Source organism: Luxibacter massiliensis (assembly GCF_900604355.1).
Classification (GTDB): Bacteria; Bacillota; Clostridia; order Lachnospirales; family Lachnospiraceae; genus Luxibacter; species Luxibacter massiliensis.
This window is the reverse complement of record NZ_UWOE01000002.1, coordinates 229,492-344,834: the sequence shown is the minus strand read 5'-3', so window position 1 is coordinate 344,834 and position 115,343 is coordinate 229,492. Positions and strand designations below refer to the sequence as shown.

Sequence of the window (115,343 nt, the reverse complement as noted above, 5' to 3'; positions counted from 1 at the left end):
TACCCGACTTTGAGCAAACGGCTCTTGACCACTTGTGTAGGCACAGCTTCCCCATTGATCTGTTGATATGTCTTTGTCGAACATATTGCATCCAGCATCAGCTCTACCAGCTCTTCTACTCGTCCAGTTCCATAGCTCTGACAAAGGGTCTCATATTCGATATTATCATGAATTAACTGTCGATACTCATTTCTCTCCTGTATCCTATCTCTCCCTTTCTCTTGTTCAGATAGATATTGATAAGATTCATTCTCACTAAATTCAGTATAATTATATTCAGTATTATTACAGTTTGTTTTTGAAACTTCTTGAAGTTTGTTTTCTAAACTTCTTGAAGTTTGTTTTTCAAACTCCTTGAAGTTTGTTTTTGAAACTTCTTGAAGTTTATTTTTCAAACTTCCTGAAGTTTGTTTTTCAAACTTCTGTGTATTTACGGGCTTTTCCGGCTCTTTTTTCGCATATTCTTCTATTTCTGTCTCTGTATTTTCTTTTCTCTCTGCTACATTTTCCGGTGTTTCTTCCGAATCAAAGATTGCTGGCTCATCTGGATATTCTGTCAGGCTGAAATTTTTCACGTAAATAACATTTGTTTTTCCAAGTCCGATTCGCCTCTTCTCAATCAATCCAATCCCTTTTTCCTGATCCAGCTCTTTTAGACAATTCACAGCCTTATTCCTGCCACAGTTAAGCATTTCCATAATCTCTTCCACCGAAAAGAAAATATATGCCCTGTCCTCTTCATCAAACCACCGGTTCTTGATGGACAGTGACATCCGGTCTAACATCAGTCCGTACAGCACCTTTGCTTCGCAGGAGAGATTTTTAAAATATTCACTTGTAAACAGCAGTTTGGGAATACGATAAAAACTGTACATATCGCATTCCATTCCTTGAAAATAATGGAATGTTGCTCTTATACTCATGACACATCCCTCCCTTCGTACTTATCAATGATTCTGATTGCTCCATTCCTCCAAAAGCTGACATATAACAGTCCGTATCTTCTGTTCATCATACTCTGGAGGAAAATACTTCTTAATTTCACCCTGTTTTAATGTTACCGTTGTTTTCTTTTTACGCTCTCCTATAACCAGGAGCCGCACAATCTCTTTTGTCAGCGTTTTTTCTTCTCGATGTTGCCTTATTTTTTTTGCCTGTTCCAGACTTGGATATTTTCCGGTACTCTCATGCACTTCCTCCACCATCTCCTGTTCTGGAACCGTAAGGTAGGAAAGCTCTACACCTACCTGCAATCCGATCACATCACGATCTACTGCGTTTAATAGGTCATTCATCAGATAAGTAAGCCGGATATAGCGATACACCTGCCTTGCACTGTCATTTGCGTTCTTTCCAATGTCTTTCGCACTGATACCGCCTGATGTTCCCTGATGATTCATTGCTTCCATCTTCATACGGTAAGCATATGCCTTTTCACTTGGGAGTATATTAGGTCTCTGCAGATTGCTGTCTACCATCGCACGGACAGCTGTATCTTGATCCATATTTCTGATAATAACCGGAACCTCTTTAAGACCAGCAAGTTGTGCCGCATGTCTCCTTCTGTGACCGGCGATGATTTCATATTCACCATCACCCAGCGGTCGTACCAGTAATGCTGTAAGAATTCCCTCTTCTTTCACACTTTCCACCAGTTCCGCCATTGCCTCATCATCATTTACTTGAAATGGATGGTTCTCGAAAGAATGTAAATGCTCAAGTGAAACCTGCTGGATATCGTTCGTTTCTTCTCCTCCTCCAAGTAATTCATCATAAGATGTCAGTTTTATCTTCGATGCACTTCTACCTTTCATCCAAAAGCACCTCCTGTGTCATCTGCCAATATGCAGCCGCTACTTTTCCTTTTGGATCATGCTCAAATATGCTGATTCCTTCCGCACTGATTTCAGCTGCTCGTACTGAAAATGGAATACTCTGTGGAAAAATCTTAATCTGGTTTCCATATGTATCAAAAATCAGATCAGATATATCTCTTGCATAGTTCGTTCGGTTATCCACCATTGTGATCAATATACCTCCAATTTTCAGTTGTTTGTTAAGCTGTCTTCGCACCTTTCCTATCGTCCGTATCAGCTGTTCTAGACCCTTTACAGGAAGATAAGCCGCCTGGACAGGTATAATAACTGCATCGACACTGGCAAGTGCATTGATCGTCAGCATTCCAAGTGATGGCATACAGTCAATCAATATATAGTCGTATTCTTCTCTCATTCTTTCTATATATTGTTTTAAGACAAGTTCCCTGCTCATAATATTTACAAGTGAAACTTCCATTCCAGAGAGTTCGATGTTTGCCGGAATCAAATCAATTCCTTCCTGGTGATGTAAAATTCCCAGTGTATTTTCAAATAGTTCATCTTCTACAATCTTTGTCAGAATAGTAGCCAGTGTGATTGGTAATTCATCTGGGTTATGATACCCAAGACTTGCTGTCATACTTCCCTGCGGATCATTGTCAATCACAAGCACTTTCTTCCCTGCTTTTGCAAGTCCGACTGCCAGATTCACGCAACTTGTTGTCTTGCCAACCCCGCCTTTTTGTGAACACAATGCCAGCACTTTACAATCCTTCATTACTTTCTCTTCCATCCTTTTTATCCTCCCATAAATAACTTGAACCTTTCAGCATCCATAATGCTGCTTCCAAAAATGCAAGATACCGTTCTGTCATACTATCAAGAACCGGTTCTGAAATAACTGGTTTTTCAGACTTCAAATCTTTTGCCACATCCTCCAAAACCAAACTCATTTCCTTCATTTCTGACCGGATAATCTCAATTGTTTCTTTCTTTCCAACAACACATACATGATTGTAAATGCATGATCGGACGATATAATCCTGTTTTTTCATTCCGCTCACTTTCACTCGTTCTTCAATTGTTGCTTTTTCATAAGAATTCACCCGAAAAGAAATGGTCGTTGTGTTGTGTTTTCCATGTCTGTCACCAGCCATCGCTTATTCCTCCTCTTCCTCATGTTTCTTATCTAGCAAACCTGCTAATTTACTCTGTGTAGACGGATACAGATGTGAATAAGTGTTCAACGTGGTTTCCACCTTTTCATGTCCAAGGCGTTCTGCAATCTCCAATGGAGCCACCCCCATATCAACCAGCATACTGGCATGGGAATGGCGGAGATCATGAAGTCGTATCCGCTTTACACCAGACCGCTCGATTCCGGTAGCCATACAATGTTCCATATGCGATTTGGTAAACCGAAAAAGTCTTTCCTTTTTCATAATTCCATACAAATGACTGCAATACTCCCGAAATTCCTCTGCAAGAAAATCCGGCATCGTAATCACACGGATACTCTTTGGAGTTTTCGGCTGCGTGATCATATCCTTTCCTTTCAGTCTCTGATAAGATTTATTGATTGATATGGTTTTCTCTTCAAGATTGATGTCATTATAAGTAAGTGCAAGCAATTCACCGATACGCATTCCGGTCCAGTACAACAAAAGAAACGCCATTCTTGTCTCCGGCTTATCACTTACTGTCTCCAGAAAAGCATTGAACTCTTCCTGCATCCAGAAGTCCTTCGGTTCTCCTTTACTCTTGCCAATCGCTCCTGCCTTCCTGCAGGGATTATCCTGCAGGTTATAATACCGCATTGCATAATTGAAGATTGCAGTCAGCTGGCAGTTCACTGTTTTCAGATAAGTAGGAGAATATCCTTTTCCATTCTTATCCTTATACGTCAGCAACTCATTCTGCCATGCACGGACGTCTGCCACCGTAATTTCACTGAGAATCTTCTTTTCAAAATAAGGCTTGATTTTCAGGTCAATAATATATCGCTTCGTGTACATAGTGTTTTCTCTGAGACGGACATCCATATCTTTGTAATAAATCTCCAGAAAATTTCCAAATTCAATATCCACACCCTGGCTCTGCTGTTGCAGGAAATCTCTTTCCCATTCCTTAGCTTCACCCTTGGTCCTGAATCCTCTTTTCTGTTTTCTTTTCCGATTTCCCTGCCAGTCTTTGTAATAGACCTGTACTTTCCAGTTTTTTCCTTCTTTGTAAACCCCCATTGCTAATCCTCGACTTTCATGCCATAAATCTTTTCTGCCAGGAATTTCGTAGAGATTTTTCCAGCTACTACAATATAGCCTTTTGCCTTCAATTCTTTGTTGTATTCTCGCATCAGACTATATGCATAAGTTTTTGAAACTCCAAGAATTGCACACACATCATCCACATCCATATACATTTTTTCCTGCATCATACTCATACCGCTTTATCCTCCTTCAAATACTGCTCAACATGTTCCAGACCATAGATCTTGTCCTCTACATAGCGGGTTGGCACCCGACCGAGAATCACATAATAGTTCTTGCTTGCCAGATCGGCATTCATTCTTTCCACTACCCGGTAAGCAAACGAAACTGATAATCCAAAGAGTTCTGCAATGTCTTCCACTGATAAATACATTTTTCTCTTACGCATGAAACCATTCCTTTCCCTCTTCCTGTGGAATCTCACAAGTATCTTCTACTCCGTAGAAACGCTTCACAAAATACTTTGTCGGAACTTTTCCTCTAAGCGTCAGGTAGCCCTGTTCTTCCAGTTCCTTGTTCAGATTTCCGATGATTTCATAAGCCGATGTCTGTTTTACTTCCAGAAGTTCACATATATCGGCTGCCTTTAAAAATAATTTATTCTGCATAATCAGTACCTCCTGTGTTTTGAATATTTATCTCTTCATATACTCTGTACTGGCAGATGCAAAATCGGACATCATTTTCCGAAATTTATCAAATTTTCTTGTTTTTTAATTCTCCATCAGTGTGATTACTGTGTCATGGAGTTTAAGCTCATCGAAAGTAAAGAACCTTTCTGTGGTATCTGTTTTCTAAATGCAGGCAACAAAAAAACAGTCTGCCTTGACGAAAATCACTTCAATCAAAACAAACTGTTCTTCATATTTACTCTAATTTTATTTTATGAGAATAACCGATTTCACGAAATTTGCAGGTGAATCTGGAATATAAACAAGAGAAAAAAATAATTTTTAAACTCCATTTGCACTCCATTTGGTCTTTTCGACACCCCGCAAAGCCTTTATTTATGGGCTTTTCCGCGATTTTTCAAGCTACTCGAACTCAATCGTCGCCGGTGGCTTAGGAGACATATCATAGCACACTCTATTCACATTCCCCACTTCCTCCAGTATCCTCTTTGTTATTTTATCAAGCACTTCCCAATCTACCTTTTCCACATCTGCCGTCATAGCATCAATGGTATTGATGGCCCTCACAATCACCATATACTCGAAACATCTTTCATGGTTTTTCATACCCACAGATTTAAAATCTGGCACTACTGTAAAGTATTGCCATACCTTCTTATCAAGTCCTGCTTTTTCAAATTCTTCCCTCAAAATTGCATCTGACTCCCGTACTGCCTCAAGCCTGTCTCTTGTAATGGCGCCAAGGCAGCGGACTCCTAATCCAGGCCCAGGGAATGGCTGGCGGTATACCATATGTGCCGGCAGGCCAAGCTCGATTCCACATGCGCGAACCTCATCTTTAAAAAGCTGCTTTAAGGGTTCCACCAGCTCAAATTGCAGATCTTCCGGCAGGCCTCCAACATTATGATGGGACTTTACCATTTTCGCCGTCTTTGTCCCACTCTCAATAATATCTGGGTAAATAGTTCCCTGGCCCAGAAAATCTATGCCATCCAGTTTTCTAGCCTCTTCCTCAAATACACGTATAAACTCCCCGCCTATTATTTTACGCTTCTCCTCAGGGTCTGCAACTCCTGCCAGTTTACCTAGAAATCTCTCAGTGGCGTCCACATATACTAAATTAGCATGCAGCTGATTTTTAAAAACTTCTACAACACTCTCAGACTCATTTTTGCGCATCAGGCCATGGTTTACATGGACACATACCAGCTGCTGCCCAATTGCTTTTAACAGCAGGGCCGCTACGACTGATGAGTCCACGCCCCCTGAAAGTGCCAGCAGTACTTTGCGGCCCCCCACCTGGCGTCTGATTAATTCTGCCTGGTCTTCCACAAAATTCTTCATGTTCCAATTTGGTTCTGCCCCGCACTGCCCAAATACAAATTCTTTCAGCCTCTCATCGTCCGGCAGGTTCTCATATTGTTTTTCACATCTGGATGTAGGATGGTCCACTGAAATCATGGGATAACCAGACTCATAAAGTTCTGCCCGCACATCCACAGCCTGCCCGTCTACAATACGGTTTTCTCCTCCATTTAAAATAATTCCTTTTACATTTTCCAGTGCATGGATCTCATCCACAGTTATATCATGGGGATGAATTTCACTATATACCCCAAGGCTGCGGATTTGACGTGCAAGCACTGTATTATTCGTGCCTCCCATGTCCAAAATGACAATCATATCCTGCTTCATTCGTATACCTCTCTTTTACTTTTCTTCTATATATTTTCTATTATAGCCGAACCTTTAGAGATTTTCCATTAGCTAAATAAAAATAACACACATTTTTCTGCCCGCATATAATAAATAAAATTGTTTACTTCTGGAGTTCTTAAATGGAAGATACACTATATGATTTTACAGTAGTCGGGGGAGATATGCGCCAGGTATATCTGGCTGAGGAACTGGCCCACCACCAAAACCATGTCTGCCATTATGCACTGTGCTCTGCGCCAAAAGAATGTCACTGCTCTGATGCCTCGGTGGTCAATGCCGCAGATTCGCTGGAAGAAGCTCTTAACTCTGCCCCGTGTGTTATCTGCCCCGTCCCCTTTTGCAAGGCTGGCGGCTCTGCTGTAAATATCACTACAATACATGAGAATATTTCCCCAGATGTTCTAGTTGACCTCCTTACCCCAGGACAATATTTCTTTGCCGGCTGTATACCAGAAAATTTACTGGCAAAAGCAAAAGAGCGGGGAGTCCGCGTATATGACCTTATGGAAGACTTACCTCTGGCCTATTATAACAGTATCGCCACAGCGGAAGGCGCCATATGTGAAGCCATCCTAAGAAGTCCGAGAAACCTCCACAAAAGCCACTGTGCTGTGCTAGGCTGCGGCAAATGCGGGAGCACGCTTCTTCAATATCTAAAAGGTATGTTCTGCCAAGTTTATGCTGCGTCTGACTCAGTTGAGGAAAGGGCCCGGGCCTCCATCATTGCTGATCGGACGGGAAACCTGAGAGAGTTTAGGCAGCATGCCGGAACTTTTGATTTTATCTTTAACACAGTACCGGCCCCAGTTTTACCCTCTCATATTTTACGCCAGATGAAAGACACCGTGACAATTATAGACATTGCTTCCTCACCTGGAGGCGTAGATTTCCAGGCCGCCCAAGAGTTTGGAATTAACGCGGTACTCTGCCCCGGCCTTCCTGGGAAATATGCACCTGCTTCCTCTGCAGAGGCAATTAGAAAAGTGATTGAGTCTGCCGCAGCTTCCGGCAGACAATGACCCCATTCACTAATCTCATGAACTATGTTACCTGTTATCCAACCCCTCATAACCAAAGGAGTGATTATCATGTCTTTAAAAGGTAAAAATATTGGAGTAGCTTTTACAGGCTCCTTCTGTACGTTTGAAAAAGTTTTCACGGAACTTCAGAAACTGGCAGAGGAAGGCGCTGTTGTACAGACTGTCTTTTCAGACGCCGCACAGACTATAGACAGCCGTTTTGGTAAGGCTGCAGACTTTATTGCAAAAGCAGAGAAAATCACAGGGATACGTCCTATGACCACAATCTCCGAGGCCGAGCCTATTGGACCGGGCAGTCTGCTGGATATCCTTGTTTTATTCCCATGCACAGGCAACACTATAGCTAAACTTGCCAATGGCATAACAGATACCCCTGCACTGATGGCTGCGAAAGCACACCTTAGAAACAACAAGCCGCTTTTGATTTCTGTTTCCACCAATGATGCACTGGGTATGAATATGAAAAATATCGGACTTCTTCTTAACGCCAAAAATATATATTTCATCCCCTTTGGGCAGGATAATCCATCTAAAAAACCTAATTCTATGGTTGCCCACACAGAACTTCTGGTTCCTTCCATAGAAGCTGCCTTAGCAGGCAGACAGCTTCAGCCTGTTATATGTTAACCTGCAGTCCTAAACCAATACCCCCTTACCTTTAGGTGGACTGACAACAACCCGTGAAATTAAATATTAAAGGAGTGTTAACTATGTGTGGAATCGCAGGTTTCTTTAACCCTTACAGAGATTATACGGCCGACAGGGCACACTGGCTGCATGTGTTAGAAAATATGAACCGCGCCCAAAAACGCAGGGGGCCGGATGATGAAGGAACATACCTAAGTCCGTTGTGCGGCCTTGCCCATGTCAGGCTTGAGATTATTGATCTTATTACCGGACAGCAGCCTATAGTAAAGCAAAAAGGGGACCGGGAGTGTGCCATTGTCTTTAACGGCGAAATATACAATATGAAAGAGTTAAAGGCCGAATTGATGTCAGAAGGCGCCCTGTTTCAGACCGCCAGTGATACAGAAGTCATTCTGGAAGGCTACATGCGGCACGGAAAGGATTACATCCAGAAATTAAATGGTATTTTCGCTATTGCCCTTTGGGATTCAGCCTCTTTAGAACTGCTGCTCTTCCGCGACCGCCTGGGTGTAAAGCCACTCTTTTATACAATGATAGATAAGACTCTGGTATTTTCGTCAGAAATCAAAGGTCTTTTCGCCTACCCCGGCGTCTCGCCTGAACTGGATATAGGAGGACTCCGTGAAGTCTTTGCATTGGGGCCGGCCAAGACCTACGGAAAGGGAGTCTTTAAGAATATTCTTGAAGTGCTGCCCGGACACCGCATAACCTTTGACCAGACCTCATGCACGGAGGAGGCATACTGGAAACTCCAAAGCCATCCCCATGAGGATTCTATGGAAGAAACTATAGACAAGACCGCCTGGCTTTTAGAAGATTCGGTGAAAAAACAAATGCTCTCTGATATCCCTATCAGCACCTTTCTGTCAGGTGGGGTAGACAGCAGCCTGGTGACCGCTATATGTGCAAAAGAATTGAAAAAAGAAGGGAAAATATTGAATACATTCTCCTTTGATTTTCAAGATAACAATAAATATTTTCAGTCAAACTCTTTCCAACCCAGCCAGGACAGACCATATGTGGAGCAGATGGCCGCTTACTGTAATACAAACCACCGTTTTTTGGAATGTACAAACCAGGATCAGCTGGACTGCTTATACAAAGCTGTAGATGCCAGAGATCTGCCCTGTATGGCAGACGTGGAATCTTCTATGCTGTATTTTTGTTCTAAAGTCAGCGATTATAATAAGGTCACACTGACAGGCGAGTGTGCTGATGAAATTTTCGGGGGATATCCCTGGTTCCACAGCCAGGAGGCATTTGACACCCCTGCATTTCCCTGGTCACCTGTAATGGAACCCCGCCAGGTTCTTTTGGACGACGCATTCATCCATGAGCTTCAGATGGAAGAATATGCCCGCGCAGCCTACGAAAGAACAATCCAGGAGACTCCCAGCCTCCCGGAAGACTGTCCCCGTGAAAAAAGGAGACGACAAATCGCCTATCTGAATCTCCGTTGGTTTATGGTAACTTTATTGGATCGGATGGACCGCACAAGTATGTACGCAGGCCTGGAAGCAAGGGTACCCTTTGCCGACCACAGGATAGTTGAATATATTTTTAATGTTCCCTGGCATATGAAATGCCCGGACGGTATTGTAAAAGGCCTCCTGAGATATGCAGGTGAAAGCCTTCTTCCAAAAGACATCCTGTGGCGCAAAAAAAGTCCTTATCCCAAGACATATGACCCACAGTATGAGAAGCTGCTTGGGAACCAGCTAAAAGAAGTACTGTCAGATCCTTCTGCCCCCATACGTAGTTTTTTGGATATTAAAAAAGTGCACGCCTTCCTTGACAGCCCGACAGACTACGGCAAACCCTGGTATGGGCAGCTGATGGCCGGCCCACAGATGCTTGCCTATATGCTGCAGGTCAACTACTGGCTCAAAACTTATAAAATTAAGTTACTTTAATTTGTATACCCAAAAGGCACCACCATATGCTGCCCTTTGGGTATACCTTTGACAAAAATTATCTGCAATATATTTCTACTACATTCAGCCAGCAGATTATTGCATCAGCCTCTTCTTTGGTACGGCTTTTCCTCTCAGCTTACTGGATGTATAGGGGATAGATATGTGCAAAACTGGTTGTATAAATACGGGGTTTTTTATGTACTTCACTCTCCGCCCCGTCAGGCTCTTATGCAATATTCTTACCTTGTGTATCTTCCCTGTTTCCCTACCTGTCTGCCTCAAGCTCCTCCCTGATAAACATCAGGACAAATCCGATTAATAAAAGGACCGCCGCAATCCATATGGCCCGCAACCCTATGTATAGGCTGAACATAGCTCCCGCAGCCGCCCCTGCGGCAAATACCAGAATCACCAAATAATAGTGAATACTTTTTTTCTTTAGCACTTTATCTTTTGTGATATGATACTTGCACAGCATCTCCGTAGCGCTTCTCATATTCCCTATACACATTGTGGTTGCACAGGGTATGCCTTTAAATTTACGGAAGCTGTTTACCTGCATCGCACAGGCAAAAGACATCAGTACATTGGCTGCCACATCCATAGAATGCGGCAGCAGTCCGACAATAATTAAAAGTACTGTTTCTACAGCTAGGACAATCTGCCTCCAGTGGATTTTCTGATACTCTTTATAAATATGGTGAACCCACTCTGTCACATAGACGCCTGCCACAAAGGCAAGCAGCGGCATCAAATAGTGCACAGCCTTTCCCCATGCTCCCTGGGCCAGGTTCTGGCCAAGCAGGACGATATTCCCTGTCTGGGCATTGGCAAAAACCTTCCCACGGCAATTGTAAGAATATGCATCCTGAAATCCCCCGGCCAGAGTTAAAAATACAGCCAGTATCATTGATTCTGACATCTGATTTTGTATCTTCCTTCTCAGCATCAATGTATTCCCCACATACTGTTAGATTCCAAGAATTTCTTTATATGGGGTTTTATTCTGTACTGCCTCAGACAACCTGGCCATCTCAGAGACATCTCCAATCAGAATAACCCCGCAAAGACGATTATTCAGGAAATAGTATTTCTTATACTGCTTCCTTCCCATATCTTTAAATTCTACTGTTTTGTACACTAGATTTGGGTTCTTTCCTGCATCTCCAACTGCATAAAGCGCTGTATTCATCCCGTGGAAGGTAAGGGCAGCCAATACCTGTGTATATTCGCGGCCTTCACCGGCAGCATTGGCGCCGGCTGTCTTTCCCTGCTCTACGGCCTCAGGCCAGATAGCATAATTTACACCGTTAAACTGGGCACAGTCCCCACATGCATAAATATCCTTCTGGTTTGTCTCCATTTTTTCATTTACTAGAATTCCCCTGTCTACTTCAAGTCCCATTTCTTCGGCCAACTTAGTATTGGCCCTGACCCCGCTGGAAATAATCACAAGTTCAGCAGGAATTTCTTCGCCATCTTTCAGCTTTACTGCTGTAGCGCGCCCATCTCCCAGAATCCCTTCAACCTGAACGCCAGTACGTATTGCCACGCCGCACTCCTGGCTGATTGATTTCAACAGCTCTCCTGCCGGAAGATCCAGCTGGCGTCCCATCAGAACTGGCGCAATCTCCAAAACTGTTACATTGCATTTCGCCTTTTTCATCTCCCAGGCAGCTTCCAGGCCAAGCACCCCTCCGCCTATTACCACTACATTTTTTACTTCCGGCAGCATATCCGCAATCTTCCGGGTATCTTCAAGCCTGCGCACTGCTACCACGGATTCCTGCTCACTGCCTGGTATGGGAGGAATAAAGCATTCTGCCCCCAGTGCATAGATAAGCTTGGTATACTTCAGACGGGTCCCATCCTCAAGCTGGACTTCTTTTTCCCCTACATCCACAGATGTCACTTTCTTGCCAAGAATCTGTACAATCTTCTGTTCCTCGAACCACCCTTTCTCCTGAATGGCAATCTGTTCCTCGGTTAAATCTGCCATAATAGACTTAGTCAGCATAGGCCTGTTATATGGGATATAAGGTTCCTCTGAAATCATCACAACAGAAGCAGTCTTATTCCTCTGCCTGATTGCAGCAGCCGCGTTGTATCCAGCTGCCCCGTTGCCAAGAATTACATAGAAATCCTCCGTATCATTACTAAAAGAATTATCTTCCGCCTCCACTGGCACAAAATTCTCTTTCCCCACACCACAGACTGGACATATTTCAAGGGATGAATCAAATATTTCCCCGCATACAAGACATTTCACCAGGGTAGTCCCACCTGACTTTTTCTTAGTATTAGGCCTGTCCAGCAGTACACATCCAAAATTATATCCATAGTCAAAGGCATCCTGGCTGTCCGCCTGATCCGGTTTGAAACGGACTTTATAGCCATCCACAACCTTCATCCGCAGCTGCCTTAAACGCTCTTCGATGTGAGGCACTCCTTCTCCGCTCCAGCCATAGCTTCCAAACGCCCCGGCCAGCTTGCCGCCATGTGTGACTGGCGTCATTGCCAATGTCAAATCCCAAATTGGTTTTAACGCCTCCCCTACTATGGTAGGAGTACCAAATAAAATACCATCTGCAAACCCCAAGTCCTCTGTCACCTTCGCAGCATCAGCCGTAACCATATCGTACAGGTGTACATCGATCTCGCCGCTTTCTTTAATCCCTTCTGCAATCCGCTCTGCAAGCTGCTGCGTATAGCCATATGCACTAACATAGGGGATTACCACGGTCTTATGCAGATTTGGATTCTCCACTGTACACCAACTTTCATACCAGCGGTACATCTGATCCAGCTTCGCGTCAAGTACTGGCCCATGGCCTGTACAGATCATCGTAATATCCAGCTGGCGCACTCTCTCTAATGCCTTCAGCATATAGGATTTAAAAGGCCCGATAATACAGTCGAAATAATATTTTGTAGCCTTCTCATAATCTTCCTGATTCTCAACTTTGCTTACCAGTACATCGTGGAATCCATAATGGGATCCGAAGGAATCACAGGTTACAAGAATCTGCTCCTCTTCAATATACGTATACATTGTATCCGGCCAATGCAGATTTGGCACAGCTAAAAATGTCAGGGTTTTGTCCCCTATCTTCATGCTTTGGCCATCTTTTATAATAATTCCGGTAAAATCCCGGTTTACAATTTCCTTCAAAAACCCATTGGCTGTCCCTGTTGAAATAATCTTCAGACGGGGGCACATATCAAGCAGCCTTTCCACGCTCCCTGCATGATCCGGCTCTGTGTGGCTGACTACCAGATAATCGATGCTGCTAATATCTGTCACTTCCTCCAACTTTTCCAGATAATCATCCCAGAATTTCTCCTTTGCCGTCTCAAACAGTATTGTCTTATCCCCTGCTTTCATTACATATGAATTATATGTAGTACCAAATTCTGTATACATAATAATGTCAAACACCCGCAAGGTATCGTCCACGATGCCTGTCCAATAGAAACCATCTCTTAATTTCAGACTTTTCATTTTACCGCTCCTTTCTAAAATAACATTGTATCTTCTTTATCATACCACAAATTCCCTCCCATTAAACGTAAAAATCCTACGAATTTCCCACATTGCTAAAAATCCCTGTAAAATCAACAGACATATACCCTAAAAAGAGAATGTATTCCCTCTAGCAGGGTATACCTTGTTGGACAGAGTCCACCCGTCCGAAGGACAATGTATTAAGGGATGCCCTTTGGTTATACCTTGTTGGACGGAGTCCACCCGTCCGAAGGACAATGTATTAAGGGATGCCCTTTGGGCATACTTATTAAACTGCTAATGCTCAATGAGGTACACTTATTGAGTATTAGCAGTTCAATAAGGTATAATAATCTGATACAGATTAAAAAGTATTACGGAAAGGCAGGTCTGACATGGACAAAGAATATTTGATAAAAGAAAAACCTATTAAGGCGCTTCTTGTCTTTGCATTCCCTATGATGGTAGGAAACCTGTTCCAGCAGTTCTATACAATGGCCGATTCTGTTGTTGTAGGCCAGTTTGTGGGTGAAGATGCACTGGCTGCAGTCGGCGCTTCCTATTCTCTTACAAATGTATTTATTTCTATTGCAATCGGGGGCGGTATCGGGGCTTCAGTAATTACCAGCCGTGCATTTGGCTCAAGAGATTATGGTAAAATGAAGTCCTCTGTGTACACAGCTCTCTTTTCATTCCTGGGAGTGAGCATCATTCTCGGCGGTTTTGGGCTGTGGAAGGGTACTGAGATCATGCAGCTTTTAAATACTCCATCCAATATACTGGGCCAAGCCGCAGAATACCTGAATATTTATTTTATAGGACTGCCCTTTTTATTCATGTACAATGTCCTGTCAGCTATGTTTAATGCCCTGGGCCGTTCACGGATTCCCCTGTACCTCTTAATCTTTTCATCAGTCTTTAACATTCTCCTGGACATTTATATGGTATATTCCCTCAATCTGGGGGTGGCAGGAGTCGCCTGGGCAACCTTGGCGGCACAGGGAATATCTGCTGCTGCGGCCTTCCTGCTATTTTTAAAGGAACTCTCAGCCTATCCAGCAGAGGCTTACTCCCGGTTCGACACTGCAGAACTTAAAGATATGGCGAGGATCGCGCTCCCTTCTGTCTTGCAGCAGTCTACAGTCTCTATAGGCATGATGCTCGTGCAGTCTGTTGTCAACAGTTTTGGTACCGAAATGCTGGCAGGTTTTTCAGCGGCTATGCGGGTGGAAAGTCTTTGCATCGTGCCCATGGCTGCAATGGGAAATGCCATCTCTCCATATACGGCACAAAATATTGGCGCATCACAATTTGAAAGAGTGCAGAAGGGTTATCACAGTGCATATGGGATTGTCGCCCTTTTTGCTGTTGCCATATGCTTTGCCCTGGAGGTTTTACACCGGCCGGTTATTTCTCTCTTTTTGGGAGAAGGAGGTTCCGTTCTCGCCATGGATACAGGATCACGCTGCCTTCAGTTTATGGGATGGTTCTTTGTCCTGATCGGACTAAAGATGATAACCGACGGTGTTCTAAGAGGCGCCGGGGATATGGCCATGTTCACAGTGGCAAATCTTGTAAATTTGGGGATACGGGTCTGCTTTGCCGTAACTATGGCCCCCCGGTTCGGAATCGCCATGGTATGGTACGCCGTCCCCCTCGGATGGGCAGCCAACTATATGATTTCTTTCCTGGAGTACAAAACTGGAAAATGGAAGTTAAAGGCTGTACCGTAATATACCTTTTCCCAGACAAAACCTTTCCACCGGCAATCTTGACAAACAGCATGAAATCATTCAATATTAAGGGCAGAAAAAAATTTGATGACAGGAGCCAATAACATGTTACTAATTAAAAATGCAGAGGTATACAGTCCATCATATCTGGGGAAACAAGATGTACTTGTATGCGGCGGTAAAATCGAATACATCTCCAGCCACATCCGGGATTTGGATATGCCATGTAAGGTCATTCACGCAGACGGACAAATTCTGACCCCAGGTTTTATTGATCAGCACGTACACGTGACAGGCGGAGGGGGAGAAGGAAGCTTCCATACCCGTACCCCTGAGCTTCAGCTGTCTGAACTCATTGAGAACGGCATCACAACTGTTATAGGCCTTTTAGGAACCGACGGTATAACCCGTACCCCTGAGGATTTGTACGCAAAAATCTCCGCCTTAAACGAGGAGGGCGTTACTGCCTATATGCTCACAGGTGCATATGGCTACCCAAGCCCCACCCTCACCGGATCCCCCCAGAGGGACATTATGTTCATACGCGAGGTCTTAGGCCTGAAACTCGCCATTTCCGATCACCGCGCTCCCAATATTTCCATGGAAGATTTTATCCGGATAGCCAGCGACGTAAGAGTTGCAGGAATGCTGAGCGGAAAGCCAGGTATAATAGTACTTCATATGGGAGACTCAGACACTGGCCTTCAGCCTATATTCCAGGCACTGAGAGAAACTTCTATCCCTGCCAAGGTGTTCCGCCCCACCCATGTCAACAGGAATCCCCACCTTTTGGAGGAGGGATATGAGTTCCTCAGGGCGGGCGGCTATATAGACTACACCTGCCGTATGCCCGGACAGCCTTCTGCAGGAGAATGCATTACCCGCGCAAGGGACAAAGGCCTCCCTATCAGCCATATAACCTGCAGTTCCGACGGTCATGGGAGTTGGTCAAATTACGCAGAGGACGGTTCCCTGTTAGAAATCGGTGTTTCCGGTGTAACCGGTATGTATCATGAACTACAGAGTATGGTTCAGAAGCATCATATACCTCTGGCTGACGCCCTCTCCTGTCTCACTTCCAATGTGGCTGACGCCCTGGGACTTTCTCCGGCAAAAGGGTATATCCGGGAAGGCTCTGACGCGGACCTACTGTTGTTCACCCCAGAACTAAACCTGCTCAGTGTAGTGGCAAAAGGTTCCCTGATGATGGACGGCGGCACCCTTATACGGCAGGGAACATACGAAAAAAAATTTTAGCTAATATCTGAAGATTTATCCCCATATGCTTCAAATGCTGTAATTACAGACTGCATGTCATCCACAGTAAACCTCTCGTCACAGCTGACTGACATGATATGGCTATACACATATTGGGCGTGGGGATAATTTTCAATCTCAATAAAGGGCGGCACAGGCCAATATACTTTCGGCGGGATATGATTTCGGGCCAGGAACTCCAGCAAAGGCTGCCTGTCCTCTGCAAGCACCGCAAAGAACATAGGGCATGTATCCTTTGGCAATTTTTTAAAAACAGGCCGTATCCCTGGCATAACGGGAAAATGTTTCAAAAGATAGGTATAATTTTCCCTCCTCCTTTCCACAGCTTTCTCTATTGGATAATATCTGATAGTCCTTAAAGAAGCATCGTCCCCCTCCTGCATATCAAATATCTCCCTCAGCATATATTCCGCTTCCCAGAAGGCATCGGCACTCTCTTTGTTTAAAGTCTCATCTTTACACTGCTCATATTTCTCCCTCAGCTTAAGGGCTTTGTCCCTGATAGCAAGGTGCACCTCATCTTTTGGCAAGGGTTCTGCCTGAAAATCTCCTTTTTGTTTCACTGCAATCCCACCCGAGATAACCCCCATCCACTTGCGAAGGCTGCATACCACATAATCTGTTTCTTTACAAATACCATTCTCAGAAAAAGCAGTATGTGTTATATCCTGCATAACAGTCACACCATTTTTACGGCACTTCTTAACAAATTCAATGTCAAAGGAAGAATACCCATAGTAACCGCATACCATAAGAAAACTAATCTTCTCTGCCATCTGCTCTTCAAACAAAGGTGTAAGGCTCTCATCTACATCATAATAATAAATCTTATATCCCGCCTTTACAAAACAGCCGCTCACGGTCTCACAAGTATAGGCGGGAAGATAGGCAATCCGGCGGTTGTCTGTCAGCATAGAATCCTGCAGGCAGAGATAAATCGCGCATCTTCCTGACATCAAATGCTTCATATCTCCTGCCTGGCTGCATATTCTGCTTAAATATCCATTTTCCTCTGCCCCTGTCTCCCCATAAGGGAAAAATCCTCCAATTTCCATATGTATTCCTCCTTTTCACAGTATTTACTATTTCTGTTCTCTAAATTTCTTTATGATGAGAGAGTATCCATAAACTCTTCCCGGTCAGAATCTGGGACAGTATCGATCACTAAATAAGAGGCCAAAAGATTTAACATAGCCATTGGCAGAGTCAGAGTATTATAAAAGACTCTGGTAGAGGTTTGGCATAAAAGAAGCTGGCTGCTATATTCCGCTATAGGCGAGGAAGGGTTATTAGTAATACCCAGGATAGGGATTCCCTTCTCTATAACTTTACGTGCAATACTGGCCAGAGGATAATAATATTTGGGGAACGCAAAGAACACTACCAAGTCTCCCTCCTCCAAATCCTGCAGCCTGCTCTGTGTCTCAGTCAGGTCTGCCAGATCGATAAGTTCTGCGTCAAAGTACAAAAGCCTCAGCCTAAATACAAGAAACTCCCCGGGTATTTTGGAAATGTCATGAGCCATCACTAAAATATGCCTGCTCTTTCTAATCATCTGCACAGCAGAAATAATACTCTCCAAATCCACCGTTGAAAAAAACTCTACGGCGGCGCTTGCCTCTTCAGTACAAATTGCCTTAAGCAGCTCCTGCTTTCCTGTGATATTTTTACTATCCACTTCAGGGACAAAATAAGCAGACGATGATAAATGCTTTACCATCCACTGTGTATACTCCCTAAAGTTATCTTTCAATTTCAAAAAACTTTCACATCCCATTTTCTGGCAGAAACGTAGGATAGTCAATTCTGATGCCCCTGTCTGCTGGCTTAGCTGGGCCAATGTAATATAACAGATATCTTCCGGGTTGTCTAAAAGATAATCTGCAATCCCCTTCTGCTTTCTTGTCAGGCTGGGGTAAAGCTTATGAATCCGTTCTAATATGTCCATACTTCTCCCTTCTCATAATTTCATGAATATTCTGACCACTTTCAAGAAATCAATAATTTTCAAGTTTTTGATAGTAAATACTTTACTTTTTAAAGATATTGTATATAATAGAATACAATATGTAAAGTATTTACTTCATTTATTTTCATTTATTACATAGAATGATATAAATATTTTACAAAAAAACCGAAAAAAGTAAAGGAAGAGAGGTAACCACATGAAACAATTATTTGAAAAGCACTTCGAGCGGACATGGTTAATCATATTTCTATTTATGTTTTTCCTGATTATGCTTCCATTCCCGTTCTTCTACAGCACAACCTACATTCCGTCCTTTGGCGGGATACCCTCCTACTTATTTGGATGGTTTGCACACACCGCAGTTACCTTTGTGCTGATTATTATTTATTACCGGATGTGCATGAAACGTAAAGAGTATCACATCTATGACGAAGAAAATATTTCTGAGAATAAGGGGGAATAAAGTATGAGCGCAGCAGTACAACCTTCACCAATTCCATTTTATACAGTTCTTGCACTTTATCTGGGAATTATGGCGTTTATTGGATGGTATGCCAGCCGTAAGACAAGCAGCCTGGGAGACTTCTTCGTATTAAGCGGAAAAGCAGGCGTTGTTGTCAGCGGTATCGCTTATTTCTCCACACAGTTCTCCATGGGCACATTTCTGGGCACGCCGGGAACCATCTATGGGGTCGGCTATGCGGGTATGGCAATTTCTGTACCAGGAGCTGTATTCTGTATGATTCTCCCTGCCCTCCTGATGGGAAAAAGGCTATTACGGCTTGGCCATGAATACGGCTTCCTGACTATGGCAGATTATCTGTCAGACCGTTATCACTCCAAACCAATGAGCGGGATCCTCGGCATTATGATGCTCTTTTTCTTAATCCCCATGATGGGGGCGCAGATTATCGGCGCAGGCGTTATCGTACATGTTTTCACTGGCCTGCCTGAATGGGTAGGCGTTGTAGGGATGGGGGCCATCGTAATCCTTTATTGTATGGCTGGAGGAATGAAGGGCGCCATGATGACAGACGTTATTCAGGGCAGCCTGATGTTTGGAACCGCCATTGTCACCTTTATTGTATCTGTAGTTATGGGAGGAGGCTTTGACAATATCAACAGCACTCTTAATAACTTAAACCCGGACTATTTAACCTTCCCAGGCGCAAATGGATATATGCCATGGGCATATTTTGTATCAAACATTGTCCTGTGGTCTTTCTTTACTATGGGGCAGCCCCATTTGTTCACAAAATTCTTTGCCATGAAGGATCATAAGACTATGTTCAAAGCTGTCCTGCTTGGCACGGCAGGTATGTTCTTCTCTGCCACACTGATCGAGTGGGCTGGTGTAAATGGTATTTCTTTTGTCCAGAACATCGAAAAGGCTGACCAAATTGTGCCATTAATTCTCCAGAGAGGATTAAATCCATTCCTGGCTTCTATCTTTATTTCAGGGATTGTAGCCGCAGGAATGTCCACAATTGACGGTATTTTAGTAACTACCACGGGAGCAGTGACACGTGATATCTACCAAAAGATTATCAATAAAAATGCTTCTGACGAAAGTGTCATGAATATGTCTAAAATTGTTACTGTATTGATCGGCATCCTAGTTATCTGTTTTGGTATATTCCAGCCGGGAAGCATTTTTGAAATTAACCTCTTTGCTTTTTCTGGAATGGCCATTTTCGTAGTACCTATTTTATTTGGGATGTACTGGAAAAAGTCGACGGCAGCCGGGGCTATTGCTTCTGTACTGGTTGGGGTAGCCGCACTCCTGGCATTCACTTTAGTGCCGTCTGTAAAAGCATTGGCATTTGGATTCCATGCTCTGTTTCCTGCAACAATCCTCGGCTCTATCACTATGCTAATTGTCAGCAAACTGACTGCAGCACCGCCCCAGGAAACAATCTCCAGGCATTTTAGCCTGTTCCAAAAGAATTCATAGGCACTGCATCCAGAATGGCGTATATAGGTATTCTGAAATATAATGAAAATTACAGAGGAGGTAAGGTTATGTATCTTGGTAAAATGACAACCACACAGGCAAAGGAGGCCTTTTCGAAGGATCCTGTTATTGTAATTCCTGTGGGCAGTACAGAACAACACGGCACACAGAGTGCCCTCGGCACTGATTATATGGTTCCCACCTATCTGGCAGATCATATTGCAGATATGGAAAACATTATCATTGCCCCAACTGTTCCCTATGGAGTATGTCCCTATCATTTAAGCTTTGAGGGGAGCATCAATATTGGTTATGAAGGATTATATATGGTCCTACATGGAATTACAGATTCCCTGATGCAGCATGGCGCCAAAAGATTTCTTGTATTGAACGGCCATGGGGGCAATACCCCCTCCATAGACCGCATGGCCCTGGATGTATACCATAAAGGAGGTATCTGCGCAAGTATTGACTGGTGGAGCCTGGCGGCCCAACTGGATGACAAATTCCAGGGTGGGCATGGTGATATCCTGGAAACTTCCGTAATGATGGCAATTGACCCGGAAAGTGTACATCTGGAGCTGGGACAGCCAATGAATCCCCAGCACCCCTCTGACAACGTAACTGCTGCCTATATTCAGGCTGTCAATTATAAGGGAGGTACTGTAAGGCTTTGCAGGGACACAAAAGAAATTGCTCCAAGCGGCTGGTTCGGACCCTTCGACCCTAAAGACTCCACCCCAGAACTGGGCCAGGACGCGTTAGATATCTGCGTTGACTTTATCAAAGGGTTTATTAAGGAATTCCAGCTATTCTAAAAAATATTTACAATATGCCCACAACTGCTGTGTAACAAACTGCTTATATTATATGACAAGTACACGAAAAAATAAATTTCTGCCCTATGAACAAACCATGATGGATTCTAGTACAAGGCTCTTGAGCCAAAAACCCTGATACAGGCATACGGGGCGTCTAACTAGCAGCGATACAAGCAACGGGGTCTGGGACCCTCGCGGCAGCCGCCAAGGGGACATGTAAACTGTCCCCTTGGCCCGTTGCCCGCAGGAATAAAGTGCAGGGATGGCTGCAACCATTGAAAGCAACGGTGCAATCGAAACATCAGGCAGGCACCTATGGCAGTTCATTTATATTCGGTGTGCTGCTATTGATTTGGAGGTATTTGGATTTTATACTCCCTAACAAATTCTTCAATCACTGCCATAAATATCTCTCCATATTTCTCAAACTTATTATTCCCTACTCCATTTATTTTCATCATTTCGTCCCTGTTCCCAGGCAGATAAGTACTCATTTCCTTTAATGTCTTGTCCGAAAAAATAATATAGGGCGGTACGTGACTCTTCTGAGCCAGCTCATACCTCCTCTGACGCAGACGTTCAAATAACTCGGGATAGCGCACTTCTGTGACAGCTTTCTTTCCGGCCTTCCTCTCTGTTGGTTTTTTCTCCACCTCTTTAGGAAACTTTAAGATGAATGGCTGACGGTTTTCATCTAATATGAACGCATTTCCCCGGCTGGTTACTTTTAAGACAGGATATTCATTGGCTGTCAGCCGTATATATCCTTTTATCAACAGATGATTTAAAATCTGCCTGATTCTAACTAAAGTCCTCTTTTTTAAGGCCCCATAAAATGAATTATTATTCAGTCTGAACTGCTGCACCTTTGCAGTATCTGATCCGTGGACGGCATCTACAACTGCCTGTATTCCATATCTCTCACCGCTTGTCTTAACAAGCTGGATAATAGTATATGCATCCGCCGTTACATCCATATCCTCAAATTCTGTCAGGCAATTCTCACAATTTCCACAATAATTGCTGCCAGGCTCCCCAAAATACTGCAGGATATAATTGCGCAGGCATTCATTGGTAAAACTGTAAAAGGTCATACTACGTAATCTTTCATAGTCCCTCTGTCTAAGCTGTTCTCTTTCGCTTTCATCTAACTCATCATTCTCAGCCTGCTTTTCTATCAAAAACTCATTAATTTTTACATCCTGGCCCGAGTAAAGCAGAATGCATTCTGCAGATTCGCCATCTCTGCCTGCACGGCCGGCCTCCTGATAATAGCTTTCAATATCTTTCGGCATATTATAATGGATGACAAACCGGACATTTGACTTGTCAATCCCCATTCCAAAAGCATTTGTGGCTACCATTACAGGTTTTACGTCATAGATAAAATCATCCTGGCTCTGCCTTCTCTCAGAATCTGTCAGGCCGGCATGGTACTTCGATACTGAATACCCCTTCATCAGAAGCGCGGCGTAGACCTCCTCCACATTCTTTCTTGTGTTGCAGTAAATAATCCCACTTCTGTCTTTATTTCTCTTTAGGCAGGAAAGAAGTTCCTCCATTTTATCTTTTGGTTTCTTTACCGAAAAGTACAAATTTTTCCTGTCATACCCTGTCACTACAACTGTTGGCTCCCTCAGTCCAAGTATACATATAATATCTTCCTTTACAGCTTTCGTAGCAGTCGCCGTATAAGCAGCAATGGCCGGCCTGCTGGGCAGCAAATTAATAAAATCTACAATCTTTAGGTAGCTGGGACGGAAATCCTGTCCCCACTGGGAGATACAGTGGGCCTCGTCCACTGCTACCATAGAAATATCCACGCACTTAATAAATGCCAGAAAAGAATCTGTCATCAAGCGTTCTGGAGCCACATAAATAATCTTGTACCGTCCCTCTCTGGCATTCTCCATTGCCTTTCTGAACTGCCCTTCTGTAAGAGAACTATTAATATAAGCAGCATGGATTCCAAGCTGGTTAAGCGCTGTTACTTGATCCTTCATCAGAGAAATTAAAGGTGAAATTATAATAGAAATTCCCTGGAACAGCAAGGCAGGTACCTGATAGCAGACTGATTTCCCAGCTCCTGTAGGCATTATTCCCAGCACATCTTGTCCATTTAGGCTGCTCTCCACCAATTCCGACTGGCCTTGTCGGAAGGAAGTGTACCCGAATACTTCCTTCAAAACTGTATATTTATCCATTACATCCTTCTCCTGCGATAACAGTCTAAGCGGACAAAAGAATATTACTTCCTTTGCCCGCCTATAGTGCAGCATATTATATCCCTCGTTTTTCAAATTCCTCCCTCAAGATAAGAGCTTCTTCCATCGTATTTTTCCAGCCATCCCTGCTTATGTCTATCTGCCACCCTTTCTTGGTAAGAACTATTTCTATCCCTTCACTTTCTAAAAGCCTTCTTTGCAAGCCAGGCTCCTCAAACGCTGCCGCGCCGCTTAAGATCCCTCTGACATTTACAATCCGGTGCGCAGGCACCCCTGCCCCAGCCAGATCTTTCCTCAGGGCATAGCCAACCTGCCTTGCGTTCCCCGGCCTGCCGCAGAGCAGGGCGATCTGTCCATACGTAGCTGCCTTCCCCCAAGGTATTTGCCGACAAACTAACTCCATTCTCTTGTAAAAATCCATAAGCATGTGCACCTCAATCGATCACCTAATTCTACATACTATACAGGTCTGCCAGCGCTCCCTGGCATCAGGACACAAATTGCCAGCCGCCCACCGTAAATATACTACAGGCTCACTCCACTGACAGTGATTTTAGACATCCAGAGAAATTTTATTAATCCAAATTTAACCGTTTCAGCATATTTCATCCCCCTGACTGGCAAATATACTTTTCCCAGCTCACTGTCAGCCTCTTGGTATTCGTTCTCCTGAAGTGTCTCATCCTCGTTGGCAAACCTTGCCAATACCTCCATAAAGGAGCCGCCTCATGTGTTACACATATCAGCATAGAGAACAATATCCTTCTTTCCTTTTTCATTCATGAATTCCTTTAACGTATTATCCAATTTAATTTTCACAGTAAATCCTCCTATATTTTATTAACATTAATGAGATATCTTCCAAAGCAAATTTTCATGCAGTAAATATGCTAAATATCTCCATGCTTATAAAATAAGGCATTTTAGGAATAATTTCTGTGATTAAATCACACTATTAATGATATAAAGAATTTCAGTATGAATTTCTACCTTTTAAATGTACTATGTTTGCATCTCTCTTGTATTGCACGGCAGCATACACCCTAAAGCATATTCTTGTCAGGGGTAATCCCTTATTATCATATAAAATCAAATAAGTTCATCTGCTTGCCTGTGCCTGTATTTTTCCTTTTGTCTGCTTTTTCTTTTTGTATCCCTTCACTTGATATTTCTTCCATAAATATTGATTCTAAACCTGAACTAGTCAATATTAGCTCTTCTCTGGCCCGGGTCATACCTACATAAAATAACCGTCTTTCCTCTTCTATATCCATCTGTGGGCCCCTCTCAAATGGAACCATCCCTTTGCGGACACCGTATATAAACGTAACAGGAAATTCCAACCCTTTTGCACCATGAAGCGTCATGAGGGTCACTGCCTCACCCGTATATTTCTTATCCCCACACCGCTTCAAGTCACTCTCTATCCCCATGGCCAGCGCCTGCATAAATTCTGGCATGGATTTATAAAAGACCGTCATCTCCGCCAGCTTCATGATTGCTGTATTTTCCTTCAGCTCCATCTCCTGTATCCAGTCATCCAAAAATCTGCGGGGACTACTTTTCTGATATTTCTTCCTAAATCTGCCGGCCGCCTCTTCAAAGACTGCATCTGACACCTCATTTCTGTCCAGTCCCCATAATAACTTCAGGCTGAGCATCCTGGAGAACTCGTCTCCTTCATTGGCCAGACATTTAAAAAAGGAAATACTCCCACGAACAGAATCCTCCTCGAGAAAGGCTTCCCTGCCAGCGATAATATATGGGATCCCTTCTGTACGCAGACATTTCTCAAGCAGTTCTGCCTGCCTATGGGTACGGTACAAGACAGCAATGTCCCCGAACCCCCTGCTGCATCCATTGCCCATGCCCGCACTCTGTGCCTCCAGCATCCCAATCCCTCCGGCCATCCGGTTAATCTCTTTTGCAATAAAAATGGCTTCCCCCATCTCACTGCCTGCCTCCAAAACCCTGACAGGCATATCTCCATGACAGTGGGCCTTTAAAACCCTCTTCGGCCCCGGATTACAGGAAATCAATTTAGAGGCAGCCTGCAGTACTGCTGGAACAGACCTGTAGTTCTCTTCCAGCCTGACTTCCTCTATATTAGGACAATCCTTTCTCAGTTTATCAAAACACTCCGCATCCGATCCACGGAACCCATATACAGACTGATCTGGATCACCGATTACAAAAAGTTCTTTTCCCTTTTTATTCCATTCCATAATGAGTCGATACTGGATCGGATTGATATCCTGAAATTCATCTACAAGTAAGTAGGAAAAAGACTTTTCCCCCTCCTCCCCTGCCTAATTCTGGCTGACAAGTTCTAATGTTTTTAACAGTAAGTCATCAAAGTCCAACATCCCCTGTTCACCCAGGACTTTCTGGTACTCTGCACTCCCCGTCCTCCATTCGTCATTTTGTGCCTCTTCCTCGGAAGAAATAGACTGCCCTGATTTAAACAGAGAAATTTTTTTCATTAGCTGCTTAGGGGTGCAGTCCATTCCCACCCGTTCTATGGCCCTGCGGGCCGCCTCCATTGCAGCCACGTCGTCAGCCAGTGAGAAATCTACTCCCCTATCCTTTAAATACTCTAGGCAAAGTCCGTGAAAAGTCCCAATACGAATCTTCTCTATCCCCCGCTTCTTGCCAAAATATTTCCTGATCCGCTCTCTCATTTCTCCAGCAGCCTGGTTGGTAAAGGTCACTGCTGTGATTTCAGACGGCATTACCTTCCGGTTTTCCAGCAGATAAAAGAGGTGGGAAAGCAGTGTCTTCGTCTTTCCGGTCCCTGGCCCGGCAATAACAGCGGTATATCTGGAAACTATACGGACTGCTTTCTCCTGCTCCTGGTTGAGTATCTCAGCCTTATTTTGCAGGACTGCACTGACGGCTTCTGTATTTATGCCGGCAACAGCACCTTGTATCGCTTGGGAATGAGATACTCCCACTGTCTCCTCAGCCAAATCCATGTCTCCTATCTTTCGCCCTCCCGAAAGATTCCCCCGGCCCTTCTCCAACCCTTTATTTCCATCATCTATATTAATCTGGAGTGCCTCAAAAAAGCTCAATTGCCCTTCTGTACTGTCAATTTCTCCAGGAGAAAAAAGCTTAATAATACCGTATTCTCCATCAAATCCCGGAATTCTTTCTACACGGCCTTCTCTCAGCCGCCGTATGCCCTCTGCAATCAGATGTCCTGAAACTTTTTGGATATCCTCCGGCGGGACTGTCCTAAGAATTTTAAATTCATCCCCAAGACGGCACAACATATTCTGGTATTCCTTCTGTACCTTTACACTTGCCGGGGAATGTCCTAAAGATGCCCCAATAACTTCCGGTAAAGGTACCAGGCTCTCAAAGGGTTTTGCATTTTTCCTGATATACTCCGCCCCCCTATCCGCCAACTGTTCTACTCTGTGAGAAACACCAATCGTCAGCTTCCTCTTACACACCGGGCACATGCCCCCAAAACGCTCTGTCTCAAGGGGTGTCAGGCAAACATTACATTTCCTGTGGCCATCGTAATGATACTTTCCTTCCTCCGGGAAAAACTCTATAGTGCCATAAAGTCCCTTCCCTTCCTGTATGGCATCTCTAAGGCCAGCGTAAGATAACTCTATGTCTAGCAAATTGGCCTCCCGCCCCAGTTTTGCCGGGGAATGGGCATCTGAATTTGATATCAGCTGGTACGGATCTAAAGCTGAAACCCTCCAGTTCATAGGCGGATCCGAAGAAAGTCCAGTCTCCATTGCCCGGATATGCCCGGATAGATCTCCAAAGCACTCTTCCACAGAATCAAACCCGGAGAATGCCCCGAAAAGCGAGAAATGAGGTGTCCAGATATGCGCTGGCACATATATCGCGTCAGGGCACATCTCCAACATAATTTCCAGCAGGTCCCGGCAGTCCAACCCCAAAATGGGCCTGCCGTCTGAATGTATATTCCCGATTACCTCCAGCTTTCCTGCCAGAAGTCCGGCTTCGTTCAAACCAGGCAGAAGCAGCAGGCTATGAACCTTACGCACTCTGCCATTCTTTTTATAAATAGAACTAATTTCTCCTGTAATCACAAAACGTGGCAGCATAGTATCTGCCACGGAATTGTCCCGAATCCGGTATTGTTCCTTTAGGCGGTACAATCCTTCCTCTGCCGGTTCCAGTTTCTCCTTCATTTCTTCCCGCCAGGCTGGATGCGTAAAGTCCCCGGTACCTACAATATGTATCCCCTTTCTTCTGGCCCATAGATCCAGGTTCTCAAGGTTACAGTCTCTGCTGGTAGCTCTGGAGTAACTAGAATGGATATGTAAATCTGCTATGTACATTCAATACACCTTCTTGTCTGTTTTGTTTACTGTTTCATTTGTAACACGCCCTAAAATACTTTTAAGAACTGATATATCTTTTACCCCCTCCCCCACACAGCTTATTAACCCCAAAGCATTGAAGCTTCATCGTACTGCGTTGGATCAGCCGCCGGAATACACTTCCCCCAGAAAAGGAGCGGATATGAGTTACACCATTTGTTAAATGCGCTTTATTATATACTGTAAAAGTCCCTCACAGCCTTCCAGTACATCATCATACGTACGGTCAAAGTCGCCTGTATACCAGGGATCCGCAATATCCCGGGGATGTCTGCTAAAATCCAGCAGCCTGTGTACTTTACATTCTGAATCTTCTCCGACAATTCTGAAGATATTGCGGATATTTACATTCTCCATTCCTATCAGATAGTCATATAAAGCATAATCTTTCTTTTTTAATTGAACTGCATACTTGCCCTCTGTACTGATTCCATGTTCCTTTAGTTTCTGTACAGTCCCATAATGTACTGGATTGCCAAGCTCCTCACGGCTCGTGGCCGCAGAAGCAATCTGAAATACATCCTCCATGTGCCTCTTCTGAACTAAATCACGGAATACAAATTCAGCCATGGGGGAGCGGCAGATATTGCCGTGGCAGATAAATAGTATTTTTATCATGTTCTTATATCTCCTTAAATCATTGTTTTTCCTTGTATTTACAGACTTCCCGTAGATTCTTGAATTTATCGTTCTCCACGAATCTTCATATAAATTCTCATGTTTTGGCGGTCAAAGGTTATAAAATAAGTTATAAAACTCCTCTTACTTTACACCCCACCTACTGTATACCTCTTTCATCTCTTTTTGAATGTCATGAAAATCTAAATGTGTATATATATCGTCTGTCTTTTCGTTGGCTCTCTCCACTACGTAAGATACGGTCTTTATTATCCCTTCTTTTTTCGCTCATATTTGCCCCTTTTCACTTATGAAAGAACCTGATATAACATTTAGAGTATAACATATCTGACAATTCTCTACCATATCCAATCTAACAGCAATCTCCATTTTCAGAGATTCGAGTCTTGTTTGATTAAATTTCTTCCAGTTCATCAATAACCCTCTCAAACTGTTTTCTCTTAATTTGAATACGATTGCCATTTATCATCAGTCAGCCTGCATTTTTGTGTTGTGCGGCAAGCCGACGCAATTTAATGCCCTCATTAGTAGTAAAAACGTAATAGGAACTTGAAATGTTTACTACTAACAGCTTTTTATGGCAAAACGTACCATCTACATAACAATATTCCCCCCAAAAAATTCACTTCACTCCAAAGAAATTTTATCAAATTTTCAAGTTTCACAACTTGCTATTTTTCTCACTTCTGCATATAATATAAATGAGTAGAAATACTTGTCGGTCATCACGGCTAGAATATGATGAACGTGTATGTTTAACTTCCGGAAGCGACGGGGTGCTGTATAGCGTAGAATATCGCTTACGTGTTAGACGGGACTTGTCTTAGGACATGTCCCGTTTTTAATAAATATGTGATTCCTCTTTTTGAAAGGATAAACGCTATGAAACTTGTTTCAATAAATATCAATCTGCTCGAAAAATACCGCGGTGATGCAGAAGTTCTTTTAAAATCACAAAGACCTTACGTCCTAATCATACGCTTAACATACAAAGAAAAACTACAAGATTTTGCGGTACCAATCCGTTCCAATATTCCTGCTGCCGCACCAAGGCAGCAGTACTTTGCCTTACCACCAAGGCCGACAACCAGACCACATAATCGACATGGTCTACATTACATAAAAATATTTCCAGTAACCAAACAATATCTGATCCGTTATCGTACGGAAGGAAACGTTTTTGCTACGATGATTCAAAATATCATTGATAAAAATTCCAAGCAGATTATTTCCGAATGTCAGGCATATCTTGATGATTATGTTGCTGGTAAACGTCCAAATTATTCTACGGATATTGATTACTTACTGTCCAAACTTTATGAAGAAGATTAAGCACAACTTTCCATACCCGCTTAATCTTTTTATTCTCCTCCCCATGGAATACCATAATACTTTTCAACCAGATAATCATGAAATCCCCAGCCTATACCATTTGATTCTTGAACAATATTAACGAGCCTGTCATTCCACTTTTGGAACAATGTTTTATCACCAGAAACACTTTCTATTACATCATGGTATATATCACAAACCACATTATAAAATCCTTCATCAATATCCCCATACATATTTGTGAATTTAGTTCCACATTCCACAAAATATAATTTGAGTTCTGAAACCAATTCAATATTCCGACATACCTTCTTAAATTCCGCCAGAACTTTCTTAGCCATTGAAAGCGAGAATCCTACACGCACTATATCATATGGAAAAAATATTTTATCCAGTTTGTCTTGATACTGTTCTAACAGTTTTCTTCCATAGTTCTTTCCATTGCTGTATATCTATGTCGTATCGATCCCAAAAACATATAATTGATTTTCTCAAGATTATCGCTTCGCATTGGTGTTGCTGAAACTCCATATACATACTTCGCATTTACCTTCTTTAAAATTCTCTGCGCCATTGTCGACGCTGCATGATGACATTCATCCATAATGACCATCCCATATGAATTCAGCCTTTCATGAAATGCTCCCTTATAATACTTGCAGTACACATTGTCGTCATGGACAAATTTCAGGAACTTCCTCATCTGGTCTCTTGTGATCGCTTCTCTGGTCACGCTGTCATTGACAATGACTGTGGCCAGTTCAAAGCTGAAGGGATTTTTATGCAACACATCATCATAGACTGCCATTTGAAAAGCCGGATGCAGGACACCCCGTACCGTTTTAATGGTACTGCTTCCCCGCCCGTCCTGCTACAGCTCTTCTACGGTTATATTCTTTCCCACTGGGTCCACCAATGTGTCCAGGTCATATCCGATCTGTCTCTCCAGCTCCCGCAGGGAAAGGCATGGCTTCTTTCCGGCAGGCAGCTTATCCGTAGACTCTAACCGCCAGCTATAAACAAAATGCGGTTTGCCGTTGATATGGTACTTGAACTGGTATTTTCCGTCTGCCCGGATGGATTCTCCCCTGCGGAGAACCCTGTGTTTGGAATCCCGCCTATGGCTCATTCAGCTTCCCCTCCTTTTTAATTCCGAATGTAATTTCAGATATTTTTCAAACTCTGTGCGGATGATTAGTCTGCGTGTACCATATAAAGCCATAAACGGAGTATCCTTTCCTTCTTTCAGAAGCTTATAAAATTTTCTTCTGCTAAGGCCAAAGTGTACGATTGCCTCCTCTTGATTCAAAATGTTCTTTTCACCTGATGCCGGTATCTTCATTATTTTCCTCCTCCCGTTCTGCCAGCAAATCCATATACTCTTCAAATTTTGTGCGGATAATCAGATACCTGTTCCCACTGTAAACAGAAAACCTTCCCAGATTATCCTCTGCCAGACGCCTCATATTCTCACTCCGATACTAAAATACCTAGATGCCTCCTTGATGGTCAGCATATATTTCTCGCTGACAGGTATACGCACATCTCCTATGTCTTTCTTGACATGAAATTCCTGCATGGCTCTCCTCCAATCTGAAGGGATGCCCGTTATACTAAACAATCCAGTCCCCTTCGGTATATGGAGATTTTGGAGGCGTTTTGGGGACCCATGACGGGGAAAAATATAAGTTGCCATCCTCTGGGTTCAGAGGTAATATACGGACTGCGAAAGGAGGAATTCGATGGCAAATAATACAGTTTTATTCCAAATCATGGGCCTGCGTATCAATGACGCTCTGGAAAAAATCATTGCAAGTGAAGATGATTATCAGGAAACACAAAAACAGGCAGACATCTATGCCAATCAGATCGACGCCCTGAATCTGGACGGAGCGACCAGGCTCCTCATTCACCGGCACGTCAGAGTCCTCAATGCAAATAGCTGCCGTTACAGGGAATTTGCCTACGTGCTTGGATTTTCCGACTACCTGGAACTGCTGCTTGGACTCAGCCATGTTCCGAGTCTTAAAAAATATCCTAGATTTTAATTGAATACTCCTCTCTTAAAGTTTATTTAAGTTTTCTTAAATGTTCCTCTAATTACTAAAGCCAACTTACTTCACAAAAAGAAAATTTGTAAAAATCAGTTTTGGTAAAAAAATAACTCCTATCACTAATTTGCATTATGAGAAGTTCGCCGATGGCAGCATGAAATGTATTAAAGATGAGATACCATTTGCTTTGCCGAAAGGGTGACGATGGGTTAGACTTGGAACAGTATATGAGCATAGTACAGGAAAGGCATTGAATTCTTCTAATGCTGAAGGTGTGATGCTAACGTACATCACTACAGCAAATTTATACTGGGATAGGTTTGAACTCGATTTAATAAAACAATTCGCTTTCCGTTCCACATGCCTACACCTTATCAAACGAAATCCACTCGTCCGAAGGGCATGTATTAAGGGATGCCCTTTGGGTATACTTATTGAACTGCTAATGTTCAATGAAGTACACAACCCAATATATCTTTAGAAATCGTGCTAATCATTAAAATCTTTTATCTCCTTTATACAATTACGCTATATTTGTTTTCATTTCTCTAATATTTTCAGATAATTCTCCAGCCTTTTCTTCACATATTTTATAAACAATTTTTCCATTGCTCCTAAATTATGCTTGTCCTGCTGTTTAGTCCAATAATTGTAATCTCCCCTGCTTCTTTTGCATTTTCCACTGACACTCACTGCATTCTGCATCATGCAACGAAATAATCCCACCACACTTTGGGCAGGTAAATTTTTCTTTTTGCTTCTCCATGAACGTTTCCACTCCCTGTGTCTGTACCATAAGGCTGTTTTCCAGAAGGCTTGCATGATATCTGATGTTGTAGCTCTTCTCCAGAGACTTTAACTGCCTGCAGGGATATTCCAGGCACTCGTAGCAGTAAGACACTCCTTTGTCTGTCGCACAATCCTTAATTTTACATTTCCGGCAATGCTCCGGCTTTCCTTCATCTCCCGGATTACAGCCGGCACACGGTTTTTTATGATAACAGTGCTTATAACACACCATACAGTTCATTCCGCATGGGGCAAACATCTCCGGATTCATTCCCTCTATCGGCATTTTCATGGCTGTATCCCTCCTACATTTCTTTGCCTTTTGCAGGCTTCTTCCTCAGTTTTAAACATATTCCCTTCTGTTCGGAGACCTTTTGAAGCACCCCTGCCATATAACCAGCCTTTTCTTTTACTGAAAACCCCGTCTCCTCTTTTTTTGCCTGCTCCACCACGATCCGTAAATCATTCAGCTCCAGGAGATTCACTGCGAGACAAAAAAACGTTTTCTTTCTTCCATCATTATAATTCTTAAGCAAATCATTTAGAATACCAGCTTTTTCACTCTGTTCCTTCTGGTATGCATTTACACCAATTTTTTTCAACTTCTCAAAATCACGGTATCTGTTTCGGTGTGTAATAAAGGAATCATATTTATCTTCCTGTGGATACTTTTCACAGGGAAAGCTCCTACACTGATTGCAATATGCTATTTTTCCATGGTCCAGACTGCATTTTGCTATTTTACAAGGTTGGTTTCCCACTCCGCCCCCGCAGCCCGGGCAATGTCCGCCCAAGTGCATGGAACATAATGCGCAATTCAAACCACAGAGAGAGAATAATTGGTCTTCTCTGATAAAATTTTTCATAATCCAATTTTCTCCATAGTATGGTAACAAAGATAATCTCCGTTTTCTGTTTCGATTTTCTCAAAGGCAATTATTTCATATCCTCTTTTGAAGTACATACTTTCCGCAGGAAAAGAAGCATCCACATGAACCTTGGAATGTTTTTCTAAAATTAGTTTTTCCAATACATCCATTAGCCTGCTGCCATATCCCTCGCCCTGATACTCAGGAAGAATAAATAATCTGCAGATTTCGTTTTTCCTGATACTCCCTGTCCCTACAATCTTTCCTTGTGCCAACACAAGATAGATATCTTCCTTACGCTTTACTTTTTCAATTTGCATCTCACTATGCAGCTCTACAAAAAACTCCACGGCTCCCGCCGGATAATACTGAGGATAGATGGCCCGTACAGTTTTTTCTGCAATTTTTGCTACCATAGCTGAATCCTCTGTCCGCTTTAACTCTATAGTTGATTGAAACATCTGCAGCCTCCAAATAAAGACACCAAGATTTCATTCTCCTTTAAATATATCTTCTTACTTCTTGCCTATATTGCCTATAATGCTCACCAAACCGTTTCTCGCATTCTCTCTCTTCTGCAAGGACAATCCAATGAGAGGATATCTGAAACACCAAAATAATCCCTCCAAAAATCCATGATTCTGTCAGAAACGCACACCCCATAAGGTATATAAAATACGACACATACATAGGATGGCGGGAAAATCCATAAATTCCTTTCGTGTTCAGACCCTCGGGGGAAGGGGATGAAAACCCAATAATAGAGACTGCACACAGCAGCAACCCCAACAGATAACATACTGTTCCAGCCAAAAATAAACCTGAAAATTCTATCCGTACTTTTAAAAAACACAGATAAATAACTATTGCCGCATTAGAAATTTGATAAAGCCAATATGCCGCCATTTCATTTCCAATCATTGGAGCAAAGTGAGCTGCACGCCGGACTGACTCCCTGTCCCTACACCACAGTAACCCAAATCTGATTAGAAAAAATGGTATCAGCAGAATCAAACCATTCATTTCCTTCACACTCCTCACAACTAATACCAGTCGGATAATTGCGGTCTTAAGGAATCATCACTTTCATCCTCTGGCATGGATAATCGAAAACGGTCAATTCCTCGCCAGCCTCAAATCCACAGGCATGATAGCAGCGGTGTGCCGCGATCCCCTTCTCATCTCCCGCCCGGAAAGTAATAACCGAAAGTTCCGCCCCACTGGGAAAACAGCTTTTTACCCGCGCAACTAATTCTCTTCCAATTCCACACTGACGAAACTCCGGCCGTACTGCCAAAAAGGTAATCTCCTTTTCTTCATAGGAAAAGCTAATTATCCCTGCCAGTTTTCCCTGCTTTTCCTCCAAAAATGCTTCTTTATTCCGTATCGCATTCTCCAATGCTTCCAAAAACTCTGTTTCCTGATATCCAGCAAAATCCGCTTTTACCTCTTCCATCATAGACAGTACTTGTCCCATATCTCCTTGCTCTACAAATCGTATCATTTCCGCTCCCTTCCCTTTAAATCTTCAATCGTCCGAATTCCAATATTTCGCAAATCCTGCTCTATATTCTTGCCTACTCCCGGAATTTCCCGTAAATCACAGCGTATTTCTTTAATCATTGTCATCTACTTTCACCTTCTCCTGTAGAAAAGTATGGACAACCGCCAGTCTGCCAGCGTCCTGTCATCAAAACTATCCGCAACAATCCGCCCAACCAAATCCGGATGTTCCAAAGCAGCATTGCTTGCCGTCCAAGCTCCTTAGCCGGTTCCTACAAGATTTATTTTTACACACCGTAAATGCTCCAACAATGCAATGGTCTGGTTTGCTTTTTTCCATAAGTCCACTGGAACCCCTCTACTCCATCCGATTTTCCACTTTCCAGAAAATCAATCAGAATTGCCTTGATAGTATCTGTATATAATGGCAAAAAAAGCCTAAACATTTTCGATGAAGCAGTATCCCCATACCTTGTTGGACGAAGTCCGCCTGTCCCAAGGACATATATTACGGAATGCCCGAATGGGTATAAATTTCAACCTCTGCTCTGTATGATGATTTCAGTATAACATGGATGCAAACGTTTGCCATTTAATTTTAAAGATTTCCTGCTCCATTATTCTATCTCCTTCCACAATCATCCTGGTATATTTGTCATTGGTGTTCCGAATGTTGCGCCGCTCCAAATCACCTGCTCTATTCTTGGCAGCTGAATTCCCAGCATTTCCTTCAAAACATCCTCAATCGTGCTGATGGGAATGATAGTCAGCTGGCTTTTGATCTCCTCAGAAACACCTTTCAGATCACTTGTATTGTCTTTTGGAATCGGAACCTTGGTAATCCCAACCCACTGTTCGCCATAGAGCTTTTTCTTTCAGACCGCTGGTTGTTGTGGCTTCGCCCCGCAGGGTAATTTCACCTGTCATAGCCAGTCTGGAATCTACCTTTTTTCCTGTGATCAGCGAAACCAGTGCTGTAAACAGCGTGATGCCAGCAGAAGGCCCGTCCTTAGGCGTAGCGCCAGAAGGAACATGGATGTGAATATCCTTTTCTTTGAAATTCACAGCGTTCATCGGCAGTCTTGATTTCAGCAGGCTCAATGAAATACATGCGGATCCCTTCATCACATCTCCAATCTGCCCGGTCAGGATGATCTGTCCGGTTCCTGGAGCACCAATCAGTAAGAGGGCAGAGCCTTTGTTCTCATTTGTATGCTGCATAACCGCCAGGTATTGGTCAATGCAGTCTTTCACCCTATCCATCCCGTAATGGCGTGCGTTTAGAATCTCTCTGGCGAAACAGATAGTCAATAAATAAAAGACTATATTCCCGGACAGAATCTATTTCTATCAGACGGTTGCATTCTTCTATAAGCGGTAAAAACAGTGCCATCCCTGACGTTAACGATGCTGTTGACCGAAAAAAGCAGTTCGTTGGAATAAAACCCCGTTTCCTGCATTTCTGTATCCGGTTTGCGGTTTTTCCTTGCTAATGGCCTTCTTTCTACTTTCTTAGCGTTTTTTCATTTCTCCTGGTATCATCAGGGACAGTTATTACCAGGGCAGTTCCTTACCATCACGGAAAAATCCACCTGTCGGGCCATCATCCGGTAAGGTTGCCGCCCAGATCACACTCTTTGCACTGACCTCCACTGGTCGGCCAAACATTCCGCTGCCAAACGTATCCGTAATATCCGGGCATACTGCATTTACCAGAATGTGATCCTTCTCCAGCTCTTTTGCTGTTTTAAGGGTTAGTCCGTTGACGGCCAGCTTAGAAATTCCATAACCGGAGCAGGGAATGCCCATTGCACCATCTAAGAAGCCATACTGTGGATCTCTGTAAGAACCTGCGCCGCTGGAAACATTGACAACCCTGCCATGCTCCGACTTCTTCAAAAGGGGAATAAACTTCTGTGTCACATTCCATGTACCGATCACATTAGTTTCAAACACCTGACGAATCTGTTGAATATCCTGTGTTTCCACCGGATCGCCTGCCTGCATGACTGCCGCATTGTTAATCAGAACATCTACTCTGCCAAACTCTTTCTCAATAGACGCAGCAGCATTTTTTACACTTTCTTCGCTGGTAATGTCCATGGGCACATAGGATGCCGAAATCCCTTTGCGGGCCAATTCCTCTGTATGGACGGCAAGTTCCGCCTCTGTTTTTCTCGCTGTCAGAATCACATGACAACCCTTTTCTCCAAGCTGCTTTGCTGTTTCATATCCCAGACCGCCTTTTCGTCCGGAGCCTGTAATCAATACAATCTGCATGATATTTTCCTCCTCTGTTTATAAAGATTTTCCAAGTTCATAGGCCTGCTGTGCATAGGGGGTCTTTTCCACATCCCCAGGGCCAAACACACCGCCTGCCAGCACACTTCCCGCATCCTTCCATCCCAAGCTCTGCCCAAAGCACATCTGATAATACGGAAGCAGCGTATTCTCAATGGCCTCTGCCGGACTTGCTGCTGCCGCAAGAAGAGCCACCTGTTTATTCGCAATGCTCTCCGGAGACAGTGCATAGAGCCGGTCCATTACCATCTTGATCTGTGCGCTGAACTGCATCCAGTAAAGGGGGGATGCCCATACAATGACATCTGCCCTCTGGATTACCTGGTAAACCTCTGTCATATCGTCATTCTGGACACAAGGATTCCCTTTGCCCATCTTACAGCCATTACAGCCGATACACGGATGTAGATTCATTTTACTAAGGTTCATTTTTACGGCTGTATTGCCATTCTCCTGAACGCCTTGGATCAGATAATCAGACAATGTTTCGGAACACCCTCCTGCTACGGGACTTCCGTTTAGTACAACAACTTTCTTTGACATTTGATATTCCTCCTAAAATTTAATTTTGATTTATCAATTCAGTCCAGATATTCTGATTGCTTGATAATCTCGCCTGTTTTGCTAAATGTGTAATAATCTGCGACTGCTTCCTTCAATGCGAACACATCAAATTTGCCGCCATAGACAGCATAATTCTGCGCAAGCATCGGCATTTCGGAAAGTGCTCTGGCGCAAGCATCCCCCGTTGTGAACTTGACCGCTTTGCCGCTGACACGCAGCCAGCCAAACTGATTTGTCATAGCCACAAGCTCCACATAAGGATTTCCCATAAGCTGCTTGTAGGTGGACTTATTTTCATTGGTAGTAAAGCACAGCTTCCCATCGTAGTCCATAAGAAATCCGTAAGGACGTGCCTTAGGCTTGTGTTCCTCATCCACCGTAGTCAGATAAAAAGTACCTGCGTTTCTGAAGTTTTTCAAAACTTCTGCTCTGTTCATAAAAGTTCCTCCTGATATTTATTTTATAAACGAATAATCGTTTATTAATTTTTTTAAATATATGCGGGTTTGTCCTCTATAAATATCGGACAAATTCCCGCATATATCTACTCTACCAATAGCGCTGCCTGTGTAATCTGAATCAGTTCTTTCAAAAGCTCCGTTGCATCTGCATGATAAGAAATCGCACCTGCCGCCAGCATCTTTACTGGATGAAACAGCAAGGCATATACATTGATTGTGTTATACGGACGGAAGATATGTTCCTCCTGCCATTTCTCCACAAGTTCCATCATTTTGGTAAAACCCTTGACCTCCGAACAGTTGTGGGTCAAGGCCGGACTACTTGCAAACTGCTCCACAAAGCTGGACAGCTTTTCATGTTCCATGACAAATTGAAAGTAACTCATAATCAGGTTTTCAATAATCTGATGACCATTCTGCTTTCCCTGTACGCTTGACAGCAGGGCACCATACATCTCCTCGGCACATTCCAAGTAAATCGCCTGAAGCATACTTTCTTTATTCTCGTGGTAAATGTACACCGTAGCGGGCGAGACACCTGCACACCTTGCAATTTTAGAAATGGACGCACCGCCAAAGCCTTCTGCCAGCACCACCTCTATGACAGCTTCTTTGATACGCTGTTCCTTTTCATCATCTCTTCGTCTCATCGTCTCACCTCCGGACTTTATAATAAATGATTATTCACTTATTTTCAAGTCCTGTTTTTATTTTTTTAATGCTTCACTCAGCATTTTCCCCCCACACCCCAATTATCTAGGCTGTTTTCTTTGATCAGGACATAAAAAGAAGATTCATTTACGCCAAGAACCTCACTTGCCGATTTTGTAAGTGCCTGGATCAGCTTCTCCTTTTGTTCCCTTGTTGCCATTCCGATCTCTACTTGAATATGCGGCATATTGATTCCTCCCTGTTATTCTATTTAGTCGTGTACCTTAAAGTTTTCAAGCAGCCATTCTGCTTTTCCCGGTTCCTCCGGATCGTGAGAGCCTTTCCCTGTATCCAGACCGCGCAGCCGCTCCATCTCATCTTCTGACAGTGCAAAGTCAAAAATATTAATGTTCCCGGCAATTCGCTCCGGATTTGTAGATTTTGGAAGGACAATCCAACCTTCCTGAATCTCAAACCGCAGGATAATCTGTCCCGGATTTTTCTGATATTTTTCTGCCAGTCCAGCAATAACAGGATTCCCTAAAAGCTCCAGATTCCCATGGCCGAGAGGATAGTATGCTTCCAGCTTTACATCATACTGATCCATAAGACTTTTCAGCTCCCTTTGCTGACAAAACGGGCCGAAGTTCTTTCAGCCATCTGTCAATCTCTGTTTTGTAATTTCCCATGTTTGCGGGGGTGTTGATTTTAGTAGATACCTGATATTGATTGAATATACCGCAGCCCCGCAGCACGTAAGAATCCGGACAAAGCTTTTTCACATCCTGCACATGAAGTCCACTAGTTCCGTGAGTCATAAACGGAATTACCGTCTTTCCTGCAAAATCGTTCTGACGCAGAAACGTCCGCATAGGATTAGCAATTGTTCCCCACCAGCAGGGACTGCCTGCGAAAACCACATCGTATGCCGCAAGGTCTGGAATCTGTATAGACAACTCCGGCTCATAGCTTTTGCCGTCTCGCCCAACTTGACTGACACAGGCATCATAATCAGCCGGATACAGATTCTTCACTTTTAATTCCAGAAGATCTGCTCCAATCTTGTCTGCAATGTACTCTGCAACCGCCTTTGTATTCCCGCCCCATGAGTAACAGACTACTAAACTATTTTTTGCCATTCCATCTGCCTCCTGATTTTATAGATAAGAAACGGTTTCAGAAAGCTCCTTGCGTGAATCATGGTTTACCAAAGGCTTTACTCCTTCTGCCGCATAGCCAAGATCCATCATCATCAATATTTCTTCGTTTTCTGGCAGGCCAAGTTCCTTTGCCGCTGCCGCAGGATCAAAAAAGTTAATCCAGCAGCTGTCCACGCCTGCGTCTGCTGCCGCCAAAATCATGTGTGTCGCAACAATACTGGCATCCTCCACACCGGAATCTCTCTGTTCTCCCGGATAGGTAAATACATTTTCCTTATCAAACGCAACAACCAATACCGTAGACGCCCCATAACGGCAGGGTGTCACCTGGTCGATCTTCGCCAGTCCTTCTGCGGATTCCACCACATAAATACGCTGTTCCTGAAAATTCTTTGCGGTAGGGGCCAAACGTCCCGCCTCCAGAATAGAAACAAGCTGCTCCCGGTCCACTCTGCTCCCATCAAACTTTTTGCAGGAATAACGCTTCTTTGCCAAATCCAAAAAATTACAACTCATAATAAAAATCCTCCTTTTTGCTGAATCTCACTTCTCAGACAATCCAGCTGCATAATTTGAGCCTCCAAATCATGGATGGTATCAAGAATGGTTCTCCTTTTTTCGGAAATCATCAAAATCCGTTTCCGTTCGGAACATTCCCCAGCCTCAATCAGCCTCTCATAGTATGCAGCTTCTTCCTCTGAAAAGCCCATTTGTTTCAAACACGTTGGTTTTTCTAAGCTCAAAATCATATCTACGCCCTCTTATGAAAACAGGTAAGCCTTCTCTCCTGGCTCACCTATACTATAAATGTTTTGCTTCCATATGTAAAATGCCTATAATGAGTAGAAGTCAATTCATTTTTTGAATACTCTCTCGTTTCCTAACCCTTATCCCTTATACTGTCCCTGTACATAACTGATAAATTCCCGTACTGCTTTAGAATGTCGGCGTTCTTCTTTCCACGCCAAGGCAGAACCGACTTGAATTTCCGGTTTAAATGGGATAAATTTCATTTCATCATAATGGCAGTCCGGCTCCAGGCAAATCGCTACCCCTTTCTGCTCCCGCGCCGCAATCACCGCATTGTGCAGCACATTGTAATTCATAGAAAAATCCATCAATTTTGCATATTCCCCTGACCATCGAATCAGTTCCTTGTGCGCTGGCGTATTCACATGAATCGTAACAACAGGCGTTCCCACTAACTCGCCTGGGCGAATGACACGGTTTGCGGCTAACGGCGACTCCCTGTGAATCAGAACACCCCAGCGTTCCCGGATTCTCATTGAGATAGTGGCATATCTTGAGAGGTTGAAAGGCAGTAAAAATAATCCCAATTCCAGAGACCCCTGCTCCATGCGTTCCTGAATATCCTCGTTGCTTCCACTGTAAAGTTCAAACTTTACCTTCGGGTACTGCCTCTGGAAAGATACGATCCAAGCAGACAGCTCCTGCACACTTTTTAGTTCCACACACCCGACTGACACAGTTCCCGTAAGGGTATCTTCATTTTGAACGATTTCATTTTTGGCTTTTTCCGCCAAAGCCACAATATCCTGCGCCCGGCTCCGGAACAAAATTCCTTCCTCCGTCAGCGTAACACTATGACCGGTTCGCTCAAACAGTTTTACTCCAAGTTCTTCCTCCAACTGCATAAGTTGACGAGACAGGGTTGGCTGTGTAACATGAAGAAGTCCGGCAGCTTTGGTTATATTTTCCTCTCTGGCTGCCATCAGAAAGTATTCTAACACACGTGTATCTATGTAAAATCACCACCTTATCTTTTCCAGTTTAACACCTGTATCATACAGGCACAATATAGTCTTGGTCTATAAAATCTTCCATCTCTTTCGGACAGTATTTAATATCAGGATTTTCTTTCTTTGATTTATGATGGTTTTCTCCCATCTCCAAGCCGCACATACGCTTCACCTGTGCAATATAAGCGGTATGCACATTTATACCGTACTTATCCTTGACGTACTCTTTGATTTTCTGATAAGCGGCCTTTTCTTTTGGGGTGTAGCTGCTTTCCTCCCCCGGCTCCATCGTGACCTCTATTTGGGGCGTGTCTTATCTGAGGGATAATTTGACTACCGTCTCCACATGCACCGTCATCGGAAATTGGTCTACAACCCTAACCCTCTCCAGCTCATATCCGGCTTTTCTCAAATACTTCAAATCCCGGGCCAATGTAGCAGAATCACAACTCACATAGACAATTCTATTAGGCTTCATCTTCGCTATTGTCTGCAGCAATAATTCATCGCAGCCTTTCCTGGGGGGATCAACCACGACCACATCCATATGCTTCTGGGTTTCTGAATCTTCCTGTCCAGTTTCCCTATAATATTCAGGAAGAATCTCTTCCGCTTTCCCGGTAAAAAACTCAGCATTTGTAATCCCATTTATGCTTGCATTATTTTTTGCATCCTCTACCGCCTGAGGAACTATTTCAATTCCATACACATATCTAGCCCTTTGAGCAAGAAAAAGAGAAATTGTTCCAATTCCACAATACAGATCCCAAACAATTTCGTTTCCCTTAAGTTCCGCATATTCCAAAGCCAAACTATAAAGCTTTTCTGTCTGGACAGGGTTTACCTGATAAAAAGATAAAGGGGAAATTTGATATTTAATCTCCCCAATAAAATCTGTAATATATCTCTTTCCCCAAAGCACCTCGCAATTATCTCCCATTATCACATTTGTATCCCTTGTATTAACACTCAATGTAATACTGGCCATCCCTTCAATCCTCTTGAGCTGCCCTACAAGCTCAGAACTATAGGGGAGTTTTTTACTGTTTACCACCAGACAAACCATAATCTCTTTCGTGGTAAATCCATAGCGAATCAAAACATGCCGGACTATCCCTTTCCTACTATGTTCATCATACGCCCCCACTTTATACTTCTTCATAAAATCCAAAACGGTTTCTAGAATTACCTGGTTCGCCGCTACCCCCAGCATACAATCTGTATTGGCAATAATGTCATGTGTCCTGCCTGCATAAAATCCAGTGATTGGATTATTATCTTTATCAGTGCCAAAAGGAAATTGGGCTTTATTTCTATAACAGAAAGGGTTCTCCATACCTATAACCGGTTCCATAACCCCCTCGATCAAACTTGCAGGAATCCCCCCTATCCTCTCCAGATTCCCTTTAACCTTATTATACTTAAACCTTAACTGCTGTTCATAGGACATTTCCTGAAGCTGGCATCCCCCGCACTTTCTTGCAAACTTACACTTCGGAACCACCCGTGCTTCTGAGGGAGAAATAATATTCATCATTTTCGCATAACCATAATTCTTTTTCACCTTCATAAGCTTCGCCTCTATGACATCTCCAATGACAGCATCCTTAATAAATAAGGTATAGCCATTGACTCTGCCTATACCTTCCCCATTCATTCCCATATCTTCAATTGTCACTGTGACAACATCATTTTTTTGCATAAAAATCTCCATTCCGCCGCCTTTCAGTTGGCGGCACAAATAGTAATGAAAGTGTTTCAACTCTCCATGCTGTGCTGTAAAATAGTTTACAAGAAGCTATACTACAAAGCACCGGAGGAGAAGTTGCAATAACTTTCTTCGTTTTAGACAGCATAAAAATCAGTATAAGTTCTGCCTTTTCAAGCACAAATAAGTGGTACTACGAGTCCGTACATTAAGAATTGTTTAAGCACCTTTGTTTAATTGTGTGGCAGTCCAGTCAATGGCTTCTTATCTTTTTACGAAAGGAGCCAGACCCATGAAAGTTACTTTTTAAACCTGTTGTGGTGTCGATGTTCACAAATCTTTTCTCGTCGCCACAATCAAAGAGCCATTATCGCGATTGCCCGAATGATTCTCACTGCTGTTTTCCAGATGCTGTCTACTGGCGAGCGGTGGAACCCAAGCGACTTATACAAAACTGATATGCCGCAAGCTCTTGTTGAAAAACAAAAAGCCAAGGCCATCAAATATGCCAAAAAACTTTTGCTGCGTGAAGGAATTATCCCCGAATCGCAATTAGCTTCCTGATTTTTATACTAAACATACATTCCTTATAAACACGCTACCTTATGATAGCTTGTTTAAGTGCGCCATTTCTTGGCTGTTCTCTACTTTCTTTCACACTAATACTCCTTTTGTACATTTAGGTACACATCTAAATGTAATTAGGGACGTAACCCTTTATCACTTTATTACGTCCTCAAATTGAACTCCGCCGCAGGTTTGTCTCAAACATGCGATTGTACCCCAGCCAGTCTGTCCCTGTTTTGTCTTTAAATATTTCTGTAAGTGTCTGCATCTTGGCATCTGCATTATCTGCCAGATTTAATGCAAAAGCTTCTGCCAGGGCTGGTTTTTTTGGTGATCCGTACTCTAATTCTCCATGATGTGCGATAATACAATGCTTAAGTTCACTGGCCAGTTTTTCGGGGAAGTCTGGAATGGAACGTACGGCCTCACTTACCATCTCGACTCCTATGATAATATGGCCGAGGAGTTGTCCATCATCAGTGTAGTCGTTATCTGGGAAGGGGGACAGCTCTTTAGTCTTGCCTATATCGTGGCAGATGGCGGAGGCAAGCAGCAAGTCTTTGTTGAGGATAGAGTATGTATCTGCAAAATACTCGCATAACCTTAACACGCTTAAAGTATGCTCCAACAGTCCTCCTGCAAACCCGTGATGTACGGTTTTTGCCGCTGAATGCTCCTTAAAGGCTTTGATAAACTCTTCATCTTTCATAAAGTAAAATTCTACCACGCTGCGCAGATAATTATTAGAAATCTGGCGGATATAAGAAAGCAGTTCCTCATACATACCATCCACGCTCTTCTCAGAGGCGGGCATGTAATCTGCCAGGTCGAACTCTCCTTCAGATGCTTTTCTAATCTGTTTAATATTTAACTGTAAATTATTATTATAACTGATAACCTCACCATATACTTCTATAAAATCTTTCTCATCATAGTCCGCAATCCCCTGTGAATTTGGATCCCATACCTTTCCATCCAGAGTCCCTGTCTTATCCTGCAGCAAGAGGTTGTCATATGGTTTCCCATTTCTTGTCTCTGCAGATCTCTTGCCTCTGCAAAGGTAAATATTACGTATTGTCTCGCCTTCGTGTAAATTATTAATATATCTCATAACTCCTACTAATCCTTTCCAATATCATCATATTATGGGGAATACCCTATTACATAACACAGGCTGCCACATAAACCTGACAGCCTTACTCCAGCCTTATCGGATATTGCCTGCCTATCATTTACTCCTGACTTCCGACAGTGACTGTAAAATCTATATCCACATAACCATTGGCGCCCCTGCGCTTTCCTACTATCTTGACACTCTCCCCCACACGGCTTTCCATGATAGCCTTTTCATAGGATAGTGTATTAGTCAGCTTCGTATCACCCACCATTTGAAGAATGTCTCCATTTTGAATCCCCGCAGCCATCGCCGGGGAATCCGGATTCACCTGGGTCACATAAATCCCTGTAGGCATGTCCTGCTCTTCAGAAATAGCCTCATTAATCGTGGTGCCGTAAACCCCTACGTAAGGCACGCTCTGGCCATTAACCAGCAATTCTATTGTAGCCTTTAAGTCGGAAATGGCGAGAGCTTTTACTGTACTTGTCTCTTTAGCTTCCCAAATCCCACAGTCAATCATCCCAATCACTTCACCATTTAGATTAAACAGAATCCCTGTCCCATCTGCCGCCGCTGCAATATCTGTAGTCAATATGCTCCTTTCCCCGTCTGCCAATATTTCTTCATATTTGTTAGAGCTGATAATCCCATATCCCACGCCGCCTGCATATCCAAATGTATTGCCCAATGCAATCACAGCATCCCCTCTCGTTACCAGATTAGAATTTCCCAGAACGGCCACCGATGCTGCATTCCAGGTTGTAGTAGAAACCTCTCCCCTGGCAATGCCAAATACAGCCAGTCCACTGTTTCTGTCCTGCTTTTTTAAGGTTGCTCCATACTGGCTGTCATCAGAAAATGTGACCTTCCAGCTCTTGGCATCTGCGCACACAGAATTGTCACAGAGAATCAATATCTCCTGCCCATTATCTGCCACAATGAATCCTGCTACGCTTCCTTCAGTGCCATGTCCCTCCGCTGACAAAGTATCATTATCTCCAGCCGCCTGTACGGACACAACACATTTATCTGCTTCCTTCGCAACCTCATATACTTTCTTCATCATCTCTTTATAATTATCAGCAGTCAGCGCCGGAGCCATAGCCTCACTTTCCTGTGAGGCTTCATCAGAAGAGGTGTCAGCTTCCTCGTCCTCTGGTATGGTAACTGTCTTTGGATCTCCCTGGAACGCACTCTGGGCCCAAGGTTTAAGCGCAAAAAAACCAAGGCAGGCAAACGTCCCGAAAATCAGTCCGTATATCCCCACCCTCGTGAGTTGTATCAGAATCCTTTTTCTTGTCACTGGCTTAGGCTTCACAGTGGCCTGCAAAAAAGAAAACTTCTCTTCCTCTAACCCTCCGTCCGGCTCTTCTGATTTTTCATCCGGCTCCTTTTTCTGCTCATCATCGTACGGCATAGGCACCAGTCTCCTTTAGCCTATAGTATAACTGATTCCCTGGAATTGTTCAATATTTATCCTTTTCAATATCCTTCAAATAGAGTAGAATGTACCTATGAACTCAGTGTAAAGGTGAACAGAATGAATCAGAAAACATTAAATAAATTAGAATACAATAAGATTATTTCCCTTCTTGAGGAGCAGGCTTCCTCCATGAGGGGTAAGCAGCTCTGCAGAAAACTCAGGCCAATGACTGATCTTCAGCGTATTAATACATTTCAGGAGCAGACGGCCGCTGCATTTACAAGAATTATAAAAAAGGGACGTATTTCCTTAAGTGACGCATTCCCCGTAGGAGAATCTTTAAAACGCTTGGAAATTGGCGGAACATTAGGAAGTGGCGAACTACTGCGTATCTGCAAACTTTTACAGACTTCGGCCCGTGTAAAATCTTATGGGCGCCACGATACCCAGGAGGATTTAACTGACTGCCTAGATGTTTATTTCCAGCAGCTGGAACCTTTAACGCCCCTCACATCTGAAATTGAACATTGCATTTTAGATGAAGATGAGATCAGTGACGAGGCAAGCAGTACCCTGAAGAATATCCGCAGAAAGATTTCATCTCTAAACGACAAAGTACATGCTACACTTACCGGCCTGGTTAACGGGTCTCTCCGGACATATTTACAGGACCCTATTATCACTATGCGTGGAGACCGTTATTGTGTGCCTGTCAAATCGGAATACCGGAGCCAGGTAGGTGGTATGATACACGACCAGTCATCCACAGGCTCCACCTTGTTTATCGAACCAATGGCTGTGGTGAAACTTAACAATGACTTAAAAGAGCTCTATGCAAAGGAGCAGGAAGAAATTCAGGTAATTCTGGCCATGTTAAGTACGAAAGCCGCCGAATTTACAGAAGAAATCAGGTCAAATTATAAAATCCTGACAGATTTGGACTTCATTTTTGCCAGAGGTTCTCTGGCTATTTCCATGAATGGGAGTCGCCCTGTACTAAATACCGAAGGGCGTATCCATATCAGGGAAGGCCGCCATCCATTGCTGGATCCTAAAAAGGTAGTTCCTATTACCGTTACACTTGGAGAAGACTTTTCACTGCTGATTATTACCGGCCCCAATACGGGAGGAAAGACTGTCTCCCTGAAAACAGTGGGCCTTTTTACACTCATGGGGCAGGCCGGACTCCACATTCCAGCTAAGGACCGTTCTGAGCTGGCTATATTCCACCAGGTATATGCAGACATCGGAGATGAGCAAAGTATTGAACAGAGCCTGAGTACTTTTTCTTCCCACATGACCAATATTGTCTCATTTCTCCAGAAAGTGGATGAAAAGTCCCTGGTTCTTTTCGACGAGCTGGGCGCAGGGACAGACCCTACAGAGGGGGCGGCACTTGCCATTGCAATCCTGTCCCATCTCCATGGCAGGAATATCCGCACTATGGCAACTACCCATTATAGTGAGCTGAAAGTCTACGCCCTTTCCACACCAGGCATAGAAAACGCATGCTGTGAATTCGATGTAGAAAGCCTGAAGCCTACCTACCGGCTTTTAATTGGAATTCCCGGGAAAAGTAATGCTTTTGCCATATCTGGAAGACTAGGCCTCCCAGATTATATTATTGACAGCGCCCGTGAGCATCTGACAGAACAGGATGTATCTTTTGAGGATCTGCTGACAGATTTGGAGGCAAGTAAGAAAACTATTGAGCAGGAACGAAGGGCCATAGAGGCATACAAGCAAGAAATAGAAACCTTAAAAATCCAGGCAAAACAAAAACAGGAAAGAATGGATCTGCAAAAGGAACGTATCCTCAGAGAGGCCAACGAAAAGGCCAGCGCGGTACTTAGGGAAGCCAAAGAGCTGGCCGATGAGACCATGAAAAATTTCCGTAAATTTGGTAAAGAGAATATTTCCGCCTCTGAAATGGAAAAAGAACGGGAACGTCTCCGCCTGAAAATAAAAGAGACTTCTGCTTATGGATCCATTCCGGTCCAAAAGCAAAAGAAAGCATATAAACCGGAAGATTTTAAACTTGGAGAATCTGTCCGGGTTCTTAGCATGAATCTGACTGGAACCGTAAGCTCTCTTCCTGATACCCGGGGGAATGTGACTGTACAGATGGGAATCCTCCGTTCACAGGTAGCAATTTCCGATTTGGAAATCATAGAAGAACCCGTACCTTATACTGCCAAACCTCTGAAACATACTTCTAAAGGTAAGCTTAAGATGAATAAATCCCTGTCCGTAAGTCCTGAAATCAACCTCCTGGGAAAGACCGTTAATGAGGCTGTCTCAGAACTAGATAAATATCTGGACGACGCTATACTTTCACACCTGAGCACCGTAAGAGTGGTGCATGGAAAAGGCACCGGAGCACTCCGCAAAGGCATCCACGAATACTTAAGGCGCCAGAAACACGTCAAGTCATATAGATTAGGAGAGTTTGGTGAGGGCGATGCAGGCGTTACAATTGTAGAGTTTAAATAAGAATTTATTATTGTCAGAATTATCAGAAAACGGAGCTCAAAGGGGACAGTCCCTTTTGCAAAAGGGACTGTCCCCTTTACATCCAAGGAGGCTAGTTTATGGTTACTAAGCAAAGAATTTTAATTGTAGATGACGATGAGAATATTGCAGAGTTAATTTCTCTCTATCTATTGAAGGAATGTTTTGATACAAAGATTGTCTATAATGGTGAGGATGCACTCTCCGCCTTTGATACTTACCATCCCAATTTAATCCTGCTGGACCTGATGCTGCCTGGTATTGACGGCTATCAGGTATGCAGGGAAATACGGGCCAAATCTTCTACCCCTGTCATCATGCTTTCAGCTAAGGGGGAGGTTTTTGACAAGGTACTGGGTTTAGAACTGGGGGCAGATGATTACATCATGAAACCTTTTGATTCTAAGGAGATGGTGGCCAGAGTACGTGCTGTACTGCGCAGATACCACCCTCCCAAGGTCGAAGAGCCTTCACATGAAAGAGCAAAATGTGCAGAATTTGATGGCCTGACTATTAATCTGACCAACTACTCTGTTACCTGTGACGGCCATCCCGTAGAAATGCCTCCGAAGGAATTGGAGCTTTTGTACTTCCTCGCTTCATCCCCCAATCAGGTGTTCACCAGAGAGCAGCTTTTAGATCAAATCTGGGGATATGAATATATTGGAGACACACGTACTGTAGACGTACATATTAAGAGAATCCGGGAAAAAATAAAAGACCATACCTCATGGGGACTCAGTACGGTGTGGGGCATCGGATATAAATTTGAAGTCAAATAACTATTTTCATCTATAAGGAAGTGCGGCATGAAGAGTACTCTGTACTTAAAATTTATTATAATATATATAATTTTCGGATTTCTCAGTTTTTTTACTGTTGGGATCTTATCCAGCCAGCTCATACTGAACCGGCTGGAAAAAAGTGATTCTCAAAACCTGTACAAAGAGGCCAATCTGATTGCCACCGATTATCTTCCCTCTTATTTTCTCGGGGAGGCTTCATCCTGGGCAGTCCATTCCCAGTTAAGCGCCATGAACTTATACTTAAATTCATCCCTCTGGTTTGTAGAATCTAACGGTACATTGATTACTTCCGCCAATCTGGACGGCACAAAGGCTCCCGAGGCCATTCAGGAGTTTGACCCTGCTGAGATTGGCAGCAACCAATTTATTATTGGGAACTATCATGGATATTTTGAGGAGGACATGATAACAGTCATGGCGCCTGTAACCCAAGGGTTCTATACCAAAGGATACCTCCTCATCCATAAACCGCTCTCCTACATTGAAGAAATATGTACGCAGATGCTGTTCCCCGTATATATCACTGTGGCTGTAATATACGTCCTGTCTTTTGCCATACTGTTAGGTTTCCATTTCTTTATATACCGTCCGCTGCGGCAAATCACTGAAGCCGCCACCCAGTACGCTTCGGGAAACTTAACCTATGAAATCCCTGTCTATACCCATGATGAGATGGGGTATCTGTCTGCGTCCTTAAATTATATGTCCTCCCAGTTAAAAGATATGGAAGAATACCAGAAAAAAATTGTAGCTAATGTCTCCCATGATTTCCGCTCTCCTCTCACATCTATCCGGGGGTATGTCCAGGCAATGGCAGATGGTACCATCCCTCCTGAACTGCATGGAAAGTATTTGGATATTATTTTATTTGAAACCGAGAGGCTGACTGACCTTACAAAGGATTTACTGACTCTGAATGAATTTGATACAAAAGAACTGCTTCTGGATAAAACCCAGTTCGATATTCAGGAGATGCTGAAAATAACCGCCGCCTCCTTTGAAGGCGTCTGCACAAGCAGGCGGGTTTCCATTGAACTTCTTCTCGTGGCTGACCAGGTATTTGTCTCTGCAGACAAAAGAAAAATCCAGCAGGTTCTTTATAATCTGCTGGACAATGCCGTGAAATTTAGTGAAAATGAATCTTCAGTGGTCGTAGAAGTAACTGAACGTGGAGAGAAAATATTTATTTCTATCAAAGATTCAGGAATTGGAATTCCCCGCAAAGAACTGAACAAAATCTGGGAGCGTTTTTATAAATCAGACCTGTCACGCGGCAAAGATAAAAAGGGCACTGGCCTGGGCCTTGCAATCGTCAAGGAAGCCCTGGCTGCCCATGATGAACATATAAATGTCATCAGCACGGAAGGAGTCGGAACAGAGTTTATCTTCTCCCTCACCCGTGCTTCCTAGCTGCTCAAATCTGTTTCCCTTAGTTAAAAATATTACTCTGTTTTATTACTCAATCTTTCCGATAAAGCGGTAGTATATCTCGACTTCCTGTAGTCGTTCGCCGTTCTCGTCTATCTCTGGTGCAAATACATTGGGCACAAAAAGTTGAAAGGCTATGCAGATTTTTTTAATTCTTCATCCTCCTTTTGCTGTGGTGTCATATAGCCAATGGCACTATGAATTCTTTTGCGGTTATACCAACCCTCTATGTACTCAAAGATTGCTCTCCGAGCCTCTTTGATATCTTGATATGTGTGGAGATAGACCTCTTCCTTTTTCAATACAGAATGGAAAGATTCTATGCAGGCATTGTCATAGGGATTCCCTTTACGGCTGAATGAATGACGTATCCCCTGACTGTGCAGGTAACTCTCAAATACCTGGCTCGTGTACTGACTTCCCAAATCACTATGGAGGAGGATTCCATGCGTATTCCTGACATTCAGGCAGGCATTTTTTACTGCCTCCACTGCCAGTTCAGCTGTCATGGTTGTCCCATAGGCATATCCGATAATCTTTCGGCTGCACAAGTCCATCACGGAAGCCAGATATGTCCAGCCTTCTTCCTGCACATGGATGCAGGTAATATCCGTACACCATTTCTGATAAATGGTTTCCGCTTCAAAATCACGCCCCAGAATATTTGCCTTATCATCAGGAACAACTCCGTGGTTTGCCTGGTGGTTATACTTTTTTACCACCACAGACCTCAGTCCCTGTTTGGCCATATGTCTCTGGACACGCTTTACACTACAGGGTATTCCGTTGCCATTGAGGATACGACATATTTTAACAGCGCCATACCTCTGTTTTGAATCATCATAAACCTGTTTCACCTCATGGCTGAATTTCTTATATTCCTCCTGCCTGTTTGAGGGTACACGAACCAAAGCTTTGTAATAGGTGCTTCTTGGAAACTTCAAGGCGCTGCAAACCTGTGACACCGTGTAACCTTTAAGGTTATGCTGGATGAAAGAAACAATCTCAGCTATTGTTCTTTTGCGAATATGGCGGTCGCTTTTTTTAATATTTCATTCTCGATTTTAAGGCGCTGGATTTCTTTTTGAAGAGCCTTATACTCCTTGAGAGTGACGGTTTGTTCCTCTGAGATTTTGATTGGTGATAATTGCTTTACCCAAGTGCTGAGAGTACTTTTACTTACGCCATATTCACGTTCCAGTTGAGGATAGGAGGTTCCTCCGGCATTGTAAAGATCGACGATCTGCTGCTTGAATTCCGGAGTATAAGATTTTTGATTTTTCGCCATATTGAACATCTCCTTTGCTCTTTCTTTTAGTAGTATAGGTTGTTCAACTTTTTTTGTCTACACTTATATACTAACACCACTTTGCCTTTTCATAAATGCAGAAATACAGCTCGCTTTGTGTTGAACCGATATACATTGTATTGCCTGTGCTTTCGGGCATATCATCACCGTTCTTGTCCGTTCCGTCATATCGCTTTTGTTTGCGAAAGTAGGAGATACATTCCCCACGCTGGTACTTCTCTATGAGCATGGGAATATCCAGCACACCGACCCTGTCATTTATCGCAAGGTCAAGGCGCTTCATCGCGCCGTCAGAAGTCAGGCAATCCATCATCAAATCAAACCAGCTCCTTTGCTGTGCCAGCAGGTAGGCTTCCATTTGCCTGCACCCTTTTCCTTTCAGTTCCAGCAGGACACCCAATGACAGGTTAGAAGATACCAGAACGGTAATATTGCCTAAAATATATTGTTCTTCGTAGCCGTAACGTCCGTATTCTTCATGGAGCATGTGTCGGGGATTGATATGCAGAATATCTTTAATCACTGTCAACGGCTCTGTGGTAGGGAAACGGACACGGAAATAATCAATCAGTATGAACATAGGCTCTAATGGATTTAATCGTTCCAACTGCTTTTGTATCTCTGCTTTCAGTTCTTCGCTTGCATTTGTCTGTCCGTTTTCAATGCGGTTATAGTATTCACGACTGATACCACAGGCAACAGCAAGCCTTTTTTGTGTAATTCCGTATTCTTCACGCTTTGTCTTTAGTTCTTCTGTAAAAGTTTTATCGTTCATTAAATCATTCCTTTCTGTTTCATTGCATGAAAAAAGACAGCCGATATAAAATCAACTGCCTTATAACATCAGTATTCAGCTTTTAATCGCAGATGTTAACTGACCCCTGCTGAGTTAACACTACTTCAAAATGCGGTTTCGCCTTATAAATACAGCGTTTTCCGCTTGCTAACGTCTATTGTTTCTTGTCTTTTATGCCCCCCTTGTTAGATAACGGGGGCTTATAAGGCTCGCTAACGCTCGCCCAACCGCCAAAGTGAACCAGCCACAGCGACGGAAGTTTGGGGACTTCCGCCACCGTGTCTGGATCACTCTGTCGGTTTGCAACCTTTAAACTTATCTTTGTATAAACTGGGATTTACATGACTGATATTTTTAATGTTATTAACTTTTTCTTAGCATTTGGTCTGTGAAAAAAATTATGGTGTAAATAAAAACAATTACACCTATTGAGAGTGGGAGTGTAACTTCTAGAAAATGAGAATAAATTGTACTACAAAATCTGTCTAATGGTGTTAGAAATATTGCCATTCCAATAGAGAAAATCATGCCAATTATAGATAACACCAAGCTTCTCTTATCTTTGAAATACGAAACAATATATTTATAGAATTGTAAAGCACAAATCCACATTGAAAATACAATTATGGAATGAGAAATCCTTTCTATTAGTTTTCCTTGTAGTACAAAAGAAAATAATATTACAAAAATCACCATTGTAATAATTGGAACAACTACTGTAATTATTGACACTATCTTAGCAATTTTTCTTGATTTTTCTTCAACTGCTTTCTTTTTTTCATATATTGCACAAACAGCAAAATAAAAGCACACAAACACGGTTAATGCAATACAAACCATACAATCATCCTTTCTACAAATTCTAATTTCTTAGTTCCATGAACTGAGATTTATAAATTTCTGTTCCTTTTCTTTTTTGCCATTACGAATCCAATCATTAAAATCAAATTCATAAACAGTACAACTATGCTACCTTCAATCTTACAGTTGCCACCAGACAGAATTGGATTTCCACTAATTACCATGTTAAATAAATGCGGATAATCTTCTGCCAGCGATACTCCGCCCAAAATAATTGCACCAACACCATTCCATAAAAAATGGATTACAATCGGAGCAATTAAGGATTCCGTGTATTCCAAAACCGCCGTCACGAAAAGGCTCATTGTTATAACATTTAGAACAGGAAGTATTCCCCCCTCAAAAGCGCCACCATGCGCAAATGTAAATAATCCGGTAGATACAATAACAGCTACAACTGTATTGTAATTATTTTTTATCATCTGATACAAGTAACCACGAACTAACATTTCCTGCATAACGGTATTGATAAAAGCCGAAAACAACCATAACCAAAGTACAGAAATTTGATTACTGCCATCAATATGTATGACTCCTATTAAAGATAGTATCCCAACAGATACTCCTAACCAAATAGGTCCTGTGATACACCCCAGTACAATATTATAAACAGGTTTTTCAGTCAGATGTAATCGTATCTTTCTTTTATCTATTAACCAGAAAATAATTGTAAAACCAATAACTGATAATAATGGAATCAATTCTGCCCAAAATCTCCAGACTACCGCACTTTTTGTATCTGGTATATGTATAATTGAAGCACATATAGCCCAGCCTACAAAAAAGATAATCGTTTTTAATGATACCAATACTAATTTCTTCATGTAATATACTCCTCGTCAATTCTAATTTTCTTAGTTCTATAAATTTTCTGTTCACAGTTTTTTTATCTATATCATATCATTTTCTAATACTTGCAACAATACCAGCAACCTTAAATTTACTGTTTTTCTGCCTTTGAAAAGTTACTTATCTGCCTATGATTTGTAAAGGGTGCTAAAGCATTGCTCACGCAACAAGCCCTTGACAAACCATATCCCGATAAGTTTAGAGTAATCAAGCAGAAATGAAATAGTCTGTTGTTTCAAGACAACAAAAAAGAGATACCAGCACATTTATGTAGTATCTCTAACTTAATAGTATTATTCTTTTATTCGCAAGCAGATAAACATGAGTTATTCTTTAATATCCTTTTGTTTGGGAATCGTCAGAAAGCTTCCCTGGAATCAAAGACTGCGCAGGCAGCATAAATTTTTAGAGTATTATATATATCAGCAGCAGTATAAGGCTGACGGCCATAAAGGGTTTCTGTATCTTATCCCCAATGGCATTCAGCTTTGGGTTGGATGTCCAAAACAGCACCAAATAAATACAAGAGCAAATTAATGCAATTATTAACACAATATTCTTTATCATCCTTCTCTCTCCTTGTAGATTATTATAATACCAGTCTCAGGAGTATATCTGATACGTACCCTATCCACTCTGCCTACACCGCGAATAGGCACATCCCAATCCCCGTATAGAACAAGACCCTTCTGTGATATAAAGCCAGGCCCTTATTTTCCTGTCCCACACCACTGAAGGATCCATATATTGCCAGAGCCACCTATTCATATAACATATTCTGAATAGACTCTTCCTCCATATTCTCCTGCGTCACCCAAATAAATCCGGTGTTTACCTCCGCTTCGTTCCCACTCTGTAAAATAGTGCGGGCCGCTGCCACCACAGAGGCATACCCTATGCCAAAAGGATTCTGCACCACAAGGCCTTTGATCTCTCCATTCTTAAGCGCCTCCATCTGTTCCTTACCAGCATCAAACCCCATCAAAATGACATCCTCATCCTCTGCCTGCTTTAGTGCCGATAAAGCAAGCTGAGTAGCTGTTATATTCGTGCCGAAGCATCCTTTAATATCAGTATGCTTTTCCAGATAATATTCTATGACGTCTTCATCTGTCAGGCTCTCAGGAGTTATCTCTTCTCCGGCCTTGCTGCCGCCTTTCTCAGTCTCCTCCCGGGCCTCATTTTTTTCCTTGGCTATTTCCTTTTTCATTTCCTCCATCCTATCCAGGTATATGGTCTCCACCACAGCCACCTCAGGATGGTTGTTCTGTATCTCATTCTGAAAGCTTTCTTCCCGCTCTTTGCCAGAGGCAGACTTAGAATCATGGACAAGCAGAAGAATGCCGCCCTTATCTTCTATCTCATCACAGAGCTTATAGGCCCCTGTTCTGGCCGCATCTGCATTATCCGTTTTAATCGTGCACTGGATTCCCTGATAAGAATTACCGGAATCTAAGGCAATAATCGGGATGCCATTCTCTGTGGCCAGGTCGAACTGCACAGTACACGCATCCGCGTCAATGCTTGCAATGCCAATTGCATCCGGATACCTGGCAAGCTCCTCATCCAGTATATTTACCTGCTCATCAATGTCCTCTACTTCTCCCGGCGCATTATATGTCACCTTAATCTTGTCTTCTCCGCTGTACCCTAGAGCCTCATTCAAATCTGCCGCCGCCTGCTCCACGCCCTTTCTAATTGCCTTCCAGTAAGCCGAGCTTTCATCTTTACCTATAATTGATATATAAGAACCTGGCTCCAGCTCCAGTCCCTGCACATTATTATATGCTGACGGGGATATGGCATTCAAATTATCCTGATATGGCGGTTCCTCTGTTGTATCCCCCGTAAAAGTCGGCTTCTCTTCCTTCTGGCCGCACCCGCAGACCAGTAACATAATACATAAAGCTGCCGATACGATGATTGTCCACTTTTTCTTCATACCTAATGCCTCCATAATCTGTCACTATACCCTCCAGACTACCACTTATATACTATACACCAATCCTGTTAAAAAAAAAGGAATTTTTTCTTAATTTTTCATATTTTTTTATTAACAGCCCTTTCGCCATTACTTTTATTTCTCAAGGCATACTTTAATAAACCCGTACGGCCACGCCCCCGTTTAAGTGAAACCAATCAATCCCGGGCGCGCCTTAAAACTTATTTCACCGCCATCTGCCACTGTTATATTGTATCTGATTTAAAGCATAAAACAGCTTGTATATTTGTTCTTTTTGTATTAAAATAAGCCTAGTGACAGATATGGATATATCGTTACATATTATTTAAAGGAGGATACTACTATGGCACATGTAATTAGTGATGAATGTGTAAGCTGTGGTTCTTGCGAGGGTGAATGCCCAGTAGACGCTATCTCAGAAGGTGATGGCAAATACGTAATCGATGCTGGTGCATGCGTTGATTGTGGTGCATGCGAAGCTGCCTGTCCTACAGGTGCTATTTCAGCCGAATAATTTTAATGTATAAACCGCAAAGTGATCACACGCCAGAAATACCGCTGTTACAGGCGGTATTTTTTGGTTTATATACAGATGTGCCCCCGAATATCCTGACAGAATTTGACGAACGGTTTATACCTTGTTCTTGCCCGTCCTATGGTATAATAACACAGAGCAGAGAGTCAAAGATCCCGATGCAGGCATCGGGGTATTAGACCCTCGCGGCAGTCGACAAATGAACATGTACACATGTCCGCTTGTCTCGTTGCTCGCGGGAATAAAAAGAAATCATTTTCTTAAGGAGGTATAAGTATCATATGGGTGAAGTCAGGTTTATGATTTCTGAGGCCGCCAAGCAGGTTAAGGTCGAATCCCATGTACTGCGTTACTGGGAAGAAGAACTTAATCTGGAAATCGGGCGTACAGAAATGGGGCATCGATATTATACCAAGGACGATATACAACTTTTCCGCTGTATTAAGAAACTAAAAGATGAAGGGATGCTTCTAAAGGATTTAAAGCCTTTAATCCCAGAATTAAAACAGACACGGCTAAAACTCCAAGGCAGCACGATCCCGGACCTAAAGGCCGTAAAAGAGCGTGAAGGCAACAAAGCCGGGGCAAATTTTACCAGCATTAAAACGTCTGCTGCACCTTCCGGCCCACTTCAGAACCAAGACCCATCCCCCACTTTACAGCCTTCTGTTTCAGATATATCCAAGGCCGCATCCACGGCTGACGCCCCCTCCCCCACAAAGAAGGCGGAATCTACTTCTAAGCTGCCCTCCGCTGCGGACAAGCCTTCTGCACTAAGTGTTACAGAAGCAGATGTAGTCCCTATTACTCAGCTGGAGCAAGTTCGCAGCCTTATTGGGGATGTATTAACTGAAGTTGTGGCAACTAACAATGAGACATTGAAAAAGGATATCACAAAAGCAGTTACAAAAGACGTCATCCGGGAGATGGATTTTCTTTTCCAGGCAAAAGAGCGCCAGGAGGAAGAACATTTCCGCAAGCTGGACTGCCTGATTCGGCAGCAGCAGGCAAACCGCCGGGAGGCCGCTAAGGAAAACCCCATTGGAAAGCTCAAAAAGCTTCTTACATAATTTATTGTATCTATCTAAATTGGCAAGGCCTACATTAGCCTTTTCCGGACTCAAAAAAGCCTCATATGGACCGCTCCCAGAGAGTGCCCTTATGAGGCTTTCTATATTTCAAAAATCCATATTTCTGAAGTTTCATAGGACTGCTTTTTTAATCCTGCTGCCTTAACTCATTTCCAAAACGTGTATACTGTGGGATCCATGCCAGCCGCACGGTCCCTACAGGGCCGTTCCTCTGCTTGGCGATGATAATCTCCGCTATCCCTTTATCCTCTGTATCTGGAATATAATAATCCTCCCTGTAAATAAACATGCACACATCCGCATCCTGCTCAATGGCCCCTGACTCACGCAAATCAGAAAGCATAGGCCGTTTATCTGTCCTCTGCTCCACCGCACGGCTTAACTGTGAAAGAGCAATGACCGGGACATTCAGCTCTCTTGCCAGGCCCTTTAAAGACCGGGAGATCTCTGAAATCTCCTGCTGCCGGCTTTCATTGCTCCGTCCCCCGCTTCCGCTCATGAGCTGAAGATAATCGATTATGATTAAATCCAGTCCCAGCTCCAATTTATATTTCCTACATTTGGAACGCATCTCTGCAATAGAAATGCCAGAAGTATCATCTATTACAAGGCGTGACTTTCCAATCCTCCCAGCCCCTTCTATTAATTTTTCCCAGTCTGTGTCTTTTAAATTTCCTGTACGCAGAAGCTGTGCATCCACATGTGACTCCAAAGAAAAAAGACGGTTTACCAGCTGCTCTTTAGACATCTCAAGACTGAAAATAGCCACGGCCCGGTTTTGCCTGAAAGCGGCATGCTGCGCAATATTTAACACAAAGGCTGTCTTTCCCATTGAAGGCCTTGCTGCAATCAAAATCAAATCTGAACGCTGCAGGCCTGACAGTTTATAATCTAAATCAATAAACCCTGTAGGTATGCCGGTGACACTTCCCGTTGTTTTAGACGCCCTCTCAATTACATCCAGAGCATTAAGTACCACTTGTTTTATAGGGGTATACTCCTGCACATTCCCCCGCTCTACCAGCTCAAATACTCCTTTTTCTGCCTTATCGAGGACATCGGCAAGAGGCTGGTTCTCCAAATAACAAGTATTGGCCACCTCCTCCGCCACTTTAATCAGCCGGCGCAAGGTTGATTTTTCCTGCACGATCTCTGCGTAATATTTAACATTCGCCGAAGTCTGCACACTGGCCACAAGTTCTCTGGCAAACTCCATGCTGCTGATCTCCGGCGGTACATTCTTTTCTTTTAGATGTTCCTGGAGCGTAATCAGATCCACAGGCTTCCCGGCCTGGAACAACTCTACTATGGAATCAAAAAGTATGCCATAGGCGGCCTGGTAAAAATCTTCTCCTGTGATAATCTCAGATGCGGCTATAATTGCATCTTTATTCATCAACATGGCTCCGACAACTGCCTGTTCCGCCTCCGTACTGTGAGGCATAATTCTCTTAATTGCTGCTTCCATCTCCATAAAGAAGTCCCCTTATGCCTCCTCTTCTACAACTACCTTAAGTTCAGCAGTAACCTCCGGATGCAGCTTTATTGGAACAGGGTGCGTGCCAAGCATCTTGATTGTCTCTTTGAGCTGTATCTTTTTCTTGTCTATCTCCAGTCCCATCTGCTCTTTCACTGCCGCTGCAATTTCCTTGCTGGATACAGACCCGAAGGTCCTTCCGCCCTCTCCAACCTTGATAGCAAGCTTCACATTGCCGCCTGCCAGCTTGCCTGCCAGCTCTTTTGCAGCCTCTAAATTCTCCTGTGCGATCTTTTCTTCTCTCTGCCTTTGGAGCTTTAAGTCATTCATATTCTTATTGTTGGCTTCCACACCTAATTTCTTGGGCAGAATAAAATTCCTTGCATATCCATCATTTACATTTACAATCTCTCCCTTTTTACCGAGAGCCTTTACATCCTGCAATAAAATCACTTTCACTTTAAATATCTCCTTCCTCAATCATCTGGTCTATTGTATCTTTCAAATCCTGTATTGCCTTCCAAATATTCGTATGGTCAAACTGTGCCCCTGCAGAATTAATATGGCCTCCGCCTCCAAGCCTCTCTGCAATGATCTGCACATTTACTTCATCAATAGAACGGGCGCTTAAATAAATCCGCCCCTCATATACTGTAAGCACAAAAGAAGCCTTGATACCGCTGATGTCCAGCAGTTCATTGGCCGCCTGGGCTGCCAGTACAGTAGGACTTTCAATATCTCCCGGACACTGTGCTATGGCGTATTCTTCCCTGTATACCTCTGCCATGCGCACCGCCTCAGCCTTGGCTCGGTAAGATTCCATATCGTCACGGAACATTTTGCGCACACGGGTAATATCTGCTCCGCATCTTCTCAAAAATGCAGCTGCCTCAAAGGTCCTGACTCCTGTCCGGTTCATAAAGTTCCGTGTATCGATCATAATACCTGCATAAAGGCAATCCGCCTCCACTGACGGAAACCTGATATCATCCACAATATACTGCAGTACCTCAGCAACCATCTCGCTTGTAGAGGAGGAGTATGGTTCTATGTAGGAAAGCACGGCATTATCTATCACATGGCTTCCCTGACGGTGATGATCAAGTACTGCAATTGTCTTGGAACGCTTCAACAGGCCCGGACATTCTGTCATTTGAGGTTTGTTTGTATCCACCACCACGACCATTGTATTATCAGTCACATTTTCAAGGGCCTGCTCCGGGGTAAGGAAAATATCCTTTCCATATGCCGGACTTTCCGCAATCTCATCAAATAGCGGACGCATAGATGTTGTTACTTCATTTATAACAACATGGGCCTTTTTCTCCAGCTCCACGGCGGCCCGGTAGATCCCCATACATGCGCCGAATGAATCCGCATCTGCCAGTTTATGCCCCATGACGAAAACCTGGTCCTTGGACACAATAAATTCCCTGAGGGCCTCTGCTTTTACACGTGCCTTCACCCGGGTATTCTTGGCCGTCTGCTCCTTCTTGCCCCCAAAGTATGTGATTCCTTTACTATCCTTGATAACGGCCTGGTCTCCCCCCCGGGCGAGGGCCAGATCGATGGCAATGCGGGCATAATTGTAGCTCTGGGCATAGGTAGAGGCATTTAACCCAAGTCCAATGCTCAATGTGGCACAGCGGGCATTCCCAATATTTACCTGCTTTACTTCCTCCAGAAGCGAGAACTTATCGCCCTCAAATTTATGGTAGCTTTCCTTTTTGATCGCCACAAAATACTTGTCCTTCTCCAGCTTCTTGACAATACCATCTACATCACTGATATATTTGTTAATCTTACGGTCAACAAGAGCAACTAGAAGAGACTGACGTACCTCCTCCACGCTCTCCATGACTTCATCATAATTGTCAATGTAAATTAGCCCGGCAATCAGCCTTTGCTCCTCATTGGCACGTATATATGCGTTAAGTTCTGTCACGTCCTTCATATATACAGCTATGAAATATTCTTTCTCACGGGGAATCTGCAGAAGTTTCTCTGCCTCACTAAACCCCTCCACTGAAACCCGCCTAAGTTCTGCCTGGTAATCCCGCTCCTTATAGGTCACCTCCAGTTCGACATTCCCCATATCCTCCCTGGGATATACTCCGGTATTTAACTCCGGTATTAGTTTATACAAATACTGCTCCCTTTTTTTGCCCTCAATCCTTTCTGCAAAGCTGTCATTCCTCCAAAGGATCCGTCCATCCTCCAGTATAATGACATAGGGGACGGCCAGCTCCTTGAGCAAGGTATTCTGTATTCCTTTATATTGTGTAGAAAACTGGATCAGATCAGCTAAAATCAGAGAACGGTTATAAAAATACAGCATTCCCACTATCACCAGATAGACAACTACAAATACGGACATCATAAGGCCCGCCTTTTTGTCTACCATATACATCCAGATATTCATGGCAGCTAACAGTACCGTCATAATCAGCGGCCACTGCATATACATTCTCAACTGCCCTTTTAAACGCATATTCCTTTTTTTCATGCCCTTTTTCCTCATAAACCTTTTATCTTCTTTCCCACGGCAGTCCCGCCAGCGCAAACATATACTGCCTCACTCACTTTTAGCCAGACAACCCGGATAGGCTCTTGGCCATGCCTGCCACTATACCCGGGCCATATGCCATGCCGCAATATTCCCAAACCCATATGGATCAAAAATCCAGCGGACGTAATGGCTTATGAATACCATATTTTAGTATACCACTTTTTTGCATATTATTCTACTTTTGTTTTCACGCTGCCCTGAGCGCTGCCAGGCCGCTGCTTTTTCCCCGCATCTCCATTCCTGTCCATTAGTTCGCCAGAGCTGTTGTCCACGGCAAGTCCCTTTTTAGCAAGCTGTCCATATACATTTTCCCGGAAGAGTGTATAAACAACGGATACTATCGGGATGAATACCAGCATGCCTACGATCCCCATTAAACTGCCCCCAATACTGACAGCCGCTAAAACCCATATGGAAGGAAGGCCCACGGAACCACCTACCACCCTCGGGTAAATCAGGTTCCCCTCTACCTGCTGGAGCACCAGGAACATAACTACAAAAATAAGGGCTTTCATGGGGGCTACCATCAGGATCAGGAACGCCCCTACCACACATCCGATAAAAGCGCCGAATATAGGGATTAAAGCTGTAAATGCAATCAATACTCCTACCAGCAGTGCATATGGAATCCTAAAAATTGTCATAACGACTACAAACATCGTCCCCAGAATCACTGCTTCCACACACTGCCCTGTAAGAAAGCTGGAGAAAGTCTTATAAGTAAGTGAGCAGATATCCAGTGTCTTTTTTACATGCTCCCTTTTCATATACGCATACATAATCTTTCTTATCTGGATATCCAGCCTTTCCTTCTGAAGAAGAATATAACACGCAAATACAAAAGCAATGACAAATGTAGTCATGCCGCTCACAATGCTTTTGGCCACTGTAAAGGTAGAACCCAGAACGCTGCCCGCCCCGTTTTTAAAGAAAGCCACGATTCCGTTAAACAGCTTTTCCCAGTCAATACTGATCCCTTCAATCCATGTAACAATTTCCCTGTTATTTATAAAAAGCTCTTCCGCCCATCCCTGTGCCTTTGGCACAAAACTTTGTATATTCTTCCCAAGGGACATAAATGTGCTCCCCAGCTTCGGCACAACCACAAAAATGACCACGGATATCACGCCAAGCACAAACAGGATTGTAAGAATCAGGCTCAGCGGCCGCGCCAGTTTCCCGGCCCACTTTTTTCCAGAAAGCTGTTTATTATAAAATAGTTTCCCTTCCAGAAAATGCATAGGAACATTTAAAATAAAAGCAATTGCCCCGCCCAAAAGAAAAGGATAGGTGATACCCAGCAAGAACCCTACAAATTCCAGCACAACAGTATATTTCCATAGGACAATCAATATAATAATTGTAAATAAAATTAACCCCCTGATCTTCCGCAGATTTTCTTTATTCAGATCCATAACAATCCCACTTTCTTTCATGTATTATCCAAATTGTAACCAGTTATCCCACATTCTAACATATTCTTTTCGTTTCGGCTACTCAAAGTTATCCTCTCCCCGCCAATCAGTACAGGGATTAACACAGGATCGGACTATAATTACCTGATTGAACATTAGCATTTCAATAAGTATAGAATGCACGCTTTTCATGGTTGACATCTTTAAACTAAAATGCTATACTATAACAGTATTTTCATAGGATTTAGATTTCACATATTTTTGTAAGTCATTATGTTCCATTGATAATGCTTTACAAAAATATGTGATTTTTTATTTTCCCAGATTTACAATTTAATTTAAGGAGGTATCTTTCATGAACAAAGGTACAGTAAAATGGTTTAACGCACAAAAAGGATTTGGTTTCATCACAAACAGTGATAACGGGGAAGATGTATTTGTACATTTTTCAGGTATTGCTTCTGACGGCTACAAGAGCCTGGACGAAGGGCAGGAAGTTGTTTTTGACATTATAGAGGGAAACCGTGGGCCTCAGGCTACCAATGTAACGACTGCATAATTTGTGTCCACAGCTTAACCAGTTCTCCGGGGCATCCGCCCTTAACAGACTGAATATACTCCCCAACCCCTAAAGGCAGAAATCTGGCCTTTAGGGGTTGGGGCATATTTTTTTGTTTTCCTATGGGCAAACAAGGATATATATAGAACTGCTGCAAAATGTAAGATTCAACGCAGACTGGTATTTAGCCTCCCGGCCGAGCCAGTTTTTTGTATGAATATTCATTTTGCAGCAGTTCTTTTTATCTGCGCTGCCTGCTGGCCTCAAACATCAGTATGGCTGCAGCTACGGCCGCATTCAAAGACTCGGCCTGCCCGGCCATGGGGATCTGAACCCATGTATCCGCACATGCGGCAATCTCCTTGTGCAGTCCATTTCCCTCATTACCGATTAAAAAGGCGGTTCCACGGAGAAAATCTTCCTTATCATATACATTCCGGCCATCCAGATGGGCCGCATATACATGAACCCCTCTTTCCTTCAATGCAGCAATGCCCTCTTTGAGATCATCCATGTACAAAAATGGCATACGGTAGATGGCCCCCATCGTGGAGCGTATTGTTTTTGGATTGTATATATCCACACAGTCCCGGCCCATGAGGATCCCCGTAGCCCCCGCCGCCTCTGCAGTCCTGAATATGGTTCCCAGGTTGCCCGGATCCTGCAGGTTATCTAACACCAATATATGAGGCGCAGGGACATCCAGCATATCAGAAAGGGTATATTCTGCCTGCCTGACAACGGCCAGTATCCCCTGGGGAGTCCTGGTATCTGACACATACGCAAAAACAGTATCTGTCAACATTTCCGGCTGAAATTGTTCTTGGGCAAGCTGGTTCTTATATTTCCTGAAGTACGTTTCTGACACATAAAGCTCCTCTATCCTGTCTCTTGGCGCCTCCTTTACCATCCGGCTGCCCTCTGCCAGGAACACCCTTTTTAAGTTTCTTACCTTTGCTTTTTTCTGAAGCTTCAAAAGCTCCTTCACCTTTTGGTTACTTGTACTGCTAATCATACCTTTCACACCACTGCTTTCTTAAATCCTCCGCCATTCCTACTTTTAAAGCTATAGGGTTTTCTGTGCTTCTTCAACTAATCCTGTAAAATATAAAAATAATCTGCCAGGCTTTTGTGCATGACTTCTATTTATTTTTCATCAAAAAATGGGACAATACTGCATTAGATGCAATCACAATAATAATGCACTCTTCTGTCAGGGGCTGGCACGGATCAATATTAACATTTACTTCCCCATGCTGCATAACCCCTACTACATTTATGCCGTAACGCTCACGGACTCTCAATTCGGCAAGGCTTTGCCCAACCCATTTTTCAGGAATAGCGGTTTCTGCAAGGCTATACTCCGATGACAGTTCAATCCAGTCAGCAAATGTGGCCGAAACAAGATTTTTGGCCACCCGGCTCCCCATATCTCGTTCAGGGTACACTACACTGTCCGCCCCCACTTTTTCCAATACTGTCCCCTGAAGCTCATCCCTGGCTTTTACCAATACATAGGGAATGCCAATTTCTTTTGCCGTGATAGTCGCAATAATGCTTGCCTCCAGGCTGTCCGATACAGCAACCACCGCGCCGTCCAGATTCCTGCCTCCCAGCGAAAGCAGTGCGTCAGGGTCTGATACATCAGCCCTAAGTGCATATGTGACTGAATCAGATATTTCCTGAACCTTTTCATAGGACTTATCTACAGCTACCACATCGCAGCCCAGGCTTTCCAGGGTGAGGGCCACACTCCTCCCAAAGCTGCCCAGGCCGAACACTGCATATTGTTTTCTCATATCCCGCACCTATTCTCCGTAAGACAAACATTCTGTATCTGCTTACTTTCCCTTTCTCTAAATTATAAATTTACAGCCTTTATCCAAGCATAATTCTCTTTTCCGGCAGGTCCCTCAGCTGTGCGGCCGTATTGGCCCTGCCTGCAAAAACAAGGGCCATGGTGACAGGGCCAATCCTTCCCGCATACATCAAAACCATGAGCACCGCCTGGCTGCCCCGGCAAAGCTTAGGCGTAAGGTCAGGGGTCAGGCCTACTGTGCCAAGGGCAGAAGTAACCTCATACATTATGTCAAGAAAATCTGTACCAGGCTCCAACACAGTAATCATGACAACGCCTGCCAGCCAAAACATAAAGGTAAGGCAGATAATGGCAATACCGGACCGGACAGTAGAAACCGCAATCCTCCTGCCAAAACATTCTGTATCCCTCTTCCCTTTGATTACACCTACGCAAGTTAAAAGCAGCATGGCTACTGTAGTCGTCTTAACACCTCCCGCAGTACCTGCAGGGGAACCTCCCACAAACATCAATATACATCCCACAAGTTTCGAACCCGCTGTCAGGCCAGACTGTGAAACTGTTGCAAACCCTGCCGTTCTTACGGTGACAGACTGGAACCCTGAAGCCAACATCTTTTCCCCTAGATTCAAGTTTCCCATTGTGGCTGGATTTCGGTACTCCAGCACTAAAAAGGCTAAAAATCCTGTAAATAAAAGAACGGCCGTCATACACAATACAATCTTTGTATGCAGACTCAGCCTTGTTACCATCCTTCTGGCAGGTTGTTTTTCTTTCATTACGCACTTTATATTTTTATATACATCATACCAGACTGTGAACCCCAACCCCCCTGCAACAATCAAAAACATCGTGGTAAAGTTGATGACAGGGGATGTCACATACTCCATATAACTGCTGCCTCCTAAAATATCGATCCCCGCATTACAGAAGGAAGATACCGCGTGAAAAATACTGTAACACACTCCTTTTAAAAACCCCATTTCCGGGACAAACTTAAAAGTATAGAAAAAGGCGCCAACCCCCTCTACTATAAAGGTTCCCCACAATATTCTCCTTATAAACTGTACTAAACCTGTCAATGTGTCCAGGTTATACGTCTGCTGAATAGTCACACGTTCTTTTACTGTGATTCTTTTTTTAATTACAAGAAAAAAGGCAACCATGCAGGCAATAACACCTAAGCCGCCTATTTGTATTAATACCAGCAGCCCTCCCTTTCCTATAGCCGTAAATTGGGCAGCCGGCGTTATTGTCACCAAACCTGTCACACATACGGCCGATACTGCCGTAAACAGGGCATCCACAAAGGCGATAGGCCTCTGGTTGCTGATGGGGAGCCACAGAAATATGGCCCCAGCCAAAATCACAGCCAGAAAACCCAGAGCTATTTTCTGCATGGTGTTCAAGGTAATCTTTCTATAATTTAAACTTTTCATAGTTGTTATACCTTAAACCGATAGCCTACCCCCCAAATTGTTTCTATATATTGTGGATGGGAGGTATCATATTCAATCTTCTCACGGATTTTTTTAATATGCACAGTCACAGTGGCTATATCACCGATTGATTCCATATCCCAGATTTCCTGGAACAGTTCCTCCTTAGTATATACATGGTTCGGATGGCCGGCAAGAAAAGTAAGCAGGTCAAATTCTTTGGTCGTAAAAGACCTTTCCTCCCCATTGACCCAGACACGCCTCGCCGTTGTATCAATCTTCAGTCCTCTGATCTCAATAATTTCATTTTCCTCTACATTGCTCCCTATCAGCCGTTCATAGCGCGCCAAGTGGGCCTTCACCCTGGCCACAAGCTCGCTGGGACTAAAAGGCTTTGTCATATAATCATCAGCCCCAAGGCCAAGGCCTCTTATTTTATCTATGTCATCCTTCTTTGCAGACACCATAATAATGGGTGTATTCTTCTGATCCCTTACCTGCCGGCAAATTTCAAATCCGTCCACGCCAGGAAGCATGAGATCCAGAATAATCAGGTCATAGTCCTCATTCAGGGCCTTTTCTCTTCCTTCCTCACCATCATTTGCCACAGCCACCTCAAAGTCACTCAGCTCCAGATAATCCTTCTCCAGGTCAGCAATACTTTCTTCATCCTCAATAATTAATATTTTCTTACTCATCCACGGGTACCTCCTGATATTTTCTAATTACAAAATACATAGTTGTTCCAACTCCATCCTCACTGGTTGCCCAAATTTTCCCACCGTGCTCTTCTACGATTTTCTTTACGATAGAAAGTCCTATGCCGCTTCCACCCTTTGAAGAGTTACGGGAGGCATCAGTCCGGTAAAACCGGTCAAATATATAAGGCAGGTCTTTTGGCACAATCCCCTTACCATTGTCTCCAAGTTCTACCTGAATAAAATCGCCCACATCCTTTAAATTCATTGTAATCTTCCCTTTTGGCTTGTCCATATATTTCAGGGAATTAGTTACAATATTGTTGATAACACGCCGGAGCTGCTCAGGATCCACAATGACCCTGGAATCAGTCTCCACATAATTGCGGTACCTGAATTCCACGCCCTTTGCCTCAAGCTCCAAAGACAGATCTTCCGCACAATCACCAAAATACTGCTTTGCAGAAATTGTGGTAAAATTATAGGGTATGCGGTTTGTATCAATTTTAGAATATAAAGTCAGCTCATTGATAAGCAGATCCATCTCATTAGCCTTATTGTATATTGTTTTAATATATCTGTCCATCTTTTCCGGAGTATCTGCCACGCCATCCATGATACCTTCCACATATCCTTTAATTGCAGTTATCGGAGTCTTTAAATCATGGGATATATTGCTGATTAATTCTTTGCTTTCCCTGTCATAGGCAATCTTTTCCTCGGCATTGGCTTTCAGCCGCAGGCGCATGGCCTCAAAATCCCTGCAAAGCTGGCCAATCTCATCATCTGTCTCGCTTTTAATCTCAAAATCCAGGTTCCCCTCTTTAATATTGCGGGCCGCAATCTGCAGGCGGGCGAGGGGCAGTGACACGGTTCTGTAAATCCAGTAAATCAAAAGAGCCGCTGTAAAAAACACCACCAGTAAGTAGAGCTGCTGGATTTCACCCACCGCCCTGGGGGCAAAAGTGTACATGGCCACAGTTGTAAAAATTGTAGGCAGTATCATGACTGTCATAAAGGCAATAATCAATTTTGTTTTCAGCTTCATATATCTACTCCCTGTAGGAGCGTGCTGGAAAGGGGGTTGCAAAGGGGTCTGTCCCCTTTGCAAAAGGGACTGTCCCTTTTGCGCTCCGTTTTCTGAATTTTCTGACAAAAGGCAGGCACCTCACAGTGCCTGCCTTCCATTTTATCAACGCACCTGATACTGTATATATATTACAGATATTTCTTCAATGCGTCAACTTTATCTAACTTTTCCCATGGTAAATTTATATCCACGCGCCCAAAGTGCCCGTAAGCCGCGGTTTGTTTATAGATCGGACGGCGCAGGTCCAACATTTTTATAATTCCTGCGGGGCGCAGGTCAAAATTATCGCGGATAATACCTACCAGCTTATCCTCAGAAACTGCCCCTGTTCCAAATGTATCAACCATGATAGATGTAGGCTGTGCTACGCCTATGGCATATGAAAGCTGAATCTCACATTTTTTGGCCAGTCCTGCCGCCACAATATTCTTAGCCGCATAACGTGCTGCATAGGCCGCTGAGCGGTCCACTTTTGTACAGTCTTTTCCTGAAAATGCGCCGCCTCCATGGCGTGCCATTCCTCCGTAAGTATCAACAATAATTTTCCTTCCTGTAACACCGCTGTCCCCATGGGGCCCGCCTATAACGAAACGGCCCGTGGGATTAATGAAAAATTTAGTATCCTGGTCTACCATCTCTGCAGGAATGATCTCATCGAATACATATTTCTTAATATCTGTATGAATCTGTTCTTGTACCACATCTGGGTCATGCTGGGTAGAGAGCACGACTGCCTCAAGCCTTTTGGGCACGCCATTTTCATCATACTCTACTGTGACCTGTGTCTTACCATCAGGACGCAGATAAGGAAGCGTCCCATTCTTTCTGACATCAGTCAGCCGCCTCGACAGCTTATGTGCCATTGCAATGGGGTATGGCATAAACTCTTCTGTCTCGTCTGAAGCATATCCAAACATCATGCCCTGATCTCCTGCGCCAATTGCTTCTATCTCATCATCTGACATCTTGTTTTCCTTTGCCTCCAGGGCCTTGTCTACCCCCAGGGCAATATCTGCAGATTGTTCGTCAATTGCAGTGATAACCCCACATGTATCTGCATCAAAACCAAATTTGCCTCTCGTATATCCGATTTCGCGCACAGTGTCACGTACAATCTTCTGGATATCCACATAGGCATTTGTTGTAATTTCACCCATAACCATGACCAATCCTGTGGTCGTGCAGGTTTCACATGCCACACGGCTCATTGGATCCTCTGCCAGCAGCGCGTCCAAAACTGCATCTGAGATCTGGTCGCACATCTTATCCGGGTGTCCTTCTGTCACTGATTCTGAAGTAAATAATAATTTTTCCATATGTCCTCTCCTTTGTGAATTGGCAGGACTGCGTATTATAGACACAGTCCAAATCAGCTCTTTCTCTCCGGGGCTTTTTATCTGTAAAATAACAAACAGCCCACAAAAAGCGGACTGTTTATATTTCTTATAAACCAATCCTCTTATTGTTCGATTACTCGCTCAGGTTGGCACCTTCCTTAGAGGGGTTGCCGCAGCTTCACAGATCCTTTGTATCTCCACTGCTCTGAATAAGAGAAAGTTTGCTTCATTAAATTGTTTTAGTACATTACGTACTTTACACTGATTTATAATAAAAGTCAATAAAAATTTTCAAATAATTTATCCTACTTAATTTTTTTGACGGCCTGCTCTGCAAATCGTGCCGCCGGTATCACATCCTGCGGCTCTTCTGGGTGTTCTCCAAGGAACTTCTCCATCCATACCATATCGTACCAGACGCCGTGTTTATAACCACATTTATGAAAATGTGCGGCTACCTTATACCCCATTTTTTCGTGAAAGGCAATACTTTCAGGATTCGGGTACGCGATGCAGGCATTCAGGTTCAATATATTTTGTTTTCTCAGCACCGCCTCCATACATTCATACAACACCTTGCCAACTCCCCGCCCCCTGCAACCCTGTTTTACATACACAGTTGTCTCTACAGCCCAATTATACGCATCCCTATCTTTAAAAGAGGCAGCATAACAGTATCCCTGTATCCCCCCGTTTGATTCTGCTACAAGATATGGATACCGCTCTGCTATTTTACTTATTCTCCCCCTAAATTCTTCCAAAGTCGGCACCTGATACTCAAAGGTAATGGCCGTGTTCTCCACATAGTAAGCATAAATTTCCAGAATCTGCCCCGCATCTGATAAATCTGCCAACCGGACTGTAAGACCATTCTCAGCATCATCTGCTGCCATCCTTCTACATTTCCCGCCACTGCCCATTTTCTCCCTCCGCACATTTTCTTAGCTTTTTTTTAGTGTTAATTTGATTATTTTCTGTAAAACATATTTGTGCCCCAGCCAATCGGCATCACTCTAGAACAAAACAAAAAGGAAATGCAGATTATACCCTACCACATTTCCTCTCCATCGCGCTTAACCCACCTTAAATTTAAACTTCTGGATCTCCTTTTCACTGGAAACCTTTTCAATCATGCCGCCCAGACTCCGCAGTTTCTCTTCAAACCTCTCATATCCTCTCTGGATATAAATAATATCATCTATAATAGTAATGCCATCCGTAGCGAGTCCTGCAATGCACAGGGCTGCTCCAGCGCGTAGGTCAGGTGCGCTTACCCGTGCTCCGGAAAACTTCTCTACCCCCTCGATTGTAGCAGAATTCCCCTCCACCTTAATTACAGCGCCCATACGTGCCAGCTCGTCTAAATATTTAAATCTATTCTCAAAAATGCTCTCTGTAATTGTGCTCGTACCCTTTGCCAATGCCAGTGCAACACCTATTTGAGGCTGCATGTCTGTGGGATATCCAGGATAGGGAAGAGTCTTTACTTGGGTACAGCTCAGCCTTCTCTTCGCAACCACCCTCACAGCATCGTCAAATTCTTCTATTTCACACCCAATATCTACTAATTTCGAAATCGTGGCATCCAAATGCTTAGGAATAACATTTAAAACCGTCACATCCCCCATAGTTGCTGCCGCTGCAAACATAAACGTCCCCGCTTCAATCTGATCCGGGATGATAGAATATTCTGTTTTATGCAGGGATTTTACACCCCTGATTTTAATAACATCCGTACCTGCCCCCCTAATATTTGCGCCCATACTGTTCAGGAAATTTGCCACATCCACCACATGGGGTTCTTTTGCCACATTTTCCATAATGGTCAGGCCATCTGCCATTGCTGCAGCCATCATAACATTAATCGTGGCGCCAACTGTAACCACATCGAAGTATAAATGGGTTCCCCTGAGCGCCTCAGCATCTGCCACAATCTTACCATGTTCTATATCTACATCTGCACCAAGGGCGCGGAATCCCTTCAAATGCTGGTCTATGGGGCGGCTCCCAATATTACATCCCCCGGGAAGGGCAACCTCAGCCCTCTTATACTTACCTAACAGGGCGCCCAGAAGATAATAAGATGCCCTGATTTTCTTAATATAGTCATATTCAATATTAAAGTCACCAATTGTACTTCCATTTATTTTTACCGTATGACGGTCGATTCGCTGAACCATTGCCCCAATCCCTGCAATAGCTTCCAACATAACATTAATATCATTCACATCCGGCAGATTATCAATCAGGACAGTCTCATCCGTCATAATTGCTGCTGCCAGAATCGCAAGCGCCGCATTCTTCGCTCCGCCAATTTCTACTTCCCCTACGAGCGGACTGCCGCCTTTGATTATATATTGCTCCATATTGCACCTCGATTATCCGATATTGTTATCGTGATCCCTTATTATTAATTCCCCTGTTACTTACAAGCAAAATCCAATATGCTAAGCCATTATACCACAAAATGGCCATTTGTAAAATCATTTTTTCCCCTGCTTTGGCCGCTGTGGCTATCTTATACTATTTTCAACCGCCGAAAGCACGTTCTCAATCGTCTCTTCAATCCTGCATCCGTCCTCACAAACTGTGATATCTGCATACTGCTCAAACAGCTTTATTCTCTCATTATACAGATCTCTGAAAGTCTGGCCTTCTCTCAGGACGACGCCTCTTTTTTGGGGACTTCGGATCCTTCGTTTTATTGTTTGATAAGAAGCCTTCAAATATACAATAGTTCCGATTTCCTTAAAATGCTGCATTGCCTCTTCACAGTAGACAACGCTTCCTCCAGGTGAAATCACGGAGTTGCTGACATCCACATCCCTATTCACCTGGTTTTCAATTTTCAGAAACCCGTCTTCTCCAACATCGTTAATAATCTCTCTCAGGAGCCGGTTTTCCTGCGCCTGAATCAGTAAATCCGTATCCACGAACTGCATGCCAAGCCTTTTAGCAATAACCACGCCGACTGTGCTTTTACCTACCGCAGGCATTCCTATAAAAATAAGATTCTTTTTCATATGTTTATTCACCTTGTTTTATCTCATCTAACCCTCCTGTTTACAGCCGCAAATGTAGCGGCGCCCAAAGTAATTTTAAGATATATTTTATAGCCTGCGCACCCACTTTTTAGTATATTTACCTACATTCCAGCCGAAGTGGCTCCACAATGTCCTTTTGTACCAGGTAAATACCCATAAACTGGGGCGCGCATGCCGTGTTAATACTTCTCAGGCATATTTTTCTGTAAACTAAGGCTAATTACTGTTTCTCCCCCTGTATGTATGCAGCCATGCCAGCATCTCTACAGAGAAAATTGTTCCATCCGCGTTACATTATAACACAACCTTATTATTTAGTAAAATCGGCGCCTGCACCTACGGTTATCACATCTACGTTTATATAATTCCTGATACAGCATCACTTCAATCAGGTCACGGAGCCAATTTGGCCTGCCAGTACCTTGGGGCGGCCGGTTCTGCGCAGGTTCCCCACGTCCTGGCCTGGGGGCCTGCTGCTTCTCCATTTGTAACTGTTCAGCAACATCTTCATATCCACTTTCATAGAACATTTTTTCATGCTTCATCACATTATCATAAATTCTCCCGCTCATCATCCTAAGCTGCAGCTTATCCGGATATTCATCGTACATCATACTGCACTGGTATTCCAGCCTGTCACATTCATCCTCTACATACGGTAAAACCTTCTTCGCTGCGGACGGATACAGGCTCTTCATATACTCAAAGTCCATCCTCTCAACCTTCTCATCATCGTAAGCCAGCGGCATTGGATATGCCATATAATAAGGCAGTTTAGGGTTCATCATATACACTTCCATTTCCAGACATTATATGGTTAGTATATGCAGGGCGGAGGTATGCGTTAATTTAGGACGTAACCTTTTTGCGTTTTGTTACGTCCCAAACCTTCCTCAGACCTGTACCTAATTGATAACCCAAAAGCAGCGCAGCCGAAGCTGCGCTGTAAAATGTTTTTATACTGTATTGCTGATACTATTCATTATGCTATCAGCCGCATTTCTATCGTACTCATAAAGTCCTATCAGTCCCAGTATATAGGGGTGAAAGTCTATCTTCTGCATCTGTCCTGCGAATTCATAGGCTGCTATTTCCCCTGCACTTTCAGGGGAAATGGTTTTATTTATGAAGGGGATGGGTTTTATCTTTATAGTGATCCCTGCGTTTTCCAGATTTTCTTCTGTATCTTCATAGAAATGGTACAGCTCATGGCAGAAAAGTACGCTGCAGGGCTCAAACTCTCCCAGCACCCTAAACAGAGTGTCTTTATTTTTGTCCAATGCCCGTAGCAGTCTTTTGGAAATTTTTATCTCTCCGTCATGGTATTCTGCAAAGTTTATGGAATCAGGCATAATAAATTCTTTATCTTGTGCCATCTTCACTTTGAGGCCATTGATCCTGATAAGTTCTTCCATATCCCTGCTTTCTGCCGATACTTCCAGGGCCTTTTTCCGCCCTGCCTCTTTTGCCTTCTGAACAATGTCCTGGCACATTTCTTCTGTATAATGCCTGTAAAATAAATCCTGGCGCAAAATATAATCATCCCAGCGCTTTTTAGGAATTACTTTCAAAGAAGAAATGACGCCTGCTAGTCTGTCATCCATCCCTGCCGCCTCCATTCTATACCTTCATCTTCCCCATGGCCCTCTTCCAGCCGGGAACCCTCTATATGGCCTGCCTGATCCCTATGAGGATTGCCGCTTCACCTGCCGGCATCCCGTTTACCTCGGCATTGATGATGCCTGTTCCCTGCTCTAAATTTGATACTCCTGAAACTTCTATAATACGGCCGCCCACTACTATAAATAAGTCCGGGCAAATAATGACATCTCCTTTATATGTGCTGAGTTCATCAAATAATTTTTTAAAATCTGTATCAAGGCCCCCAATCGTAGAATTCATCACTGTGCCCTGAGCAGTCTGCAATTTGATAAACCCTTTCTGGTCTAAGACACGGACTGCATGTGTAACCTTTTGTTTCCTCCCCATTTTCTTCTCTGCCCTCTCCTGGGTATACACATACATCGCGTCTGTTTTTCCTGCAAGCCCTATCTTCTGGCCGCTGTTTCCAAAGGACTCAGAGGCTATCTTCTGAGCCTCCCTCTCATCCACTGCCTTCATCATATCCGTTGTTTTTACTTCTGTTGAACCCATGGCAGATACGGAAACCCTCTGTTTTTGATTATCAATCTCCACAACAGTCTCTATACTGTCCGGCGCTGCACCAAGCTTAATCACTGACTCTACGGCCTCCCTGCGTATTGCCGTGATATCCGCCTCGGTGGGGTTAGGTATGACACGTTCCACTGTGTCCCGAACCATTGCGAGTGCAACTCCAATGGATGAGATGACATCTGCATTTTGAGGAATTTTATATTTAATGTTCATCTGCTGCCCCATAAATGGAATCAACGCTGCCGCGCCTCCTCCGCATCCAACCAGCACTGCCTGGTCGGAATCCAGCTTATATTCTGCGATAAGCTCCTCCACTACCGGAATCAGCTTCGCACAGGCTGTGCTTAGAATCTGCCTTGCGGCCTCTTCCACTGACACACCGAGATAATCTGCCAAAGGTTTCATTGCCTTTTTAGCCGCCGCCTGATTTCCATGTGCATAAAATTCTGGACTGGTAAGTCCCAGTACGTTGGCAGCACATGTATTGGTAATTGTATAATTTTTCCCGTTCTTGCAGCGGATTGCACAGTAATCTGATGGGTCGCCTTTTTTAGGAGTCACAAAATATAATTCAGGATCTACAATATCCTCCTCAGATGCGAATGCACTATACGGAAGTCCCGCTATATGTGCACTTCTAGGCCCTACATCTACCAGTCTCCCCTTATCTGCGCGAACCATACTCCCCCCTGCCACGCCCAGGACCCGCACATCCAGGGAGTTGACATAAGTCCTGTACCCGGCAAGCTCTGCATGTTTAATCGTAGGCCTGCCATTTTTGATCACACCGATATTTGTACTGGTGCCGCCAACCTCAAAGTAAATCCCCACAGAGGCACGGAGGTACATCAGTGCGCCTACAACGCTGGCTGTGGGCCCTGACATCATGGAGAGAATCGGCCTTTTACGCATCTCTTCAATACTCATAACACCCCCGTCGCCCCTCATAATCATAAGCGGCGCCTGTATCCCCGTGGCCTTAACACTACTTTCAGTAGAATTAGCCGTATCCAGCATTTTGGGGAGTATACTGGCATTGACGGCAGCTGTCCGTGTCCTGGTTGTCAGTCCATAAAGCTTACTGATTTCAGATGCCCTTGTCACCTTCAGGCCTTCGCTCTCCGCCACCTGGGCAATCAGTTTTTCTCCTTCCCCACCGTCAACCCCGTATACCTCTGATGCCACAATAATCTCTGCCCCATCATTGGCCAGGGACTTGACCACATTGCGCACGTTGGGTTCTGTCAGGCTCTGGCCGTCTATATAGCGGGAGCGTGTCTCTATGAACCTGCCCGTTACAAGAGGGAGATTCCCCAATTTTGTCTGGCTTTTAATAAGCAGTGAGGATAATCCCTTTCCGCCCGTAGATACAATTCCCACCCGCGCCACATCACCTTCCAGCAGGGCATTGGTGGCCTGCGTTGTACTATGTGCCAGAAATATAACATCCTCCGGGTCAATGTCATTATCCTGAAGGCATTTCTGAAAACACTCTACGACACCCGCCGCCACTCCCTGCTCACTGTCATGGGTAGTGTGGACCTGAACCTTTCCTATTATTTCAAATGTATCGTTATCGATGGCAACTGCTTTTGTGTGGGTTCCTCCCACATCAATTCCCATACGTACCTTTCTTTTACTCATAGCTCCTCCATCTCCCTAATTGATTGATATGCACCCGGCTTCAAGGCATATGAAATTGCCCCTCTAAACCGGAGATAACTATAGTTACAGACAGACCCTAATACCCCCTTATCCATGCATATAATACAGAACCCCAAGTATGCAGATCCCATACACCCAGCAAATGGGCAATGCAGTTTTAATAAACTCCATAGGTTTTACTTTTGCATAAGAACAAGTCCATACGTTAGTCGAGTTTGTAGGATCCACTCCACTGTATATAGAATTTCCTGCAAAACATAAAAGCCATAAATACGTAACAGGGACCGCGCCCACTGCAAAAATAGTGGCATAGATGGCGGCGCCTGCGCCTGCCAGAGCCAGAGGCCCTCTGTACATAAATAGGGGCACCAGTATGAGCATAAAGATTGTCAGTCCCAATGTAGTCTCTGGGAGTACTCCCCCAAGTGTCTCCTGCAGCACAGGGCGGATAGAAGAAGCGCCGCTTGCAACTGTGTATGCACAGGCCATATACATAATCATGCCTGCAGACTCCCCCGCACCTGTTTTAAAGCTTTTGCTGATCATTGGGAAAATCCTGATTTTCCTATATGTTATTTTAGCTGTACATATGGCATAAAGTATACCGATAATAAATGAAGCAAAAATATTTACCTTAAACGCCATCATCAGTACAACAGGGATAATTGTTGCAATACACACATACCATGGAACAAATGTTATTTCATCACTGTCAACTGCCTTTACAGCCCAGCTCTTTACTTTCCTAACCTTCCTTACCTGTTTTCTGGTGGACATACTGTACATGATAAGGACGCCGGCAATACTTATAACAATGCCGATTCCAAATGCAATAAATGCATACGGCGTCCACGGGGAAGTCATTGTCTCCGGAATTTCCTCAACATAAGACAACAAACCACGCATTACAACATACTGGGATACATTGAGCAGCTGGGCCACAGCCACAGATTTGCCAAAGGCCACAATGGAAATTCTAGATGGAATCCCCAATGATATCATAACCGGAAGGACGATAACGCCAACTGCGATTACAGGCCCAATACTGTAAAGCGAAGTAAACATCACACTTACAACAATCATAATAATTGCAATCAGCACCTTCGGATTATCGCCTCCCAGCTCCACTGCCGTACGGATAATCGTCTTTACTATACCGGTTTTTATCATGACCTGGGCAAACCACGCGCCAAAAATAATCGTCATAAATGACACTGCCTGTGCCTGGAACTGGCCGGAAATCAAATCATTTAAGATCCCCTGCAGATTCATGCCGCCCAGGACTGCCCACAATATACCGGTTCCCAACAGCACCAATGATGGATTATAGCCTTTTACTAAAGCAACTATCATGAGCACATATGAAATCAAAAAAAGTCCCAATAAAATATTATTTGCATCAAACATTATGTTTCCTTTTCCTTTCTGTTTTTAATGAGCCGTACAACTTATTCTTTTGCTTCATGGAACTGTTTCTTCTCACATAAAAGCAGATGCTCCGCCACTAAAACCAGCTGGTTTCTCTGGTTATAGACTTCAAGGGCCTCCACCACAAATCCCATATCCTCTTTTTTCTTATGGTCTTTCTTCTCTTTGATCGTCACCCTTGTATGGATAGTATCCCCAATAAAGACAGGAGAAATAAATCTCAGCCGGTCATATCCATAGGAAAACGCAACAGGGTTAATCACATTTGCAGTCATCCCCACTGCAACGCTGAATGTCAGTGTCCCATGGGCGATCCTTTGTCCAAATTCAGTGGTTTCACACCACTGGGCATCCATATGATGCGGAAAAAAGTCCCCCGTCTGCCCCGCATGGAGGACAATGTCAGTTTCGGTTATAGTTCTTCCCGTTGTCTCTCTGACCGCCCCCACCTGGTAGTCCTCATAGTAAATTGTTTGTTCCAAATCCCTCTACCTCCTTCAGATATTCTTATTATCCTGCCCTATAAAGGGGGCAGGTTTTTCACTGTAATACCGCTCTTGGTCAAATTTAATAGGACAGCTTGTAGTCTCAAATACCTTTTTCCCGTCTCGGTATATGCCTTGCACCATGCCCAGTTTTTTAAATCCTTCCATCTCAAATAGTTCTTCCCAGTTCAGGGCCTTTGCGCACCACACATCTGCTGTTTCTAGGACTGAAAGCCAATAATCTGCTGTTTCTTTCTTCAAGTGCTCTTTTAATATCCTCTTAATCTCATCTCTTTTGGTGGACCATTCGCTCTCATCCGTATATTTCAGCAGCTCCTTACAACCCAAAAGTTCACCCAGCACTACAATAGAGCACATCGCCAGAGCCAGATATCCATCCTTTGTTTCATATATCCCATACGGGGCGGATATGTATGCATTTGCATTGTTTACCTTGCTTCTCACAGGCGGTTCATGTCCATCATTCAGAAAAGTTGTGAAAACCTCAAACTGAATATCCAGGATAGATTCCAGCAGATTTACCTGAATATATGCCCCCTGCCCACTGCGCTCCCTCCGTATCAATGCAGATAATATCCCCTGAACCAGATGTTGTCCTGCAAACATATCAGCCAGTGACAATCCCAGAGGGGTAGGCGCATCTCCCTCATTGCCATTTAAGTATGGCAGTCCAGAAATACACTGTGCCAGCAGATCCTGCCCTGGCTTTGAGCTCCATGGGCCGGCGCTCCCATATCCGCTTACTTCACCATATATAATCCGGGGATTTATTTCTTTTATCTGCTCATAGGACAAACCCAGCCTCTCTGCCGTTCCGGGCCTGAAACTAAACACAGCCACATCCGCTTCTTTTAAGAGACTGCGCAAAGTCCCCTTATTTTTTTCGTCCTTTAAATCCAGGGCGATGCTGTCTTTGTTACGGTTTACCGCACAGAACAAAGGACTTTCCCCCTCTATCTCACAGTCTGGAACACGTAAATCCCGGCAGCCGTCTCCTTTGCCTGGGCGTTCCACCTTCACGGTCCGGGCGCCCAGGTCTGCCAGCCTTAATGTGGCAGAAGGGCCCGCCATATACTGGCTGAAATCCAGTACTTTAACCCCCTCAAGAGGCCTCATGATAATCCCCCCTTCCCTAAATCAAACTCTTGTATGATTTTTTTTGTATCTTCACCCAAATCCGGGGCCCTGCGGGAGGAATAATAGGCCTCACCGTCCACCTTCACAGGACATCTGGATGTACATATTTTTCTTCCATCCTCAAATTCAAGCTCCTGCAGAAATTTCAGCGCCTGGAACCCTTCTGTGTTAAGGAGCTTTTCCCAAGTATACACATCCGAGCACCAATAACCGGCGCTCTCTAAGATTTCCAGCCAGTGTGCCGTAGTATCCAGAAGCAATTTTTCCCCTATTATCCGCTTAATCTCATCCCGCTTATTAAATGTATCCTCAAACTCATCAAATTGTGCCAGCCTGGGAATCTCCAGGTACTCAGCCAAATCTTTCAGGCTCCCCTTAGACAGTGCGATATAGCCATCCTTTGTCTGATATACGCCATAAGGGGCGCCCATATATGGATGTGCATTGTTATAGTCTGCCCTCACAGGCAGCTTCCTGCCGCCGTTCAAATATGCTGTGATTCCCTCAAACTGCATATCCACTGCAGATTCCATCAGGCTCACTTCCACCAAGGCCCCCCTGCCCGTCTTAAACCTCCTAAACAGCGCTGCCAGTACCCCTTCCGCCAGATGTACCCCCGCATAAGAATCTATCACCGAAAGGCAGAAAGGAACCGGAGGATCCTGCCCGTTCCCATTCAGCCAGGCAAGTCCCGACATAGATTGGACTAGAAGATCCTGGCCCGGCTTTTTTACCCAGGGCCCCTCGTTTCCATATCCTGTTACTGTCCCATAAACCAATCCGGCATTTATCTCCTTCACAGAATCATAGTCCAGATGGTTTCTTTTCATAACACCTGGCCGAAAATTTTCAATCAGGACATCTGCCCTTTTAATCAACTCCCTCACAATCTTCAGGTCTTCCGGATCTTTCATATTGGCACAAAAACTTTCCTTACTGCGGTTAATTGTATGAAAGAGTACACTGTTTCCATCTATCATAAGATTTTTCAGCGACATCCGCCTGCAGTTATCACCGCTGCCCGGCCTTTCAATTTTAATTACCCTTGCCCCCAAGTCCGCCAGCCTCAGAGAGCAGGAAGGCCCTGCCAGGTACTGGCTGAAATCCAGGACAAGGATTCCCTCTAACGGTTTCATACATCTACCTCCATAGATTCCCTGTATAACTGATTCATATTTTCCAGGACACTAGATGCATTCCCCCCATGCATCAGATATTCCCGGATAAAAGCACCCCCCCGGTCCTGAAAATACAGATACCCGCTGTACCTGGGCCTTAAGTAAGATTCATCTAAAGTTCTGAGCGTATCTCTGAAAAAGTCCATGCTCCTCCTGTTACACTCCTGGTCTGTCCACGCACCCCGGTGCCCCGGCTGGCCTCCTGCTTCGAAATATAAGGTTTTCTGTATCAACGGCGACGCCGCATATTCTGCAAACTTTACAGCCACATCCTTATTTTGACATGCAGAGGAAACGGCAAGGCCTGTGCCTCCCAGCACAGTTCTCAGATTATTCCCCCTGTAGCTCACCACATCCCCAGCTTTCAAAAGGTTTTTCGCATATCCCTTTCGTGAGTAATTGGTATAACCATACGCAAAAGGACAGTATACATATTTCTCTTCTGCTGCCAAAGCCTCATGTACCGCAATAGGGTCCCAATTGAAGATATCTCTTGTGCACATGGAAGCCAACGCCCTCATTTCCTCCAGTATTTCACATCCTGCCTCTCTGCCCACAACCTCCTCTTTGTTAAACATTTCATAACCCGCAGTTACACAAAACATATAGAAATCCATAAGAAGATTAATAGGGATCCCGGCATAAATTACTTTGCCTGACTTTGCCAGGCTCAAGACATCATCAAACGTCTGCGGAACCCTGTCCTTAACCCTTTCAAAATAATCCGGCCTGTACACCGCCACCGGCGTTGCCGCATCCACGGCAAGGGCGCTTAAAAACCCATTAAAATCATAGCTGATATAGGATTTCCCCACTGAATTCCTTTCCTGATCTTTTAAATATTCAGTACTTAGGTACTCCTGAAGGGGAAGTAAAATCCCGTGTTTAGCCGCAAATCCCGCCCACGGGTGGTCGATAATCAGCAAATCATATCTCTGGGCGAGCTCCTCTATGGGTGCATCCGCAAATTCCTGAAGGGAGCGCTTTTCCCAAGTAATCTCTACATCCTTATACATTTCCATAAATCTCTGCGCTACCGCCATAATGGATGTGTACCCTCTGCTGTGCGCCCATGTTATGCCTCTTAATATTTTCTTTTCCATCTTTCACTCCATTTTGATTTTTCTGTATCAAGCTTTTTGGTAGTACCAATTAAATTTTTATTAAATTATGCTCTAGGTTTTATATATTGTCAATATATACAATTACACAAATTATTTTTGATTTTTATGTGTATTTTTCACTATTGAATTTAACAACAAAAAGAAATATACTGATTAATATAAATAAATTGGATATACCAAATTTGTTTTTTATATTTATATAATGATACTTAACTAAATAGAACAATTTTCCACTATTTGGTATTACCAATTTCGCTTTTAATTAATCTCAAAAATTTACAACCCAAAAGTGCCTCCCTAAATACAGACTTTAGGAGGGCGGATGGATACAATATGCCTAAGAGGGAATTCCCTAGGGTATCTTAATATAATATTTCTGGCAAAGAGATATTCTGTGCAGAAAATGGAGGGAAAACTATGATAAGCCGTAAAGAAATGATTGTTGCTTCCATAACCATTTATGATGAAGAAAACCACATTAATGACGCTGAAATGTTAAAATTATGGAATAAAAATATACAAGAAGGAGCAGACGGTTTCTTTATTGGAGGAAGTGTGGGTGAATGTTTCCTGCTCTCTAATGAAGAACGTATCCACATGTTCGAGCTGGCCGGCAGCGCGCTGAAGAATCTTGACGTTTACGCACATGTGGGAGCCATCAGCACAGACCATGCCATTGAAATGGCAAAAGCCGCAGTTTCCTGCGGCATTCAGCATATTGCTTCCACCCCTCCTTTTTATTTTGCATTTACAACAAAGGAGCTTGCGAAATATTATTACGATTTGGCAGAAGCTGTAGGCAGGCCCATTCTCTACTATGACATTCCTTCCAGTACCCATGCGGACCTTAATACAGATGACTCGGAGATACGCGCCCTTTTAAAATCAGGCGCAATTGATATGATTAAACATACTAACCTACAGTCATACCGCATGAAACGCATCAAATCCATCAACCCAGGAATCAAAGTCATGGGCGGCTTCGAGAGCAGGATGATACCCATGCTGAATTACCACTGTGATGGCTTTATCGGAAGTACATTTAATTTCATGCTTCCCCAATATAATAAGATTGTGGAATTATATGGCACTCCTAAAAAAAGTGAGATTTTTAAAATAATTTCTGATTCTACGGATATTCTGCAAGTCCTGCTTGATACAGGGCTTCCTGCATCTATTAAATATATACTTAAACGCCAGGGAATCCAGTCAGGAGACGTGCGGCGCCCGCTTTTACCCCTCAGTGACGGGGCAAAAACGAAATTAGATGCAATATTGGATAAAAAGCTCATCTATAATAACTAATCCCTACATCCGGCGCAGAAATCTTCTGTACGCCGGATGTTTTATTCCCGCGGGCGAGGAGCCAAGCGGACATGTTTACATGTCCATTTTGCGACTGCCGCAAGGGTCTAATACCCCGATGCTTGCATCGCTGCTAGTTTGACGCCCCGTATGCTTGCATCGGGGTCTTTGACTCCAGCAAAATAAATCCCCCTTATACGCCGGATATTGCCTGCACAACCGTATGCGCACTTGTAAACTGAAGATATATACGTTAAAATAACTATATCCTGTTGGGATAAATGGGAAATCCCGCCGGTCAATATCTATGGTACAGGTATTATACTGAACATTTGGGGGAATTTTAGATGAACAATGATACAGTCAAAGCAACCGCTTCCGATAAGGTAATTGAAAGCATTGCACAAATGATCGTTTCTGGACAAGTCAAGCCAGGGGGGAAGCTCCTTACAGAAAGAGCTTTTGCGGAAAAATTCAAAGTCACACGCAGTTGTGTCAGAGAGGCCATCCGGGCGCTTGCCTTAATCGGAATGGTAGATATCCATCCAGGGGGCGGTACTTATGTGGCCGATAATAATTCTATCATTCCCGAAGAACCTGTATTATGGATGTATCACCAGAGCCTGGATAAATTCGATGAGATTTATACAGCCAGAGAACTCATAGAAACAGAAGTGTATCTGGAGTGTTTTGACCAGATGAATGAGGAGATCCGCACCTACATTATGGACGCCAGGGAGCAGCTTCTGAACATGAATACAGACACTATTACAGGAGAAGAGATGGAACATGTACTAAGTACGATTGATTTAACCATTGGGAAATACTGCGGAAACAGTATCATGAACAAACTGCTGCAGACAACACTGGCTTTGCGCAAAGAATTATCTATCAATATACTTAATCTCACCAGCTCCAGAGAAAGCGCTGTCTTATACCGCTGTAAGGTACTTACCGCACTATTGCAGGACGATAAGAAAATATTGAAGAACGCCCTGAAACGTTTCTTTATGAATTCGGAAAGAGAATTGAATATAAAATAGCAATACCCTAAAGATCCCCAATTAAGGGATTCCCTTTAGGGTATATCTCTCTGCCCATAGCCATGCGTATTATAAGCCAAGCCGGAAGGAGGCTGTTGTTAAAGCAGCCTCTTTCCTGGCTACCGCAATCAAAGACAAGTGTTTCCACCTGTGTATTCTTAGTACTGTTCTGCAAAAAGGGTACTGGCCCCGGACTGGTTTCCTGACAGATAAAAATGGGTTGTCTGTTCGAAAGCCAGCGCTTTGTCTGAGGGAGGGAAAAAACCGCCGGACTCTTTATTCAAGCGGAATGTCCTGCCTCCGACTACCCTTTCCACATCTGGGATCGTATAAGGTTTTTCTATAGAACCAGCGCTGATGACTGCATCCGCCTCAGGTACATCATCTACAAGAAGAATCCCTTCTGTGCCGTCCACGCCTCCAAACTCAAATGTAATCGTAGATGTCTTAATATTATGTTTCTCAGCACACTGAATCGTCAGCATTCCGTCGACTGCTGCATTCCCGCCGCCTTCCCACGCCATAATCAGGCCGTCTGCTTCCAGAAACTGGGCAACCTTCACCGCAAACTGGGCGCATCTTGTTTTATGCCAGTTGGATGGATTATGGCTTCTACCAAAAATCACCCCCCGGAAATTAATTGTCTTTCCATGCTCTTTATATAATTCCAGAAGTATAGGATTATTCACATATAAATAGGTCGGAACTTTAAAAGCAGGCCATACATAATTTCCACTGACTATACAGCCATCCATCATTTCGTTGGGATGGATAAGTGTCGGTACAAGATTGTCTATCGGATGGCCATAAATAAATGTATTGGAATAAGGGCCCTGGTTTTGGGAATTCCATACCAGGACTACCCCCGGTAGTTCTGGGTTAACCTCATCAATAGAAAAAACTTCACTGGAATCTGGCTCCATATCCTTTGTAACCGAGGCCAGATACGTGGAGATCCTGATTCCAATATTGCGGATTTCACTGTCATATTCAATAGAAGATTTCCCCTCATTCAGCTCATAGAGTATGACAAAATTGATCGTCTTTGCAAAAGGCGTCATCCCTGAAATTGGTCCTGTCATATCCATAATCGCATCCCTGGGATATAAAAGTCCTGAACTCGCACTGGATTCATCCCAGGGCAGGGCCGCACTTTCCATCACCGCAAGACCTGACAGCAGATTTGTGGTCCCGCTTCCAACCATATGCGGATCCCCAAAATATCCTGAATATTGGATTCCCTCTCCTTCCACCTTCAGCATTGGCTGAAGAGTATCCAATAGATGAATAATTCTGGTATTCTCACCAGGCTTTACAATCTCAAAACCTACACTTTTCACTGCCTTTAAAAGAGGCCGGATCTCTTCTTTTAACGCTTCCCTGGAAATAGTAAGTACCCTATCCCTAAGTACTGTCTTTTCCCCAAAAACAGCATCCTTAACTTCAAAATACTGCCTTTTTAACTTCTTTTCCATTTTCATGGCTGCTCCCCCTCCTTTTCATCATCTACTGTGAACAATGTAGGCTTCTCCACGTCCTGTGAAAGAGCCTCCAGGCACTTCTCAATAATTCTTCCTCTATATGCCTTTTCACGTTCCAGGGGCAGAGACGGATTTCCACTTGGGGCAGTAAAATCCCCTCCAAAAACGATGCGGTTAGCACCGACGCTCAGAGCAATTGACGTAAATGCAGTGATATGTACATTGGGAATCCCTGCGCGGTCAAGCTCCTTTGCTACCGTTGCACAGCAACGGGTACAGGTGCCTCAGGTGGAAGTAAGGATAGCAGCACCCACACCGGAATTCTTCAGATCCGCCGCAATACTTTTTCCCATCTCCTTACTTGTCTCAACATTTGTCCCAACACCACAGGTTGTATAGAAATACTGGGATACCCCCCTAATCTTTCCCTCCCTCTCCAAGTGGCGCATTGTGTCCAGTGGTATGAGCCTGTGGGGGTCATCACTGGCATCTGTGGTGTCATAACCACCATGGATAGATTCATAGATACCTTTTTTCAGGCTCTCAATCCCTTCTATGTCATATTTTCCATAACTCACGGAGAATGCCTGTTTTAATTTATCAGGATTCCCTATTGGTACAAGTCCCCCTGTGGTAAATAAAGCAACTGTGGTACTTCTTAGATCCTCCACTTTTGCGGCGGGAGGAACCTGCTCGAATTTACGCAAAGGTACCTCTGTCTGATAGGGACGCCCATAGAGTTTGTCAAGAAGTATATCTGTCACTCTCCTTGCCCCTGTTTTTTCATGATACTCATTGTATCGGTGTCCAGTGGGGAGATACCCTTCTTTCCCCGCCCCTAAAATCTTTTCTCCCTTTGCCAGCTTTAATGCCAAAGCCGCCAGCTTAGGAAGAGATTTACGCATCCCGCTTGCTGTCTCTGTTGTAGAGATAATATAATTATCTCTTCCATACATGCCTACCGCAGGGTTTTCCCACCACATTCCAGTTACACTGGGGATACCCAATTCCTTTTTTACATAATCACACATCTTAGCGCACGCAACTCCATAACGGCCTGCGTTGAATGCCGGTCCAGCCACAAACACATCCGGTCTGGCCGCCACAATCTCTTCTTTAATTAGAGGCAGGATCTCCTCAAATTTCGCTTCTGTATTTATAAAATTATCTCCACATACAAGAACCTTTACCACCTCCATCTGCCCCTTCCACATTGGTTCCACTCCCATGGCCGGCCCTCTTTTTTCCCCATAAACGCTCAGTCCTACATCCGCCATCTCTTCTCCGCCGATTCCGGCATAAAACTGGTTAATGTAGTATACTGCCCTTAATTTTCCCATATTTACGTCCACTCCTTTCGCTTTACTCAAGGAACAAAATATTATACCCAAAGGGCATGGACTGAAAAACCCTTTGGCGCGAAATTATATTTTATTTACCTATTAGTTTTTATTCTCTTTCTATCAGAGCGCCAGACTAAGACACTTTATCCTTTATCACACACTTTACGCCAAAAATAATAAGGCCAATGACATACCAGCCTGCTGCCATAATATAAGAAGCCGCCCCTCCGTCCCCAAAATAGAGGAGTACAAGCGTTGTCAAAACAATCAAGAGTGTCGCTACTGGAAATATCATCCCGCCAGGAACACAAAAAGCTCCCTTTTTCGTAATACTCCCTTTTTTTTGCTTAATCCTTAGCACAATCAGCGTCACTGCGATAATCGTAACTGCAACTGCAGAACAGATAGACCCCATGTTAATCAGCACCTGAATCAGATCTGGCTTTAAAGTGAGGACTGCCGCGACCCCACATACTAGTGTCAGCGCCGGCACTGGAGTCTGTCTCTGGGGATGGAGCTTTGTAAATATTTTTGGCAGGAACCCGCTCCTGGCGACCGCCCTCACCGTCCTACTGGCGTCAAGTACAAGAATACTCATATTTGTCATCAGGGCAAGCAGAGCTCCCAGCGGTACAATAGAGACAGCCCACGCATATTTCCCTGATAAGGCCTTACTAAGTGCATAGGACAGCGGGTAATACTGCCTCCCGGGATCGGTGAGGAAATCCTGAACCGGAGCCATACGAAAAGTGGCCAGAAGGATCAGGCTGAACATCAAGAGTGTCAGGCTGACTGCCGTCGCCATAATCCTCGGTATATTTTTCTTTGGATTCTGAATCTCCCCGGCAAAAGATGCCACTGCAATAATAGAACCATAGGAGAGCATTGCAATAGGAACGCCTGCCGCAATACCCATGCCCCCCATTGTTCCTCCCACAAAAGGCTGTAGATTTGCATTATCCCCATTTATCAATCCCAGTATTACATAAAATCCCAAAATGAACACCAGACAGAGTGTCAGCTTATTATGAATTTTTCCCATGGCATTTATACTCTTTGCATTCAGCCACCATACAATAAAGATCCATACCAGCGGGATTATTCTCTGCATCGCCACACTATTTTTTACAGCCGGGACAAACTCCTTAAGATACGTACTTACACAGATTGCCGCAAAGGCAGTTCCAAATACAGTAGAATTTAACCATGACCAGGCCGCGGCCCATCCTGCAAAGTCCTTCATCCTCTCTGTTTTGCCGATAACCTCATGGGGGTACACATAAACCCCCCCTGATTCGGGGAATGTTGTTGCCAGCTCCGATACATTCAGTGAATATAATAGCAGCACCCCTCCCGCGATTATCCATGTAAAGATTGCAGATGCGCCAGCCATCCCATAGGTGACGCCGGAGAGGGTAAAGATTGCACTGCCCACCATACCCCCTATCGCCATTAATATACACGCTTTCGGAGAAAGTCCCCCTTGCTTGTTTCCATTCTCTCCCATTGTTTCTGACAAGTCTCCTTCCTTACGTCCCTATTCCCTTTATTTTTTTCCGCGTATGCAGTGCACACCAGTAACTCTCTTATGCCGGTACATTATCCTCGGCTGTATCAATAAAAATTGTTTTTGAAATCATATACTTATGGATGCCTGCCACGCCAAGCCCACTTTCTTTCCAGCCTGTTCCCGGTGATTCTGCCATGGCCTTGCTGAAATAGGAGTTTACATAAATCTGCCCTCCCCTTATCCCCTTCGCAACACGCATACTTCTTTTTGCATCTCTTGTAAACACGCCCCCTGCAAGTCCAAATTTGGTTGCATTTGCAAGGGCAATCGCCTCTTCCTCGGTCTCAAAAGGTGTCACGCACAGAACCGGCCCAAATATCTCCTCCTGAAAAATCTCCATATCTACAGCCACATCTGCAAACACAGTTACAGGAACAAAATTTCCTTTTCTCAGTTCTTGGTCTTCATAAGGCTTACCTCCACAGATCAGGCGTGCCCCGGCCCTTTTCCCTTTTTCAATATACTCCCACACTATCCTGGCATGTTCTTTGTGTATGAGTGGGGACAAAGTTGTTTTGCGGTCAAACCCATCCCCCGGGACAAATTTTTCACATTCTGCTTTTAGTCTCCCCAAAAATTCTTCATAAATATTTTTATGTAAAATGAGCCTTGTTCCTGACACACAAACCTGCCCGGCATTTAATGTAAATGCAAACCTTGCCCATTTTACTGCTTCATCTATGTCCACATCGTCAAAAATAATATTAGGACTTTTCCCTCCTAATTCAAGGGCAATATCCTTAATTGTATCTGCCGAAGCTGTAATAATGCTCTTCCCAGTATCTGTCCCTCCTGTCATGGCCGCCATGTCTACAAGAGGGCTTTGCACAAGGGCATTTCCAATCAGGGAACCAGAACCAGTCAGCACATTCACTACTCCCTTCGGAAAACCGGCCTCGTCAAATACCTCTGCCAGAAGCAAAGTACTTAAAGATGCCCACGAAGAGGGTTTTACCACCACCGTATTCCCTGCCGCTAAAATTATAGAAAGTTTCTGGCAGCCCATCATAAAGGGCCCATTCCATGGCAGAATCTCCGCCACAACACCTACGGGTTCCCACTGCACGATATTTAGAGTTTGATTATCAATTGGCATTGAACTTCCTTCCAGGCACCTAGCCTTCCCCGCCGCGTATTCAAAAGCATCAACCCCCTGTGCCGCCTCATAGTAAAGTGCGCTTGCATACAATTTTCCACATTCCATAGTCTCCGTGGCTGCAAACTCTTCTTTACGTCTATCCAATATCCTGGCCGCTTTTAGGAGAAGTTTACTTCTTTCCTTTGCCGGCATCCTTCCCCAAGGACCGTTGTCATAAGCCTCCCTTGCACTACGGACAGCTTCCTCCACTTCTTTTATACCGGCTCTATATGCCTTGGCAAAGAGTTCGTTATTTACTGGATTAATGATATCAAATGTGCGCCTTTCACCGGGTACGACAAATTCACCATTAATGTATAGCTTATATGGCTCCTGCTTAATATATTCCTGCGGTCTCATATACAAATCCTCCTTCCGAAAAGGAGGGGCATTTCAAGACTGCCCCTCCCTGATCTTAAACTATTTGGCCAGGAAATCGAGAAAGTTCTTCACCTTCTGCAAATCTTTCTGTACCTGCTGCTGCACTTCTTCTAAATTATTAAATTTCTGAACGCCGCGAATAAATTTATGTACCTCCAGCCTGAATGGTTTCCCATAAATATCCTGTTTAAAGTTCAGCAAAAAGGCTTCAATTGTAATGTGGTCATTATTATCAACAGAGGGCCTCTTCCCAATATTCGTGAGACTCTTCCAAGTGCCTCCTGCCACATGCCCAAGTGTGGCGTATACGCCGCTGTCCGGTTTTAACTTATTGTTCGGCACACCCACGTTGGCCGTGGGCATCCCCACTGTCCTGCCCAACGCTTTGCCATGGACAACCTCTCCCATCATAATGTATGGATGGCCGCACAGGTCTGCCACTTTCTCATAATCTAAAGCATCAAATGCTTCCCTGACCCGCTCTGTAGTGATTAGGCCTTCTTCATCCTCTACATTTTTTACGGTTATAACTTCTATCCCACAGCTGCTTGCCGCTGCCCGCACTGCCTCTAAGTCCCTGTGGCTTTCACCTACAACAAGCGCTTTTGCCCCCAATGTTCCCGCCAGGATTTCCTTTACAGTTTCATCTGTGGTATCTCCCTCATTTTCTGCAGAAACAAATATCTCCGCTCCTGTATCCTGGAAAAGGAATTCTTTTTCCCGCTCTGTTGTAAGAACCTCCCCTTCCTTCCTGAAACTTACAATCACAGATGTGAGGTTTCTCCGCGCCGCCTCCCTTGCAAGTGTCTGTGCAACCTTTAAATGTCCTCTGTGCACAGAATCAAACGTTCCAAAAGCTATACATGTATTTTTAAGTTCTCTCAATTCACCGATATATTTCATGCCCTGCTCCCTCTCTGTCTGTATATGTTATTTCTTCACTCTCATATTAAAGATAATGATTCCTACAATATACCATACTGCCGTGAACACCCAAATCATCCAGCCGCCTTTAATAATATCAGGGATATAGCAGCAAATAATCAGCGCCAGAGCAATAACGGGAAGCCCATTACCTCCCGGCGCCCTAAACTCGCCCGGTTTTCTCTCATGGGTCTTTCTCGCCACAATCAGTGATATACAGTTGATAGAAATCGTCACAGATGCAAACAGAGCCGCAAATCCTACAATAATCTCCGTCTGTTCAGGGAAACAAGAGATCACCGCACTGACAGCAGCCACTACTACGGCTGAAAATGCCGGAACCCCCGCCTTGCTGTTCTCTCCAAGCTTTGCAGGAAGAATGCCGTCCTCGGCAGCCGCCTGCATAGCCCTGGATGTCAGTGCCATAACAACCAGCATAGTCGTAAATAAAGCCAGAGTCGCGGAAATAGATATAACTTTCGGAAGCCATGTAATATGGGCCAACTTTGTAAACGCCGCCGCATAAAGCGGAATATACCTCATGCCAGGATTTTCACTCAGAAAATCAGCACTTACCAGGCCAACTGTGGCCAGGAGAACACTTAAGAACAGACATACCACCACAATCATTGCGATCAAAATGGACTGTGGAACTGTCTTATTCGGATTCTTTACCTCTGAAACCATAAAAGCCATCGCCACAATAGAACCATAGGCAACCATGGCAGTCGGAACTGACCCAAGGAATCCCCCTGCCCCTGAAACCCCCTGTGTAAAAAATGGAACCAACGTACTCCCGTCCCATGCATCGCTGCAAAGTCCAACCCCCGCGTAAATCAGCATAGTCACGGCCAGTACAAGTACCATTACAGTATTTGCCTTTCCTGCAATAGAAAATTTAATACAATTCAAAACTAATATAATTGCCACGGATCCTATAGCTAGTGGAATCTGTTTATCCGCAAATACTGGGAACCCCGCGCCAAGATATGTTCCCACATAAATTGCAGCAAATGCAATTGCAATCACATTGGCATTGATATATCCCCATACTGAAATCCAGCCGAGCAGCTTTCCAGTTCTCTCATTCTTTGAAAATGTCTTTCTTGGAAACACAAACACGCCGCCCGATTTAGGGAAAATCGTGGACAATTCTGCAACAATTAATCCGTATCCCAGCATAATCACGGCTGCAATTACCCATGTCAGGAGGGCAGCCGGCCCTGCTTTATAAATTGTAAGGCCAGAGAGAGAAAAAATTGCACTCCCAATCATACCTCCGGCAAGCATAGTCACACATGTGACCAAACCAAGAGAGCCGCCACCATTATTGTTATTATTATTCGCCATAAACCTTCACGCATCCCGCGATTTTTTACGCGGAATCCCCCTTTCTTACAAACCGCCGGATGCCATGAAAATTGAAACTGTGAATTAGAAAAATCCAAGCATCCAGCACCTACAGCAACTCTTTTGCAGTTTGTAAGTCAGTTATCAGCACATTGACATACCCACCTTTTAAGGCCGCCCTGATAGCGTCCTTTTTTTCCAGTGAACCTGCCACCCCGATTCTCACCGGTATTTTCATATAATCATCCAGGGAAATAGCAATAATCCTGTCGCTAAAAGGAGGAATTACGACCTTTCCTTCTGCGTCAAAGAAATGTGTGCATACCTCGCCTACAACATTCTTCGCCCACTCAGCCTGCTTTGCATCATTGGTATCATAGAGTGAAACCATGTGTTTCCACTGGCTTTTTGCCGTACCGATTCCCACAACGGCAATATCGCACTTCTGGATCGTGCCATAAGCTTCTTTATAATAAGGCTCCTCTGTCAAGGCCGTCTTTAAATCCTTATTTTTCACGATAACAGGTGCATACAGACGCGATGTCCTGGCATGGAATTTCTCCGCAAACCGGTAAATTACTTCATCAACGCCCATATTCCCTTGTTCTTCACTCGTATTTCCTATCAATTGAGTAACAGTAATATTTCCATTCCGCTGGTTTCCCGGTATACTGTCAACCAGTGCAGACGTTGCCCGCCCCCTGGTAAATCCTATGATGGTATTGTTCTGTATCAGCGTCTGCAAATATCTGCCTGCCGCATCGCCAAGCTCACAGTATATGTTTTCTTCGATTATATTATCTACCAGTCTGACTTCCTTTAATTGAAATTTCTGCTCTATTCTGTTCTCTATTTCAAGGTTGCTCTCATCCATGTTCTCAATCGTGATTTTTACAATTCCAAGTTCTACACAGGCCTTTATGATCCTGTTTACCCTTTGGCGGGACATCTTCATCTTTTTTGCGATTTCTTCTTGTGTCAGTCCGCCCTTGTAATAGTAAAATGCCACACGTCTGTATTCTGTAATCTGTTCTTCTGTCATGTTTTCTTTTTTCATAAATCTACCTCTCTGACACCTAAGTTATTGTGATAGATTTATTTTACTCTGAAACACTCTTTAAGTACAACCTTGATTCATGCCGTTTTGCCAGTTTTATGACCTTTCCTGGCTTTTTTTGCTATGGCCGGACGACAATCCGGTATGTATCCGGGCGGATCGCCTCCTCAAACGCCCTGTCCACCTCTGCAAGAGGAACTTTGTCGGAGATCAGTTCTGATACATCGATCAGTTTGGAGGAAAGAAGTTTTGTCGCAATCAGAAAATCTCTCTTCTGGGGGTTCACTGTACCTGTAATAATCTGTTCAGAAGAATGCACCTTATTTGGACTTATCTCAATAGGTTTATCTGGATGGAAGGATGTATAGAACACGGTCCTGCCAAGCTTACCTGTCATGTCAACTGCCTGCTTGGCCAGCGCTGCTGCCGGAACAGTACAAAACACTGCGTCCGCTCCTCTTAAGTCAGTAAGTCTTCTTACTTCCTCAACAGCATCTGTCTTTTCAGAATGAATCAGCACATCTGCCCCCATTTTTTCTGCAACCTCAAGACGTTTTTCATCTACCTCACAGGCAATCACCCTGGCCCCTTTGAGTTTAGCAAGCTGAATATGGAGGGCGCCCATGATTCCGATTCCAATTACTACCACGTCATCCCCAAGTTCAATCTTTCCATTTTCAATACTGTGCACACAACATGCCAAAGGTTCAGATAAAGCTGCATGGGATAGGTCAATATCGTCTGCCATCTTATACACATCCGCAGCATTTACCATCATGTACTCTGCCAACCCTCCCGGCCCCATAGCGCATTCCTGTGTCTCGGCGATAAAGGACTTCATACACTGATTTTCATGTCCATTTCTACAGTAATAGCACTCACCGCAGGAATTCAGCAGGCGGATGGCTACTTTATCTCCTGGCTTTACGCCCATAACCTTATTTCCTGCAGCTTCTACTGTCCCTGCCGCCTCATGTCCTCCTGCGAAAGGATAGCGGTTCATCACGCCATTATAAACTCTCTGCTCCAGCGTACAAATGGCGCAGGAATCTACCTTTACAAGAACCTGCTTTTCGCCCGGCTCCTTCTTCTCAGCTTCATGAAAAACAATTTTTTTCGTGTCCTCCAGAACAGCTACTTTGAATGTTGACATTTTCCTCTCCTCCTTCTATACCGTATATGTTTTATTCATTTCCTTCATTGCCGCTTCAACACTGCAGCCCTCATGGATCAGCTTTGCAATTGCTGCAGCGTATCCTACCGGATTTTCATCTCCCCAAATATTTCTTCCCATAGCTACTCCAGCTCCGCCCACTTCCATGGCATCTTTGATTTCCTGAAGAAGCTGGTCTACCGGAACCTTCTTTGCTCCGCCCAGAATTACAACAGGTTTATAGGTTGCCTCCACAAGAGTTTTAAAAGATTCCTGATCCCCTGTATAATTTGTTTTTACAAAATCAGCCCCCAGCTCCACGCTCTGGCGGCATGCAAATATCAAATTCTCTGGTGTCCTGGAATCATCTGCCGGCTCAAATCCCCTGGGAAGAGCCTCCGCCAGTACCGGCACCCCCCATCTGTGGCAGTCCATACATACTCTTGTGAGATTACTCAGTACCTCGTTCTCAAACTTAGAGCCGGGAAAACTCATTGTTATCACAGAATCCGCCCCCATCCTTACAATGTCTTCTGCATTGAGGGTAATCTGCATTGGTTTGGATTTATCTCCGAGAAAGGATACTCCTCCATCTATCCTGACAATAATCCCCTTTCCAAGGAAGGAATCTGTCAGGTGTTCTGCCATGCCCGGAGTGGAGAGAAATGCATCTGCCCCTGCTGCCGCAATCTCTCTCACTAATTTCTTAGGATCTGCCAGGGCCGGTAATGTATTGAAATTCTGTGCATGATCCATAGCCATAATGAAGGTTTTTCCGTCAGGCTGGATAATATGATTCATTCTTGCTGTTGTGTTCATAATTTTCTCCTCTTTCTTTTTAGATTGTTACATATGTAATATATATGATTCATTTGTAACTTTATGCCAACTTTACTACCCAACGTTACTTTTGTCAATAATATGTGATATATGTAACTAATTTTTCTATATATTGCACAATCCTGAATATGATTTTTTGTAGTATTTTACAATTAACCTTTCTCTTTCAGATGGCATATTAAAATTTTATATAAAGAAATATGGAAAGCATATACTTGCATATCTAGGCCTGTCCGCTTAACCCGTTGCCTGTGGGAATAAAAAAAGCGCGTATCTTGGAATTATTGCATCCAAAATACGCGGGATAATTAAAAAAATGTCTGTTGTCCTGCCTAAAAAAAGAAAATCCCCCCACTCACGCCTCTGGGGCATGGAAGTGGGAGGGATTTCCCCAATAGATAAATTTATAAATCTAAGTCCTAAGCCTGCTCTTTATAATGATGGGCCTCCTCAAGCATCATATCCTTCACTTTCATCAGACGAATCTGTGTGCTTCTCTCATTTTCATCTAATTTCATGGTTATATACTTGATATTTTTTTCTGTCTCAGGAATGATGACATGCTCCAGGGCATTAACACGCCTTCTCGTCTTCTCAATCTCTGCAGCCATCAGCTGGCATGCCTTTTCACACTCAGCCAGCCGCATCATATCTGGAAGAATATCCGCCAGAGATTTGACTGCGCCATCCAAATCACTGGATGTAAATGCAAATCCATAGGAATAGATATCATTCTCATCCGCTGTCCTGGTCTTATAATCAAAGGTCGGTATATTTACACTCATTACATTCTGTTCCCCTGGCACCAGGTTAATTTCTTGTTTAGGTGCCATAAGGGCCGTATTGAGCGCTGCTTCTGACATGCCGGCTTTTGCGATGACGAAGTTCTTGTTGGCAGAGAGGATCCCCTCCTCCACCCGCCTGCGCACTTCCATATTCTCCCGAACCAGATCCAGATACTGGCGCATCAGTTCGTCACGCTTATCCTTTAATAATTTATGGCCTCGTATGGCTGTAATCCGTTTCTTCTTCAGTCGGGTCAACTCCATACGGGTTGGGTTTACCTGTGTGGACGCCAAATATACTCACCTCTCCTTCTGTAAATACTGCCCATTTTCCCTACAGCCTATCCTTCATAGTACTGATCCAGGAACTTATCGTCAATACGTTTCAATTCCGTCCTTGGCAGCATGGAGAGTAATTTCCATCCAATATTTAAAGTCTCTTCGATTCCACGGTCTGTGAAGTATCCCTGGGATACATATTCTGCCTCAAAAGCATCGGCAAACTTTGCATATATCAGATCAATATCTGTCAGAGCCGCCTCTCCCAGGATTACCATCAGCTCCTTAGCATCCTTTCCACGTGCATATGCCGCGAACAACTGGTTCATAGTGTTGGAATGATCTGCACGGGTCTTGCCATCACCGATACCCTTATCCTTCAGACGTGACAATGAAGGCAGGACATCCACCGGAGGCGCAATGCCTCTGCGGTACAAATCACGGCTCAAAATAATCTGTCCCTCTGTAATATACCCTGTAAGGTCAGGAATAGGATGTGTCTTGTCATCCTCGGGCATTGTCAGGATTGGTATCATCGTGATACTTCCTTTCCTGCCGTCCTGCCGTCCTGCTCTCTCATACAGGGAGGCCAGGTCCGTATACATATATCCAGGATAACCACGCCGGCCCGGCACCTCCTTGCGGGCAGCGGAAACTTCACGCAGGGCATCTGCGTAGTTCGTAATATCAGTCAGAATTACAAGGACATGCATATCCTTCTCAAAAGCAAGGTATTCTGCTGCTGTCAAAGCCATACGGGGTGTGGCAATTCGCTCTATAGCCGGGTCATTGGCCAGGTTCACGAACAGCACTGTCCTGTCAATGGCGCCCGTCTCCTTAAAACTCTCAATAAAAAAGTTGGATTCCTCAAATGTAATACCCATAGCCGCAAATACAACTGCAAAGTTCTCGTCTGTCCCAAGAACCTTGGCCTGTCTTGCAATCTGTGCCGCAAGCTGGGCGTGGGGCAGGCCGGAAGCTGAGAAAATGGGAAGCTTTTGTCCGCGGACCAGAGTATTCAGTCCATCGATGGCAGATACCCCTGTCTGGATAAACTCCTCAGGGTAGCTTCTGGCAGCCGGGTTCATAGGCAGGCCATTGATATCCATGCGGGCATCTGGAAGAATATCCGGCCCCTCATCAATGGGTCGGCCCAAGCCGTCAAAAACACGGCCCAACATATCTTCTGATACTCCCAGCTCCATACTGCGTCCCAGAAACCTTACTTTACTGTTGGAAAGATTAATTCCTGTAGCACTTTCAAATAACTGTACAAGAGCATCATTTCCATTAATTTCCAACACCTTGCAGCGCCGGGTCTCACCGCTTGCAAGTTCAATCTCTCCCAGTTCGTCGTAGGAGACATTCTCTACACCGCGCACCAACATCAGGGGGCCGGCCACTTCCTGTATTGTTCTATATTCTTTTGGCATTTAGAGGTCCTCCTTCCCTAATGTATTGGCAATCTCCACATGAAGCTCCTTCTTCACCTCTTCATATCCCTGATCCAGCTCATCCTCAAGAGTATACTTGAAACGTCCAATCTGCTCACGCACTGGCATATTAATCAGCTTCTGCAGGGAAGCGCCTTCTCCCAGGGCCTCCACAGCCTGCTCATAGAAAGCCATAACCAGATTCATCATCATATGCTGTTTTTTCAGTGATGTGTAGGTATCCACCTCGTGGAATGAGTTCTGATGCAGGAAGTCCTCACGGATTGAGCGTGCAGCTTCCATCTTCAGGCGGTCACTAGGTGAGAGTGCATCCATACCTACCATTTTAACGATCTCTTCCAACTCTGCCTCTTCCTGGAGAAGAGTCATCATTTTCTGGCGGTTTTCCATCCAGTCAGAAGCCACCTGGGTATTAAACCACTTTTGCATATCATCCAGGTATAAGGAATAACTGTTCAGCCAGTTAATAGCAGGGAAATGCCTTTTATATGCAAGGGCAGAATCCAACCCCCAAAATACTTTTACAATACGCAGTGTTGCCTGTGATACAGGTTCCGAAATATCTCCTCCCGGAGGGGATACGGCGCCGATAACAGACAGGGCCCCTTCTCTTCCCTCTTTACCTAAAGATATTACATGTCCGGCACGCTCATAGAACTGAGCAAGACGGCTTCCAAGGTACGCGGGATAGCCTTCCTCACCAGGCATCTCTTCCAGACGGCCTGACATTTCACGGAGGGCCTCTGCCCAGCGGGAGGTGGAGTCAGCCATCAAAGCCACTGAAAATCCCATATCCCTGAAATACTCAGCAATGGTGATACCTGTGTAGATAGATGCCTCACGGGCCGCAACAGGCATATCTGAGGTATTTGCGATGAGAACAGTCCTCTGCATCAAAGACTGGCCCGTCTTAGGATCCTTCAGCTCTGGAAATTCATTCAAAACGTCTGTCATCTCATTTCCGCGCTCACCACATCCTATATACACCACAATATCTGCCTCTGCCCATTTAGCAAGCTGATGCTGGATCACTGTCTTGCCGCTCCCAAATGGTCCTGGTACCGCAGCCACGCCTCCCTTAGCTATGGGGAAAAATGTATCTACAACTCTCTGGCCTGTTACAAGGGGCATTTCCGGTGGAAGTTTCTTCTTATAGGGACGCCCTTTGCGGACCGGCCATTTCTGCATCAATGTAAGTTCCTTGTCCCCCTGCGGTGTCTCAACAACAGCGACTGTCTCCTCCACCGTAAACTCTCCGGCCTTAATCTCTTTAATCTTGCCCTGGACGCCATATGGCACCATGATTTTCTGCTGGACAACGATTGTCTCCTGCACTGTCCCTATTACGTCTCCGGCTTCCACTTCATCGCCGGCAGATACGGTGGGAACAAACTCCCACTTCAGATCTCTTTTCAGTGAAGGAACCTCTACGCCCCTCTTAAGATTATTACCTGAAACCTTCATGATATCATCCAGAGGCCTCTGGATCCCATCATAGATACTAGTAATCAAGCCAGGCCCCAGCTCTACAGACATAGGTACTTCCATGGACTCTACCGGCTCTCCCGGCCCCAGTCCCGATGTCTCCTCGTAAACCTGTATTGAGGCCTCGTCTCCATGTATCTCAATGATTTCGCCAATCAGTCTCTGATTGCTTACACGAACCACGTCAAACATGTTCGCGTCACGCATTCCCTCTGCGATAACCAGAGGGCCTGCCACTTTTTTAATTGTGCCCGTACTCATTTCGACGAATTTACCACCTTTCTTACTCCTGTGAAAACAGGATATCTGATCCGACTGCCTGCTCCACAGTTTTCTTTACGCCTTCCACGCCTGCCCCTGTGTTCCCCGAAACTCCTGGAATCTGTATAATTGCAGGCAAGGTCTGCTCCTTATATTCTTCGATCACTTCTGTCAGCTCTGCCGCAACGGCTTCCGTAATATAAATAATCCCATACTTTCCGGCTGCAAGCTGCCTCAGCTTATCCCTGGCTTCCTCCCGGCTGCGGACAGGGCAGATGCTAAGGCCCAGGGTTGCAAACCCGTAAATGCTGTCATAATCGCCAATTACTGCAATCTTATACATACATCTCCCTTATCCTTTCCCGAATCGCACCCTCCGGAAAATCATTCTGCTTTCCGGTCAGGATAATCCGAACTGTCTTTATCTCATTCTCTCTGGCCAGGACATAAGCCACCAGAGGGCCCACAGAAAAAGCATTGTATTTCTGAGGCCTGATTGTTTCCATCATGCGGTTGTCACACCAGCGTTCAAAGGCTGACGGTGACTCCTCCAGTGCAGCGGCGCCCTCTGCATATGTGGTGCCTGACAGATAATCGCGTATGGCATCCATGCCGCTTATGGCCGCCTTTGCAAGCTGCTCCGTGTTCACACTCTGGCAGGGCGCCATGGCCCGCTTCATAAATTCCGCAGATTTCGCAGTTTTCTGCGCACGCACGGCAATCTTAATGTCGGCGATTGCCACGGTGGACTCTGCATAATTCTGGATAATCTCATCCTTCGCCTTCTGGCCTGCTTCATAAATCGCCTCCAGGGCCGCCCTGTCAATTATAATGTCACAGAGCTGGCCATCCCGTGTATGAAGCAGTGTGTCATATGCTTCAGAGGCTGCCTCCCCCATTTTCCCCGGCAGGCGGTGGAACTCTTTATTCCTGACAATCTGAAGCATTTCCTGTCCTTTTATAGAACAGTCGTCATAAAAAATATTCTGGTTCTCCACTTCTGTGCAGACTTCTTTAATTGCAGCTTTCAGGTTATGGAACAATTTGGGATAAGAAAGGACATCAAACACAGACAGATCTGGAGCAACATCGCCAATCACTTCCCAGGTCCTTTCCTCTTCTCTTTTCAGCATATCAGAAGCGTCCATAGAGCCTGTCCCGTCCCCCCAGCCTTTTTCGTTCAAAAACTGCAGGCACTGCTCCTCGTCTGAGCAGGCTAACAGCCGCTCAATCTCTGTACTGGAAAACAGCGAAGCCTCCAAAGCACGTATACGCGCAACGGCGTAAGTATATTCTAAATCATTCAAGACTAACCCTCCTGCCTATGCAGCCAGATAAGCCAAACCCGCCCCGGCTGCAGACACATCCTGGCTGTCCGGCAATACCCTTGGGCCGGCAGCACAGATGTTCCTTATGAAAATAATAATCCGTGCACTTTATCGGACAGCTCATCTCTCTGTGCATCAAATAATGCCTTTATTGTACAGTTCTCTTCAATCCCGCCATAAACAAGGATAAAGCCTCCGTCTATATCTCTGGCTTCCCTGGACAATTCCAGGACGCCGCCTTTTTCAGCGGCAGCCTTCTGAATCTCCTGCTCAAACCCTTTAGGCATTCTACTCAGATCTCTGTCTGAAAAATATATTACGCCTGACTCCGGCAGCACATATTTTATAAGCATTCTGCGGACCATATCAAAATATGGCTCCCCGTCCAGGCCTATGACTCTCTCATATGCCTTGGCCAGCACATCTGCTATCAGTTCCTGTTTTGCCCCAAGAACTGCCTGCTTGCGCTGCATCTCGCAGGAGGACGCCACCCTTTTTTCATAGTCCTTTACCTTCTCCTGTGATTTGCCGGAAATCTTCTCAGCCTTTGCCTCCGCCTCGGCCCTGGCTTCATTTAAAATCTCTTCAGCCTTTGCCTTTGCTTCTGCGATTTTCATTTCCGCTGAGTGGGACGCCTCATCCAGAATCTGACTTTTCATTTTGTCTAATCCACTCATCTATTAGCTCTACCTTTCTTCTTTTTACATAAATCCAATATCAACTTCCTGCGATATGGCTGCAAATCCGGGCAGATTAGACCTGAATCGCGCTGACTGCCAGGATGGAAATCAGAAGTGCCAGAATCGCGTATGTCTCAACCATTGCCGGGAAAAGCATAGCCTTACCAAACTGGTCTGGCTTCTTTGCAATAATGCCGATTGCGGCTGCCGCTGTCTTTCCCTGTGATTTCCCGGAGATCAGCCCTACAATACCGATGGGAAGGCATGCTGCAAGAATCAAAAGTCCTGTCTGTACAGATACCTCCGCCATGCCGCCGCCTAACAGTCCAATTTTAGAAAGTGTGATAAACCCTACCAGCAGTCCATAGATACCCTGTGTACCCGGAAGAAGCTGAAGGATCAGCACCTTGGCGAATTTACTCGGATCCTCTGACACAACTCCAGACGCAGCCTGCCCTGCAATACCTACCCCCAAAGCGGAGCCTGCCCCTGCAAGAAAAACTGCCACTGCTGCACCCATAAGCGCATAAACAATACCTAACTGACTCATAACTACATTTCCTCCTTAATATCTGCATATTTTGTATTTTCTTTAAAGGGATTAAATGCACGTCCCCCGCCCTCATAAAATTTTCCAAAAAACTCTACGTATTGGAGACGGTTTGTATGCACATAGGCCCCCAAAAGGTTAATCGCTAAATTAAATATATGGCCTACTACAAAGGCAAAAATAAAGAGTATCACTCCAAATACACTTTTTCCGCCCATACTGCCCATCTGGTTTACGACAGATGCAATAACTCCTGTTGCAAGTCCCAGCGCCAGAAGTCTTGAATACGACAATACATCGCTCAGCCAGCCTGTCACATTGTAGAGGTCATAGGCTCCCAACGCAATCCTCAGGCCAAAGTTCTTGTTCGCCCGGCCGGACATCAGCACAATTCCAACTGCCCCAAGAATCGCCATCCATTTGCCCAGCGCATTCACTGCAGGCGGGAAGACGATCTGAGCCTGTGCAATTGACGCAAAAATATCACTCGGAAGCAACATAATCAAAAGGCCGATCAAAAATACAAACCATAGTATTACATCACAGAAAAAGTCCATATATTTCTTATCCCTAAGGCACATATACCCTTTAATCGCAAGTCCGGTAAACAGGTGGATCGTACCAAACAGCATGGAATAAACCAGAAGTTTCATCGGGTTATTCAGCGGTACAAACCACAGGGCCGGTATACTGACCTTTTTATCAAAAAATGTCTGTGAGATTACATCTACCACATCGCCAAAATATCCTCCAAACATGATACCCCAGAATAACGTAGAAATACCACACCAGAAGAATAGCTGCAGCGACTTCTTCATACTGCTCGCCATCCTCGGGAACTTGAGTATCAGTATGCCGCATGCTATAGAAACAATCGCCCCATATGCGGCGTCTGACAGCATAAGTCCAAATAGAAAAACATAAAAGACTGCCATGATGGCCGTGGGGTCTACCTCTCCCTTGGCAGGAAGCCCAAACGCCTCAAGCACGCCCTCTGAGCTGGCCGCAAACTTATTGTTTTTAAGAAGGACGGGCACATCCTCATCCTCTGTAGTATCCTCAATATCCACGACACAGTCGTATTTGCCGGCAAGGCTTTTCTGTAACTTTGGCACGGACTGTTTGGGTACATACCCACTCACCAGAAATGTCCTTTCTGACTGTGGCAGCTGTCCCAGTACTTCATACTTTTCAGCGCGGATCCTGTAATAGTCAGCAATCAGCTTTAATCCCCCGCGGTCTGCCGCCATGGCAGAGATTTCTTTCTCCAGCTCTGCAATCCTGCTGTTAATAGCTGCTATCTCCCCTTCCAGCTCCGCCTTTGCCTCAGCAGGCACTTTATCTGTTGTCTGGGTGGGTTTTGCAAAACCAGCTGCCCTGAGGACTTCCTCAGCATGGGCCTCATCTTCCCTAAGACAAAATACTGCTACATATGTGGCGTCCTGTTCTGAGAAAATGACATGGACATCGGCTTTTAATTCCGCCTTCCAATCTGCCAGCAGGGCGTACACATCCTCCAGGCCCAGCATACCAGGCAGGGTTCCAAGCAGCATAGTGATATGCTCTGTCCCTTTAAAATCCATGGGGACATCTAAATTCATCCAGGGGTTCAGTGCTTCTATCGTGTTCTCAATCTTTAGTATATTCGCCTTTTGCTCTGCCCGCTCCTTGTCCAACATTTGGATCTTCTTGGCCGTCTTTTGCAGCCTTTCCCTGTCAGCGACCACTGACTGATACTTCTTCTGGTCAATCAAATCCTTACCTGCCAGAGAGGAGAGCATAGACTGTTTCTCCGGCGCATACTGTCCCAGTATGTCCAATGCCTGGTCAGCCTGCGAGGCTGCTTTCTCAAAGCTGCTTTTCGCGTTGGCTGTATCCATCCTGTGGAAATCCTCATCCTCATCCAGCACATGGCTGACTTCCATGACTCCCATGCTCTGAAGCTTTTCCAGAATTGCCTTTCGGTCTTTCTTCAATGCGCAGATACTAATTCGCTGCATCTGCAATACCGCCATAATACCATCCCTCCTTTATCTCGCTTTTCCCTAAACCAATTGTGATATTACGAGACTTACTGCCTCCTCTTCCTTTGCCAAAGCAGCTTGTTTGAGGCCTTTGATTTCATTCTCTACTTCTGCCAGCGCTGCTTTTTGGACTTCTCCGCCCTTCTTTACGGCATCTTCCATAGCAGCCTCTGCCCTTTTATCCTCTTTTTGGGTCAGCTCTGTCCCCAGCTCCTTCGCCTCCCTGGATGCATCTTCCAGTATCCTTTTACACTGTGCATCAGCATCCTTTACAATGGCCCCGGCTTTTCCCTCTGTCTCTCTTATCGCCTTTATGGTTTCTTCTATCATATTTGTCACCGCCTTTCTGCATATGCCTTATTGGACGCCTCAGTGTCCATCCGCCCTCAAGGGCATGCATTGCGGGGTACCCTTGGGAATTCAATTTTAGAATAGCATACATTTTCTTTGTAGTCCATAATGAAAATTCCTACCATGTAAGATGATGGAGGCGCCCCTCCCGGCTCATCCCGGCAAACTGGTTCTGCCGCAAAGCCTCATATAATATAATTGCAGCCGAGTTCCCCAGATTGAGGGAGCGGGTATCCCCCACCATTGGTATGCGCACACAATTTTCTTTATATTTCACCAGAAGCTCCTCGGGTATCCCAGCGCTTTCTTTGCCAAACATAATATAGCAGTCCGGCTCATAGGATACTTCTATATACATTTTCTCCGCCTTTGTGGTGGCCATATACAGTTTTGCCTCGGGGTTCTGTCCCTGAAAGTCTTGAAAATCAATATAAGTTTTCACATCGATTTCTGTCCAATAGTCCATTCCTGCCCGTTTCAGTGATTTCTCATTTAGCTTAAACCCCAATGGCTCTATCAGGTGCAGCCGGGTATTAGTCGCCGCACATGTGCGTCCAATATTTCCGGTGTTAGCGGGAATCTCCGGCTCAAGCAGCACAATGTTCAGCATAACCCTACCTCTCATTTCTCAGGCGCTGTATAAATGTTCCCAGGCGCCCTAAGGCTTCTTTGAGATCGTCCAGTGAATATGCATAAGAAATACGCAGGAAGCCTTCGCCGCAGGCCCCAAAGGCTGTTCCTGGCACAACCGCTACCTTTTCTTCATTCAGCAGGCGGGTGGCAAACTCTTCTGCCGTCATGTTGAACTCCTGTATACTGGGAAATACATAAAATGCGCCAAAGGGTTCAAAACACTCCAATCCCATACGTGCAAACTCATGCATCAGAAAACGTCTTCTCTGATTATAGGATTTCCTCATTTCCTCCACTTCATCCCCGCAGTTTCTCAACCCTTCAATAGCTGCATACTGGCTGTTTGTAGGGGCACACATAATAGCAAATTGATGCAGTTTTATCATCTGCTCAATAATGACCTCAGGGCCGCAGCAATACCCGAGGCGCCATCCTGTCATGGCAAAGCCTTTGGAAAACCCGTTAATCACAATTGTCCTCTCCCGCATTCCCGGCAGGGACGCAATGGACACATGTTCTGATTTATATGTGAGCTCAGAATAAATCTCATCTGACAGCACAAAAATATCATGGTCCTTTATAAACTCCGCCACTGGCTCCAGCTCTTCCCTTGTCATAATGGAACCTGTTGGGTTGTTGGGAAATGGCATAATCAAAACTTTTGTCCTGGGAGTTGTATACTTCTCCAAATCCTCCACTGTCAGCTTGAACTCATTCTCATACTGGAGTGGAATTACAACCGGAACACCGTCCGCCATAACAGCGCAGGGCAGATATGAGACGTAACTTGGCTGGGGGATTAAGACTTCGTCCCCTGCATCCAGCATACAGCGCAGGGCCACATCGATGGCCTCGCTGCCCCCTACAGTAATCAGAGTCTCCTTTTTAGGGCAATAAGATACGTGTATTTTACGCTGAAGGTAACGGCAGATTTCCTCCCTCAGCTCCTGAAGCCCTGCATTAGAAGTATAAAAAGTACGCCCTTTTTCCAGGGAAAAAATCCCTTCTTCCCGTATCCTCCACGGAGTGTCAAAGTCCGGCTCCCCCACTCCCAGGGAAATAGCATCCTTCATCTCATTTGCCACGTCGAAAAATTTGCGGATGCCGGAGGGCTGAATCTCAACTATTTTTTTAGATAATGGATTTCTCATTACGGCGTCACCAGCATCCTTTCTGATTCTTTCTTTGGTACTAGTATAGTCCCATGGTCCTTATATTTCTTCAAAATAAAGTATGTAGCAGTACTAATGACTTCATCAATTGGCGAAAGCTTCTCTGACACAAACCGTGACACTTCTTTTAAAGTTTTTCCTTCCAGGGTAACAAGTAAGTCATATCCCCCTGAAATCAAATATACGGCGTGTACTTCCGGGTAATTGTAAATCCGCTCTGCAATCCGGTCAAATCCCTGATTGCGCTGAGGCGTCACCCTTACTTCAATCAATGCGGTCACTTTCTCTACCCCTGCCTTGTCCCAGTCAATTAATGTGTGGTACCCACAGATGATTTTCTCCTTTTCCATGTCTGCAATTTCATTTGCCACCGTTGCCTCATCTGCGCCTAACAGCACACCCAGCTCACCGAGATTGACTCTGCTGTTAGTCTCAAGATATCTCAAAATTTCATTTCTAATGCCGTTCACACTTTCCATGCTTTTCCTCCTCTATGCCTTTGTCTTATTCTCACATATCATACCCTAAGGGCATGTCTGAATTTACGCCTTTTGGCTCCTTACTGTCTATGGCTTCCTTGGCATGTACTGCCAAGCGCTGCTCCTGCCAGCGCACCAGCTCATCCGGTGCAGGCCTTTCTAAATATCTTTTCTCTTCATCGCTTGTGATTACCCGATCCTTTTTATCTGTGGCAACCCCAAGCTTTCTGGCTCGCGCCCCCATCCTCTGCAGTGTTCCCACCAGGGCATCCCCGTCTTTTGCAGCCATCAAAATACATCCTCCAGAGGTAAGCTGATAAGGATTCAGATTATAATACTCACATATCTCTACCGTCTCCTGCCTTATGCTCAGCCTTGGCAACTCTATCTCCAGGCCTATCCCTGAAGCCTCCGCCAGCTCCCACAAAGCGGCAAATATGCCTCCGCTTCCCGCCTGATGCATGGCTAGAATCCCCATCTGCGCCGCAGCAAATATAAAATCTGAAGCGTCCAGATTCTTTTTCAGAGATTCTGTCTGACGGATAAAAGAAGGCACGAAACGCTGCTCCAGCTCACCTTTACTATCTGCCAGTATGCGGAGGGTCCCTTCCAGTCCGATATAACCGCAGAGAACAATATCCTGTCCCGGCAGGGCATTCCCTGCACAGAGCAGCCGGCCCCTTGGGGCCACCCCCATACCTGTTATAAATACCATAGGCCTCACAAAACCTGGGATCACTTCTGCCTTTACACAGGTCAAGTCTATTTTCATCCTGTTACACAAAGCCGCCAGTTTCACCGTCATCTCTTTCAGCCAATCCTCTTCTGTGTCCAGAGGCAGCATTGCCTGTATAGAAACCCCTTTCGGAACGGCCCCTCCGGCAGCAAGGTCATTGACTACTTTGAGCAGTGCATATTCCCCCGTTTCACTGGAGAATCCCGCCGCCGAGGCAGTAGACCAAACCGCGTCCGCACTATCCCCTACATGCAGGGCAGAACGTGACTCTTCCGGCGATAGCCTGAACCCATCCTCCCTCCCAGCGCAATTCAGTTGTCTTGATATAGACCGTTTCCACACAGTCTGTGTAATATTTCCAGCTTTCATACACCCTTTTCTCCTTATAACTGATTATACTCCCCTGCCAGCATACGGCTAAGAGCGAGGTTTAGATATAAGTTTAGCTGATTATCCCAGTTACTGCTGTGTTCCAGATATTTGAATATCCTGTATACACTTCATAATTGTGGCCTCATCCTGGGTCTGTATTGCCGCATTTAATTTATCTGTTATCTCCTTCCTCTCAGAAGCAGTACCCACAGCCACCGTCTCCTTCGAGGGCAGATACTGGCTGTAATTTACAATATCACGGCTAACCTCCGCCCCATTTTCATATACAGCTTTCCAGAGCCTTGCAGATACTTCGGGTTCCGCGGGACTCTGTGTATAATAGATGCCGGCCGCATCCTGAGTTGCCACAAATCTTTTTCCTTCAGGGTCTTTCGTCTCTGTTGTCTCACTTATATATTGGATAGTTCTGGAGGCTGGACGTGTTTCCTTCCCATATATATTAAATGTCAGGCAGCTGTCGGCTGTAATAGATTCTATGTAAATAGAGGTATCCAAATTATTCTTTAGGCCAAGATCCAGCACATCATCTGCAATAGCGGCATCCATGGACGGCTCCACATAGGACACCATCATCGTATGGGGGTAACGCTCCGTCACCTCCAGTTCCGCCAATAACACTGCATTATACAGCGTAGTGGATACCTGGCAGATACCTCCGCCCATAGTCTGGACCACCTGATCTCCTTCAAAAGAATCAGCTTCTGTATAACCATTTTCTGCAGTATATGGTTCCATTATGGCATTGACCGAAATCTCCTCTCCAGGCTTCAGGAGAAGGCCGCCAATATGCCCTGCACCACTCTCTATATTCTGGGCGCTTCCTGGATCCCCTCCATAAACAGTTGTATAACTGCCCAGCAGATCTGTCATATCCTTTAAATCATCTGCCTGAATATCTGGATCCACATATGTCACTGATGCCCGGACACTTCCGCCTTTGCCTTCCCAATCCCCCCCAAGCATTTGGTTAATGGCTGCTACAGTCTTTTTTATATCAATCGTCTCACCTGGTTTGCCTTCCGTAATCTCAATGCCGGAATCACCCTGTGACACTTTTGCATTTTCCGGCACATTTAGCAGGCCACCCATCGCGTCTTTCAATGCTTTTTCTGCAGACTCCTCTGTAATTTTATATGAAGCCTCAAATTTTTTATGGTTCTGCTTTTTCTCAGCCTTCTTTAATATTTTATAGCAGGATGCTGCATTTCCCTTTTTCCCATAATCCACTGCCTCCTTGGCCGCACTGTCCAGATTGTCAACAGTCAGTCCCAGGCTGCCCAGCGTAACCTGGCCAGTCCTGCCGTCTTCCAGTGTCAGGAGGACTTTTTCTTCTGCATAAGCAGATAAATCACTCTTGACCCTTTCTTCCGCCTCCTTCAGAGTCAGGCCGGCTACTTCTGTATTGCCAATATAGACGCCCTGAATAATAGTATCCGCTTCAAACTTCTGAATATATCTGCGGAGATAAAGCTGTACACATAAAATCACGGCGGCCGCGCACAGAAAGACAAAAACTATGCCTAACATAGCTCTTTTATCCGCCTTGCTCACTTTATGCCTGCTGTCTCTTCTTCCTTTGTCTCCCATATATACCCCTCAAACTCCTGGCGCCTGCCCCCAGTATATAACTGGTACTTTAAATAATCGTCAGTAAAAACTAAAGCCGCTGAATCCCATCCGGGCAAAGACACACTCCACACTTATATTAATGAAATAAAGAGTATAATTAAAATGAACGGCTTTATATGCTAAACTGTAAGGTAAGGAATTACCATAGTCGCTACCATTGCCAAAATAATTACGATAATGACAATAGAAAAAATTCTTCTTACTTTCTTGTTATAAAAATTCACAGATACTCACCTCTTTTATATAATATCCCGGAAATACCCGGCTACTATATCTATATTCACGGTTAGATAGGTTACATTTTATACTCTTTACAATATTTTTGCAAGAAGCATTCCGCGCACTTTGGACTCCTGGCCGTACAAATTGACCGGCCAAAAGTAATAATTTGTATATTATATAAAATCCAGTGATCCCTGGGCAGCTCCTTCATTAAATCCTGCTCGATTTTCTCTGGATCCTCCTGGAAGGTTAACCCCAAACGGCGCGAAATACGTTTTACATGGGTGTCAACCACAACGCTGGGGTCATGATATATATTCCCCCGGATAACATTCGCAGTCTTACGCCCTACCCCCGCGAGAGAGGTAAGATCCTCCAGGCTTTTGGGCACCTCTCCCCCAAACCGCTCCAGCAGCGCCTTCGTACACGCAATGATATTTTTAGCTTTATTGTGGTAAAACCCAGTAGGCTTAATATCCTGCTCCAGCTCCTTTAGATCTGCCTCTGCAAACTTCTCCAGCGTATCATATTTCTTAAACAAACCCTCTGTCACAATATTTACCCTGGCGTCTGTACACTGCGCACTGAGCATCGTGGCGATCAATAACTGCCAGGGGGTATTATAATTCAGATAGCACACATACTCACGGCCATACTGGGCATCGAGTATAGCAAGTATCTCCCTTGTACGTTTCTTCATGGCGGCTCCTTTGCTTTTAGGACGTAACCCTTTGTGCTTTTGTTACGTACCTAATTGAATTCAGACCTGTACCTAAATGAAAAATAACCGTGCCTGATTTGTCAAAGCATCTCTATTTTTATAGTCAAACAGTACTATACGGCCATCGATTTTTTCAAGATGTGTCATTTTCCTCATCTGTCTTTTGTCGTATTGCTCATATCCTTTCAGGTATCTGTGTTCCTTTGACTCTGCTTCATAGAATGCTGCCGACTCTGCTTTCGCAATACCGGTCTCTCCCGCAAATGCAGGCCTGTTTTTTACGTTATCTCTCAAATATAAGTCCATAGTCAGCGACTGTTTGTATTTCTCAATATTTAACCCTGGCTGGCGGCAAATAAAATCAAACAATATTTCATATCTTGCCAGCCGGGAATGATTTATGATGTGCAAATTATTATCTTCATAGTATCTTCCAATCTTTTCATAAATTCCAAATTTATCTGACCAGTCTTTTTCTAATAACTGAATAGTACAGACAAACTGGCCGCTATTATAATATGTCTCTACCATCTCTTCCACTGTCTTTAACTTCAGTATTTCTGCGTAGGAAAGCCATTTAGTCGATAGCACTTCAAAAGGAGGGCGCTCTTGATAAGTAAGCCCGTATTCTTCTGCCTGGCTATGCATATATGACCCCTTCAAAACTTTTAAAAACCCTAACTGTAATTGTTCTGGATGCAGCTCATAAACATCATTAAAAGATTTCCGGAAACTTTCATAATTTTCGTAAGGCAATCCTGCAATCAGATCCAAATGCTGATGTATATTCCGCTTCGCATGGATTCTCCTTACGTTCTCTTTTACCTTCACAAAATTCATGCTCCGTTTTATTTCACAAATTGTTGTTTCATTTGTAGACTGAATGCCAATCTCTAACTGAATCAATCCTGGGCGCATTTTTTCTAATAGCTGTAATTCCTCTTCAATGAATAAGTCTGCCGCCACTTCAAAATGAAAATTTGTTTTGCCCTTATCGTGTTCAATGATATAGGACCAGACAGCCATCGTATGTTCATGCCTACAGTTAAATGTCCTGTCTACAAATTTAACTTGCGGAACTTCTGCATCAATAAAGGCTTGAAGCTCTTTCTTTACCAATTCTATCTCTCGAAACCTGAGACATTTATCTATAGAAGACAAGCAATAACTACAGGAAAAAGGACACCCCCTGCTAGATTCATAATAAATAATTTTATTTTCAAACCCATCTATATTTTTATACACAAAGGGAAGTTTCCCCATATCCATGGCAGGCCTCTGATCCGTTTCTTTAATATAAAACAAACCGTCATCCTGTTTCTGCCTAAATACGATTCCTTTAATATCACTTAGGCGAGTAATCTGTCCACTGTAATATTTCAGAAGGTCTGCAAATGTCTCTTCTCCCTCTCCGCACATTACACCATCTACTTGTCGGAACCTTTCTAGTACCAGCGGGGCATCAAAAGAAACCTCAGGTCCCCCAAGCCATATACGCACATCAGGTAAAATCTTTTTAATCTCCGTTAACAAACACTCCACATATGTTATATTCCATAAGTAGCAAGAAAAACAAACCAGCTCTGGCTTCTGCTTAAAAATATCAGCCAGAATATGATCTATATTCTGATTAATTGTATATTCTGCTGTATCAACCCGCCATCCCATAAGCTCCGCATAGCCTTTTAGGCTGTGAATCGCCAGATTAGAATGAATAAACTTGGCATTAATTGCAACCAACAACGTTTTCATCATAAATACCATCTCCATTTTGGTACAGGTCCGTCTCCAAATAGGTACACCACTAAACTCAATTGGGGACGTAACAAAACTGCATTTTGTTACGTCCCCAATTGTACTATACTTCCCACGTATAGTAAATAAAAAGCGAAAGAAAACGTCCCTTTCCATTGACATTTTGTCTGAAACAATGTAAAATTAAATCTCGTGCAGCCGGGGTGTTAGCGGTACCTTGTACCTGCAATCCGCTATAGCAGGGGTGATATTACGCTGAGGGTGTTGATTTGCAAAGCTGCCCTCGGAAAGTGGCGTTGAGATCTGGGTCTTACGCGACGGAAATCTGTGAACCGTGTCAGGTCGGGAACGAAGCAGCACTAAGCAGAATCTTCCGGGTGCCGTAAGGGCGCCTGGGTTGAGTTAACTGCCGAGGTAACGTTTGTGGAGATACATTCGAAGCGTAATGCACGTTAAAAAGTAGTAAATCACTCCTATCCCTAAGTATTACAAGGCCAGTTTGCCTTGCAGCATTAGCGGATGGGATTTTTGTTTTCTCTACTACTGCATCCTTTCTCTTCCTTCTATATCTTGTTGTGCTTTCTGTTTCTTTTGTTTATGAATCTTGCGCAGTTCTGTAAAGAATTGTTTCATCATAGTACTGCATTCCGTTTCCAGCACACCTGTTGTGAGTTCACACTGATGATTAAATTCCTGCATGTCAAGCAGATTCAGGATGGAGCCTGCGCATCCTGCTTTTGGGTTCATACAACCTACGACAACACGTTTGATCCTGGCTTGTATAATAGCGCCGGAACACATTTGGCATGGTTCCAGGGTAACGTACATTGTGCAGTCCTCGAGCCGCCAGTCCCCCAGCTTTCTGCTGGCTTTTTTAATTGCGATCAGCTCCGCATGGGCCAGTGTATTTTTATCTATAGTGCGCCTGTTATATCCCCGTCCAATAATTTTATCCTGAAAAACAATCACACACCCAATCGGTACTTCCTCCAAGGCATATGCCTTTTTCGCCTGTCTAATAGCTTCTCTCATATATTTCTCGTCTAAGTCCATAATCTGTCCCGCCTTTATGCCTTTAAATACATTCTTCCATATTTCTAAGTTTCTTCTAATAATTTAGCACATCTTATGTTCTTTTTCAAAATATTGCGGAATAAATTAGAGTGAAAGAAAGACAAGGCCAGAGGTGTTATATGAATCCCGGTATCTGTTACTTATAT

At 44.2% G+C, this 115,343-nt stretch carries 115 protein-coding genes, 1 other RNA gene, 5 pseudogenes and 1 riboswitch (1 of these 122 running past the window's edge); of the genes and pseudogenes, 20 read left to right on the top strand and 101 right to left on the bottom strand.

The genetic code is table 11. The features are described from left to right. The 9 genes from EFA47_RS19610 to guaA all read right to left on the bottom strand — a co-directional run. A protein-coding gene (locus tag EFA47_RS19610) for a DUF6017 domain-containing protein (RefSeq protein ID WP_122644846.1) crosses the window boundary here: on the bottom strand, nt 1-923 show its 5' portion. The gene continues 172 nt to the left of window position 1, outside the view; the window shows 923 of its 1,095 coding nt (coding positions 1-923); it begins with the start codon at nt 921-923; its stop codon lies off the left edge, out of view. A 24-nt stretch (nt 924-947) separates the two neighbouring features. Then, a complete protein-coding gene (locus EFA47_RS19605; RefSeq protein WP_122644845.1) occupies nt 948-1,814 on the bottom strand; it encodes a ParB/RepB/Spo0J family partition protein in 867 nt (288 codons plus the stop codon). After that, complete coding sequence (locus EFA47_RS19600; protein ID WP_026650281.1) at nt 1,804-2,610, bottom strand: ParA family protein; 807 nt, start codon at nt 2,608-2,610, stop codon at nt 1,804-1,806. Before EFA47_RS19600 ends, EFA47_RS19605 begins: the two co-directional genes overlap by 11 nt. Beyond that, nucleotides 2,582-2,974 carry a plasmid mobilization protein gene (locus EFA47_RS19595; protein ID WP_044925303.1) on the bottom strand — a complete coding sequence of 131 codons (393 nt, stop codon included), beginning with the start codon at nt 2,972-2,974 and terminating at the stop codon, nt 2,582-2,584. Before EFA47_RS19595 ends, EFA47_RS19600 begins: the two co-directional genes overlap by 29 nt. A gap of 3 nt (nt 2,975-2,977) precedes the next feature. After that, complete coding sequence (locus tag EFA47_RS19590; RefSeq protein ID WP_024854000.1) at nt 2,978-4,057, bottom strand: site-specific integrase; 1,080 nt, start codon at nt 4,055-4,057, stop codon at nt 2,978-2,980. A 2-nt stretch (nt 4,058-4,059) separates the two neighbouring features. Beyond that, a complete protein-coding gene (locus EFA47_RS19585; protein ID WP_024853999.1) occupies nt 4,060-4,257 on the bottom strand; it encodes a MerR family transcriptional regulator in 198 nt (65 codons plus the stop codon). After that, entirely contained in the window at nt 4,254-4,472 is a 219-nt protein-coding gene (locus tag EFA47_RS19580) for a hypothetical protein (protein WP_008393122.1), read from the bottom strand. The genes EFA47_RS19585 and EFA47_RS19580 overlap by 4 nt, the downstream gene beginning before the upstream one ends. Beyond that, nucleotides 4,465-4,692: a hypothetical protein gene (locus EFA47_RS19575; RefSeq protein ID WP_008705329.1), complete on the bottom strand. Its 228-nt coding sequence runs from the start codon at nt 4,690-4,692 to the stop codon at nt 4,465-4,467. The genes EFA47_RS19580 and EFA47_RS19575 overlap by 8 nt, the downstream gene beginning before the upstream one ends. A gap of 426 nt (nt 4,693-5,118) precedes the next feature. Next, nucleotides 5,119-6,411, bottom strand: a complete 1,293-nt coding sequence (gene guaA / locus EFA47_RS19570) for a glutamine-hydrolyzing GMP synthase (RefSeq protein ID WP_122644844.1) — start codon at nt 6,409-6,411, stop codon at nt 5,119-5,121. Nucleotides 6,412-6,554: 143 nt separating this feature from the next. Between guaA and EFA47_RS19565 the strand changes: the two genes are divergently transcribed. The 3 genes from EFA47_RS19565 to asnB all read left to right on the top strand — a co-directional run bounded on the left by EFA47_RS19565 (nt 6,555) and on the right by asnB (nt 10,036). Continuing rightward, nucleotides 6,555-7,454, top strand: a complete 900-nt coding sequence (locus EFA47_RS19565; RefSeq protein WP_122644843.1) for a dipicolinate synthase subunit DpsA — start codon at nt 6,555-6,557, stop codon at nt 7,452-7,454. 69 nt (nt 7,455-7,523) lie between these two features. Beyond that, on the top strand, nt 7,524-8,102 hold the full coding sequence (locus tag EFA47_RS19560; RefSeq protein WP_122644842.1) for a dipicolinate synthase subunit B: 579 nt from the start codon (nt 7,524-7,526) through the stop codon (nt 8,100-8,102). 83 nt (nt 8,103-8,185) lie between these two features. Next, nucleotides 8,186-10,036: an asparagine synthase (glutamine-hydrolyzing) gene (gene asnB, locus EFA47_RS19555; RefSeq protein WP_122644841.1), complete on the top strand. Its 1,851-nt coding sequence runs from the start codon at nt 8,186-8,188 to the stop codon at nt 10,034-10,036. Between the two features lie 268 nt (nt 10,037-10,304). On the opposite strand, the gene EFA47_RS19550 is transcribed toward asnB, so the two are convergent. After that, entirely contained in the window at nt 10,305-10,961 is a 657-nt protein-coding gene (locus EFA47_RS19550; RefSeq protein WP_235853390.1) for a YoaK family protein, read from the bottom strand. Between the two features lie 48 nt (nt 10,962-11,009). Further along, on the bottom strand, nt 11,010-13,541 hold the full coding sequence (locus tag EFA47_RS19545) for an FAD-dependent oxidoreductase (RefSeq protein WP_122644839.1): 2,532 nt from the start codon (nt 13,539-13,541) through the stop codon (nt 11,010-11,012). 398 nt (nt 13,542-13,939) lie between these two features. Here EFA47_RS19545 and EFA47_RS19540 point away from each other — a divergent pair, with 398 nt between their 5' ends. Both EFA47_RS19540 and iadA read left to right on the top strand, forming a co-directional pair. After that, nucleotides 13,940-15,277 carry an MATE family efflux transporter gene (locus EFA47_RS19540; protein WP_122644838.1) on the top strand — a complete coding sequence of 446 codons (1,338 nt, stop codon included), beginning with the start codon at nt 13,940-13,942 and terminating at the stop codon, nt 15,275-15,277. A gap of 105 nt (nt 15,278-15,382) precedes the next feature. After that, nucleotides 15,383-16,534: a beta-aspartyl-peptidase gene (iadA, locus tag EFA47_RS19535; RefSeq protein ID WP_122644837.1), complete on the top strand. Its 1,152-nt coding sequence runs from the start codon at nt 15,383-15,385 to the stop codon at nt 16,532-16,534. Here the strand turns inward: iadA and EFA47_RS19530 are convergent. Both EFA47_RS19530 and EFA47_RS19525 read right to left on the bottom strand, forming a co-directional pair. Continuing rightward, nucleotides 16,531-17,610, bottom strand: coding sequence for an aspartate aminotransferase family protein (locus tag EFA47_RS19530; protein WP_122644836.1), 1,080 nt, complete (start codon nt 17,608-17,610; stop codon nt 16,531-16,533). The two genes, iadA and EFA47_RS19530, sit on opposite strands and share 4 nt — an antisense overlap. Before the next feature lie 50 nt (nt 17,611-17,660). Beyond that, nucleotides 17,661-18,503 (bottom strand): MurR/RpiR family transcriptional regulator, encoded by an 843-nt coding sequence (locus tag EFA47_RS19525; protein ID WP_122644835.1) that lies wholly within the window; start codon nt 18,501-18,503, stop codon nt 17,661-17,663. A 217-nt stretch (nt 18,504-18,720) separates the two neighbouring features. Between EFA47_RS19525 and EFA47_RS19520 the strand changes: the two genes are divergently transcribed. The 3 genes from EFA47_RS19520 (at nt 18,721) to EFA47_RS19510 (ending at nt 21,296) form a co-directional block, all read left to right on the top strand. Further along, entirely contained in the window at nt 18,721-18,987 is a 267-nt protein-coding gene (locus EFA47_RS19520) for a hypothetical protein (RefSeq protein ID WP_122644834.1), read from the top strand. Nucleotides 18,988-18,990: 3 nt separating this feature from the next. After that, nucleotides 18,991-20,478, top strand: coding sequence for a sodium/pantothenate symporter (locus EFA47_RS19515; protein WP_122644833.1), 1,488 nt, complete (start codon nt 18,991-18,993; stop codon nt 20,476-20,478). Nucleotides 20,479-20,546: 68 nt separating this feature from the next. After that, on the top strand, nt 20,547-21,296 hold the full coding sequence (locus EFA47_RS19510; protein ID WP_122644832.1) for a creatininase family protein: 750 nt from the start codon (nt 20,547-20,549) through the stop codon (nt 21,294-21,296). 347 nt (nt 21,297-21,643) lie between these two features. Here EFA47_RS19510 and recQ read toward each other — a convergent pair whose 3' ends face one another. The 6 genes and pseudogenes from recQ to EFA47_RS19480 all read right to left on the bottom strand — a co-directional run. Further along, the gene (gene recQ / locus EFA47_RS19505) at nt 21,644-23,503 is read right to left on the bottom strand and encodes a DNA helicase RecQ (protein WP_122644831.1); all 1,860 of its coding nucleotides are present in this window, start codon (nt 23,501-23,503) and stop codon (nt 21,644-21,646) included. A 76-nt stretch (nt 23,504-23,579) separates the two neighbouring features. After that, nucleotides 23,580-23,945 (bottom strand): MGMT family protein, encoded by a 366-nt coding sequence (locus EFA47_RS19500; protein ID WP_122644878.1) that lies wholly within the window; start codon nt 23,943-23,945, stop codon nt 23,580-23,582. A 104-nt stretch (nt 23,946-24,049) separates the two neighbouring features. Then, entirely contained in the window at nt 24,050-24,238 is a 189-nt protein-coding gene (locus EFA47_RS19495) for a hypothetical protein (RefSeq protein ID WP_122644830.1), read from the bottom strand. Nucleotides 24,239-24,603: 365 nt separating this feature from the next. After that, nucleotides 24,604-27,852: pseudogene (locus EFA47_RS20550) on the bottom strand (UvrD-helicase domain-containing protein). Between the two features lie 201 nt (nt 27,853-28,053). Beyond that, nucleotides 28,054-28,512 (bottom strand): low molecular weight protein-tyrosine-phosphatase, encoded by a 459-nt coding sequence (locus EFA47_RS19485; RefSeq protein ID WP_122644829.1) that lies wholly within the window; start codon nt 28,510-28,512, stop codon nt 28,054-28,056. 205 nt (nt 28,513-28,717) lie between these two features. Further along, nucleotides 28,718-28,804: pseudogene (locus EFA47_RS19480) on the bottom strand (integrase DNA-binding domain-containing protein); the annotation flags it as partial. Nucleotides 28,805-29,415: 611 nt separating this feature from the next. Between EFA47_RS19480 and EFA47_RS19470 the strand changes: the two are divergent. Further along, the gene (locus EFA47_RS19470; RefSeq protein WP_122644828.1) at nt 29,416-29,865 is read left to right on the top strand and encodes a hypothetical protein; all 450 of its coding nucleotides are present in this window, start codon (nt 29,416-29,418) and stop codon (nt 29,863-29,865) included. Between the two features lie 29 nt (nt 29,866-29,894). Here the strand turns inward: EFA47_RS19470 and EFA47_RS19465 are convergent, their stop codons facing one another. From EFA47_RS19465 to EFA47_RS20605, 5 genes and pseudogenes are all read right to left on the bottom strand, one after another. Continuing rightward, entirely contained in the window at nt 29,895-30,206 is a 312-nt protein-coding gene (locus EFA47_RS19465; RefSeq protein ID WP_122644827.1) for a hypothetical protein, read from the bottom strand. A gap of 173 nt (nt 30,207-30,379) precedes the next feature. Beyond that, nucleotides 30,380-30,994 (bottom strand): annotated as a pseudogene (locus EFA47_RS20545) (integrase DNA-binding domain-containing protein); the annotation flags it as partial. Next, a complete protein-coding gene (locus EFA47_RS19455; protein ID WP_122644826.1) occupies nt 30,995-31,207 on the bottom strand; it encodes an excisionase in 213 nt (70 codons plus the stop codon). Next, nucleotides 31,185-31,331 carry a hypothetical protein gene (locus tag EFA47_RS20610; protein ID WP_330512248.1) on the bottom strand — a complete coding sequence of 49 codons (147 nt, stop codon included), beginning with the start codon at nt 31,329-31,331 and terminating at the stop codon, nt 31,185-31,187. Before EFA47_RS20610 ends, EFA47_RS19455 begins: the two co-directional genes overlap by 23 nt. Then, nucleotides 31,328-31,444 carry an excisionase gene (locus EFA47_RS20605; RefSeq protein WP_330512247.1) on the bottom strand — a complete coding sequence of 39 codons (117 nt, stop codon included), beginning with the start codon at nt 31,442-31,444 and terminating at the stop codon, nt 31,328-31,330. Before EFA47_RS20605 ends, EFA47_RS20610 begins: the two co-directional genes overlap by 4 nt. Before the next feature lie 163 nt (nt 31,445-31,607). Here EFA47_RS20605 and EFA47_RS19445 point away from each other — a divergent pair, with 163 nt between their 5' ends. Further along, complete coding sequence (locus EFA47_RS19445; RefSeq protein WP_122644825.1) at nt 31,608-31,913, top strand: hypothetical protein; 306 nt, start codon at nt 31,608-31,610, stop codon at nt 31,911-31,913. Between the two features lie 643 nt (nt 31,914-32,556). On the opposite strand, the gene EFA47_RS19435 is transcribed toward EFA47_RS19445, so the two are convergent. The 20 genes from EFA47_RS19435 to rlmD all read right to left on the bottom strand — a co-directional run bounded on the left by EFA47_RS19435 (nt 32,557) and on the right by rlmD (nt 43,679). Further along, entirely contained in the window at nt 32,557-33,000 is a 444-nt protein-coding gene (locus EFA47_RS19435) for a DUF3795 domain-containing protein (RefSeq protein WP_122644824.1), read from the bottom strand. Nucleotides 33,001-33,013: 13 nt separating this feature from the next. Further along, nucleotides 33,014-33,574, bottom strand: a complete 561-nt coding sequence (locus EFA47_RS19430; protein ID WP_122644823.1) for a DUF3795 domain-containing protein — start codon at nt 33,572-33,574, stop codon at nt 33,014-33,016. Beyond that, entirely contained in the window at nt 33,571-34,038 is a 468-nt protein-coding gene (locus tag EFA47_RS19425) for a GNAT family N-acetyltransferase (protein WP_122644822.1), read from the bottom strand. Before EFA47_RS19425 ends, EFA47_RS19430 begins: the two co-directional genes overlap by 4 nt. A 40-nt stretch (nt 34,039-34,078) precedes the next feature. Continuing rightward, a complete protein-coding gene (locus EFA47_RS19420; RefSeq protein ID WP_122644821.1) occupies nt 34,079-34,600 on the bottom strand; it encodes a methyltransferase family protein in 522 nt (173 codons plus the stop codon). Between the two features lie 46 nt (nt 34,601-34,646). Further along, nucleotides 34,647-35,081 (bottom strand): GNAT family N-acetyltransferase, encoded by a 435-nt coding sequence (locus tag EFA47_RS19415; protein WP_122644820.1) that lies wholly within the window; start codon nt 35,079-35,081, stop codon nt 34,647-34,649. Further along, nucleotides 35,078-35,206: a helix-hairpin-helix domain-containing protein gene (locus EFA47_RS19410; protein ID WP_235853389.1), complete on the bottom strand. Its 129-nt coding sequence runs from the start codon at nt 35,204-35,206 to the stop codon at nt 35,078-35,080. Before EFA47_RS19410 ends, EFA47_RS19415 begins: the two co-directional genes overlap by 4 nt. Before the next feature lie 512 nt (nt 35,207-35,718). Continuing rightward, nucleotides 35,719-35,907, bottom strand: a complete 189-nt coding sequence (locus EFA47_RS20535) for a S16 family serine protease (RefSeq protein ID WP_334295129.1) — start codon at nt 35,905-35,907, stop codon at nt 35,719-35,721. After that, nucleotides 35,885-36,334: a S16 family serine protease gene (locus tag EFA47_RS19405; protein WP_330512246.1), complete on the bottom strand. Its 450-nt coding sequence runs from the start codon at nt 36,332-36,334 to the stop codon at nt 35,885-35,887. The genes EFA47_RS20535 and EFA47_RS19405 overlap by 23 nt, the downstream gene beginning before the upstream one ends. Nucleotides 36,335-36,634: 300 nt before the next feature. Beyond that, complete coding sequence (locus EFA47_RS19400) at nt 36,635-37,360, bottom strand: SDR family NAD(P)-dependent oxidoreductase (RefSeq protein ID WP_122644819.1); 726 nt, start codon at nt 37,358-37,360, stop codon at nt 36,635-36,637. 18 nt (nt 37,361-37,378) lie between these two features. After that, nucleotides 37,379-37,924 carry a flavodoxin family protein gene (locus tag EFA47_RS19395; RefSeq protein ID WP_122644818.1) on the bottom strand — a complete coding sequence of 182 codons (546 nt, stop codon included), beginning with the start codon at nt 37,922-37,924 and terminating at the stop codon, nt 37,379-37,381. A 38-nt stretch (nt 37,925-37,962) separates the two neighbouring features. Then, nucleotides 37,963-38,382 carry a pyridoxamine 5'-phosphate oxidase family protein gene (locus EFA47_RS19390; RefSeq protein WP_122644817.1) on the bottom strand — a complete coding sequence of 140 codons (420 nt, stop codon included), beginning with the start codon at nt 38,380-38,382 and terminating at the stop codon, nt 37,963-37,965. A gap of 107 nt (nt 38,383-38,489) precedes the next feature. After that, a complete protein-coding gene (locus EFA47_RS19385; RefSeq protein WP_122644816.1) occupies nt 38,490-39,056 on the bottom strand; it encodes a TetR/AcrR family transcriptional regulator in 567 nt (188 codons plus the stop codon). Between the two features lie 77 nt (nt 39,057-39,133). Beyond that, nucleotides 39,134-39,304, bottom strand: coding sequence for a 4-oxalocrotonate tautomerase DmpI (gene dmpI / locus EFA47_RS19380; RefSeq protein ID WP_122644815.1), 171 nt, complete (start codon nt 39,302-39,304; stop codon nt 39,134-39,136). 24 nt (nt 39,305-39,328) lie between these two features. Further along, entirely contained in the window at nt 39,329-39,664 is a 336-nt protein-coding gene (locus EFA47_RS19375) for an aldo/keto reductase (protein WP_122644814.1), read from the bottom strand. Further along, complete coding sequence (locus EFA47_RS19370; RefSeq protein WP_122644813.1) at nt 39,651-40,196, bottom strand: flavodoxin; 546 nt, start codon at nt 40,194-40,196, stop codon at nt 39,651-39,653. Before EFA47_RS19370 ends, EFA47_RS19375 begins: the two co-directional genes overlap by 14 nt. An 18-nt stretch (nt 40,197-40,214) precedes the next feature. Next, nucleotides 40,215-40,733 carry a nitroreductase family protein gene (locus EFA47_RS19365; RefSeq protein ID WP_122644812.1) on the bottom strand — a complete coding sequence of 173 codons (519 nt, stop codon included), beginning with the start codon at nt 40,731-40,733 and terminating at the stop codon, nt 40,215-40,217. Continuing rightward, nucleotides 40,730-40,966 carry a hypothetical protein gene (locus tag EFA47_RS19360; protein WP_122644811.1) on the bottom strand — a complete coding sequence of 79 codons (237 nt, stop codon included), beginning with the start codon at nt 40,964-40,966 and terminating at the stop codon, nt 40,730-40,732. The genes EFA47_RS19365 and EFA47_RS19360 overlap by 4 nt, the downstream gene beginning before the upstream one ends. A 138-nt stretch (nt 40,967-41,104) precedes the next feature. Continuing rightward, nucleotides 41,105-41,968 carry a LysR family transcriptional regulator gene (locus EFA47_RS19355; RefSeq protein ID WP_268888500.1) on the bottom strand — a complete coding sequence of 288 codons (864 nt, stop codon included), beginning with the start codon at nt 41,966-41,968 and terminating at the stop codon, nt 41,105-41,107. Nucleotides 41,969-42,020: 52 nt separating this feature from the next. Beyond that, complete coding sequence (locus EFA47_RS19350; protein WP_122644809.1) at nt 42,021-42,266, bottom strand: 23S rRNA methyltransferase; 246 nt, start codon at nt 42,264-42,266, stop codon at nt 42,021-42,023. A gap of 24 nt (nt 42,267-42,290) precedes the next feature. Further along, the gene (gene rlmD, locus EFA47_RS19345) at nt 42,291-43,679 is read right to left on the bottom strand and encodes a 23S rRNA (uracil(1939)-C(5))-methyltransferase RlmD (RefSeq protein WP_122644876.1); all 1,389 of its coding nucleotides are present in this window, start codon (nt 43,677-43,679) and stop codon (nt 42,291-42,293) included. Between the two features lie 351 nt (nt 43,680-44,030). Between rlmD and EFA47_RS20530 the strand changes: the two are divergent. Then, nucleotides 44,031-44,249 (top strand): annotated as a pseudogene (locus EFA47_RS20530) (IS110 family transposase); the annotation flags it as partial. 172 nt (nt 44,250-44,421) lie between these two features. Here the strand turns inward: EFA47_RS20530 and EFA47_RS19335 are convergent. Together EFA47_RS19335 and EFA47_RS19330 are read right to left on the bottom strand one after the other, a co-directional pair. Further along, nucleotides 44,422-45,363, bottom strand: coding sequence for a 3'-5' exoribonuclease YhaM family protein (locus tag EFA47_RS19335; RefSeq protein ID WP_122644808.1), 942 nt, complete (start codon nt 45,361-45,363; stop codon nt 44,422-44,424). A 121-nt stretch (nt 45,364-45,484) separates the two neighbouring features. Next, nucleotides 45,485-46,786 (bottom strand): S1C family serine protease, encoded by a 1,302-nt coding sequence (locus EFA47_RS19330; protein WP_122644807.1) that lies wholly within the window; start codon nt 46,784-46,786, stop codon nt 45,485-45,487. Nucleotides 46,787-46,909: 123 nt separating this feature from the next. Here EFA47_RS19330 and EFA47_RS19325 point away from each other — a divergent pair, with 123 nt between their 5' ends. The 3 genes from EFA47_RS19325 to EFA47_RS19315 all read left to right on the top strand — a co-directional run bounded on the left by EFA47_RS19325 (nt 46,910) and on the right by EFA47_RS19315 (nt 51,519). Then, nucleotides 46,910-49,285, top strand: coding sequence for an endonuclease MutS2 (locus tag EFA47_RS19325; RefSeq protein ID WP_122644806.1), 2,376 nt, complete (start codon nt 46,910-46,912; stop codon nt 49,283-49,285). A gap of 98 nt (nt 49,286-49,383) precedes the next feature. After that, entirely contained in the window at nt 49,384-50,085 is a 702-nt protein-coding gene (locus EFA47_RS19320) for a response regulator transcription factor (protein WP_122644805.1), read from the top strand. Between the two features lie 27 nt (nt 50,086-50,112). Continuing rightward, entirely contained in the window at nt 50,113-51,519 is a 1,407-nt protein-coding gene (locus tag EFA47_RS19315) for a sensor histidine kinase (protein ID WP_122644804.1), read from the top strand. A 45-nt stretch (nt 51,520-51,564) separates the two neighbouring features. Here EFA47_RS19315 and EFA47_RS20600 read toward each other — a convergent pair whose 3' ends face one another. The 8 genes and pseudogenes from EFA47_RS20600 to EFA47_RS19285 form a co-directional block, all read right to left on the bottom strand. Next, nucleotides 51,565-51,657 carry a DUF4368 domain-containing protein gene (locus tag EFA47_RS20600; protein ID WP_164690076.1) on the bottom strand — a complete coding sequence of 31 codons (93 nt, stop codon included), beginning with the start codon at nt 51,655-51,657 and terminating at the stop codon, nt 51,565-51,567. A gap of 14 nt (nt 51,658-51,671) precedes the next feature. Beyond that, entirely contained in the window at nt 51,672-52,529 is an 858-nt protein-coding gene (locus EFA47_RS19305) for an IS3 family transposase (RefSeq protein ID WP_235853397.1), read from the bottom strand. Nucleotides 52,530-52,546: 17 nt separating this feature from the next. After that, nucleotides 52,547-52,825, bottom strand: coding sequence for a transposase (locus EFA47_RS20235; protein WP_235853385.1), 279 nt, complete (start codon nt 52,823-52,825; stop codon nt 52,547-52,549). An 85-nt stretch (nt 52,826-52,910) separates the two neighbouring features. Then, nucleotides 52,911-53,621, bottom strand: a pseudogene (locus tag EFA47_RS19300) (replication initiation factor domain-containing protein); the annotation flags it as partial. A 384-nt stretch (nt 53,622-54,005) separates the two neighbouring features. After that, on the bottom strand, nt 54,006-54,482 hold the full coding sequence (locus EFA47_RS19295; RefSeq protein WP_122644802.1) for a hypothetical protein: 477 nt from the start codon (nt 54,480-54,482) through the stop codon (nt 54,006-54,008). A 50-nt stretch (nt 54,483-54,532) separates the two neighbouring features. Further along, nucleotides 54,533-55,327: a CPBP family intramembrane glutamic endopeptidase gene (locus EFA47_RS19290; protein WP_122644801.1), complete on the bottom strand. Its 795-nt coding sequence runs from the start codon at nt 55,325-55,327 to the stop codon at nt 54,533-54,535. Between the two features lie 430 nt (nt 55,328-55,757). After that, complete coding sequence (locus EFA47_RS20025) at nt 55,758-55,919, bottom strand: hypothetical protein (protein WP_164690075.1); 162 nt, start codon at nt 55,917-55,919, stop codon at nt 55,758-55,760. A 193-nt stretch (nt 55,920-56,112) separates the two neighbouring features. Beyond that, nucleotides 56,113-57,294: a substrate-binding domain-containing protein gene (locus EFA47_RS19285; RefSeq protein ID WP_122644800.1), complete on the bottom strand. Its 1,182-nt coding sequence runs from the start codon at nt 57,292-57,294 to the stop codon at nt 56,113-56,115. 364 nt (nt 57,295-57,658) lie between these two features. Here EFA47_RS19285 and EFA47_RS19280 point away from each other — a divergent pair, with 364 nt between their 5' ends. Then, nucleotides 57,659-57,829, top strand: coding sequence for a DUF362 domain-containing protein (locus EFA47_RS19280; protein ID WP_122644799.1), 171 nt, complete (start codon nt 57,659-57,661; stop codon nt 57,827-57,829). 302 nt (nt 57,830-58,131) lie between these two features. Next, nucleotides 58,132-58,920 (top strand): helix-turn-helix domain-containing protein, encoded by a 789-nt coding sequence (locus tag EFA47_RS19275; protein WP_122644798.1) that lies wholly within the window; start codon nt 58,132-58,134, stop codon nt 58,918-58,920. A 148-nt stretch (nt 58,921-59,068) separates the two neighbouring features. Here EFA47_RS19275 and dnaB read toward each other — a convergent pair whose 3' ends face one another. The 4 genes from dnaB to EFA47_RS19255 form a co-directional block, all read right to left on the bottom strand. Then, entirely contained in the window at nt 59,069-60,415 is a 1,347-nt protein-coding gene (dnaB, locus tag EFA47_RS19270) for a replicative DNA helicase (RefSeq protein ID WP_122644797.1), read from the bottom strand. Nucleotides 60,416-60,427: 12 nt separating this feature from the next. Further along, the gene (gene rplI / locus EFA47_RS19265) at nt 60,428-60,877 is read right to left on the bottom strand and encodes a 50S ribosomal protein L9 (RefSeq protein WP_122644796.1); all 450 of its coding nucleotides are present in this window, start codon (nt 60,875-60,877) and stop codon (nt 60,428-60,430) included. Nucleotide 60,878: 1 nt separating this feature from the next. Continuing rightward, nucleotides 60,879-62,924, bottom strand: a complete 2,046-nt coding sequence (locus tag EFA47_RS19260) for a DHH family phosphoesterase (protein ID WP_122644874.1) — start codon at nt 62,922-62,924, stop codon at nt 60,879-60,881. Nucleotides 62,925-63,157: 233 nt separating this feature from the next. Further along, a complete protein-coding gene (locus tag EFA47_RS19255; protein ID WP_122644873.1) occupies nt 63,158-64,402 on the bottom strand; it encodes an AI-2E family transporter in 1,245 nt (414 codons plus the stop codon). A gap of 355 nt (nt 64,403-64,757) precedes the next feature. Here EFA47_RS19255 and EFA47_RS19250 point away from each other — a divergent pair, with 355 nt between their 5' ends. After that, nucleotides 64,758-64,961 carry a cold-shock protein gene (locus EFA47_RS19250; protein ID WP_122644795.1) on the top strand — a complete coding sequence of 68 codons (204 nt, stop codon included), beginning with the start codon at nt 64,758-64,760 and terminating at the stop codon, nt 64,959-64,961. A gap of 241 nt (nt 64,962-65,202) precedes the next feature. Here the strand turns inward: EFA47_RS19250 and EFA47_RS19245 are convergent, their stop codons facing one another. From EFA47_RS19245 to EFA47_RS19165, 17 genes are all read right to left on the bottom strand, one after another. Next, nucleotides 65,203-65,976, bottom strand: a complete 774-nt coding sequence (locus EFA47_RS19245) for a TrmH family RNA methyltransferase (protein WP_122644794.1) — start codon at nt 65,974-65,976, stop codon at nt 65,203-65,205. A gap of 127 nt (nt 65,977-66,103) precedes the next feature. Next, entirely contained in the window at nt 66,104-66,760 is a 657-nt protein-coding gene (locus EFA47_RS19240) for a potassium channel family protein (protein ID WP_122644793.1), read from the bottom strand. A 79-nt stretch (nt 66,761-66,839) separates the two neighbouring features. Beyond that, nucleotides 66,840-68,219 (bottom strand): TrkH family potassium uptake protein, encoded by a 1,380-nt coding sequence (locus EFA47_RS19235; protein ID WP_122644792.1) that lies wholly within the window; start codon nt 68,217-68,219, stop codon nt 66,840-66,842. A gap of 5 nt (nt 68,220-68,224) precedes the next feature. After that, on the bottom strand, nt 68,225-68,917 hold the full coding sequence (locus EFA47_RS19230; RefSeq protein ID WP_122644791.1) for a response regulator transcription factor: 693 nt from the start codon (nt 68,915-68,917) through the stop codon (nt 68,225-68,227). Further along, complete coding sequence (locus tag EFA47_RS19225) at nt 68,910-69,965, bottom strand: sensor histidine kinase (protein ID WP_122644790.1); 1,056 nt, start codon at nt 69,963-69,965, stop codon at nt 68,910-68,912. Before EFA47_RS19225 ends, EFA47_RS19230 begins: the two co-directional genes overlap by 8 nt. A 170-nt stretch (nt 69,966-70,135) precedes the next feature. Then, a complete protein-coding gene (gene metK / locus EFA47_RS19220) occupies nt 70,136-71,323 on the bottom strand; it encodes a methionine adenosyltransferase (RefSeq protein ID WP_122644872.1) in 1,188 nt (395 codons plus the stop codon). Nucleotides 71,324-71,463: 140 nt separating this feature from the next. Beyond that, a riboswitch (SAM riboswitch) is annotated at nt 71,464-71,560 on the bottom strand. A gap of 89 nt (nt 71,561-71,649) precedes the next feature. Beyond that, complete coding sequence (locus tag EFA47_RS19215; protein WP_122644789.1) at nt 71,650-72,264, bottom strand: GNAT family N-acetyltransferase; 615 nt, start codon at nt 72,262-72,264, stop codon at nt 71,650-71,652. Nucleotides 72,265-72,417: 153 nt separating this feature from the next. Then, nucleotides 72,418-73,710: a UDP-N-acetylglucosamine 1-carboxyvinyltransferase gene (locus tag EFA47_RS19210; RefSeq protein ID WP_122644788.1), complete on the bottom strand. Its 1,293-nt coding sequence runs from the start codon at nt 73,708-73,710 to the stop codon at nt 72,418-72,420. A 147-nt stretch (nt 73,711-73,857) separates the two neighbouring features. Continuing rightward, a complete protein-coding gene (locus EFA47_RS19205) occupies nt 73,858-74,367 on the bottom strand; it encodes a shikimate kinase (protein ID WP_122644787.1) in 510 nt (169 codons plus the stop codon). A gap of 335 nt (nt 74,368-74,702) precedes the next feature. Continuing rightward, nucleotides 74,703-75,173, bottom strand: coding sequence for a hypothetical protein (locus tag EFA47_RS19200; protein WP_122644786.1), 471 nt, complete (start codon nt 75,171-75,173; stop codon nt 74,703-74,705). A 171-nt stretch (nt 75,174-75,344) separates the two neighbouring features. Beyond that, nucleotides 75,345-75,992, bottom strand: a complete 648-nt coding sequence (locus tag EFA47_RS19195) for a hypothetical protein (RefSeq protein ID WP_164690074.1) — start codon at nt 75,990-75,992, stop codon at nt 75,345-75,347. Between the two features lie 61 nt (nt 75,993-76,053). Continuing rightward, on the bottom strand, nt 76,054-78,207 hold the full coding sequence (locus EFA47_RS19190; protein ID WP_122644784.1) for a hydantoinase/oxoprolinase family protein: 2,154 nt from the start codon (nt 78,205-78,207) through the stop codon (nt 76,054-76,056). Between the two features lie 108 nt (nt 78,208-78,315). After that, nucleotides 78,316-79,635, bottom strand: a complete 1,320-nt coding sequence (locus EFA47_RS19185; protein WP_122644783.1) for a hypothetical protein — start codon at nt 79,633-79,635, stop codon at nt 78,316-78,318. A 41-nt stretch (nt 79,636-79,676) separates the two neighbouring features. After that, on the bottom strand, nt 79,677-80,138 hold the full coding sequence (locus tag EFA47_RS19180) for a MaoC family dehydratase (RefSeq protein WP_122644782.1): 462 nt from the start codon (nt 80,136-80,138) through the stop codon (nt 79,677-79,679). 15 nt (nt 80,139-80,153) lie between these two features. Next, nucleotides 80,154-81,278 (bottom strand): CaiB/BaiF CoA transferase family protein, encoded by a 1,125-nt coding sequence (locus EFA47_RS19175; protein WP_122644781.1) that lies wholly within the window; start codon nt 81,276-81,278, stop codon nt 80,154-80,156. Further along, nucleotides 81,275-82,435: a CaiB/BaiF CoA transferase family protein gene (locus EFA47_RS19170; protein ID WP_122644780.1), complete on the bottom strand. Its 1,161-nt coding sequence runs from the start codon at nt 82,433-82,435 to the stop codon at nt 81,275-81,277. The genes EFA47_RS19175 and EFA47_RS19170 overlap by 4 nt, the downstream gene beginning before the upstream one ends. Then, nucleotides 82,432-83,580 (bottom strand): extracellular solute-binding protein, encoded by a 1,149-nt coding sequence (locus EFA47_RS19165; protein WP_122644779.1) that lies wholly within the window; start codon nt 83,578-83,580, stop codon nt 82,432-82,434. The genes EFA47_RS19170 and EFA47_RS19165 overlap by 4 nt, the downstream gene beginning before the upstream one ends. Nucleotides 83,581-84,018: 438 nt before the next feature. Here EFA47_RS19165 and EFA47_RS19160 point away from each other — a divergent pair, with 438 nt between their 5' ends. Both EFA47_RS19160 and EFA47_RS19155 read left to right on the top strand, forming a co-directional pair. Next, complete coding sequence (locus EFA47_RS19160) at nt 84,019-84,906, top strand: dihydrodipicolinate synthase family protein (RefSeq protein WP_122644778.1); 888 nt, start codon at nt 84,019-84,021, stop codon at nt 84,904-84,906. Between the two features lie 347 nt (nt 84,907-85,253). Continuing rightward, nucleotides 85,254-85,949 (top strand): FadR/GntR family transcriptional regulator, encoded by a 696-nt coding sequence (locus EFA47_RS19155; RefSeq protein ID WP_122644777.1) that lies wholly within the window; start codon nt 85,254-85,256, stop codon nt 85,947-85,949. A 158-nt stretch (nt 85,950-86,107) separates the two neighbouring features. Here the strand turns inward: EFA47_RS19155 and EFA47_RS19150 are convergent, their stop codons facing one another. The 25 genes from EFA47_RS19150 to EFA47_RS19030 all read right to left on the bottom strand — a co-directional run bounded on the left by EFA47_RS19150 (nt 86,108) and on the right by EFA47_RS19030 (nt 114,120). Further along, complete coding sequence (locus tag EFA47_RS19150) at nt 86,108-87,430, bottom strand: glycine/sarcosine/betaine reductase component B subunit (RefSeq protein ID WP_122644776.1); 1,323 nt, start codon at nt 87,428-87,430, stop codon at nt 86,108-86,110. Next, a complete protein-coding gene (locus EFA47_RS19145) occupies nt 87,427-88,770 on the bottom strand; it encodes a glycine/betaine/sarcosine/D-proline family reductase selenoprotein B (protein ID WP_122644775.1) in 1,344 nt (447 codons plus the stop codon). Before EFA47_RS19145 ends, EFA47_RS19150 begins: the two co-directional genes overlap by 4 nt. A 136-nt stretch (nt 88,771-88,906) precedes the next feature. After that, nucleotides 88,907-90,292 (bottom strand): APC family permease, encoded by a 1,386-nt coding sequence (locus EFA47_RS19140; protein WP_164690072.1) that lies wholly within the window; start codon nt 90,290-90,292, stop codon nt 88,907-88,909. Nucleotides 90,293-90,359: 67 nt separating this feature from the next. Continuing rightward, nucleotides 90,360-91,841, bottom strand: coding sequence for an aldehyde dehydrogenase family protein (locus EFA47_RS19135; protein WP_122644773.1), 1,482 nt, complete (start codon nt 91,839-91,841; stop codon nt 90,360-90,362). A 60-nt stretch (nt 91,842-91,901) separates the two neighbouring features. After that, a complete protein-coding gene (locus EFA47_RS19130) occupies nt 91,902-92,765 on the bottom strand; it encodes a riboflavin kinase (RefSeq protein WP_235853384.1) in 864 nt (287 codons plus the stop codon). 27 nt (nt 92,766-92,792) lie between these two features. After that, complete coding sequence (locus tag EFA47_RS19125) at nt 92,793-94,136, bottom strand: APC family permease (RefSeq protein WP_122644772.1); 1,344 nt, start codon at nt 94,134-94,136, stop codon at nt 92,793-92,795. 109 nt (nt 94,137-94,245) lie between these two features. Then, nucleotides 94,246-95,193, bottom strand: coding sequence for a sugar-binding transcriptional regulator (locus EFA47_RS19120; RefSeq protein ID WP_122644771.1), 948 nt, complete (start codon nt 95,191-95,193; stop codon nt 94,246-94,248). A gap of 121 nt (nt 95,194-95,314) precedes the next feature. Then, nucleotides 95,315-96,346: a zinc-dependent alcohol dehydrogenase gene (locus EFA47_RS19115; RefSeq protein WP_122644770.1), complete on the bottom strand. Its 1,032-nt coding sequence runs from the start codon at nt 96,344-96,346 to the stop codon at nt 95,315-95,317. 15 nt (nt 96,347-96,361) lie between these two features. Beyond that, nucleotides 96,362-97,165 carry a class I fructose-bisphosphate aldolase gene (locus EFA47_RS19110; RefSeq protein ID WP_122644769.1) on the bottom strand — a complete coding sequence of 268 codons (804 nt, stop codon included), beginning with the start codon at nt 97,163-97,165 and terminating at the stop codon, nt 96,362-96,364. Nucleotides 97,166-97,605: 440 nt separating this feature from the next. Next, entirely contained in the window at nt 97,606-98,265 is a 660-nt protein-coding gene (locus EFA47_RS19105; protein ID WP_122644768.1) for a V-type ATP synthase subunit D, read from the bottom strand. Nucleotides 98,266-98,312: 47 nt separating this feature from the next. Next, nucleotides 98,313-99,683, bottom strand: a complete 1,371-nt coding sequence (locus EFA47_RS19100) for a V-type ATP synthase subunit B (RefSeq protein WP_122644767.1) — start codon at nt 99,681-99,683, stop codon at nt 98,313-98,315. Then, on the bottom strand, nt 99,684-101,450 hold the full coding sequence (locus EFA47_RS19095; RefSeq protein WP_122644766.1) for a V-type ATP synthase subunit A: 1,767 nt from the start codon (nt 101,448-101,450) through the stop codon (nt 99,684-99,686). It lies immediately after the preceding gene. A gap of 22 nt (nt 101,451-101,472) precedes the next feature. Beyond that, nucleotides 101,473-101,793 (bottom strand): V-type ATP synthase subunit F, encoded by a 321-nt coding sequence (locus EFA47_RS19090; protein WP_122644765.1) that lies wholly within the window; start codon nt 101,791-101,793, stop codon nt 101,473-101,475. Then, entirely contained in the window at nt 101,786-102,757 is a 972-nt protein-coding gene (locus tag EFA47_RS19085; RefSeq protein WP_122644764.1) for a V0D/AC39 family V-type ATPase subunit, read from the bottom strand. Before EFA47_RS19085 ends, EFA47_RS19090 begins: the two co-directional genes overlap by 8 nt. Nucleotides 102,758-102,861: 104 nt before the next feature. Then, nucleotides 102,862-103,455 carry a V-type ATP synthase subunit E gene (locus EFA47_RS19080; protein ID WP_122644763.1) on the bottom strand — a complete coding sequence of 198 codons (594 nt, stop codon included), beginning with the start codon at nt 103,453-103,455 and terminating at the stop codon, nt 102,862-102,864. A 76-nt stretch (nt 103,456-103,531) separates the two neighbouring features. Continuing rightward, nucleotides 103,532-104,008: a V-type ATP synthase subunit K gene (locus tag EFA47_RS19075; RefSeq protein WP_122644762.1), complete on the bottom strand. Its 477-nt coding sequence runs from the start codon at nt 104,006-104,008 to the stop codon at nt 103,532-103,534. 2 nt (nt 104,009-104,010) lie between these two features. Beyond that, the gene (locus EFA47_RS19070) at nt 104,011-106,023 is read right to left on the bottom strand and encodes a V-type ATP synthase subunit I (RefSeq protein ID WP_122644761.1); all 2,013 of its coding nucleotides are present in this window, start codon (nt 106,021-106,023) and stop codon (nt 104,011-104,013) included. A 30-nt stretch (nt 106,024-106,053) separates the two neighbouring features. Beyond that, nucleotides 106,054-106,362 (bottom strand): ATPase, encoded by a 309-nt coding sequence (locus EFA47_RS19065; RefSeq protein WP_122644760.1) that lies wholly within the window; start codon nt 106,360-106,362, stop codon nt 106,054-106,056. Nucleotides 106,363-106,501: 139 nt separating this feature from the next. After that, the gene (locus EFA47_RS19060; protein ID WP_122644759.1) at nt 106,502-106,993 is read right to left on the bottom strand and encodes a tRNA (cytidine(34)-2'-O)-methyltransferase; all 492 of its coding nucleotides are present in this window, start codon (nt 106,991-106,993) and stop codon (nt 106,502-106,504) included. A 4-nt stretch (nt 106,994-106,997) separates the two neighbouring features. Further along, on the bottom strand, nt 106,998-108,167 hold the full coding sequence (locus tag EFA47_RS19055; protein WP_122644758.1) for an aminotransferase class I/II-fold pyridoxal phosphate-dependent enzyme: 1,170 nt from the start codon (nt 108,165-108,167) through the stop codon (nt 106,998-107,000). After that, nucleotides 108,167-108,667 carry an Lrp/AsnC family transcriptional regulator gene (locus EFA47_RS19050; protein WP_122644757.1) on the bottom strand — a complete coding sequence of 167 codons (501 nt, stop codon included), beginning with the start codon at nt 108,665-108,667 and terminating at the stop codon, nt 108,167-108,169. The genes EFA47_RS19055 and EFA47_RS19050 overlap by 1 nt, the downstream gene beginning before the upstream one ends. 31 nt (nt 108,668-108,698) lie before the next feature. After that, nucleotides 108,699-109,772: an AIR synthase-related protein gene (locus EFA47_RS19045; RefSeq protein WP_122644756.1), complete on the bottom strand. Its 1,074-nt coding sequence runs from the start codon at nt 109,770-109,772 to the stop codon at nt 108,699-108,701. 90 nt (nt 109,773-109,862) lie between these two features. Then, nucleotides 109,863-111,383 carry a VanW family protein gene (locus EFA47_RS19040; protein ID WP_122644755.1) on the bottom strand — a complete coding sequence of 507 codons (1,521 nt, stop codon included), beginning with the start codon at nt 111,381-111,383 and terminating at the stop codon, nt 109,863-109,865. A gap of 337 nt (nt 111,384-111,720) precedes the next feature. Beyond that, nucleotides 111,721-112,347, bottom strand: coding sequence for an endonuclease III (nth, locus tag EFA47_RS19035; RefSeq protein ID WP_122644754.1), 627 nt, complete (start codon nt 112,345-112,347; stop codon nt 111,721-111,723). A gap of 72 nt (nt 112,348-112,419) precedes the next feature. Further along, the gene (locus EFA47_RS19030) at nt 112,420-114,120 is read right to left on the bottom strand and encodes a B12-binding domain-containing radical SAM protein (RefSeq protein ID WP_122644870.1); all 1,701 of its coding nucleotides are present in this window, start codon (nt 114,118-114,120) and stop codon (nt 112,420-112,422) included. 193 nt (nt 114,121-114,313) lie between these two features. Between EFA47_RS19030 and ffs the strand changes: the two genes are divergently transcribed. After that, an RNA gene (ffs, locus tag EFA47_RS19025) (signal recognition particle sRNA large type) lies at nt 114,314-114,576 on the top strand. Nucleotides 114,577-114,663: 87 nt separating this feature from the next. Here ffs and tadA read toward each other — a convergent pair. Next, the gene (gene tadA, locus EFA47_RS19020) at nt 114,664-115,176 is read right to left on the bottom strand and encodes a tRNA adenosine(34) deaminase TadA (RefSeq protein WP_122644753.1); all 513 of its coding nucleotides are present in this window, start codon (nt 115,174-115,176) and stop codon (nt 114,664-114,666) included. Nucleotides 115,177-115,343 lie beyond the last annotated feature (167 nt).

Coding starts and splice junctions, on each gene's coding strand:
- EFA47_RS19605 (WP_122644845.1), bottom strand. CDS start 1,814: ATGAAAGGTAGAAGTGCATCGAAGATAAAACTGACATCTTATGATGAA.
- EFA47_RS19600 (WP_026650281.1), bottom strand. CDS start 2,610: ATGGAAGAGAAAGTAATGAAGGATTGTAAAGTGCTGGCATTGTGTTCA.
- EFA47_RS19595 (WP_044925303.1), bottom strand. CDS start 2,974: ATGGCTGGTGACAGACATGGAAAACACAACACAACGACCATTTCTTTT.
- EFA47_RS19590 (WP_024854000.1), bottom strand. CDS start 4,057: ATGGGGGTTTACAAAGAAGGAAAAAACTGGAAAGTACAGGTCTATTAC.
- EFA47_RS19585 (WP_024853999.1), bottom strand. CDS start 4,257: ATGAGTATGATGCAGGAAAAAATGTATATGGATGTGGATGATGTGTGT.
- EFA47_RS19580 (WP_008393122.1), bottom strand. CDS start 4,472: ATGCGTAAGAGAAAAATGTATTTATCAGTGGAAGACATTGCAGAACTC.
- EFA47_RS19575 (WP_008705329.1), bottom strand. CDS start 4,692: ATGCAGAATAAATTATTTTTAAAGGCAGCCGATATATGTGAACTTCTG.
- guaA (WP_122644844.1), bottom strand. CDS start 6,411: ATGAAGCAGGATATGATTGTCATTTTGGACATGGGAGGCACGAATAAT.
- EFA47_RS19565 (WP_122644843.1), top strand. CDS start 6,555: ATGGAAGATACACTATATGATTTTACAGTAGTCGGGGGAGATATGCGC.
- EFA47_RS19560 (WP_122644842.1), top strand. CDS start 7,524: ATGTCTTTAAAAGGTAAAAATATTGGAGTAGCTTTTACAGGCTCCTTC.
- asnB (WP_122644841.1), top strand. CDS start 8,186: ATGTGTGGAATCGCAGGTTTCTTTAACCCTTACAGAGATTATACGGCC.
- EFA47_RS19550 (WP_235853390.1), bottom strand. CDS start 10,961: ATGTCAGAATCAATGATACTGGCTGTATTTTTAACTCTGGCCGGGGGA.
- EFA47_RS19545 (WP_122644839.1), bottom strand. CDS start 13,541: ATGAAAAGTCTGAAATTAAGAGATGGTTTCTATTGGACAGGCATCGTG.
- EFA47_RS19540 (WP_122644838.1), top strand. CDS start 13,940: ATGGACAAAGAATATTTGATAAAAGAAAAACCTATTAAGGCGCTTCTT.
- iadA (WP_122644837.1), top strand. CDS start 15,383: ATGTTACTAATTAAAAATGCAGAGGTATACAGTCCATCATATCTGGGG.
- EFA47_RS19530 (WP_122644836.1), bottom strand. CDS start 17,610: ATGGAAATTGGAGGATTTTTCCCTTATGGGGAGACAGGGGCAGAGGAA.
- EFA47_RS19525 (WP_122644835.1), bottom strand. CDS start 18,503: ATGGACATATTAGAACGGATTCATAAGCTTTACCCCAGCCTGACAAGA.
- EFA47_RS19520 (WP_122644834.1), top strand. CDS start 18,721: ATGAAACAATTATTTGAAAAGCACTTCGAGCGGACATGGTTAATCATA.
- EFA47_RS19515 (WP_122644833.1), top strand. CDS start 18,991: ATGAGCGCAGCAGTACAACCTTCACCAATTCCATTTTATACAGTTCTT.
- EFA47_RS19510 (WP_122644832.1), top strand. CDS start 20,547: ATGTATCTTGGTAAAATGACAACCACACAGGCAAAGGAGGCCTTTTCG.
- recQ (WP_122644831.1), bottom strand. CDS start 23,503: ATGGATAAATATACAGTTTTGAAGGAAGTATTCGGGTACACTTCCTTC.
- EFA47_RS19500 (WP_122644878.1), bottom strand. CDS start 23,945: ATGGATTTTTACAAGAGAATGGAGTTAGTTTGTCGGCAAATACCTTGG.
- EFA47_RS19495 (WP_122644830.1), bottom strand. CDS start 24,238: ATGGAGGTATTGGCAAGGTTTGCCAACGAGGATGAGACACTTCAGGAG.
- EFA47_RS19485 (WP_122644829.1), bottom strand. CDS start 28,512: ATGATAAAAATACTATTTATCTGCCACGGCAATATCTGCCGCTCCCCC.
- EFA47_RS19470 (WP_122644828.1), top strand. CDS start 29,416: ATGAAACTTGTTTCAATAAATATCAATCTGCTCGAAAAATACCGCGGT.
- EFA47_RS19465 (WP_122644827.1), bottom strand. CDS start 30,206: ATGGCTAAGAAAGTTCTGGCGGAATTTAAGAAGGTATGTCGGAATATT.
- EFA47_RS19455 (WP_122644826.1), bottom strand. CDS start 31,207: ATGAAGATACCGGCATCAGGTGAAAAGAACATTTTGAATCAAGAGGAG.
- EFA47_RS20610 (WP_330512248.1), bottom strand. CDS start 31,331: ATGAGGCGTCTGGCAGAGGATAATCTGGGAAGGTTTTCTGTTTACAGT.
- EFA47_RS20605 (WP_330512247.1), bottom strand. CDS start 31,444: ATGCAGGAATTTCATGTCAAGAAAGACATAGGAGATGTGCGTATACCT.
- EFA47_RS19445 (WP_122644825.1), top strand. CDS start 31,608: ATGGCAAATAATACAGTTTTATTCCAAATCATGGGCCTGCGTATCAAT.
- EFA47_RS19435 (WP_122644824.1), bottom strand. CDS start 33,000: ATGAAAATGCCGATAGAGGGAATGAATCCGGAGATGTTTGCCCCATGC.
- EFA47_RS19430 (WP_122644823.1), bottom strand. CDS start 33,574: ATGAAAAATTTTATCAGAGAAGACCAATTATTCTCTCTCTGTGGTTTG.
- EFA47_RS19425 (WP_122644822.1), bottom strand. CDS start 34,038: ATGTTTCAATCAACTATAGAGTTAAAGCGGACAGAGGATTCAGCTATG.
- EFA47_RS19420 (WP_122644821.1), bottom strand. CDS start 34,600: ATGAATGGTTTGATTCTGCTGATACCATTTTTTCTAATCAGATTTGGG.
- EFA47_RS19415 (WP_122644820.1), bottom strand. CDS start 35,081: ATGATACGATTTGTAGAGCAAGGAGATATGGGACAAGTACTGTCTATG.
- EFA47_RS19410 (WP_235853389.1), bottom strand. CDS start 35,206: ATGACAATGATTAAAGAAATACGCTGTGATTTACGGGAAATTCCGGGA.
- EFA47_RS19400 (WP_122644819.1), bottom strand. CDS start 37,360: ATGCAGATTGTATTGATTACAGGCTCCGGACGAAAAGGCGGTCTGGGA.
- EFA47_RS19395 (WP_122644818.1), bottom strand. CDS start 37,924: ATGTCAAAGAAAGTTGTTGTACTAAACGGAAGTCCCGTAGCAGGAGGG.
- EFA47_RS19390 (WP_122644817.1), bottom strand. CDS start 38,382: ATGAACAGAGCAGAAGTTTTGAAAAACTTCAGAAACGCAGGTACTTTT.
- EFA47_RS19385 (WP_122644816.1), bottom strand. CDS start 39,056: ATGAGACGAAGAGATGATGAAAAGGAACAGCGTATCAAAGAAGCTGTC.
- dmpI (WP_122644815.1), bottom strand. CDS start 39,304: ATGCCGCATATTCAAGTAGAGATCGGAATGGCAACAAGGGAACAAAAG.
- EFA47_RS19375 (WP_122644814.1), bottom strand. CDS start 39,664: ATGGATCAGTATGATGTAAAGCTGGAAGCATACTATCCTCTCGGCCAT.
- EFA47_RS19370 (WP_122644813.1), bottom strand. CDS start 40,196: ATGGCAAAAAATAGTTTAGTAGTCTGTTACTCATGGGGCGGGAATACA.
- EFA47_RS19365 (WP_122644812.1), bottom strand. CDS start 40,733: ATGAGTTGTAATTTTTTGGATTTGGCAAAGAAGCGTTATTCCTGCAAA.
- EFA47_RS19360 (WP_122644811.1), bottom strand. CDS start 40,966: ATGATTTTGAGCTTAGAAAAACCAACGTGTTTGAAACAAATGGGCTTT.
- EFA47_RS19350 (WP_122644809.1), bottom strand. CDS start 42,266: ATGGAGCCGGGGGAGGAAAGCAGCTACACCCCAAAAGAAAAGGCCGCT.
- rlmD (WP_122644876.1), bottom strand. CDS start 43,679: ATGCAAAAAAATGATGTTGTCACAGTGACAATTGAAGATATGGGAATG.
- EFA47_RS19335 (WP_122644808.1), bottom strand. CDS start 45,363: ATGAGATATATTAATAATTTACACGAAGGCGAGACAATACGTAATATT.
- EFA47_RS19330 (WP_122644807.1), bottom strand. CDS start 46,786: ATGCCGTACGATGATGAGCAGAAAAAGGAGCCGGATGAAAAATCAGAA.
- EFA47_RS19325 (WP_122644806.1), top strand. CDS start 46,910: ATGAATCAGAAAACATTAAATAAATTAGAATACAATAAGATTATTTCC.
- EFA47_RS19320 (WP_122644805.1), top strand. CDS start 49,384: ATGGTTACTAAGCAAAGAATTTTAATTGTAGATGACGATGAGAATATT.
- EFA47_RS19315 (WP_122644804.1), top strand. CDS start 50,113: ATGAAGAGTACTCTGTACTTAAAATTTATTATAATATATATAATTTTC.
- EFA47_RS20235 (WP_235853385.1), bottom strand. CDS start 52,825: ATGGCGAAAAATCAAAAATCTTATACTCCGGAATTCAAGCAGCAGATC.
- EFA47_RS19295 (WP_122644802.1), bottom strand. CDS start 54,482: ATGGTTTGTATTGCATTAACCGTGTTTGTGTGCTTTTATTTTGCTGTT.
- EFA47_RS19290 (WP_122644801.1), bottom strand. CDS start 55,327: ATGAAGAAATTAGTATTGGTATCATTAAAAACGATTATCTTTTTTGTA.
- EFA47_RS20025 (WP_164690075.1), bottom strand. CDS start 55,919: ATGATAAAGAATATTGTGTTAATAATTGCATTAATTTGCTCTTGTATT.
- EFA47_RS19285 (WP_122644800.1), bottom strand. CDS start 57,294: ATGAAGAAAAAGTGGACAATCATCGTATCGGCAGCTTTATGTATTATG.
- EFA47_RS19280 (WP_122644799.1), top strand. CDS start 57,659: ATGGCACATGTAATTAGTGATGAATGTGTAAGCTGTGGTTCTTGCGAG.
- EFA47_RS19275 (WP_122644798.1), top strand. CDS start 58,132: ATGGGTGAAGTCAGGTTTATGATTTCTGAGGCCGCCAAGCAGGTTAAG.
- dnaB (WP_122644797.1), bottom strand. CDS start 60,415: ATGGAGATGGAAGCAGCAATTAAGAGAATTATGCCTCACAGTACGGAG.
- EFA47_RS19260 (WP_122644874.1), bottom strand. CDS start 62,924: ATGAAAAAAAGGAATATGCGTTTAAAAGGGCAGTTGAGAATGTATATG.
- EFA47_RS19255 (WP_122644873.1), bottom strand. CDS start 64,402: ATGGATCTGAATAAAGAAAATCTGCGGAAGATCAGGGGGTTAATTTTA.
- EFA47_RS19250 (WP_122644795.1), top strand. CDS start 64,758: ATGAACAAAGGTACAGTAAAATGGTTTAACGCACAAAAAGGATTTGGT.
- EFA47_RS19245 (WP_122644794.1), bottom strand. CDS start 65,976: ATGATTAGCAGTACAAGTAACCAAAAGGTGAAGGAGCTTTTGAAGCTT.
- EFA47_RS19240 (WP_122644793.1), bottom strand. CDS start 66,760: ATGAGAAAACAATATGCAGTGTTCGGCCTGGGCAGCTTTGGGAGGAGT.
- EFA47_RS19235 (WP_122644792.1), bottom strand. CDS start 68,219: ATGAAAAGTTTAAATTATAGAAAGATTACCTTGAACACCATGCAGAAA.
- EFA47_RS19230 (WP_122644791.1), bottom strand. CDS start 68,917: ATGAGTAAGAAAATATTAATTATTGAGGATGAAGAAAGTATTGCTGAC.
- EFA47_RS19225 (WP_122644790.1), bottom strand. CDS start 69,965: ATGAAGCTGAAAACAAAATTGATTATTGCCTTTATGACAGTCATGATA.
- metK (WP_122644872.1), bottom strand. CDS start 71,323: ATGGAAAAATTATTATTTACTTCAGAATCAGTGACAGAAGGACACCCG.
- EFA47_RS19215 (WP_122644789.1), bottom strand. CDS start 72,264: ATGGGCAGTGGCGGGAAATGTAGAAGGATGGCAGCAGATGATGCTGAG.
- EFA47_RS19210 (WP_122644788.1), bottom strand. CDS start 73,710: ATGGAGCAATATATAATCAAAGGCGGCAGTCCGCTCGTAGGGGAAGTA.
- EFA47_RS19205 (WP_122644787.1), bottom strand. CDS start 74,367: ATGAAAAAGAATCTTATTTTTATAGGAATGCCTGCGGTAGGTAAAAGC.
- EFA47_RS19200 (WP_122644786.1), bottom strand. CDS start 75,173: ATGAACCCTAAACTGCCTTATTATATGGCATATCCAATGCCGCTGGCT.
- EFA47_RS19195 (WP_164690074.1), bottom strand. CDS start 75,992: ATGGATGACAGACTAGCAGGCGTCATTTCTTCTTTGAAAGTAATTCCT.
- EFA47_RS19190 (WP_122644784.1), bottom strand. CDS start 78,207: ATGAGTAAAAGAAAGGTACGTATGGGAATTGATGTGGGAGGAACCCAC.
- EFA47_RS19185 (WP_122644783.1), bottom strand. CDS start 79,635: ATGTTTGATGCAAATAATATTTTATTGGGACTTTTTTTGATTTCATAT.
- EFA47_RS19175 (WP_122644781.1), bottom strand. CDS start 81,278: ATGAGGCCTCTTGAGGGGGTTAAAGTACTGGATTTCAGCCAGTATATG.
- EFA47_RS19170 (WP_122644780.1), bottom strand. CDS start 82,435: ATGAAACCGTTAGAGGGAATCCTTGTCCTGGATTTCAGCCAGTACCTG.
- EFA47_RS19165 (WP_122644779.1), bottom strand. CDS start 83,580: ATGGAAAAGAAAATATTAAGAGGCATAACATGGGCGCACAGCAGAGGG.
- EFA47_RS19160 (WP_122644778.1), top strand. CDS start 84,019: ATGATAAGCCGTAAAGAAATGATTGTTGCTTCCATAACCATTTATGAT.
- EFA47_RS19155 (WP_122644777.1), top strand. CDS start 85,254: ATGAACAATGATACAGTCAAAGCAACCGCTTCCGATAAGGTAATTGAA.
- EFA47_RS19150 (WP_122644776.1), bottom strand. CDS start 87,430: ATGAAAATGGAAAAGAAGTTAAAAAGGCAGTATTTTGAAGTTAAGGAT.
- EFA47_RS19135 (WP_122644773.1), bottom strand. CDS start 91,841: ATGAGACCGCAGGAATATATTAAGCAGGAGCCATATAAGCTATACATT.
- EFA47_RS19130 (WP_235853384.1), bottom strand. CDS start 92,765: ATGAAATATATCGGTGAATTGAGAGAACTTAAAAATACATGTATAGCT.
- EFA47_RS19125 (WP_122644772.1), bottom strand. CDS start 94,136: ATGGCGAATAATAATAACAATAATGGTGGCGGCTCTCTTGGTTTGGTC.
- EFA47_RS19120 (WP_122644771.1), bottom strand. CDS start 95,193: ATGAAAAAAGAAAACATGACAGAAGAACAGATTACAGAATACAGACGT.
- EFA47_RS19115 (WP_122644770.1), bottom strand. CDS start 96,346: ATGTCAACATTCAAAGTAGCTGTTCTGGAGGACACGAAAAAAATTGTT.
- EFA47_RS19110 (WP_122644769.1), bottom strand. CDS start 97,165: ATGAACACAACAGCAAGAATGAATCATATTATCCAGCCTGACGGAAAA.
- EFA47_RS19100 (WP_122644767.1), bottom strand. CDS start 99,683: ATGCCAAAAGAATATAGAACAATACAGGAAGTGGCCGGCCCCCTGATG.
- EFA47_RS19095 (WP_122644766.1), bottom strand. CDS start 101,450: ATGAGTACGGGCACAATTAAAAAAGTGGCAGGCCCTCTGGTTATCGCA.
- EFA47_RS19090 (WP_122644765.1), bottom strand. CDS start 101,793: ATGTATAAGATTGCAGTAATTGGCGATTATGACAGCATTTACGGGTTT.
- EFA47_RS19080 (WP_122644763.1), bottom strand. CDS start 103,455: ATGAGTGGATTAGACAAAATGAAAAGTCAGATTCTGGATGAGGCGTCC.
- EFA47_RS19075 (WP_122644762.1), bottom strand. CDS start 104,008: ATGAGTCAGTTAGGTATTGTTTATGCGCTTATGGGTGCAGCAGTGGCA.
- EFA47_RS19070 (WP_122644761.1), bottom strand. CDS start 106,023: ATGGCGGTATTGCAGATGCAGCGAATTAGTATCTGCGCATTGAAGAAA.
- EFA47_RS19065 (WP_122644760.1), bottom strand. CDS start 106,362: ATGATAGAAGAAACCATAAAGGCGATAAGAGAGACAGAGGGAAAAGCC.
- EFA47_RS19060 (WP_122644759.1), bottom strand. CDS start 106,993: ATGCTGAACATTGTGCTGCTTGAGCCGGAGATTCCCGCTAACACCGGA.
- EFA47_RS19055 (WP_122644758.1), bottom strand. CDS start 108,167: ATGAGAAATCCATTATCTAAAAAAATAGTTGAGATTCAGCCCTCCGGC.
- EFA47_RS19050 (WP_122644757.1), bottom strand. CDS start 108,667: ATGGAAAGTGTGAACGGCATTAGAAATGAAATTTTGAGATATCTTGAG.
- EFA47_RS19045 (WP_122644756.1), bottom strand. CDS start 109,772: ATGAAAGCTGGAAATATTACACAGACTGTGTGGAAACGGTCTATATCA.
- EFA47_RS19040 (WP_122644755.1), bottom strand. CDS start 111,383: ATGGGAGACAAAGGAAGAAGAGACAGCAGGCATAAAGTGAGCAAGGCG.
- nth (WP_122644754.1), bottom strand. CDS start 112,347: ATGAAGAAACGTACAAGGGAGATACTTGCTATACTCGATGCCCAGTAT.
- EFA47_RS19030 (WP_122644870.1), bottom strand. CDS start 114,120: ATGAAAACGTTGTTGGTTGCAATTAATGCCAAGTTTATTCATTCTAAT.
- tadA (WP_122644753.1), bottom strand. CDS start 115,176: ATGGACTTAGACGAGAAATATATGAGAGAAGCTATTAGACAGGCGAAA.